At 54.3% G+C, this 111,865-nt stretch carries 117 protein-coding genes, 1 tRNA gene and 8 pseudogenes (2 of these 126 running past the window's edge); 75 read left to right on the forward strand and 51 right to left on the reverse strand.

What is annotated here, in order from left to right; translation table 11 throughout:
* Window positions 1–768: the 5' portion of a helix-turn-helix transcriptional regulator gene (locus ABKW30_RS21600; protein WP_348600986.1), read on the reverse strand. Its footprint begins 60 nt before the window's first position; the window shows 768 of its 828 coding nt (coding positions 1–768); the start codon lies at window positions 766–768; its stop codon lies off the left edge, out of view.
* 53 nt (window positions 769–821) lie between these two features.
* A complete protein-coding gene (locus tag ABKW30_RS21605) occupies window positions 822–1,712 on the reverse strand; it encodes a bile acid:sodium symporter family protein (RefSeq protein WP_348600987.1) in 891 nt (296 codons plus the stop codon).
* A gap of 271 nt (window positions 1,713–1,983) precedes the next feature.
* Between ABKW30_RS21605 and ABKW30_RS21610 the strand changes: the two genes are divergently transcribed.
* The 3 genes from ABKW30_RS21610 (at window position 1,984) to ABKW30_RS21620 (ending at window position 5,094) form a co-directional block, all read left to right on the forward strand.
* A complete protein-coding gene (locus ABKW30_RS21610; protein WP_348600988.1) occupies window positions 1,984–3,204 on the forward strand; it encodes an MFS transporter in 1,221 nt (406 codons plus the stop codon).
* A 205-nt stretch (window positions 3,205–3,409) separates the two neighbouring features.
* Window positions 3,410–4,336, forward strand: a complete 927-nt coding sequence (locus ABKW30_RS21615) for an ABC transporter ATP-binding protein (protein WP_348600989.1) — start codon at window positions 3,410–3,412, stop codon at window positions 4,334–4,336.
* Entirely contained in the window at window positions 4,333–5,094 is a 762-nt protein-coding gene (locus ABKW30_RS21620; RefSeq protein ID WP_348600990.1) for an ABC transporter permease, read from the forward strand. Before ABKW30_RS21615 ends, ABKW30_RS21620 begins: the two co-directional genes overlap by 4 nt.
* On the opposite strand, the gene ABKW30_RS21625 is transcribed toward ABKW30_RS21620, so the two are convergent.
* The 4 genes from ABKW30_RS21625 to ABKW30_RS21640 form a co-directional block, all read right to left on the reverse strand.
* Window positions 5,095–5,529: a TA system VapC family ribonuclease toxin gene (locus tag ABKW30_RS21625; RefSeq protein WP_348600991.1), complete on the reverse strand. Its 435-nt coding sequence runs from the start codon at window positions 5,527–5,529 to the stop codon at window positions 5,095–5,097. It abuts the gene before it with no gap.
* On the reverse strand, window positions 5,529–5,756 hold the full coding sequence (locus ABKW30_RS21630) for a CopG family transcriptional regulator (protein WP_348600992.1): 228 nt from the start codon (window positions 5,754–5,756) through the stop codon (window positions 5,529–5,531). The genes ABKW30_RS21625 and ABKW30_RS21630 overlap by 1 nt, the downstream gene beginning before the upstream one ends.
* A gap of 90 nt (window positions 5,757–5,846) precedes the next feature.
* On the reverse strand, window positions 5,847–6,533 hold the full coding sequence (pdeM, locus tag ABKW30_RS21635; protein ID WP_348601112.1) for a ligase-associated DNA damage response endonuclease PdeM: 687 nt from the start codon (window positions 6,531–6,533) through the stop codon (window positions 5,847–5,849).
* Between the two features lie 26 nt (window positions 6,534–6,559).
* Entirely contained in the window at window positions 6,560–9,133 is a 2,574-nt protein-coding gene (locus ABKW30_RS21640) for a ligase-associated DNA damage response DEXH box helicase (protein WP_348600993.1), read from the reverse strand.
* 62 nt (window positions 9,134–9,195) lie between these two features.
* Between ABKW30_RS21640 and ABKW30_RS21645 the strand changes: the two genes are divergently transcribed.
* The 8 genes from ABKW30_RS21645 to ABKW30_RS21680 all read left to right on the forward strand — a co-directional run bounded on the left by ABKW30_RS21645 (window position 9,196) and on the right by ABKW30_RS21680 (window position 20,644).
* Window positions 9,196–10,236 (forward strand): ligase-associated DNA damage response exonuclease, encoded by a 1,041-nt coding sequence (locus ABKW30_RS21645; RefSeq protein ID WP_348601113.1) that lies wholly within the window; start codon window positions 9,196–9,198, stop codon window positions 10,234–10,236.
* A complete protein-coding gene (locus tag ABKW30_RS21650; RefSeq protein WP_348600994.1) occupies window positions 10,236–11,867 on the forward strand; it encodes a cisplatin damage response ATP-dependent DNA ligase in 1,632 nt (543 codons plus the stop codon). Before ABKW30_RS21645 ends, ABKW30_RS21650 begins: the two co-directional genes overlap by 1 nt.
* Window positions 11,860–13,308, forward strand: coding sequence for a deoxyribodipyrimidine photo-lyase (locus tag ABKW30_RS21655; protein ID WP_348600995.1), 1,449 nt, complete (start codon window positions 11,860–11,862; stop codon window positions 13,306–13,308). The genes ABKW30_RS21650 and ABKW30_RS21655 overlap by 8 nt, the downstream gene beginning before the upstream one ends.
* Before the next feature lie 236 nt (window positions 13,309–13,544).
* On the forward strand, window positions 13,545–15,143 hold the full coding sequence (locus tag ABKW30_RS21660) for a peptide ABC transporter substrate-binding protein (RefSeq protein ID WP_348600996.1): 1,599 nt from the start codon (window positions 13,545–13,547) through the stop codon (window positions 15,141–15,143).
* A 196-nt stretch (window positions 15,144–15,339) separates the two neighbouring features.
* Window positions 15,340–16,935: a peptide ABC transporter substrate-binding protein gene (locus ABKW30_RS21665; RefSeq protein ID WP_348600997.1), complete on the forward strand. Its 1,596-nt coding sequence runs from the start codon at window positions 15,340–15,342 to the stop codon at window positions 16,933–16,935.
* 56 nt (window positions 16,936–16,991) lie between these two features.
* Window positions 16,992–17,915 carry an oligopeptide ABC transporter permease OppB gene (oppB, locus tag ABKW30_RS21670; protein WP_348600998.1) on the forward strand — a complete coding sequence of 308 codons (924 nt, stop codon included), beginning with the start codon at window positions 16,992–16,994 and terminating at the stop codon, window positions 17,913–17,915.
* Window positions 17,908–19,038, forward strand: a complete 1,131-nt coding sequence (locus ABKW30_RS21675) for an ABC transporter permease subunit (protein WP_348600999.1) — start codon at window positions 17,908–17,910, stop codon at window positions 19,036–19,038. The genes oppB and ABKW30_RS21675 overlap by 8 nt, the downstream gene beginning before the upstream one ends.
* Before the next feature lies 1 nt (window position 19,039).
* Window positions 19,040–20,644 carry an ABC transporter ATP-binding protein gene (locus ABKW30_RS21680; protein ID WP_348601000.1) on the forward strand — a complete coding sequence of 535 codons (1,605 nt, stop codon included), beginning with the start codon at window positions 19,040–19,042 and terminating at the stop codon, window positions 20,642–20,644.
* Window positions 20,645–21,152: 508 nt separating this feature from the next.
* Here ABKW30_RS21680 and ABKW30_RS21685 read toward each other — a convergent pair.
* Together ABKW30_RS21685 and ABKW30_RS21690 are read right to left on the reverse strand one after the other, a co-directional pair.
* Complete coding sequence (locus ABKW30_RS21685; RefSeq protein WP_348601001.1) at window positions 21,153–21,485, reverse strand: YciI family protein; 333 nt, start codon at window positions 21,483–21,485, stop codon at window positions 21,153–21,155.
* 210 nt (window positions 21,486–21,695) lie between these two features.
* Complete coding sequence (locus ABKW30_RS21690; protein ID WP_348601002.1) at window positions 21,696–22,139, reverse strand: SRPBCC family protein; 444 nt, start codon at window positions 22,137–22,139, stop codon at window positions 21,696–21,698.
* Between the two features lie 486 nt (window positions 22,140–22,625).
* Between ABKW30_RS21690 and ABKW30_RS21695 the strand changes: the two genes are divergently transcribed.
* The 4 genes from ABKW30_RS21695 (at window position 22,626) to ABKW30_RS21710 (ending at window position 25,321) form a co-directional block, all read left to right on the forward strand.
* Complete coding sequence (locus ABKW30_RS21695; protein WP_348601003.1) at window positions 22,626–23,093, forward strand: ABC transporter substrate-binding protein; 468 nt, start codon at window positions 22,626–22,628, stop codon at window positions 23,091–23,093.
* 1,119 nt (window positions 23,094–24,212) lie between these two features.
* The gene (locus tag ABKW30_RS21700) at window positions 24,213–24,419 is read left to right on the forward strand and encodes a DUF805 domain-containing protein (RefSeq protein ID WP_348601004.1); all 207 of its coding nucleotides are present in this window, start codon (window positions 24,213–24,215) and stop codon (window positions 24,417–24,419) included.
* An 82-nt stretch (window positions 24,420–24,501) separates the two neighbouring features.
* Window positions 24,502–24,927, forward strand: coding sequence for a DUF5086 domain-containing protein (locus ABKW30_RS21705; RefSeq protein ID WP_348601005.1), 426 nt, complete (start codon window positions 24,502–24,504; stop codon window positions 24,925–24,927).
* Between the two features lie 13 nt (window positions 24,928–24,940).
* On the forward strand, window positions 24,941–25,321 hold the full coding sequence (locus ABKW30_RS21710; RefSeq protein WP_348601006.1) for a DUF2195 family protein: 381 nt from the start codon (window positions 24,941–24,943) through the stop codon (window positions 25,319–25,321).
* A gap of 317 nt (window positions 25,322–25,638) precedes the next feature.
* On the opposite strand, the gene ABKW30_RS21715 is transcribed toward ABKW30_RS21710, so the two are convergent.
* Window positions 25,639–26,337, reverse strand: a complete 699-nt coding sequence (locus ABKW30_RS21715) for a DKNYY domain-containing protein (protein ID WP_348601007.1) — start codon at window positions 26,335–26,337, stop codon at window positions 25,639–25,641.
* A 4-nt stretch (window positions 26,338–26,341) separates the two neighbouring features.
* Between ABKW30_RS21715 and ABKW30_RS21720 the strand changes: the two are divergent.
* From ABKW30_RS21720 to ABKW30_RS21755, 8 genes and pseudogenes are all read left to right on the forward strand, one after another.
* Window positions 26,342–27,019: pseudogene (locus tag ABKW30_RS21720) on the forward strand (LLM class flavin-dependent oxidoreductase); the annotation flags it as partial.
* Between the two features lie 5 nt (window positions 27,020–27,024).
* Complete coding sequence (locus tag ABKW30_RS21725) at window positions 27,025–27,372, forward strand: glutathione S-transferase N-terminal domain-containing protein (protein ID WP_348601008.1); 348 nt, start codon at window positions 27,025–27,027, stop codon at window positions 27,370–27,372.
* Window positions 27,341–27,640, forward strand: coding sequence for a glutathione S-transferase C-terminal domain-containing protein (locus ABKW30_RS21730; protein WP_348601009.1), 300 nt, complete (start codon window positions 27,341–27,343; stop codon window positions 27,638–27,640). The genes ABKW30_RS21725 and ABKW30_RS21730 overlap by 32 nt, the downstream gene beginning before the upstream one ends.
* A 33-nt stretch (window positions 27,641–27,673) precedes the next feature.
* Window positions 27,674–28,171 (forward strand): cupin domain-containing protein, encoded by a 498-nt coding sequence (locus tag ABKW30_RS21735; protein WP_348601010.1) that lies wholly within the window; start codon window positions 27,674–27,676, stop codon window positions 28,169–28,171.
* Window positions 28,172–28,231: 60 nt separating this feature from the next.
* Window positions 28,232–28,791, forward strand: a pseudogene (gene msuE / locus ABKW30_RS21740) (FMN reductase).
* Between the two features lie 56 nt (window positions 28,792–28,847).
* Window positions 28,848–29,450 carry a transporter substrate-binding domain-containing protein gene (locus tag ABKW30_RS21745; RefSeq protein WP_348601011.1) on the forward strand — a complete coding sequence of 201 codons (603 nt, stop codon included), beginning with the start codon at window positions 28,848–28,850 and terminating at the stop codon, window positions 29,448–29,450.
* A gap of 215 nt (window positions 29,451–29,665) precedes the next feature.
* A complete protein-coding gene (locus ABKW30_RS21750) occupies window positions 29,666–30,433 on the forward strand; it encodes an SDR family oxidoreductase (RefSeq protein ID WP_348601012.1) in 768 nt (255 codons plus the stop codon).
* A 145-nt stretch (window positions 30,434–30,578) separates the two neighbouring features.
* Window positions 30,579–30,722: a hypothetical protein gene (locus ABKW30_RS21755; protein ID WP_348601013.1), complete on the forward strand. Its 144-nt coding sequence runs from the start codon at window positions 30,579–30,581 to the stop codon at window positions 30,720–30,722.
* Window positions 30,723–31,259: 537 nt separating this feature from the next.
* Here ABKW30_RS21755 and ABKW30_RS21760 read toward each other — a convergent pair.
* A complete protein-coding gene (locus ABKW30_RS21760; RefSeq protein ID WP_348601014.1) occupies window positions 31,260–31,853 on the reverse strand; it encodes a nitroreductase family protein in 594 nt (197 codons plus the stop codon).
* Between the two features lie 354 nt (window positions 31,854–32,207).
* On the opposite strand from ABKW30_RS21760, the gene ABKW30_RS21765 reads away from it, so the two are divergent.
* From ABKW30_RS21765 to ABKW30_RS21775, 3 genes are all read left to right on the forward strand, one after another.
* Entirely contained in the window at window positions 32,208–32,507 is a 300-nt protein-coding gene (locus ABKW30_RS21765) for a hypothetical protein (protein ID WP_348601015.1), read from the forward strand.
* Window positions 32,508–32,596: 89 nt separating this feature from the next.
* On the forward strand, window positions 32,597–32,827 hold the full coding sequence (locus ABKW30_RS21770; RefSeq protein WP_348601016.1) for a hypothetical protein: 231 nt from the start codon (window positions 32,597–32,599) through the stop codon (window positions 32,825–32,827).
* A 67-nt stretch (window positions 32,828–32,894) separates the two neighbouring features.
* On the forward strand, window positions 32,895–33,125 hold the full coding sequence (locus ABKW30_RS21775) for a hypothetical protein (RefSeq protein ID WP_348601017.1): 231 nt from the start codon (window positions 32,895–32,897) through the stop codon (window positions 33,123–33,125).
* A gap of 120 nt (window positions 33,126–33,245) precedes the next feature.
* Here ABKW30_RS21775 and ABKW30_RS21780 read toward each other — a convergent pair whose 3' ends face one another.
* From ABKW30_RS21780 to ABKW30_RS21790, 3 genes and pseudogenes are all read right to left on the reverse strand, one after another.
* Entirely contained in the window at window positions 33,246–33,431 is a 186-nt protein-coding gene (locus tag ABKW30_RS21780) for a hypothetical protein (RefSeq protein WP_348601018.1), read from the reverse strand.
* Window positions 33,432–33,495: 64 nt separating this feature from the next.
* The gene (locus ABKW30_RS21785; protein ID WP_348601127.1) at window positions 33,496–33,747 is read right to left on the reverse strand and encodes a hypothetical protein; all 252 of its coding nucleotides are present in this window, start codon (window positions 33,745–33,747) and stop codon (window positions 33,496–33,498) included.
* 5 nt (window positions 33,748–33,752) lie between these two features.
* A pseudogene (locus tag ABKW30_RS21790) lies at window positions 33,753–33,950 on the reverse strand (winged helix-turn-helix transcriptional regulator); the annotation flags it as partial.
* 103 nt (window positions 33,951–34,053) lie between these two features.
* On the opposite strand from ABKW30_RS21790, the gene ABKW30_RS21795 reads away from it, so the two are divergent.
* The 7 genes from ABKW30_RS21795 (at window position 34,054) to ABKW30_RS21825 (ending at window position 36,531) form a co-directional block, all read left to right on the forward strand.
* Complete coding sequence (locus tag ABKW30_RS21795; RefSeq protein ID WP_348601019.1) at window positions 34,054–34,224, forward strand: hypothetical protein; 171 nt, start codon at window positions 34,054–34,056, stop codon at window positions 34,222–34,224.
* Window positions 34,225–34,289: 65 nt separating this feature from the next.
* The gene (locus ABKW30_RS21800) at window positions 34,290–34,580 is read left to right on the forward strand and encodes a DUF1778 domain-containing protein (protein ID WP_348601020.1); all 291 of its coding nucleotides are present in this window, start codon (window positions 34,290–34,292) and stop codon (window positions 34,578–34,580) included.
* Window positions 34,577–35,071 carry a GNAT family N-acetyltransferase gene (locus ABKW30_RS21805; RefSeq protein ID WP_348601021.1) on the forward strand — a complete coding sequence of 165 codons (495 nt, stop codon included), beginning with the start codon at window positions 34,577–34,579 and terminating at the stop codon, window positions 35,069–35,071. The genes ABKW30_RS21800 and ABKW30_RS21805 overlap by 4 nt, the downstream gene beginning before the upstream one ends.
* A 20-nt stretch (window positions 35,072–35,091) precedes the next feature.
* Window positions 35,092–35,250 carry a recombinase family protein gene (locus ABKW30_RS21810; RefSeq protein ID WP_348601022.1) on the forward strand — a complete coding sequence of 53 codons (159 nt, stop codon included), beginning with the start codon at window positions 35,092–35,094 and terminating at the stop codon, window positions 35,248–35,250.
* Complete coding sequence (locus ABKW30_RS21815; RefSeq protein ID WP_348601023.1) at window positions 35,247–35,579, forward strand: ester cyclase; 333 nt, start codon at window positions 35,247–35,249, stop codon at window positions 35,577–35,579. Before ABKW30_RS21810 ends, ABKW30_RS21815 begins: the two co-directional genes overlap by 4 nt.
* A 168-nt stretch (window positions 35,580–35,747) precedes the next feature.
* Window positions 35,748–36,083 carry a universal stress protein gene (locus tag ABKW30_RS21820; protein WP_348601024.1) on the forward strand — a complete coding sequence of 112 codons (336 nt, stop codon included), beginning with the start codon at window positions 35,748–35,750 and terminating at the stop codon, window positions 36,081–36,083.
* A 250-nt stretch (window positions 36,084–36,333) separates the two neighbouring features.
* A complete protein-coding gene (locus ABKW30_RS21825) occupies window positions 36,334–36,531 on the forward strand; it encodes a hypothetical protein (protein ID WP_348601128.1) in 198 nt (65 codons plus the stop codon).
* A 291-nt stretch (window positions 36,532–36,822) separates the two neighbouring features.
* Here the strand turns inward: ABKW30_RS21825 and ABKW30_RS21830 are convergent, their stop codons facing one another.
* A complete protein-coding gene (locus ABKW30_RS21830; protein WP_348601025.1) occupies window positions 36,823–37,041 on the reverse strand; it encodes a hypothetical protein in 219 nt (72 codons plus the stop codon).
* Between the two features lie 306 nt (window positions 37,042–37,347).
* Here ABKW30_RS21830 and ABKW30_RS21835 point away from each other — a divergent pair, with 306 nt between their 5' ends.
* The 9 genes from ABKW30_RS21835 to ABKW30_RS21875 all read left to right on the forward strand — a co-directional run bounded on the left by ABKW30_RS21835 (window position 37,348) and on the right by ABKW30_RS21875 (window position 46,032).
* Complete coding sequence (locus ABKW30_RS21835; protein ID WP_348601114.1) at window positions 37,348–38,094, forward strand: FadR/GntR family transcriptional regulator; 747 nt, start codon at window positions 37,348–37,350, stop codon at window positions 38,092–38,094.
* A gap of 1 nt (window position 38,095) precedes the next feature.
* Window positions 38,096–39,283, forward strand: a complete 1,188-nt coding sequence (locus tag ABKW30_RS21840) for a PLP-dependent transferase (protein WP_348601026.1) — start codon at window positions 38,096–38,098, stop codon at window positions 39,281–39,283.
* A 39-nt stretch (window positions 39,284–39,322) separates the two neighbouring features.
* Window positions 39,323–40,594: a sugar ABC transporter substrate-binding protein gene (locus tag ABKW30_RS21845; protein ID WP_348601115.1), complete on the forward strand. Its 1,272-nt coding sequence runs from the start codon at window positions 39,323–39,325 to the stop codon at window positions 40,592–40,594.
* A 65-nt stretch (window positions 40,595–40,659) separates the two neighbouring features.
* A complete protein-coding gene (locus ABKW30_RS21850; protein ID WP_348601027.1) occupies window positions 40,660–41,592 on the forward strand; it encodes a sugar ABC transporter permease in 933 nt (310 codons plus the stop codon).
* Window positions 41,592–42,440 carry a carbohydrate ABC transporter permease gene (locus ABKW30_RS21855; protein WP_348601029.1) on the forward strand — a complete coding sequence of 283 codons (849 nt, stop codon included), beginning with the start codon at window positions 41,592–41,594 and terminating at the stop codon, window positions 42,438–42,440. The genes ABKW30_RS21850 and ABKW30_RS21855 overlap by 1 nt, the downstream gene beginning before the upstream one ends.
* 16 nt (window positions 42,441–42,456) lie before the next feature.
* Window positions 42,457–43,527 carry a sn-glycerol-3-phosphate ABC transporter ATP-binding protein UgpC gene (ugpC, locus tag ABKW30_RS21860; protein WP_348601030.1) on the forward strand — a complete coding sequence of 357 codons (1,071 nt, stop codon included), beginning with the start codon at window positions 42,457–42,459 and terminating at the stop codon, window positions 43,525–43,527.
* Between the two features lie 198 nt (window positions 43,528–43,725).
* Window positions 43,726–44,496, forward strand: a complete 771-nt coding sequence (locus tag ABKW30_RS21865; RefSeq protein ID WP_348601031.1) for an amino acid ABC transporter substrate-binding protein — start codon at window positions 43,726–43,728, stop codon at window positions 44,494–44,496.
* Window positions 44,497–44,581: 85 nt separating this feature from the next.
* Complete coding sequence (locus ABKW30_RS21870) at window positions 44,582–45,262, forward strand: amino acid ABC transporter permease (RefSeq protein WP_348601032.1); 681 nt, start codon at window positions 44,582–44,584, stop codon at window positions 45,260–45,262.
* The gene (locus ABKW30_RS21875; RefSeq protein WP_348601116.1) at window positions 45,262–46,032 is read left to right on the forward strand and encodes an amino acid ABC transporter ATP-binding protein; all 771 of its coding nucleotides are present in this window, start codon (window positions 45,262–45,264) and stop codon (window positions 46,030–46,032) included. The genes ABKW30_RS21870 and ABKW30_RS21875 overlap by 1 nt, the downstream gene beginning before the upstream one ends.
* 1 nt (window position 46,033) lies before the next feature.
* On the opposite strand, the gene ABKW30_RS21880 is transcribed toward ABKW30_RS21875, so the two are convergent.
* Together ABKW30_RS21880 and traD are read right to left on the reverse strand one after the other, a co-directional pair.
* Window positions 46,034–47,119: a diguanylate cyclase gene (locus tag ABKW30_RS21880; protein ID WP_348601033.1), complete on the reverse strand. Its 1,086-nt coding sequence runs from the start codon at window positions 47,117–47,119 to the stop codon at window positions 46,034–46,036.
* A gap of 840 nt (window positions 47,120–47,959) precedes the next feature.
* Complete coding sequence (gene traD, locus ABKW30_RS21885; RefSeq protein ID WP_348601117.1) at window positions 47,960–48,178, reverse strand: conjugal transfer protein TraD; 219 nt, start codon at window positions 48,176–48,178, stop codon at window positions 47,960–47,962.
* Window positions 48,179–48,408: 230 nt separating this feature from the next.
* On the opposite strand from traD, the gene ABKW30_RS21890 reads away from it, so the two are divergent.
* From ABKW30_RS21890 to ABKW30_RS21925, 8 genes and pseudogenes are all read left to right on the forward strand, one after another.
* Window positions 48,409–48,705 (forward strand): type II toxin-antitoxin system RelE/ParE family toxin, encoded by a 297-nt coding sequence (locus ABKW30_RS21890; RefSeq protein ID WP_348601034.1) that lies wholly within the window; start codon window positions 48,409–48,411, stop codon window positions 48,703–48,705.
* Between the two features lie 10 nt (window positions 48,706–48,715).
* Window positions 48,716–49,024 carry a HigA family addiction module antitoxin gene (locus ABKW30_RS21895; RefSeq protein ID WP_068884745.1) on the forward strand — a complete coding sequence of 103 codons (309 nt, stop codon included), beginning with the start codon at window positions 48,716–48,718 and terminating at the stop codon, window positions 49,022–49,024.
* Between the two features lie 139 nt (window positions 49,025–49,163).
* The gene (locus ABKW30_RS21900; RefSeq protein WP_348601035.1) at window positions 49,164–49,412 is read left to right on the forward strand and encodes a hypothetical protein; all 249 of its coding nucleotides are present in this window, start codon (window positions 49,164–49,166) and stop codon (window positions 49,410–49,412) included.
* A 30-nt stretch (window positions 49,413–49,442) separates the two neighbouring features.
* Window positions 49,443–49,718 (forward strand): annotated as a pseudogene (locus tag ABKW30_RS21905) (recombinase family protein); the annotation flags it as partial.
* A gap of 95 nt (window positions 49,719–49,813) precedes the next feature.
* Window positions 49,814–49,927, forward strand: a pseudogene (locus ABKW30_RS21910) (hypothetical protein); the annotation flags it as partial.
* Entirely contained in the window at window positions 49,921–50,283 is a 363-nt protein-coding gene (locus ABKW30_RS21915) for a hypothetical protein (protein ID WP_348601129.1), read from the forward strand. The pseudogene ABKW30_RS21910 and the gene ABKW30_RS21915, both read left to right, overlap by 7 nt.
* A complete protein-coding gene (locus ABKW30_RS21920; RefSeq protein WP_348601036.1) occupies window positions 50,276–50,839 on the forward strand; it encodes a hypothetical protein in 564 nt (187 codons plus the stop codon). Before ABKW30_RS21915 ends, ABKW30_RS21920 begins: the two co-directional genes overlap by 8 nt.
* A 44-nt stretch (window positions 50,840–50,883) precedes the next feature.
* Window positions 50,884–51,183: a DUF982 domain-containing protein gene (locus ABKW30_RS21925; RefSeq protein ID WP_348601037.1), complete on the forward strand. Its 300-nt coding sequence runs from the start codon at window positions 50,884–50,886 to the stop codon at window positions 51,181–51,183.
* 117 nt (window positions 51,184–51,300) lie between these two features.
* On the opposite strand, the gene ABKW30_RS21930 is transcribed toward ABKW30_RS21925, so the two are convergent.
* Window positions 51,301–51,492, reverse strand: coding sequence for a hypothetical protein (locus ABKW30_RS21930; RefSeq protein WP_348601038.1), 192 nt, complete (start codon window positions 51,490–51,492; stop codon window positions 51,301–51,303).
* Between the two features lie 715 nt (window positions 51,493–52,207).
* Between ABKW30_RS21930 and ABKW30_RS21935 the strand changes: the two genes are divergently transcribed.
* The 10 genes from ABKW30_RS21935 (at window position 52,208) to ABKW30_RS21980 (ending at window position 62,833) form a co-directional block, all read left to right on the forward strand.
* Window positions 52,208–52,684 (forward strand): MFS transporter, encoded by a 477-nt coding sequence (locus ABKW30_RS21935; protein WP_348601040.1) that lies wholly within the window; start codon window positions 52,208–52,210, stop codon window positions 52,682–52,684.
* Window positions 52,681–53,508, forward strand: coding sequence for an MFS transporter (locus ABKW30_RS21940; RefSeq protein WP_348601041.1), 828 nt, complete (start codon window positions 52,681–52,683; stop codon window positions 53,506–53,508). Before ABKW30_RS21935 ends, ABKW30_RS21940 begins: the two co-directional genes overlap by 4 nt.
* A gap of 191 nt (window positions 53,509–53,699) precedes the next feature.
* On the forward strand, window positions 53,700–54,704 hold the full coding sequence (locus ABKW30_RS21945) for an LLM class flavin-dependent oxidoreductase (RefSeq protein ID WP_348601042.1): 1,005 nt from the start codon (window positions 53,700–53,702) through the stop codon (window positions 54,702–54,704).
* A gap of 15 nt (window positions 54,705–54,719) precedes the next feature.
* Window positions 54,720–56,075, forward strand: coding sequence for an LLM class flavin-dependent oxidoreductase (locus tag ABKW30_RS21950; RefSeq protein ID WP_348601043.1), 1,356 nt, complete (start codon window positions 54,720–54,722; stop codon window positions 56,073–56,075).
* A gap of 1 nt (window position 56,076) precedes the next feature.
* Window positions 56,077–57,258 (forward strand): M20 aminoacylase family protein, encoded by a 1,182-nt coding sequence (locus ABKW30_RS21955; protein ID WP_348601044.1) that lies wholly within the window; start codon window positions 56,077–56,079, stop codon window positions 57,256–57,258.
* 24 nt (window positions 57,259–57,282) lie between these two features.
* On the forward strand, window positions 57,283–57,828 hold the full coding sequence (locus ABKW30_RS21960; RefSeq protein WP_348601046.1) for a GNAT family N-acetyltransferase: 546 nt from the start codon (window positions 57,283–57,285) through the stop codon (window positions 57,826–57,828).
* A 229-nt stretch (window positions 57,829–58,057) separates the two neighbouring features.
* Window positions 58,058–59,872, forward strand: coding sequence for an amino acid ABC transporter permease/ATP-binding protein (locus ABKW30_RS21965; RefSeq protein ID WP_348601047.1), 1,815 nt, complete (start codon window positions 58,058–58,060; stop codon window positions 59,870–59,872).
* Window positions 59,873–59,920: 48 nt separating this feature from the next.
* Window positions 59,921–60,820, forward strand: a complete 900-nt coding sequence (locus ABKW30_RS21970) for an ABC transporter substrate-binding protein (RefSeq protein WP_348601118.1) — start codon at window positions 59,921–59,923, stop codon at window positions 60,818–60,820.
* A gap of 19 nt (window positions 60,821–60,839) precedes the next feature.
* Window positions 60,840–61,901 (forward strand): LLM class flavin-dependent oxidoreductase, encoded by a 1,062-nt coding sequence (locus tag ABKW30_RS21975; RefSeq protein ID WP_348601048.1) that lies wholly within the window; start codon window positions 60,840–60,842, stop codon window positions 61,899–61,901.
* On the forward strand, window positions 61,898–62,833 hold the full coding sequence (locus tag ABKW30_RS21980; RefSeq protein WP_348601049.1) for an ABC transporter substrate-binding protein: 936 nt from the start codon (window positions 61,898–61,900) through the stop codon (window positions 62,831–62,833). Before ABKW30_RS21975 ends, ABKW30_RS21980 begins: the two co-directional genes overlap by 4 nt.
* A 177-nt stretch (window positions 62,834–63,010) precedes the next feature.
* Here the strand turns inward: ABKW30_RS21980 and ABKW30_RS21985 are convergent, their stop codons facing one another.
* The 6 genes from ABKW30_RS21985 to ABKW30_RS22010 all read right to left on the reverse strand — a co-directional run bounded on the left by ABKW30_RS21985 (window position 63,011) and on the right by ABKW30_RS22010 (window position 69,163).
* On the reverse strand, window positions 63,011–64,150 hold the full coding sequence (locus tag ABKW30_RS21985; protein WP_348601050.1) for a Gfo/Idh/MocA family oxidoreductase: 1,140 nt from the start codon (window positions 64,148–64,150) through the stop codon (window positions 63,011–63,013).
* 30 nt (window positions 64,151–64,180) lie between these two features.
* Window positions 64,181–64,927: a sugar phosphate isomerase/epimerase gene (locus ABKW30_RS21990; protein WP_348601119.1), complete on the reverse strand. Its 747-nt coding sequence runs from the start codon at window positions 64,925–64,927 to the stop codon at window positions 64,181–64,183.
* A 34-nt stretch (window positions 64,928–64,961) separates the two neighbouring features.
* Window positions 64,962–66,059: an ABC transporter ATP-binding protein gene (locus tag ABKW30_RS21995; RefSeq protein ID WP_348601051.1), complete on the reverse strand. Its 1,098-nt coding sequence runs from the start codon at window positions 66,057–66,059 to the stop codon at window positions 64,962–64,964.
* On the reverse strand, window positions 66,056–66,958 hold the full coding sequence (locus ABKW30_RS22000; protein WP_348601053.1) for a carbohydrate ABC transporter permease: 903 nt from the start codon (window positions 66,956–66,958) through the stop codon (window positions 66,056–66,058). The genes ABKW30_RS21995 and ABKW30_RS22000 overlap by 4 nt, the downstream gene beginning before the upstream one ends.
* The gene (locus ABKW30_RS22005) at window positions 66,955–67,848 is read right to left on the reverse strand and encodes a sugar ABC transporter permease (protein WP_348601120.1); all 894 of its coding nucleotides are present in this window, start codon (window positions 67,846–67,848) and stop codon (window positions 66,955–66,957) included. The genes ABKW30_RS22000 and ABKW30_RS22005 overlap by 4 nt, the downstream gene beginning before the upstream one ends.
* 70 nt (window positions 67,849–67,918) lie before the next feature.
* Window positions 67,919–69,163, reverse strand: a complete 1,245-nt coding sequence (locus tag ABKW30_RS22010) for an ABC transporter substrate-binding protein (RefSeq protein WP_348601054.1) — start codon at window positions 69,161–69,163, stop codon at window positions 67,919–67,921.
* Window positions 69,164–69,471: 308 nt separating this feature from the next.
* Here ABKW30_RS22010 and ABKW30_RS22015 point away from each other — a divergent pair, with 308 nt between their 5' ends.
* Entirely contained in the window at window positions 69,472–70,515 is a 1,044-nt protein-coding gene (locus ABKW30_RS22015) for a LacI family transcriptional regulator (RefSeq protein ID WP_348601055.1), read from the forward strand.
* Window positions 70,516–70,551: 36 nt separating this feature from the next.
* On the opposite strand, the gene ABKW30_RS22020 is transcribed toward ABKW30_RS22015, so the two are convergent.
* The 7 genes and pseudogenes from ABKW30_RS22020 to ABKW30_RS22050 all read right to left on the reverse strand — a co-directional run bounded on the left by ABKW30_RS22020 (window position 70,552) and on the right by ABKW30_RS22050 (window position 80,593).
* Complete coding sequence (locus tag ABKW30_RS22020; RefSeq protein ID WP_348601056.1) at window positions 70,552–73,032, reverse strand: DNA translocase FtsK; 2,481 nt, start codon at window positions 73,030–73,032, stop codon at window positions 70,552–70,554.
* 234 nt (window positions 73,033–73,266) lie between these two features.
* Window positions 73,267–74,226 (reverse strand): annotated as a pseudogene (ftsZ, locus tag ABKW30_RS22025) (cell division protein FtsZ); the annotation flags it as partial.
* A gap of 201 nt (window positions 74,227–74,427) precedes the next feature.
* On the reverse strand, window positions 74,428–76,290 hold the full coding sequence (locus ABKW30_RS22030) for a DUF2264 domain-containing protein (RefSeq protein ID WP_348601057.1): 1,863 nt from the start codon (window positions 76,288–76,290) through the stop codon (window positions 74,428–74,430).
* Between the two features lie 80 nt (window positions 76,291–76,370).
* Entirely contained in the window at window positions 76,371–77,657 is a 1,287-nt protein-coding gene (locus ABKW30_RS22035; RefSeq protein WP_348601058.1) for an extracellular solute-binding protein, read from the reverse strand.
* Window positions 77,658–77,694: 37 nt separating this feature from the next.
* The gene (gene ugpC / locus ABKW30_RS22040; protein ID WP_348601059.1) at window positions 77,695–78,777 is read right to left on the reverse strand and encodes a sn-glycerol-3-phosphate ABC transporter ATP-binding protein UgpC; all 1,083 of its coding nucleotides are present in this window, start codon (window positions 78,775–78,777) and stop codon (window positions 77,695–77,697) included.
* A gap of 54 nt (window positions 78,778–78,831) precedes the next feature.
* Complete coding sequence (locus ABKW30_RS22045; protein ID WP_348601121.1) at window positions 78,832–79,605, reverse strand: carbohydrate ABC transporter permease; 774 nt, start codon at window positions 79,603–79,605, stop codon at window positions 78,832–78,834.
* Between the two features lie 82 nt (window positions 79,606–79,687).
* On the reverse strand, window positions 79,688–80,593 hold the full coding sequence (locus ABKW30_RS22050) for a sugar ABC transporter permease (protein WP_348601060.1): 906 nt from the start codon (window positions 80,591–80,593) through the stop codon (window positions 79,688–79,690).
* Between the two features lie 449 nt (window positions 80,594–81,042).
* On the opposite strand from ABKW30_RS22050, the gene ABKW30_RS22055 reads away from it, so the two are divergent.
* The 3 genes from ABKW30_RS22055 (at window position 81,043) to ABKW30_RS22065 (ending at window position 85,193) form a co-directional block, all read left to right on the forward strand.
* Window positions 81,043–81,984 carry a hypothetical protein gene (locus tag ABKW30_RS22055; protein ID WP_348601061.1) on the forward strand — a complete coding sequence of 314 codons (942 nt, stop codon included), beginning with the start codon at window positions 81,043–81,045 and terminating at the stop codon, window positions 81,982–81,984.
* Between the two features lie 70 nt (window positions 81,985–82,054).
* Window positions 82,055–83,098 carry a LacI family DNA-binding transcriptional regulator gene (locus ABKW30_RS22060; RefSeq protein WP_348601062.1) on the forward strand — a complete coding sequence of 348 codons (1,044 nt, stop codon included), beginning with the start codon at window positions 82,055–82,057 and terminating at the stop codon, window positions 83,096–83,098.
* A 106-nt stretch (window positions 83,099–83,204) separates the two neighbouring features.
* Entirely contained in the window at window positions 83,205–85,193 is a 1,989-nt protein-coding gene (locus tag ABKW30_RS22065; RefSeq protein WP_348601063.1) for a bifunctional 2',3'-cyclic-nucleotide 2'-phosphodiesterase/3'-nucleotidase, read from the forward strand.
* Window positions 85,194–85,648: 455 nt separating this feature from the next.
* Here ABKW30_RS22065 and ABKW30_RS22070 read toward each other — a convergent pair whose 3' ends face one another.
* Both ABKW30_RS22070 and ABKW30_RS22075 read right to left on the reverse strand, forming a co-directional pair.
* Complete coding sequence (locus ABKW30_RS22070; protein WP_348601064.1) at window positions 85,649–85,948, reverse strand: DUF982 domain-containing protein; 300 nt, start codon at window positions 85,946–85,948, stop codon at window positions 85,649–85,651.
* A 42-nt stretch (window positions 85,949–85,990) separates the two neighbouring features.
* A complete protein-coding gene (locus ABKW30_RS22075; protein WP_348601065.1) occupies window positions 85,991–86,167 on the reverse strand; it encodes a hypothetical protein in 177 nt (58 codons plus the stop codon).
* Between the two features lie 140 nt (window positions 86,168–86,307).
* On the opposite strand from ABKW30_RS22075, the gene ABKW30_RS22080 reads away from it, so the two are divergent.
* The 3 genes from ABKW30_RS22080 to ABKW30_RS22090 all read left to right on the forward strand — a co-directional run bounded on the left by ABKW30_RS22080 (window position 86,308) and on the right by ABKW30_RS22090 (window position 88,019).
* A tRNA-Met gene (locus tag ABKW30_RS22080) sits at window positions 86,308–86,380 on the forward strand.
* Window positions 86,381–86,467: 87 nt separating this feature from the next.
* A complete protein-coding gene (locus ABKW30_RS22085; protein ID WP_348601066.1) occupies window positions 86,468–86,842 on the forward strand; it encodes a phospholipid-binding protein in 375 nt (124 codons plus the stop codon).
* A gap of 145 nt (window positions 86,843–86,987) precedes the next feature.
* Entirely contained in the window at window positions 86,988–88,019 is a 1,032-nt protein-coding gene (locus tag ABKW30_RS22090; protein ID WP_348601067.1) for an IS110 family transposase, read from the forward strand.
* Window positions 88,020–88,420: 401 nt separating this feature from the next.
* On the opposite strand, the gene ABKW30_RS22095 is transcribed toward ABKW30_RS22090, so the two are convergent.
* Window positions 88,421–89,635 carry an IS701 family transposase gene (locus ABKW30_RS22095; protein WP_348601068.1) on the reverse strand — a complete coding sequence of 405 codons (1,215 nt, stop codon included), beginning with the start codon at window positions 89,633–89,635 and terminating at the stop codon, window positions 88,421–88,423.
* A 433-nt stretch (window positions 89,636–90,068) separates the two neighbouring features.
* Entirely contained in the window at window positions 90,069–90,299 is a 231-nt protein-coding gene (locus ABKW30_RS22100; RefSeq protein WP_348601069.1) for a hypothetical protein, read from the reverse strand.
* A gap of 103 nt (window positions 90,300–90,402) precedes the next feature.
* Between ABKW30_RS22100 and ABKW30_RS22105 the strand changes: the two are divergent.
* Window positions 90,403–90,510 (forward strand): annotated as a pseudogene (locus tag ABKW30_RS22105) (IS5/IS1182 family transposase); the annotation flags it as partial.
* Here ABKW30_RS22105 and ABKW30_RS22110 read toward each other — a convergent pair.
* Window positions 90,510–90,836: a hypothetical protein gene (locus ABKW30_RS22110; protein WP_348601070.1), complete on the reverse strand. Its 327-nt coding sequence runs from the start codon at window positions 90,834–90,836 to the stop codon at window positions 90,510–90,512. The pseudogene ABKW30_RS22105 and the gene ABKW30_RS22110 sit on opposite strands and share 1 nt — an antisense overlap.
* Window positions 90,837–90,995: 159 nt before the next feature.
* On the opposite strand from ABKW30_RS22110, the gene ABKW30_RS22115 reads away from it, so the two are divergent.
* The 4 genes from ABKW30_RS22115 to ABKW30_RS22130 all read left to right on the forward strand — a co-directional run bounded on the left by ABKW30_RS22115 (window position 90,996) and on the right by ABKW30_RS22130 (window position 95,359).
* A complete protein-coding gene (locus ABKW30_RS22115) occupies window positions 90,996–92,072 on the forward strand; it encodes an alkene reductase (RefSeq protein ID WP_348601071.1) in 1,077 nt (358 codons plus the stop codon).
* Window positions 92,073–92,123: 51 nt separating this feature from the next.
* Window positions 92,124–92,903, forward strand: a complete 780-nt coding sequence (locus ABKW30_RS22120) for an IS110 family transposase (RefSeq protein ID WP_348601122.1) — start codon at window positions 92,124–92,126, stop codon at window positions 92,901–92,903.
* Window positions 92,904–93,715: 812 nt separating this feature from the next.
* Window positions 93,716–94,240: a flavin reductase family protein gene (locus ABKW30_RS22125; RefSeq protein WP_348601123.1), complete on the forward strand. Its 525-nt coding sequence runs from the start codon at window positions 93,716–93,718 to the stop codon at window positions 94,238–94,240.
* 48 nt (window positions 94,241–94,288) lie between these two features.
* Window positions 94,289–95,359 carry a tartrate dehydrogenase gene (locus tag ABKW30_RS22130; RefSeq protein ID WP_348601072.1) on the forward strand — a complete coding sequence of 357 codons (1,071 nt, stop codon included), beginning with the start codon at window positions 94,289–94,291 and terminating at the stop codon, window positions 95,357–95,359.
* Between the two features lie 10 nt (window positions 95,360–95,369).
* Here the strand turns inward: ABKW30_RS22130 and ABKW30_RS22135 are convergent, their stop codons facing one another.
* From ABKW30_RS22135 to ABKW30_RS22185, 11 genes are all read right to left on the reverse strand, one after another.
* A complete protein-coding gene (locus ABKW30_RS22135; RefSeq protein WP_348601124.1) occupies window positions 95,370–96,251 on the reverse strand; it encodes a polysaccharide deacetylase in 882 nt (293 codons plus the stop codon).
* Between the two features lie 19 nt (window positions 96,252–96,270).
* On the reverse strand, window positions 96,271–96,579 hold the full coding sequence (locus ABKW30_RS22140) for a hypothetical protein (RefSeq protein ID WP_348601073.1): 309 nt from the start codon (window positions 96,577–96,579) through the stop codon (window positions 96,271–96,273).
* Between the two features lie 17 nt (window positions 96,580–96,596).
* Window positions 96,597–97,574 (reverse strand): amidohydrolase family protein, encoded by a 978-nt coding sequence (locus ABKW30_RS22145; RefSeq protein ID WP_348601074.1) that lies wholly within the window; start codon window positions 97,572–97,574, stop codon window positions 96,597–96,599.
* Window position 97,575: 1 nt separating this feature from the next.
* Window positions 97,576–98,373 (reverse strand): ABC transporter permease, encoded by a 798-nt coding sequence (locus tag ABKW30_RS22150; RefSeq protein ID WP_348601075.1) that lies wholly within the window; start codon window positions 98,371–98,373, stop codon window positions 97,576–97,578.
* Window positions 98,374–98,375: 2 nt separating this feature from the next.
* Complete coding sequence (locus tag ABKW30_RS22155) at window positions 98,376–99,203, reverse strand: ABC transporter permease (protein WP_348601076.1); 828 nt, start codon at window positions 99,201–99,203, stop codon at window positions 98,376–98,378.
* The gene (locus ABKW30_RS22160) at window positions 99,200–100,345 is read right to left on the reverse strand and encodes an ABC transporter ATP-binding protein (protein ID WP_348601077.1); all 1,146 of its coding nucleotides are present in this window, start codon (window positions 100,343–100,345) and stop codon (window positions 99,200–99,202) included. The genes ABKW30_RS22155 and ABKW30_RS22160 overlap by 4 nt, the downstream gene beginning before the upstream one ends.
* Before the next feature lie 23 nt (window positions 100,346–100,368).
* Window positions 100,369–101,115: an SDR family NAD(P)-dependent oxidoreductase gene (locus tag ABKW30_RS22165; protein WP_348601078.1), complete on the reverse strand. Its 747-nt coding sequence runs from the start codon at window positions 101,113–101,115 to the stop codon at window positions 100,369–100,371.
* Window positions 101,116–101,133: 18 nt separating this feature from the next.
* Complete coding sequence (locus ABKW30_RS22170) at window positions 101,134–101,892, reverse strand: SDR family NAD(P)-dependent oxidoreductase (RefSeq protein ID WP_348601079.1); 759 nt, start codon at window positions 101,890–101,892, stop codon at window positions 101,134–101,136.
* 2 nt (window positions 101,893–101,894) lie between these two features.
* Complete coding sequence (locus tag ABKW30_RS22175; protein ID WP_348601080.1) at window positions 101,895–102,953, reverse strand: extracellular solute-binding protein; 1,059 nt, start codon at window positions 102,951–102,953, stop codon at window positions 101,895–101,897.
* Window positions 102,954–103,003: 50 nt separating this feature from the next.
* Window positions 103,004–104,065, reverse strand: coding sequence for an LLM class flavin-dependent oxidoreductase (locus tag ABKW30_RS22180; RefSeq protein WP_348601081.1), 1,062 nt, complete (start codon window positions 104,063–104,065; stop codon window positions 103,004–103,006).
* Window positions 104,066–104,164: 99 nt separating this feature from the next.
* The gene (locus tag ABKW30_RS22185) at window positions 104,165–105,085 is read right to left on the reverse strand and encodes a LysR substrate-binding domain-containing protein (protein WP_348601082.1); all 921 of its coding nucleotides are present in this window, start codon (window positions 105,083–105,085) and stop codon (window positions 104,165–104,167) included.
* Between ABKW30_RS22185 and ABKW30_RS22190 the strand changes: the two genes are divergently transcribed.
* The gene (locus ABKW30_RS22190; protein ID WP_348601083.1) at window positions 104,981–106,411 is read left to right on the forward strand and encodes a M20 family metallopeptidase; all 1,431 of its coding nucleotides are present in this window, start codon (window positions 104,981–104,983) and stop codon (window positions 106,409–106,411) included. The two genes, ABKW30_RS22185 and ABKW30_RS22190, sit on opposite strands and share 105 nt — an antisense overlap.
* Before the next feature lie 328 nt (window positions 106,412–106,739).
* Here ABKW30_RS22190 and ABKW30_RS22195 read toward each other — a convergent pair whose 3' ends face one another.
* Window positions 106,740–107,114: a hypothetical protein gene (locus ABKW30_RS22195; protein WP_348601084.1), complete on the reverse strand. Its 375-nt coding sequence runs from the start codon at window positions 107,112–107,114 to the stop codon at window positions 106,740–106,742.
* A 52-nt stretch (window positions 107,115–107,166) separates the two neighbouring features.
* Between ABKW30_RS22195 and ABKW30_RS22200 the strand changes: the two genes are divergently transcribed.
* Both ABKW30_RS22200 and ABKW30_RS22205 read left to right on the forward strand, forming a co-directional pair.
* Complete coding sequence (locus ABKW30_RS22200) at window positions 107,167–107,331, forward strand: hypothetical protein (protein WP_348601085.1); 165 nt, start codon at window positions 107,167–107,169, stop codon at window positions 107,329–107,331.
* A complete protein-coding gene (locus ABKW30_RS22205; RefSeq protein ID WP_348601086.1) occupies window positions 107,331–107,645 on the forward strand; it encodes a hypothetical protein in 315 nt (104 codons plus the stop codon). Before ABKW30_RS22200 ends, ABKW30_RS22205 begins: the two co-directional genes overlap by 1 nt.
* 29 nt (window positions 107,646–107,674) lie before the next feature.
* Here the strand turns inward: ABKW30_RS22205 and ABKW30_RS22210 are convergent.
* The 4 genes and pseudogenes from ABKW30_RS22210 to ABKW30_RS22225 all read right to left on the reverse strand — a co-directional run.
* Window positions 107,675–107,803 (reverse strand): annotated as a pseudogene (locus tag ABKW30_RS22210) (IS6 family transposase); the annotation flags it as partial.
* Window positions 107,804–108,048: 245 nt separating this feature from the next.
* Complete coding sequence (locus tag ABKW30_RS22215; protein WP_348601087.1) at window positions 108,049–110,577, reverse strand: membrane-bound PQQ-dependent dehydrogenase, glucose/quinate/shikimate family; 2,529 nt, start codon at window positions 110,575–110,577, stop codon at window positions 108,049–108,051.
* 174 nt (window positions 110,578–110,751) lie between these two features.
* Window positions 110,752–111,621: a fumarylacetoacetate hydrolase family protein gene (locus ABKW30_RS22220; RefSeq protein ID WP_348601125.1), complete on the reverse strand. Its 870-nt coding sequence runs from the start codon at window positions 111,619–111,621 to the stop codon at window positions 110,752–110,754.
* Window positions 111,622–111,644: 23 nt separating this feature from the next.
* On the reverse strand, window positions 111,645–111,865 hold the 3' portion of the coding sequence (locus tag ABKW30_RS22225; protein WP_348601088.1) for a glutathione S-transferase family protein. Its footprint extends 403 nt past the window's final position; the window shows 221 of its 624 coding nt (coding positions 404–624); its start codon lies beyond the right edge, outside the window; its stop codon occupies window positions 111,645–111,647.

The raw sequence follows: 111,865 nt of genomic DNA on the forward strand, positions 1-111,865 counted from the left end.
CGTGAAGGCCGGAACACTGTTATAACCGAGATCAAGGGCGACGCTGGTCACCTGCTCACCCTTGGTCAGGCGGGGAAGCGCGGCAAGCAGACATGCCTGCTGCCGCCAGGTGGAAAGGCTCACACCCGTTTCCCGCCGGAACAACCGGGTGAAGGTACGTCTGCTCATGCCAAGCTCATCGGCCCAATGATCTATATTCGTGTGCGGGGAAGGGGCTTTCAGGAAATCACGGCAAAGCGCCGCAAGGCGGCGATCATCGGGAAAAGGCAGTCCAAGCGGACGTTCCGGCAGATTTGGAATTTCATGCAGCAGCAGGCCCATGACAAAGGCGGCCCGTGTGCTCGAAGCAACTTCGGTAGACGCGCCAATCGCCTCACGGATAAGATTATCCATGAGCGGCGTCAGCCCCACCACATGCAAATGGCTTTTCAGCCCTTCCACTGCGGCGGGCCGGACATAGATGGAATGCATGGCTACGTCGCCAAGCATATCCACCGCATGCTCAATACCCGCCGGAAGCCATAATGCATGGTGCGGCGGAACCATCCAGCGTCCAAACTTGGTTGTTACCATTGCAACACCTGTTACCGCGTGCAGCAATTGTGACTGGCTGTGGTAGTGATTGGCAATATGGTGACCGCCGGGATAGTTGGTTGCCAATGCCAGAACATCACCTTCGGCCTGATCCAGCCAGTTCAGACGCAGCTGATGAAGGTCTTCCAGTTCCACCCCGATTGAGCTGGCACTGTTGAATGTCTTGTAGCGCATGGCTGTGACCCACTCTCGTAAGAAGCGCACAAGAGCACGAAAGCGGGCGCTGATCAACTTCCTATTGAGATTGCCTTATGTGCCTTGTGCCTCTTCTTCAGCCAATAGCCGAAGAGCGCTGCTGTAATGAAGGCGATCAGCCCGTAAATTGCTGCAGGTACGGCCATGGTTGGATTGTTAAGGAGAAGCGGACTTAGCGCTATGGCGATAGCGAGCGTGCCGTTGTGAATACCGATCTCCATACCTATTGCAGTTGCCTGTCGATTATTGATCCCAACCGCCCTTGGCACGAAATAGCCCACAGCGAGACTGACCAGATTGAAAGCAAGAGCGGCCAGCCCGACTATCGGTGCCCAAATCTGGAGCGTTTCCCATTCCTGCACAAGGGCCACAACAACGACCATCAGCAGGAAGATCAGAGATAATATCTTGACCGGGCTCGCCATCCTTTCCGCAAAAGCCGGATAACGGTTGCGAATCCACATGCCGATGATCACCGGTCCGAGCACAATGATGAACACCTGCATCACTTTCGAGAACTGGAGCGGGATTGCCTGCCCTTCCGGAAAGAAATGTGCCAGCGACCAGTTTACGATAAGGGGCAGGGTGATAATCGAAAGCGCCGAATTGACCGCCGTAAGAGAGATATTGAGCGCAACGTCACCATCCGCGAGATGGCTGTAGAGATTGGCCGATGTGCCGCCCGGACTGGCTGCAAGCAGCATCATTCCTACAGCGAGCGCTGGCTCCAGGTCGAACAGGTAAATAATGCCGAGACAGGCAAGAGGTAGAATGATCGTCTGGCAAAAAAGTGCGACAAGAACCGCTTTCGGCGCTTTCAGCACATTATGAAAATCTTTCGACGTCAGAGCCAACCCAAGGCCGAGCATGATAATACCCAACGCCAGAGGCAAGAATATTGTCAGCGCCAGACTGTCTTCCATAGTTCCCCCCTTAACTGTTTTTCCCTTCACACCTGATGTGTGTCAGGAACGCCCGCTCATCCCTCAATAAACTTTTGCCACTCAACGTCATATTCGTTTCGATTTCAATGACTGGCCTTCATTGGCCAAAACTGACGGGTCAAGGTGAATTTGGCCCAGTTGAGAAAGAAATGGACCAAACCACGAAAGCAGGTTTCATACAACTTCTATAATAGGTTGAGCTGAGCGTCGGAACGACGCTTTTTTGCTTGAATCTCGATGGACCATTTTAATGACCGACACAGCCATGCCTGCGCAGCGTTCGTCTGCCGAAACAACTGTCTTTGCGATTATTTTTGCAGTCAGCTTTTGTCATCTGCTCAATGATATGATGCAGTCGCTTCTTGCGGCCATCTATCCGATGCTGAAAGAGAACTATGGCCTCAACTTCAAGCAGATCGGTTTCCTGACACTGACCTTTCAGGTTACGGCATCACTGCTGCAGCCAATCGTAGGTACATATACCGACAAACATCCCATGCCCTATTCATTGCCGGTCGGGATGGCGTTTTCCCTGGTCGGTCTCGGCATCCTTTCGATGGCCACGCATTATATCATGCTGCTCGCCGGAGCTGCATTCATTGGTATCGGCTCATCGATTTTCCATCCGGAATCCTCGCGCGTTGCCCGTCTGGCATCGGGCGGGCGGCATGGTCTGGCACAGTCTTTCTTTCAGGTTGGTGGCAACTTCGGGACTGCACTCGGACCATTGCTGGCTGCATTCATCGTCCTGCCACAGGGCCAGAAAAGCATTGCATGGTTCTCGGCCGCGGCTCTTGTCGGCATGATCATACTTTATCAGGTGGGTAACTGGTATCAGCGTTATCGTATTGCCAATGCAAACAAGCCTGCAGCAAGCCGGGTGCTGAAGCTGCCACGCGGCAAGGTCATCACATCACTGATCATTTTGACCTTGCTCGTCTTCACCAAAAACATCTATCTGGCCAGCATCTCCAGCTACTATACGTTCTATGTCATCCATAAGTTTGCGATCACGGTACAGCAATCTCAAATGATGCTGTTCCTGTTCCTCGGGGCTGCCGCTCTCGGGACGGTCCTTGGTGGTCCCATTGGAGACAAGATCGGCACGAAGGCGGTTATCTGGTTCTCAATTCTCGGTGTGCTGCCATTTACGCTGATGATGCCCTATGCCAGTCTGTTCTGGACAGGTGTGCTGACGGTCATCATCGGATTCATTCTTTCCTCTGCCTTCCCGGCCATCGTTGTGTTCGCACAGGAATTGGTCCCGGGCCGTGTGGGAATGATCGCCGGTATCTTCTTCGGCTTTGCTTTCGGCATGGCCGGTATCGCAGCGGCCGTTCTCGGTTTTGTCGCCGACCTGAAAGGCATCGACTATGTTTATGCGGTCTGTTCCTTCCTGCCGTTCCTCGGGTTGCTGACAATCTTCCTGCCAAGCATGCGGGAAGTGCGGGGCGAGACTGCTAAAGCCTGAATGTAGAAAAGGGAGCCCGATCCGGGCTTCCTTTCACAATGTTTCGACGGGTTGGCGGCTACTGACGCCATTTGTCATGATGGTGGTTTGAATTTCCGGTTTTATCACCATATAAGGAACATCGTTCCCAAGATGCCCCGCATCGAGCGATCTGATTTGCTGATAGGTACATCAGATCGTGCATAGCTTCCTTCCGGATCACATCATGTCCTTAGCAATTTCCGTCTCTGGCCTTAACAAAACCTATGAATCCGGTTTTGAGGCGCTGAAGAATATCAACCTCGATATAAAGCATGGCGAAATATTTGCGTTGCTCGGCCCGAACGGCGCCGGCAAGACGACGCTGATCAGTATCATCTGCGGTATTGTCAATCCGACCTCCGGCAGCATTCTTGCTGATGGTCACGACATCATCAAGGAATACAGAGCTTCGCGCACCAAGATCGGGCTTGTTCCGCAGGAATTGACCACAGACTCTTTCGAGACAGTCTGGGCTACGGTCAGCTTCAGCCGGGGCCTCTTCGGCAAGCCGTCCAATCCAGCGCATATCGAAAAGATTCTCAAGGAACTGTCTCTTTGGGAAAAGAAAGACTCGAAGATTATGACCCTTTCCGGCGGCATGAAGCGCCGTGTCATGATCGCCAAGGCATTGTCGCACGAGCCGGAAATCCTGTTTCTGGACGAACCGACGGCTGGCGTTGATGTCGAGCTTCGGCGCGATATGTGGAACGTCGTCCGCGCATTGCGGGAATCCGGTGTCACCATCATCCTGACGACGCATTACATCGAAGAAGCCCAGCAGATGGCTGATCGTATCGGTGTCATCAACCATGGTGAAATCATCCTGATTGAAGAGAAGGATGAGTTGATGCGCTCGCTCGGCAAAAAGCAGCTGCGCCTCAAGCTTTCCGAAAAGCGCCAGGATATTCCGGAAACACTGGCAAAATACGGACTGGAATTGTCACAGGATGGCTGCGAGTTGGTCTACACCTATGACACCCAGAAGGAGCGGACCGGGATAACATCCTTGCTGAAGGATCTCGACAAGGCCGCTGTCCGCTTCAACGATATTCAGACCAAGGAAAGCTCGCTTGAAGAAATCTTCGTGAGCCTAGTGAGAGAACGCAAATGAACCTCTATGCGGTCAAGGCAATATACCTTTTCGAAATGCACCGTACATGGCGCACGATCATGCAGAGCGTTATTTCGCCTGTTATATCGACCAGCCTCTACTTCGTCGTGTTTGGCTCTGCCATCGGCGGACGCATTCCGGAAATCAACGGCGTCAGCTATGGCGCGTTCATCGTGCCCGGCCTGATCATGCTGTCGCTGCTGACGCAAAGCATATCGAACGCCTCCTTCGGTATCTATTTCCCGAAGTTCGTCGGCACGATCTATGAGCTTCTTTCGGCTCCGGTTTCCTACGTGGAGATCGTCATCGCCTATGTCGGGGCCGCAGCCACGAAGTCCATCATTCTCGGCCTGATAATACTTGCCACGGCTGCACTGTTCGTCCCGCTTCGTATCGAGCATCCGTTCATCATGCTGCTGTTCCTCGTCCTGACAGCGGTTACATTCAGCATGTTCGGCTTTATCATCGGCATCTGGGCGGATGGTTTTGAAAAGCTGCAACTCGTGCCGCTTATGATCGTCACGCCACTGACATTCCTTGGCGGCAGTTTTTATTCAATCGACATGCTGCCGGAATTCTGGCGAACGGTAACGCTTTTCAATCCGGTTGTTTATCTCATCAGCGGGTTCCGCTGGAGCTTCTATGGCGTGTCTGATGTCCATATTGGCACGAGCCTTGCGATGACCGCCGTGTTCCTCGTTGCCTGCATGCTGGCACTGCGCTGGATATTCAAGACAGGATATCGTCTGAAAAGCTGATCAAAGATCGATAAAATGGAGGCTGCCTTTGCCTCCCTGTACGGCGTCTGCAACCAGACGACGATCAAATGTTGCTAATTGCCCGCCATGTGTGCGGGCAAGTGCAAGCAGGTAGGTATCTGTCACTTGGTTCGAGCTTAACAGTCGAGTGGGATCAATAAGCTTGGAACCTACAAGGCTGATATCGTCTGGCCAAAAGACGTGCCCGGGCAAAGATACCAGACCTGAAAGCAAGGTCATCACTGTCGCTGGGGTGCCGGGGGAATTTGGATAGCGTGGATTACCTATAATCCTCAGCACTCCATTTTCAGTTAGCGGGCACGTTGCCCAAGACGCCTTACCTGCGCGGTCAAACCACTCGTGCGCAGCATCGTGGTGGACGTGCACGGGATCAAACAAAGCAATCAGCACATTGACGTCGAGTAGAAATGCCATCAGGACAGTTCATCGCGAAGCTGGTTTACGAGTTCCATCGTAACTGGTGTCCGGTCTTTTACACTCAGTAAAGGCACACCATTTCGCTTGCCTTTTCCCGAGCCGGGAGCCTGAAGCGATTGACGGGCGAGCGTCGAAATCACCTCTCCGACAGTCTTGTGCTGCCTTGCAGCCAGCCCTTTCGCCGCAGCAAGTACATCATCATCTATAGCCAGTGTTGTTCGCATCTCGCTCACCTGCATCACGCATCAATCATCTCGCATCATATATAATATCAATGATGAGTTTTTTCAATCGCGATGAGAAATTGCTGCCTGTCAAACATAAAGAGCCTTGGCGGCCATCGGATAGACCCGCTTGCTGCCAAGCATATAAGCCATGATTGCCTGGGCATCGAAGAGGCCATGAAACGGACGGCTGAGTATATTCATGCCGCCGGTATAAGCACCAAAGGCTGGCATGATCATGCGTGACCGGTCGCTGACGAAACAGCGGCGTTGCACCGCTTGACCGCGGCGAACCACTTTTGCCGCCGGGTGCAGATGTCCAGCTATTTCTCCGGGGCAGGATTTCTTTGATGGCTCATGCCGGAAGACGAGGTTGCCTAAGGCCAGTTCCGTAAAAGTCTCACCGGGTAAATCTGCGGGATGCTCCGGATCGTGGTTGCCCGTGATCCATATCCACTCGCGCCCGGCCATCAGCAAGCCAAGTTCCGTTGCATATTGTTGCGGCAGCCGCGCAGCCGCCTGACCGTCGTGGAAACTGTCACCAAGGCTGATGACGCTGGCCGGATTGTAGCGCCCGATCACCCTGCTCAATGCGGCAAGGGTATTTGCCGTGTCATAGGGCGGCAGCATCATGCCGCGCCGCGCGAAGGAGGAGCCTTTTTCGAAATGCAGATCCGATACGACGAGAATCCGGTCGTCTTCCAGATACATTGCACCGGACGGATCGCAAATGCATCTATGCCCGGCGACGGCCATTTCGGCGGCACCGTGCAACATGGTTTTGGTTATTTGCGCTACCAGATTCATGAATGGTCTGACATTTCTCTTGTCAATTCGTCGGCGATCTCTTCAAGCAAGGTCTCATGCGCTTCGCCGGGAACACGTTCCTTGCCAATTTCCATCATCACCGGAACGGCAAGCGGCGAAATCTGGTCGAGATCCTTGTGAATGATATGACCTTTGATTCGGCTTAGCATATCGCTGAGACGCCGAATGTCCAGAAGTCCGGTCGCCGCATCGGCGCGCGTTGCCTGAATGAGAATATGGTCCGGCTCGTGCTCGCGCAGCACATCATAGATCAGATCGGTCGAAACCGTCACCTGCCGTCCCGTTTTTTCCTGTCCGGGATGGCGCTTTTCGACGAGCCCGGAAATCAGCGCGCAGTTGCGGAAAGTGCGCTTCAGCATGAAACTTTCCGAAAGCCATGCTTCCAGATCGTCGCCAAGCATATCCTCATCGAATAGTTCCGAAAGCGGCAGTTCGCCCTTTTTGAACATGCGGCCCATATCGCGAAGGCCCCAGATCGACAGCGCGTAATCCGTGGCGATAAAGCCTAGCGGCCGCGCCTTTGCCCGCTCCAGACGGCGGGTGAGCAGCATGCCCAGCGTCTGGTGTGCCAGCCTGCCTTCAAACGGATAGATCACCATGTAGGAGCGTTCGCCGCGCGGAAAGGTTTCCACCAGAAGACTGCCCGGTTGCGGCAGGACGGACTTTTCCTTCTGAATGCGCAGCCAATCGCTTACCTGATCAGGCAGGGCCCCCCAACGACCCCGATCGGCCAGAATGTTGCGCACCTGATCGGCCAGATAGGTGGTCAGCGGGAACTTGCCGCCAGCATAGGAAGGTATCTTGGCGTCAAAACCTTCCGCATTGGAAACGATACATTCGTTCTCGCGGATACCTTCGAAGCGCAGCACGCGCCCTGAAAAGAAAAACGTATCGCCGGGCGTCAATGCTTCCAGAAAATGCTCTTCTACCTTGCCCAGAACAGGGCCGCCCCGCGCATTTGCACCTTTTCCCCGCTGCCGTGTCAGACGCACATTGAGTGAAGGCGCCTCAATGATCGTGCCGACATTCAGTCGGTACTGCTGCGCAATGCGCGGATGGGTAACGCGCCATGTGCCATCAGTCGTCTGGCGGATTTTCGCAAACCGCTCATAGCTTTTCAGGGCATATCCACCTGTCGCCACAAACTCGATAATGCGATCAAACGTGTCGCGTGGCAAAGCGGCATAGGGCAGGGCTGTGGTTATTTCCTCGTAGAGTTCGTCTGCGCGGAACGGTTCAGCGCAAGCCATGCCGAGCACATGCTGCGCCAGCACATCCAGTGAACCTTCGCCCAAAGCTGGGGTATCCTGTGCGCCGATATAGTTTGCATCGAGCGCGGCCTGACATTCCATGACCTCAAAGCGATTGGCCGGGACAAGGATCGCGCGTGATGGCTCATCCATGCGATGGTTGGAACGGCCGATACGTTGCGCAAGACGGCTCGCACCCTTGGGCGCGCCCACGTGAATGACAAGATCGACGTCGCCCCAGTCTATACCAAGATCGAGTGTCGATGTGGCGACAACTGCCCGCAGCGCATTTGCGGCCATAGCCTGCTCAACCTTACGCCGCTTGCTGACATCAAGCGAGCCGTGATGCAGCGCAATCGCCAAATTGTCGTCATTCGCCATCCACAGATCGTGAAACAGGCGCTCTGCCTGACTGCGTGTATTGACGAAGATCAGCGTCGTGGCGTGCTGCTTGATTGCTTCGTAAATACCCGGCAAGGCATAGACTGCGGAATGTCCCGCCCAGGGAACACGATCTTCCGTTTCCAGAATGGTGATATGTGGCTTCGCCCCGCCTTCGACGGTCACGAGACTGGCTAAAGACGCTCCACCTGTTTGCGGGACAAGCCAGCCGCGCAGTTCATCCGGATCAGCAACCGTTGCCGAGAGGCCAATCGTTTGCAGCCCCGGTTGCAGTCTTCGCAGTCGTGCAAGTCCGAGAGATAAGAGATGCCCGCGTTTCGAGGTTACCAGGGAATGCAGCTCATCGAAAATGACGTAGCGCAAATCTTCAAAAAAACGCCCCGCATCCTTACCGGCAATCAGCAGCGCCAGTTGTTCCGGCGTCGTCAGCAATATATCCGGCGGCGCCAGTTTTTGCCGCTGCCGCTTGTGGGCGGGTGTGTCACCAGTGCGCGTCTCAAGGGTTACATTCAGGCCTATTTCGTCAATCGGCCTGGCCAGATTGCGCTGAATATCGACTGCCAGTGCCTTCAGCGGTGAAATGTAAAGCGTGTGAATGCCCCGGCTTGTCACATTGCCTTTGCCGCGCTGGGCAAGGTCCACCAGAGCTGGAAGAAAACCCGCCAGCGTCTTGCCCGCTCCGGTTGGTGCAATCAGCAAGGTCGAATGCCCGGCCTGCGATTGCTCCAGCAACTCAAGCTGATGCTCACGGGGCAACCAGCCCTTGGTCTGAAACCAGCTCAGAAAAAGCGGCGGTAAAAGAGTTGTGCCGGAATCGGCGATGGGTGCGTTGCTGGTGCTCACTGCTGCAAATGTAATGATCCGGCGGCAATGCGCCAAGGTTTCTTTGGCATTCACAGCATAAATCCGGGGAAACATTTACAAGGATTGCCTGGAGCCAAATGCGGCCTATCTTCGTTATGAGTGTGAATGGAGAGAGCAGTTTGTTGAAACGCCCTGAGGAGCTTTTGCGATCCACGCCTGCCGGTCTCTATTCGCCAGCCGGCGATTTTTATATTGATCCCGTTCGCCCTGTCGACCGCGCACTTGTCACCCACGGCCACTCCGATCATGCGCGTTCCGGCCATGGCAGGGTCATGGCAACACAGCAAACGCTGGACATCATGGCGTTGCGGTATGGTGAAAATTTCGCCGGGGAAACCCAGGCCGCGGAGCTGGGCAAATCCACTGAACTCAACGGTGTGACAGTCAGTTTTCATCCCGCCGGACATGTACTGGGCTCGGCTCAAATCGCCGTAGAGAAAGAGGGAATGCGGATCGTTGCATCAGGCGATTACAAGCGCCGCGCTGACCCGACATGCATTGGCTTTGAACCTGTTACCTGCGATGTCTTCATCACCGAGGCGACATTCGCGTTACCGGTGTTTCGCCATCCCGACAGCCGCGATGAAATCGCCAAGCTGCTCAAATCAGTGGAGCAATTTCCCGAACGCTCGCATCTCGTCGGCGCCTATGCGCTGGGCAAGGCGCAACGCGTCATACGCCTGCTGCGCGATGCCGGATATGACCGCACGATTTACATTCACGGCGCATTGGCCAAGCTTTGTGACTATTACGAAACGCAAGGCATAAAACTCGGGCCCCTTGCCCCCGCAACAATGGAAAAAGGCAGCGCAAGTGACTTCACCGGTTCCATTGTGGTCGGGCCTCCATCCGCCTTTCTCGACAGATGGGCCCGGCGTTTCCCTGATCCTGTCTCATGTTTTGCTTCCGGCTGGATGCGTATTCGCCAACGCGCGCGCCAAGGCGGTGTGGAACTTCCGATCATACTTTCCGATCATTGCGACTGGGATGAATTGACAGACACCATCACCGAGATTGATCCGAAACAGGTCTGGGTCACGCATGGGCGTGAGGAAGCTCTCGTCCGCTGGTGTGATCTCAATGGATATGCGGCCCGGCCCTTGCATCTTGTCGGCTATGAAGACGAGGGCGACTGATGGAAGAGTTCGCTGCACTTCTTGATCGCCTCGTCTTAACGCCCGCGCGTAATGGAAAGCTGAAACTGCTGGCTGATTATTTCCGCGATACGCCGGATCCTGATCGCGGTTTGGCACTGGCTGCCATCACTGGCGATCTGAACATCGCCAATGTCAAACCCGCAATGCTGCGCGCCCTCATTGCGGAACGCATGGATGGGCAACTCTTCGTCTATTCCTATGATTATGTCGGCGATCTTGCCGAAACCATTTCTCTCGTCTGGTCTACGGATGAACCGGTCCGCAGTAATAGCGTGCCGACACTTGGCGATGTGGTTACATCGCTTGAGCGAGCCTCCCGCAGCGATGCGGTCAGGATGGTTGAAAAATGGCTCGATCAGCTTGATGCATCGGCGCGCTACGCTCTTCTGAAACTTGTGACCGGGGGCTTACGCATTGGTGTATCTGCTCGACTGGCAAAACAGGCATTGGCTCAGTTCGGCGAGGTCGATGTTACGGAAATTGAAGAGCTATGGCATGGTCTGACACCGCCCTATCAACCGCTTTTTGCGTGGCTGGAAAAAACAGCGGAGAAGCCGGAAAGCCTTGCCGCTGCGCCGTTCCGGCCGGTCATGCTGTCAACGCCGCTGGAAGAGCCGGACTACGCCCGTATCAATGCGGAAGAATATGCTGCCGAATGGAAATGGGATGGCATTCGCGTCCAGCTGACGTCCGAAAATGGCCAGCGCCGTATTTACTCCCGCACCGGCGACGATATCTCCCACGCCTTTCCTGACATTGCCGATTATATGACATTCGAGGGTACATTGGACGGCGAGTTGCTGGTTGCCCGAAGCAATGATGACGAGATGGAAATCGGTGCATTCGGGGATCTCCAGCAGCGGCTCAATCGCAAGACTGTCTCAGCCAGGCAACTTGAAAGCCATCCGGCCTTTGTCCGGCTCTATGATTTGCTTTTCGATGGCAAGGATGACATTCGAGTATTGCCCTTTGGCGAACGCCGGACGCGGCTTGAAGCATTTGTAAAACAATTGGAACCAACACGTTTCGATCTTTCGCCCCTCGTAGCCTACGAAGCTTTTGACGATCTCACCTTACTACGAAAAAACCCGCCGCATCCGATCATCGAAGGGCTTATGTTGAAGCAGTATTCTTCCGCATATGTGCCCGGACGGCCAAAGGGGCCATGGTTCAAATGGAAACGTGACCCCTTCATCATCGATGCTGTGCTCGTCTATGCACAGCGCGGCCATGGCAAGCGTTCCAGTTATTATTCCGATTATACATTTGCGGTCTGGACCGGACCCGAAACCGACCCCCATCTCGTACCCGTGGGCAAAGCGTATTTCGGCTTCACCGATGAGGAACTGAAACAACTCGACGCCTTCGTGCGAAACAACACCACTGAACGTTTTGGCCCTGTTCGCTCTGTACGGGCCGAACCCGAACACGGGCTTGTGCTTGAAGTTGCCTTTGAAGGGCTCAACCGCTCCAGGCGGCACAAGTCCGGCGTAGCGATGCGGTTTCCCCGCATTTCGCGTCTGCGCTGGGACAAGCCCCCCATAGAAGCCGACCGGCTCGAAACCCTCGAAGCCTTGCTGCGCGACACGCTGAAAGCATCCGATGAATGACACTGCCAAAAAGAACCCAGTCATCGTGCTGTTCCGCCATGATTTGCGGCTGGCTGACAATCGTGCGCTTTATGCTGCATCGCAGAGCGGCAAGCCTGTTGTAACGGTCTTTGTCCGGGACGAAGTAACGAGCAAGTCTGTGCGCCCTCCCGGAGGTGCACGGCGTTGGTGGCTGCATCATTCGCTCGCTGCGCTATCCAGATCACTGGACGCAATGGGGCAGAAGCTGATCCTGCAAAAAGGGCGGACCCAGGCCATTGTCGAGAGGCTGATAAAGGATACCGGAGCGGACACTGTTCTATGGAACCGCAGATATGACCCGGCCGGCATCGAAACCGATACCCTTCTTAAAGCCAGGCTGCAGGAACAGGGCATTGGCGCCGAGAGTTTCGACGGTCATCTTTTGCACGAACCTTGGCAACTCAAGACCGGGGCAGGGGGATATTACCGCGTTTATACGCCGTTCTGGCGCGCTTTCCTGAACGGCCCTGAACCTCGCGATCCAGTTCCCGCGCCGAAGATACTCCAGCAATGGACCGGCAGTCTTTCCTCTGACAATCTGAAAGACTGGGCGTTGCTTCCGGCAAAGCCGGATTGGGCAAAAGCGTTTCACGAAGACTGGACACCGGGCGAAGAAGGCGCAAAAGAAAAGTTGGCTGACTTTCTCGATGAGACGGTGCCCTCCTATCAGAACGACCGCGATCTGCCCGGCATTGAAGGAACTTCACGGTTGTCGCCGCATCTTGCCCACGGCGAGATTACGCCTTTCCAGATCTGGCACGCATCCAGACCATCGGCCGTGAACGATAAGAACAGCGGTGTGGATACATTCCGTAAAGAGGTTGGCTGGCGGGAGTTTTCCTATCACCTGCTCTTCAACAATCCGAAGCTGGATCAGGATAATTTCAACAAGACCTTCGACGCCTTTGAGTGGGACAAAAACCGGAAGCACTTCAACGCATGGAAGAGCGGCAATACCGGCTATCCCATTGTCGACGCCGGGATGCGCCAGCTCTGGCAGACCGGCTGGATGCATAACCGGGTCCGGATGATCGTAGCTTCGTTCCTGATCAAGCACCTGCTCATTGATTGGCGGGAGGGTGAAAAATGGTTCTGGGATACGCTCGTCGATGCCGATCCGGCCAGCAATGCAGCAAGCTGGCAGTGGGTGGCGGGGTCAGGGGCCGATGCATCACCCTATTTCCGGATATTCAACCCCATCCTTCAAGGCGAGAAATTCGATCCTGACGGGGCCTATGTCCGGCAGTTTGTTCCGGTTCTCAAAGACCTGCCCGACAAATATCTGCATAAACCATGGACCGCCCCGCACGCCGTCCTGGATGCGGCCGATATAAAGCTGGATGAAAACTATCCAAGTCCTGTTATCGAGCATGGATATGCGCGAACGCGTGCACTGGATGCTTACTCCAGGACCCGCTGACACGGTTTTCCACACAAACGATCAAATGTCCTGCAGGGACCCATGCAGCCGCTCGCAAGCCAGAAAATGGCGAAAACAGGCCAAAAGGTCCATATAGTGCACTATTCTTTGACGTGGCCGTCACTCATATTCCACCAAAATATTACATCGAAAGTGCTAGGGCGTCCTTGCGTTTGGCCAAATTTTGGCATTTGTTCAACCCTTCGCAATTCTCTTAGAGGGGAAGGAACAGAAAAATGACCCTGATGAAGTTTAATTTCCGCACCGCACTGTTGCTCGGATCACTTATGCTCGGAGCAAGCCCGGCTTTGGCCGAGGCAGTGCTCCATCGCGGCAACAGTGGTGAACCACAGACACTCGATCAGTCCCAGACTTCCATTGATATCGAAGCATTCATCGTCAAGGACCTTTACGAAGGCCTCACCATCTATGATGCGGACGGCAAGATTGTTCCTGGTGCAGCAGAAAGCTGGACCGTTTCCGACGATGGTCTCGTATACACATTCAAGATTCGTGCAGATGCAAAATGGTCCGATGGCTCGCCGGTAACGGCTGAAGACTTCGTATTCTCGATGCAACGTGTCGAAGACCCCAAGACTGCAGCTGGCTATGCCAATATCCTTTACCCGATCAAGAATGCAGAAAAGGTCAACAAGGGCGAAGCCAAACTTGAAGAGCTTGGCGTAAAGTCTGTTGACGACAAGACCCTTGAAATTACCCTTGAGCAGCCGACCCCGTTCTTCATCGAATTGCTGTCGCACCAGACAGCCCTGCCAATCAACAAGGCAAGCTTCGAGAAGAACGGTGCTGAGTTCGTCAAGCCAGGCAAACTGGTCGGCAATGGTGCCTTCAAGCTAGCCGAGCATGTGCCGAACGATCATCTGACTGTTGTGAAGAATGAAAACTACTGGGATGCAGCCAACGTCAAGCTCGACAAGGTGATCTTCTACCCGATCGACGATCAGGCCGCGAACGTCCGACGTTACGAAGCTGGCGAACTGGATCTCGTCTATAACTTCTCATCCGACCAGATCAATCGCCTGCGCGCAGCAAATCCAAAGCAGGTGCATGTTACCCCAGCGGCTGCCACCTATTACTACCCGTTCGATACCCGCACAGAGCCATTCAATGACGTGCGCGTTCGCCGCGCGCTCTCGATGTCCGTGGATCGTGACTTCCTCGCCAACGACATTTATGATGGCACGAAACTGCCGGTCTATTCGCTTGTTCCTCCGGGCCTTGAGTCCTATGGAGAGCCTGCCAAGGCTGATTTTGCTGAGCTCTCGCAGCTGGACCGCGAAGACAAGGCAATCGAGTTGATGAAGGAAGCCGGCTATGGTGAAGGCGGCAAGAAGCTCGATATCGAAATCCGCTACAACACCAATCCGAACCATGAGCGTGTTGCTACTGCCGTTGCGGATATGTGGAAGAAGACTTTCGGCGCCAATGTGACGCTGATGAATCTCGATATCTCATCGCACTATGCATACCTGCAGGAAGGCGGCAAGTTCAACGTTGCCCGCGCCGGCTGGGTTGCCGACTATGCCGATGCAGAAAACTTCCTCAATCTCAACGTCAGCACCAACAAGACCTTCAACTACGGACATTACGAAAATCCGGAATTTGATGCGCTTATGAAGAAGTCCTATGCAGAGCGTGATCCAGCAGCACGTTCCAAAATCCTGCATGAAGCTGAAGCGTTGATCATGCGTGATCAACCGATTGCTCCCTTGATGAACGATGCCAATCTCTGGCTCGTATCCGACAAGGTCAAGGGCTGGGGCGACAACCCTAACAACGAACATCTGAGCAAATATCTGAGCATCGCAGAATAAGAAAAGCCTGAATGCGGGTGGTCCCTCGCGATCGCCCGCATTCCGCTTGCCGATATCCCGTGCCCCAGTCGTCATTTGCAAATTTATGGCCAGCATGCCCTTGAACACAGCCTCATTCGTGAGGCAGTGATCGGGGGATATTGTTTATCCATTTGGAGACTGTAGTCGAATGCGATCTGAATAGGAGATGTTTCAAATGTTCTTTTCGAAGATCACTATAGCAATGGCAGTGGCTGGATCGCTGTTGCTGGGCGCTGCGCCGGCATTGGCCGAGGCAGTCCTGCATAGCGGCAACAGCGGTGAACCGCAAACCCTTGACCCTTCCCAGACCTCTCTGGAAATCGAGGCCTTCATTCTCAAAGACTTGTATGAAGGGCTGACAACCTATGATGCCGCAGGAAGAATCGTGCCTGGCGCCGCGGAAAGCTGGAGCCTGTCTGATGATGGCATTGTCTACACATTCAAGATCAACGAGAGTGCCAACCGGTCGGACGGATCGCCCGTCACTGCCGATGATTTTGTTTTCTCGCTGAGCCGGGTTGAAGACCCCGGGACTGCTGCGGGTTATGCCAACATCCTTTACCCGATCAAAAATGCGGAAAAGGTCAATAAGGGCGAAGCAAAAGTCGAAGAGCTTGGCCTGAAGGCCATTGATGCAAAGACTCTCGAAATTACGCTTGAGCGCCCGACACCATTCTTCCTTGAACTCCTGGGGCATCAGACCGCATTGCCGGTAAACAGGGCCAGCCTTGAGAAAAACGGCGCTGAGTTCATCAAGCCAGGCCAACTGGTTTCGAACGGTGCTTTCAAACTGGTCGAACACGTACAGAATGATCATCTTACGGCAGTAAAGAACCCGAATTATTGGGACGCGGCCAATGTAAAACTCGACAAGGTAATTTTCTATCCAACAGAAGATCAGGCCGCCGCTGTTCGCCGCTTTGAAGCCGGTGAAATCCATCTCGTCTATAATTTCTCTGCTGACCAGATCGAACGCCTGCGCGCATCGCATGGCGATCAGGTCCACATAAATCCTGCGCTCTCCACATATTTCTATTCGTTTGACACACGGCTCGAGCCATTCAGCGATGTCCGTGTGCGGCGCGCTTTATCCATGGCGATTGATCGCGATTTTCTTTCCGAGAAAATCTATAAAGGCGCGCAGTTGCCGGCCTACTCGTTGGTGCCTCTCGGCATAACCAATTACGGCAAACCGGAAGAGCCGGATTTTGCCCGGTGGAGCCAGCTGGAGCGTGAAGACAAAGCCATCGAGCTGATGAAAGAAGCCGGTTACGGCAAGGATGCCAAACCACTTGATATTGAGATCCGCTATAGCACCCATCCCAATCACGAAGCTGTTGCAACGGCAGTCGCTGATATGTGGAAGACTGTCTTCGGTGCCAAGGTAACGCTGCTGCAACTCGATATCAGCGCCCATTACGCCTATCTCAAGGAAGGCGGAAAATTCAACGTGGCGCGTGCCGGTTGGACTGCGGATTATGCGGATGCCGAAAACTTCATGACAATCAACATGAAGAAGAATCCGACCTTCAATTACGGACGCTACGACAACCCGGAATATGATGCGCTTGTCGAGAAATCCTACACCGAGAAAGATCCGGCAGCTCGTTCAAAGCTCCTGCATGAAGCGGAAGCAATGGTGCTGCGGGATCAGCCGATTGCGCCCATGATGAACTTTGGACAGCTTTGGCTTGTTTCGGACAAGGTCAGGGGTTGGGTGGACAACGGATCGAACGATCACCTCAGCAAGTATTTCAGCATCGCGCAATAAGAGCTTGACGCGCGGTCCGGATATCGGACTGCGCGCATGATTTGGAGACCAGCCACATGTTCCACTTCGTCCTTCGCCGATTGGCGAGTGCCGTGCCGACATTATTCATTGTCGTCACGATTTCATTTTTCCTGATGCGCTTTGCGCCCGGGGGGCCCTTCAATCTTGAGCGGCCATTGCCACCGGCAACGATGGAAAACCTCATGAAGGCCTATCATCTGGATCAGCCTTTATGGAACCAGTATCTTAATTACCTGAAGAATGCAGTTACCGGTGACTTCGGGCCGAGCTACATCTATAAGGACAACACCATCGCCGAACTGATCGGCAAGGGCTTGCCTTACTCGGTAAAGCTGGGAAGTTTCGCCCTTCTGTTCGCACTCGTCGGCGGCGTTCTGGTCGGAACACTTGCAGCATTGCGACAGAACTCGTTCTTTGACTTTCTCACCATGTCTGTCGCGACAACCGGCGTCACCGTTCCCAATTTCGTAGTCGGTCCGGTTCTCCTTCTGATTTTTTCACTGACATTTTCTCTCCTGCCCGGAGGTGGCTGGGGTGACGGTTCATGGCCGTTTCTCATCCTGCCCGTTATAACGCTCGGCCTTCCCCAATTGGCGGTGTTTGCCAGACTGACGCGTGGCTCGATGATCGAAGCCCTGCACGCCGACCATATCCGAACGGCCAAGGCTTATGGACTGCCCTCACGAACGGTCGTGATCACGCATGCCATGCGCGGCGCTCTTCTGCCGGTTGTTTCATATCTTGCACCATGCGCAGCGGCACTTCTGACCGGCTCTGCCGTCGTTGAAAGCATCTTCACCATTCCCGGCGTCGGACGTTATTTCGTCCTCGGCGCCATTAATCGTGACTATACACTGGTCATGGGAACTGTCGTTCTCGTCGCCATTTTCGTCATCGTCTTCAACCTGGTGGTCGATATTCTCTACGGCCTTCTCGATCCGAGGGTTCGTCATGACTGATATTCCTGCAACAATCATTCCACCGGAAGAATCCAAAGGGCGCAGTCTGTTTCAGCTTGCCGTCATCCGTTTCCGTCGCAATCGCGCCGCGATGACGGGCAGTGTGCTGCTCTTTCTCATCACTGTTTTCTCGTTCTTCGGCCCCTATGTCATCAGTCACACCTATGATCAGGTGTTCTCGTCCTATGTTGCCATACCGCCAAGCATTGAACCGCTCCCCAAGGCCGACAGCCTTGGCGATGTCATGAAAGGGGTTGCTGACCGGGCGAGAGTTGAGTTGCGCGAGTTTGCCGTCGACGGCAATACATTCACTGCAACAATCCACTCCGACAAACCGATTGACCCGCGTTCCACCCGCTATTTTGATCGCGCCAATGAGTTTGACGATACGCAGGTTACAGCCACTGAAGACGACGGCGCCACGTTGAAGCTTGCCGGCACCGTCAATCGAGAATACTTCCCGTTCGGAACTGACACAAATGGCCGTGACATGCTGGCGCGTGTCATGCTCGGCGGTCAGATTTCGCTGGCAGTCGGTTTTCTCGCCAGTCTCGTTTCACTGGCTGTCGGTGTGACCTACGGCGCCATATCCGGCTATCTTGGCGGACGCGTCGACAATGTCATGATGCGTCTCATCGAAATCCTCTATTCACTGCCATTCGTCTTCCTCGTCGTTGTGCTCGTCGTGTTCTTCGGGCGAAGTTTCATACTGATCTTTCTTGTCATCGGCGCGGTGGAATGGCTGGACATGGCCCGTATTGTACGCGGTCAAACGCTGGCTTTGAAACGACGGGAGTTTATTGGCGCAGCTCAGGCATTGGGCCTGACTGACTGGCAGATTATCCGCCGCCACATCATTCCAAATACGATCGGCCCCGTCATCGTCTTCGTGACCGTGGTGGTGCCGAAGGTAATCCTTTTGGAAAGCTTCCTGTCGTTCCTCGGGCTTGGCGTCCAGGCGCCGTTGACAAGCTGGGGAGCACTGATTTCAGAAGGAGCAAACAAGATGCAATCTGCACCCTGGCTGCTGATTTTCCCCGCCATCTTCTTTGTCATCACACTGTTCTCGCTGAACTTCATTGGTGATGGACTGCGCGATGCACTCGATCCAAAGGACCGCTGAGATGACGGACAAAATCGAAACTGTACTGTCCGTACGCGGACTTGAAGTAGACTTCACAACCCCGGACGGCGATGTAAATGCAGTCAGGGGAATTGATCTTGATGTGAAGCCCGGCGAGACATTGGCTGTCGTTGGGGAATCCGGGTCCGGCAAAAGCCAGACCATGATGGGCATTATGGGACTGCTTGCATCCAACGGCAAAGTGTCCGGATCGGCAGAGTATCGCGGCAAGCAATTGATCGGGCTTCCGCTCAAGGAACTCAATACTGTTCGCGGCTCAAAGATCACGATGATCTTCCAGGAGCCTATGACTTCACTTGATCCGCTTTATACGATTGGCCGCCAGATTGCTGAACCTATCGTGCATCATAAAGGCGTCAGCTTTAAACAGGCCAAAGTTCGGGTGCTTGAATTGCTCAGGCTCGTCGGCATTCCTGAACCGGAACGCCGCATGAACAGCTATCCGCACGAGATGTCGGGTGGCCAGCGTCAGCGCGTGATGATTGCCATGGCGCTTGCAAACGAACCCGACCTTTTGATCGCCGACGAACCGACCACTGCGCTGGATGTTACCATTCAGGCGCAGATACTGGATCTGCTGCGCGATCTGCAAAAGCGGTTCGGCATGGCGATTGTTCTCATCACCCACGACCTGGGCATTGTGAAGCATTTTGCCGAGCGTGTGGTCGTGATGCGTCGCGGCGAGGTCGTTGAAAAAGGTACTGTCGAGGACATCTTTGAACGACCGCAGGAGGACTATACCAAAATGCTTCTGGCCGCTGTTCCGAGCGGCAGCAAGGAAGCCCTGGCCGATACTGCGCCGGTCGTTCTGGAAGGGCGCAATGTCTCGGTCGATTTTGCAATAGGGGGCGGGTTCTTGTCCAGTGCCCACACCCTTTTCCGTGCTGTCGACGGCGTTAATATCCGTTTGCAGGAGGGACAGACAATCGGCATCGTGGGTGAATCCGGCTCAGGAAAATCGACCTTGGGAAGGGCGCTTTTGCGCCTGTTGCCGAGTAGCGGACATTACCATTTCGCCGACAAGAACATTTCGGGTTTTGGCCGTTCTGCAATGCGGCCATTACGCAAACAGTTGCAGCTTGTGTTCCAGGATCCTTACGGCTCGCTTTCACCCCGGCAGACTGTCGGCGAAATCATCACCGAGGGCTTGCTTATCCATGAACCGCAGCTAAGCCGTGCAGATCGTGACAAACGGGCGGTTGCCGCCTTGAAAGAGGTGAACCTCGACCCCGCTTCCCGCAACCGTTATCCGCACGAGTTTTCCGGCGGGCAACGGCAACGTATCGCGATTGCCCGCGCTGTCATTTTGAAGCCTAAGGTCGTCATTCTCGACGAGCCGACCTCCGCATTGGACCGCTCGGTGCAGGGACAGGTGATCGAACTGTTGCGTGATCTGCAAGCCAGGCATGGTCTGTCCTATATTTTTATCAGTCACGATCTGGCGGTCATCAAAGCCATGTCGGATTATGTGGTCGTGATGAAGAACGGCAAGATTGTCGAAGAGGGTCAAACCGACGATATCTTCGATAATCCGCATCACGAATATACCAAGACCTTGATCGGCGCTGCCTTCGATCTCGACTGATCACATGCATATTCGGGGAGTGACGGATACAAACGGCGGCAAGAGCGTAGCTTTGGCTAGGGCTATGGCTTGCCGGTGCTCGTTTTCCTTTCTCGACGGCAAGGCCACAGAGGAAAGCAGCTTGGACGGTCAGAAAGCGATAGCGCAGGGTACAGATATGTGGTTCCGGGCGGTGAGCGCCAGATCCTTCAGTTTGCGTACATTTGCACTATCGCACAGCTGGAGCGTTCCTGCTGCGCGGACATCTCTCACAAACCACGATGCTGTTTGATACCCATCGGCACTTCTACACCTAACGTTCAGGAACGCCACTGTGGGGCGGCATTTGCTGCCCCTGACGATGCAGGAGGATGCATTCCGGATGGTCGGGTTGGGCGATTGCCATTGCTCGTCCTTTCGTTTTTGAAGTTCGGTCCGGCCCGCTTCACGCGCATTCGGGGGCGGGCGCAGTTGGACCACGAACCCGGAATGCGCTCGCGCCATATGACGTTCCGCCAGCACTGCCGGGCTATGACGTTTTCTCAAGTGGCCACACCTCGACAACGCCGTGAGCAACGGCGCAGGGCGTTCGGGAAACCATGTCGATGGCCTCTGCCAAACTGGCAGCTTCGATGATGGCAAAGCCGGCTAACGGCAACGATGAGGCCATGAAGGACCCATTCGTCGTGTCGACCTGGCCGGCCTCGGGATTGCGCACCTGCACCGGCATGCCCGCTATCCCCATCAACACGCCATCCTTGCGCAACCTCGCATCGTGCGCGTGCGCTGCATCCCGAACGGCCGCGGGGGTGCGGTCGTAACCCTCCTGGTCTCCGTATCCGATGATCACAAACTTGGGCATGATCATTCCTTTCAGGTTGCTGACGACATCAGGCGGAGCCGTCCGCCGGGATGCTCGCCGGGTTCCGGACAATCTCCCGCAGATGCCCGTTCGGGTCGCGGAACTATCCGGCATGCCCACCACGGAACGTGTTCCGGGCGGGCCTTGCGATCGTGGCTTCGAGCGGCCGCGATAGAACGTCACCGGCAGCTCGCCGACCCGGTCGGCCGCCTACTGGTTGATCTCGGGCACGACGAGTTTCGTGAGCTTGTCCAGCGAGTCCTGCCAGCCGAGATAGCAGGCCTCGGCGGGAATCACGTCCGGCACACCCTGCTGCTCGATGTTGACCTCCGTGCCCACAGACACGGCCCTCAACGTCACGATAACCTTCATCTCGCCCGGCAGGTTGGGATCGTCGAAGCTGTCGGTGTAGATGAGGCGTTCGCCCGGAACGAGCTCCAGATAGGTGCCGCCGAAGGAGTGGCTGTGGCCAGCCGTGAAGTTCCGGAACGACATCCTGTGTTTGCCGCCGACCTTCGCTTCCAGTTCGTGGACGGTACAGACAAACCCGTATGGCGGAAGCCAGCTCGCCACCGCGTCCGGTTCGAGGAATGCGCGATACAGCTTGTCAGGCTTCGTGGCGATGACGCGGTGCAGGCGGATAGTGCTGGGCATGGAACTCTCCTTGTGGTTCGGTTTGATCGGGTTTGCTCGATCGTCCTGGGTGGCGAGATCGGAGCACAGTATCAAGCAGTCGTGCTGCCAGCTCTTTTGTTCGTGCATCTCGCGGGCGAGCAATCACCGCCCGATGCAGTTAAGACGAACGGAGACGGGAGAATCCGACAAGGTGTCGAAATAAATCCGGGAGCCGCTCCAACTCCGTCATTGGTCCATGGTCTGTGGCGGATACCCTTGGAGATCGCAGCGTCGATATATTGTCGGCGATGCCGGGCTTCTGGATACACCGCTTCGAAGACCTTGGCATATTCCGTAGGATCGCCGTCAGGCGGCAATAGTGACGTTTGCCGGAAAAAGGCACGATCCTGTCGATCCAGACTGGACCAGCCGTATCGATCTTCCGCTTTGACAGGTTCGTCTCGCGGCAAAAGATTTGTGGAATCCACCAAGGATTAATGCGACATCTTCATGTTTGGATCGCCCATGCATACCATCGTCCTGTTCATGATAGGCATCATGCTGTTTTCTCCCGCTTTCGCGCAGTGCGACGGTAGGCTTATCGAGGAAGCTGCGATCCTCCACCCACCGCTATGCGCTCCAAAGGAGTCGAAGCGCATTATAGCCCTCGTTCCGACGTTCACCCTTGGCATAGCGCTGGAGCTTGGCCTGCCTGTCGTTGGCGCTCCGCTTTTCGGGATGAGTGATGAGGATCTGAGGTCGAAAGCAGAGGCGGCGGGTGTGGTGAATCTCGGTTCCTTCATGGAGCCCAGCATCGAGAAGATTGTTGCGCTTCAGCCCGATCTCATTATCGACAGCGACTTCCTGGGCGAAGAAGCGTACCAGATGGCATCGCGATTGGCTCCCACCGCTGCACCAGAACGATATTTCCACCGGCCCCGGGGCACGCCTGCCGCCGGCAGTGCACCTCAGTTTCGACCACTCCTGCGCTAACTTAAACGATCGATGACGTCGAGATGATCGGCCTGCGGAAGGGAAATCACAGGAAGCTCCTTTGCAGTGAGCCCTGAAGCGGGGTTCGAGAAACCTCCGGACAAGTCGGTGGTTGGGAACGCAGTGTTCCAATCCTGGCGCAATGTGCTATTCCGGTGCAGTCACCGGGATCTCCGATCCCATCAAGTTGAAGTGCATGATGGCCCTGTTGGACGACATGTTTCTCTTTGTCGAGGTGGCCAAGACGAAGAACTTTCGCCGCGGGCCAAAGCGCTGGGGTCACAAGAGCAGCCGACGAAGCTGCCTTACATGCTTCATGCTTCACGCTTGCCGGCAAAATCGGCCAGTTCGTGTTTTTTCTTTCAATCAGACGTGAGGCAAGCGTTGCTGCCTGACGCAAATTTCCAAAAATCCGTTATGAAAGTTGAGTTTGAGGCAAAAGATGGCCGCCGAGAACGAAGGCGCCACTGGCTGCCGCTAAAAACGCTCAAGGGTAATTTACCATGGCAAAAAAGGTAAGCTCTGACCAAAAAGGTAAAATACGTGGCCAGTGACAACAATTCAGTGTCGATTGCCACGATAAATTACCCTTGAAATGAAACATAGGCGTATCCGAGTCAGCTTGTTGCGAAAATGCAAAAGTATACGGGACCTTATTGGATGTCACCGATGACAGGTTCGCGGATGTAGGTTTCGGTTCCATAGGTGAAGAGAGAATTTGAAATCTGTTCTTCACGATTTCGAATAATGTTCAAAAAATGTTATAGCGGTACCTTCATTTTCCCGAACGGCTCCAGGGAACCCATGCCCGTTTATCAGTTCCTTGTAAAGCCAATTCCTTGACGGTATTCCCGACTTACTGAGGACTTCCCCGACCGACTGTTAGAAAAAGGAGCTTCCAGATTTAATGCATTGGATTTTCGCTTTTGGTATATTGGTTTCGCTGCTTTTTGTTTTTGTAGTTTCCTACAAGAACAAACTACCCCAAGGCCCTAACCGCTTCGGTATGGCGGCTTCGCCTGTCAACTTTCCGACTGCGGTCGTTAGATTCTTTATCGGATACCTTGATTTCAAGAGCAGAGCGAGCCGTACGGAATTCTGGTATGCGATGCTTTTCTGATGCTTCTCTTCGTGCTCGGCCAGCTCAATCTTCCGGACATTGTTGTTTCGATCTTGCTGGTCGTTACAATGATACCGTTTTTCTCCGTTACCGCACGCCGGCTGCACGACACAAACAGAAGCGGTTGGTTTCAGCTCGTCTCTTGGTTCATGCCTGTCGGCACGATCGTTGCCCTGTTCTGGTTCAACGAACCGGAACGCGATTAAGCGGAATGTAGGCGAAATGGGAAAACTGGTTCAGTTAACGGTCTGCGACAAAGTCGATGAATCGACAAATGAAAGAAAATCAATGCCGAAGCCTTTGAGATGGGTTGCGATTCTGACATTCCCTGGCGTTCTCGCAGCCGGTCCAGTTTCGGCCCAGGAGCATCAGGAGAGCATCGTCCTATCCGTCTCACCTAAAATTGTACGGTGGGCCGATGTTTACAAAGTAGGGCCGGAGCGACCGGATGATCCTTATTATCATGTACGGGTCATTGAGCGGCAAAAGGACTGGAAAGTCTGGCAGTTCAACGAGCTGGCCTTTCATATGGCTGTAACTCCAAAAGCGCTGGAAGCGAGCCGCATCGGCAAAAAGGCGAAAATCTATAGTTACAAGGACGTGGAAATTCGCAGCGCATATCATCGCTGGCTGGATGAGCCGGCAACGCGGTCCGAAGTTCCCGTTTGCGATACGGACATTCTGGGCTGCATCAAAAAATTGCCGCCGCGATAAACGAGGACCGCCCATGCATAGACTGATCCAAGGTGCAGTGCTATCTGCAATTCTCTGCAGTGCGGCAGCCGCCGCCCAAGCTGGCGGCGTTGCCTTTCAGAATGAACTGGCGGTGTGTGTGACGGTCAAAGCCGTAAAAACTGTGACAGAAACGAACGTCGTCTCAGTCAGCACCAGTTTTCAATTACACAAGTCAATTGGTGATTGCGGATGCTATTCGGCGCTGGCGACCTATAAGAGCAGCGTAGATTTAGGAGGTGTGCGAGAAGTATTGCAGGAAGGTGTTATCACGATCAAAAATGACGGGACGAAGACACTTGTCCTCGCGAGTGAACCGGCGTTGATCGCCAACAGGAAAATCCAGGTCCAGTTGACCTGCGCACCTCCAGCATAGATCATTGCATTTGCCACATACTTTTGGCGCTGCGCCGGAAAGGGCCTGTCAATGCTCAGAAAACTTGTCCTCCTAACGATTCTGATAGCAACGGCATTCGGCATCAGCGGGTTGATCAATGGATGGCCCAGAACCGCGATCGCTTGCGGCGCAATCGTGGTGTTTCTCGTTATAATCGCTTTTGTTTTCGACAACGTGGCAAGAAAGTATTTCCAAAACAACGGGAAATGACACGTCATTTTCCGGCGGCTGACATTTCGCCGGTGCAAGCCAAAGCACGGGATCGAGCCAAGCAGGGAGAGTGAGAACGCGACCGCTCAATTGTCTTTCACGAGCTTGTGCCACCACCAGTCTTTGATATCCGCTCTCGCCTCGAAAAACGGTCGCCAATCATCGACATACTTTTTCGGGTCGCATGGCTCGCCACGGACATAAGGTTGGTAACGGTCGGTAACGCAGTGACCGCTCGGGCGACCTTGCACGTGGGGTTCACCGGGGCCTGGCACCGTGAAGGTCGTCGCATCCGCTGTCTCGACCAGCATCTTCTCCTCAAGAAACCAGATTTTCTCGCCGTCGGTGGCATAGCCGTGGCCGAGGTCGCGGAAACCAATCGGTCGTGCGCCCTCGAGACGGGCCCCAAAGAAATAGACCGCCTCGCGGTCCCGGGCGATGACACTGACATCGTGCAGGGATTCACGGGTGCCATCGCGATAATTAAGCCGGAGCTCCGGTACGATCTCGAATGCCGCCGGGCTTTTTGTGCGGATAGTCTTGCTGGTGATGTAGTAGGCCTGATTCTTGTCGCGAGCATAGCGCAGGTTCAGCGCCTTGAAGCTTTCGAGGTCGGCGCCCTCGACCACGTACCAGTAGACGGTCGGCTTCGGCCCGACTTCACCTTGGCCGTAGATGCGGGTCCCGTCCCGGAGCCAGCGTCCGCCGACGACTGCGAAGCTCTCGGCCTCGACGGCAATCGGCTGGCCCTTGCGGTCAGTAAGCGGCCTGCCGTTGAAATACACTGGGCAGATTCAACCGGTCGGTGCCGGCGGCATTCCCGTCTTCTTCGGTGGAGCGTCCGATGCGGCCATCGCCGTTGCCGGCAAGCAGGCCGATATCTATGCCCTTTGGGGTGAAACCTGTGAACAGGTTGCCGAACTGCTTGGACGGGTGAAGACGGCTGCAGCCGCCCATGGAAGGACGCCCCGCTTCAGCATATCGTTCAGACCGATCCTGGTCGATACGGAAGAAAAAGCCTGGGCCAGGGCCGATGACATTCTGGCGCGTGCCCGCGCTCTGCGCGAGAGCGGCGGTGATGGCAGGGCGCCCAACAACATACGCCAGCGCGTCGCGGCGGGGCAGACCCCGCCGAACGAAGGATCGCGGCGGCTCCTTGCTGCCGCGAGCAAAGGTCCGCGTCTCGATAAATGTCTTTGGACGGGCATAACCAGCCTGACTGGAGCCAAGGGCAATTCGACATCGCTCGTCGGCACGCCCGATCAGGTAGCCGACGCTTTGCTGGATTACTACGATCTTGGCGTCACAAGTTTTCTCATTCGCGGGTTCGATCCACTCGTGGATGCCGTCCAGTATGGGCGAGAACTGCTGCCGCGTGTCCGCGAACTGGTGCAGGCGCGGGACCGGAAGCCAGCGCGGGCACGCCGCGTGTCCGCATCGTCCGGGCAAATTCAACAATCAAGGTAACAGCAATGCAGCTTTTCTACTCCCCGACGTCGCCCTATGCTCGCAAGGTATTGGTGGTTGCGATCGAAACGGGCCTCGTGTCCCGAATTGAGCTGGTGGAGGCCAAGCCCCAGCCGGTGCAGCGCGACCAGAATGTGGTCAGAAAGAACCCGCTCGGCAAGGTTCCGACACTTGTCACCGACGACGGAACGGCCATTTTCGACAGCCGGGTGATCTGCGAATTCCTGAATGATCAATCGGATGCTGTGCAGCTGTTCCCGCCAGCCGGGCAGCCGCGATGGGATGCGCTCTCCCGGCAATCATTGGCTGACGGCTTCCTGGATGCGGCATTGCTCGTTCGCTACGAGACGTAGCCTGCGGCCGGCGGAACTGCAATGGGAAGCCTGGAGAAGCGGGCAATGGGAAAAGATCGGGTCTGCCATCGCCGCACTGGAATCGGCAGCGGAGGGGTTTGACGAGCGTGCCGACATAGGGACTATCGCCGTTGCCTGTGCTCTGGGATATCTTGATTTTCGCTTTTCCGGGTTTGACTGGCGATCCGAACATGCGAGGCTGGCAAATTGGCTTGCTCGTTTCGAAAATCGGGAAAGTCTCAAGGCTTCGCGCCACTTTCTGCAATAATTACTCATCCTATCCATAGTTGAAGGCAGATCCATGTCCGACCATCACGATCATCCCCAACAGCAGTCCGACCGCTGGAAACATGACGGCGTGCGCGTCATCAAAGGTGACAAGCTCGATTCGAACACGGCGCAGACGCCCGGCATGTTTCGCCAGGCGGCGATAAACCATGCCAGGGTCGGCGCACAGAGGATATGGGCAGGGACCGTCACCATCGCTCCCAATGCTAAGACCGGTGTCCACCATCACGGCGAGCTGGAAAGCGTGATCTTTGTGGTCCGCGGCAAGGCCCGCATGCGCTGGGGTGAAAAACTCGAATACGTCGCGGAGGCCGAGGCCGTCGACTTCATTTTCGTTCCGCCTTTCGTGCTGCACCAGGAGATCAATGCAGATTCCGATCAGCCGCTGGACTGCGTTCTCGTCCGCTCGGACAATGAAGCGGTGGTCGTCAACATTACCGACGTCGATCCGGTGGAAAAACCCGAAGAAGTCTATTGGGTGGACCCGATCCACAAACGGCCCGAGCGCTGATTTGGTGAACTCCGTTCCTGCATCATTCCATCCGCATTATTGACCAAAAGGATGTCTTCCATGCCTGCTTCGACCGTGATCGGCCTCTCCGGAAATTTCCAGCGTCCCTCCAAGTCCAGGTCTCTTGTTGCCGATGTGGTCGGCCGGATTGGCAGACAATATGGTCTGGCAGCCGAAGTCTATGATCTGTTCGATTTCGGCGATACGCTCGGAGCGGCCCGCCATGCCAGCGATCTTGACCCAGCTGGCGCGAAAATCCTCAAGAATATCCTGGCTGCCGACATATTGGTGGTTGGGACCCCACCTACAAAGGCAGCTATACCGGCCTTTTCAAACAGCTCATTGATCTGCTCGACCCACTGTCGCTGCAGGGCAAACCCGTTCTCCTCACGGCCACGCGGGGCAGTGACCGGCACGCGCTGATCATCGAGCATCAGTTGCGCCCCTTGTTCGGTTTCTTCATGGCTCATATGCTGGCTACGGGTATTTTCGCCACGGACTGCGACTTCGTCGACTATCGGATCGCATCCGACCAGATCAACGCCCGGATTGACCTGGCTGTCCAGCAAACCCGCCGCTTCGTGGATACGGAAAGAGCAGTTGCAAATGCAGCAGAATGAGCAAGACGCCCGGCAGCGCCTCATGTGCTGAAAAAACCAATGTTCAGGAGGTTCAGATGCATCCAGCCCCCGAAACCGAGGCAATAGATATAGAGCATGCCCGCGCGCAATTGGCACCATCCGGTATTCTGAAAGCAGCAATCAATCTTGGAAATCCCATTCTGGTTCAACAGGATCCCAAGACCGGAAGACTTGGCGGCGTCGCAATCGAGCTTGCCCGCGCCTTGGCTGCGCGACTTGCGGTGAAACTCGGGCTTGTTCCGTTTGAAACACCCGGACTGATCACGGATTCGGCGGCGTCCGGCGCCTGGGATGTCGCTCTCCTTGCGATCCAGCCCGCACGCGAGGAGGTGATTGATTTTACCGCACCCTATCTTGCGATCGAGGGCGCTTACATTGTCTGGAATGACTCTCCCTATACGGCAATCGATGAGATTGACCGCCCCGGCTTGCGTATTGCAGTGGGTACGAAGACCGCTTATGAATTGTTTCTTTCGCGCCAGATCAAACACGCCGAACTCGTCCACGCTCCGAGCTCCGAGATGTCGCTTGAGCTTTTCCTCCAGGATCGGTTGGAGGCTGCCGCGGCATCCGGCAGGCCCTTGAAGCCTTCGCCGCCGGGCGTCCTGATTTGCGTGCCCTGGACGGCCAGTTCATGACGATCGAGCAGGCGATGGGGGTTCCCAGAAGCAGAAACGCTGCCGCAGCCTATCTTCGGAGTTTCATAAAGGACATGAAGTCGAGCGGATTTGTGGGTGAGGAGCTCGCAAAAAGCGGGCAGGATCGGCATATGGCACTTCCCGTACCTGGTCCATCTTGAAGGCGCCGGATAGTTCCTCAATTTCGAACACAATGATTGAACGTGGAGCAACCAATGGATCTTGATCTCAAAGGGAAAATTGTACTGGTTACGGGTGGTTCGAAGGGGATCGGTTTTTCCTGCGCTCGATTGTTTGCCTCCGAAGGAGCGCGGATTGTGCTCAGCTCGCGGTCGCAGGCGAACCTGGATAGTGCTCTTGTCCAGTTGCCGGATGCCCTCGGATTTGCCGCCGACCTCAGCCTCGAAGACCAGGCGCTCGAGGTCGTAGAAAAAATCGAGCGCGACATCGGCCCCATAGATATCCTGGTCAATTGTGCGGGTGCCGCCAGGCGCACGCCGGCTTCCGATCTGACACCCGCACTGTGGCGCTCCGCCATGGACGCAAAATATTTTTCTTATATCAATGTCATCGATCCGGTGGTGAAGCGTATGGCCGTCCGGGGGGCGGGCGTGATCGTCAACGTCATAGGTTCTGGCGGGAAAATCGCATCACCCACGCATCTTGCCGGAGGAGCGGCAAATGCCGGCTTGATGCTGGCCACCGTCGGTCTCGCCAAGGCCTATGCCGAGCAGGGCGTGCGCGTGGTCGGCATCAATCCGGGCCTGACGGAAACCGGTCGCGTCGCCGAGGGGATGAAGGCCGAAGCAGCGCTGGCGGGAACAACCGTGGAGGATGCTCTCGCCAATGCTTTGAAGCGCATTCCACTCGGCCGGACGGAGGATATCGCGCAATTCGTCGCTTTCCTGAGTTCGCCCAGGGCCAGCTACATCACTGGCGTCATTGTCAATATGGATGGAGCGCAGTCTTCGACGATCGTTTAGATCAGTCCGCTGGAGTTGGCTGCAGATTCTAAAATACAATTGGCTGCGGGGTTCCGCAGATGTTCTCCCGCTGGCAGCAATGTTTGGCTTATTTCGGCATAGTCCGATCGCACCGCCGCTGCGTCGCCCATCGAGGACGGCTCCCATGAAACCTTATCTCACATTTTTCGAGACGCAGAGGGATAAGCAAGAGTTGTTGCGACATGCCGCCGCTTACACGGACGATGCTTCGCACGTTGCGGGCGCAAAGCAGGCCGTCGACCGGATCACGGACGCAATTCGCTTGTAACAGACCGGAAGGGTTCGCTGCCTTATGACTATCGCCCGGCGGGGTGAAGATGCTGCCCGGAAGCGGATCTCTCAACAGCGGCCGATTTGTTGCCTTACAGGTGAAAACAGGGGGCGATTTCTCATCTGGATGCAATGGCACGCAGCAAGCACTAATGGCACGTGCCAGCCGAAAAGATGCGGAACGGCAAAACCTTGTTAAAATCGGTCAATCGCCATGGGACCCTGCTGGATGGCTTTTGCCTTGAGGGTCCTATCGGCAATCATTCGTGGGTAGCGGTGATGGCAGTTGAGACAGGCCCACCGCAATGGCAATCTGGCAGAACCTTCCTGGCGGACAGTACGGATCGACGTTTCAAGGGAACTTTTGGTACAGCGAAGGCTATTTCCTTCCTGTGCCCTGACTGGTGCAGGTCAAGTGGTTGGCTGTAATCATCAGGTACCTCCAGCCGGAATTCGTTTTGCAGGTTCGGGCGAGCATCTACGGTTGCAGACAGGGTCCCGGTGCCGTGGGCACCGGGCTGATTTGCATTGATGATCAGCGAAACACCTTGAAGCGCAGCGAATCGTCGATGAACGTTTTTTCTGGCAACGGCGCCTCATTGGAGCCGAAAGGCATTTGGGCTCTCATCCTCCATGACGGTTTGATCTGCCATGTCGATGCTACCTCGTCGTCGATGAGAGGGCTGTAATGCTGAAGACTTGCACCAATTCCAACTTCAGCAAGGGCAGTCCAGACAGCAAACTGCGCCATCCCCGCGGAATGCTCGGAGAAAACCGGGAAATTATCAGCGTAGAGCGGGAATTTCTCCTGCAAGTCCTTTATGGTTTCCTGATCTTCAAAAAACAGTACAGTGCCGGCACCGGCTGCAAAGCTATCCATTTTTGCATCAGTCGAGGCAAAGGCATCAGCTGGAACGATCTTGCGCAATATTTCCCGGGTGATCGTCCAGAGTTTTTCACTCTGCTCTCCGAACAGGATTACAGCCCGTGAACTTTGGGAGTTAAATGATGACGGAGCGAGACGAACTGCTTCCTCAATCAAAGTGATCGCCTCGTCCTGCGAGATCGGGATAGCTTTGCCCAATGCATATTGAGTGCGACGCTTCTTGATAAGATCGATAGTGGTCATGGATACGAAATCTTTGCTGGGATCAAAACTACCGCCATTAGGGAGGATGGCGTTCAGGGCATACGTTGATTATTCCCGATATGCCAGTTCCACATTGCGAACGATGCGTTTATTGAACAGATACAATCGATGGGCTATGCATCTCGCCAGGCTCCGCGGCTGGAGGTGTTCAACGCAACAATGCCGCCGTATGCTCTGCTGATGAGAATGACGGGCGGCTACTTCGGGGCAGGGTCGCGAAAGAAGGATAGCAAATCCTGTTGCTGGTTGACGCGGACCGGGGGCAAGCTTTCCTGAGATCGCAAAGAACTCTGATGCATCGTATGCTGCTCGGTAAAATCATTGGGAGAAACTATGATGAAGGCTACTTCGCTCATTGTCCTGGCTCTGTGTTCGGTGAGTTTTCCCGGTGATGCGCCTGCCGCCCTGTCAGGCTTTTGGGATAGTTCGAAAGCGTTGCACGCGATCCTTGGCAACAATGATGTAGCGAATGCTTTAAAGCAACAACCGATAGAGACCATTACGAAATCAGGTTCAGGATATACTCTAACCAGCCATAGCTGCACAGTGAATGTCAGTGTATCCCGTCAGGCACCAAACCGACCCGGGCAGGACAGGATTACCATTCGAATGACGCGCGAGAAATGCCGGTAGAATGACATCTATCCCAATAGTGGATCACATACTCGGTAACAGACCAGCAAGCCGTCAGCTGGCCAAATTTCATTTCAGGGGCATGCCAAGTGAGTGCAATCGATAAGTTCGATATTTCAAACATCAAGTATGATCCCGAAAGATCAACTGTAATGCTTAATCTCAAAGCTGATTTTGACGGCAGGCTCGGTATTGTATGGGGATCCGTCCCTGTTGAGTCTCCCGTCGGATTAAACGAGCAAGATGCCTTTGCTCTGGCAAATGAGCGCCTCGCTGACATCCTGGAGGCGCTCGCCGCGCACATACGCTCAACGCAGTAGCAATCGGGTCATATTGAAATAGTGCCCGAAAAGCGTACTCTCAAAACGTTATAGGAGAAGCCGCTGATTGCCATTTCGCAGTTGGACAGAGAACCAGTATACCGAAGCTGATTGGAGGGCGATGAAATCAGCCTACGAACTCGTTATTTCAGCCCTGCACGTTGATGTCAAAAATCAAGAATATTGTGAGCGGCTGGCACGTTTCGTAATGCTTGTCTTTTCCAGGGGTATCTCTGATCCACAAGCCATCGCAGAAAAGGTTGTCCAATGCACGATCACCGGACGACGCAACGCATAGATCTGAAAAAGATTACCACTGCAAACACGCCGCGAAACTGGAAGCAACTGGTGCTGTCAGTACCCCGGCACTTGGGGCACACATCAGCGCCTCGGTAAGTGAATTATCCATGCCATCATTTTAAGCCCGGTCTTCTGCGAAGATTTCGTCGACACGCAAGGAAGTCGCCAGGCGATCCGGCTGTCTGGCAACTATACAGCAAAAGAAAACTTCGGCGAGCCCTGTGGCGACAACGCGGTCCAGAACTTCCGCAGTACTCCCTGCGACGTTGCCCACCGGCTGGCTCGTGCCGGTGGTGATTGGCATCGTGCTGCTGGCTTTGGCGGCTAGGCTGTCAGTGGCCTGAGCCGCGCTTTTCCTCCGGCGTCATCTACAACACCGCCGGCGGGCCGATTGCGGCGGGTGTGCTTTGTCCCGTCTTCGACCTGTTGCTCTCGCCGCTCATCGCTATCTCCGCCATGGCGCTCTCTTCCGCCAGCGTCATCGGCAACGCACTCACGTTGAGGGCCACAACCGGCGTTTGCCCAAAAGTCTGCTTGAAAAATAAGGGTCGCGCAGGGCGCGAAATGTTCTTGAGGACGTATAGACGGACCTCGAGTTGTGCATTCGATGCCACGTTCATCGTAGCTATGCACTTCCCTCGTTCCTTTGAAGTCGCTCTCCCCAATCCCGCATTGCGATCAGGGCGGGGGCAAGGGAAACGCCTGACGCGGTGAGTTCATATTCCACCTTTGGCGGCACCTCCGGGTAGACGATCCGGTTGATGACGCCATCCGCTTCCAGCTCACGCAACTGTAATGTCATCATGCGAGGGGTAGCAGCAGGACAGATTATCTCGGTGAATGGCTACCGGACGGCTTCTACTAACACCCCGTCTAACGTCTAGCCGAGACGATGCGATCTTCTACCGTATATCTGTGCCCCTTTAATGTTCAGGGGCCATGAGGCCGATGCGTCCGCGCGGGTGGATGAGGTGGTGCTGACCATAGCCCGGCTGATCGGACGCCAGATCGCGCGGGAGCATTTTGAGGCGTTGCAGGCTGCCAATGACAACGCGTCACCGACACGGCAGCACGAGCCGGATGGAAAGGACGCATGATGCCGCAAACAGATTGTCTTGACATTGTCTGGCGTTTTGATAACGTGCGTTCAGGAGATAACGCCATGAACACACGCATCACCCGCACCGAAAAACTCGACCTTCGCTTGACGGCGGAGGCAAAGCACACCCTTGCCGCCGCCGCGCAGGCGCAACGCCGTTCCTTGAGCGAGTTCGTGCTTGAAAGTGCGCTTGGCCGCGCCGAGGAAACCCTTGCTGACCGTCGCATATTCCAACTTCCGCCCGAAAAATGGGAAGCCTTCGTTGCCGCGCTGGACGCCGCGCCGCGCGATCTGCCGCGCCTGCGCAAGCTGCTGAACGAGCCGAGCGTCTTTTCGGACGACAATCGTTCGTGACGGACCTTCGCATCGAAAAGCTGCATCGCCATCATGCCGTCGAGAACTTCGACTGCGGCGAGGACGCGCTGAATCGGTTTCTGGTCCGTTTCGCGCTCCCGAACCAGATGGCGAACGCCTCGCAGACCTATATCGGCATTGCGGATGACGACGCCATCGTGGGTTTCTACACGCTCGTTGTCGGCGAAGTCCGCCACGAGGAAGCGCCCGAGCGGCTGACCAAGGGACTAGCCCGGCATCCTGTGCCGGTCATGCTGCTGGCTCGGCTTGGCGTCAGCGGGGCTTGGCAGGGCAAGAGGATCGGCGCGGGGCTGTTGCGCGACGCCATCCTGCGCACGCTGCAAGTGGCCGACATTGCCGGTGTTCGCGCGCTCGTCGTTCACGCCAAGAATGACGCGGCACGGACGTTCTATGAGCGATTCGATTTCCAGCCGTCTCCCACCGACCCGCTGCATCTGTTCGCGCTCATCAAGGATTTGAAGAACCTCTAGATAGGAAGGACGCCGCCGCCATGACCCGCGCCGCTCTTTACGCCCGCTATTCCGACGACAAGCAGAACGAAGCATCCATTGAGGACCAGTTCCGGCTTTGCCGCGAACAGGCGGCGCGGGAGCGGTGGCAGATCGTCGGTTCCTACAAGGATGCGGCGATATCGGGGGCCCGCTCATGAAGGAGCTTTATGGCATAGCTGCAGTAACGCATCAGCATCTCGGCCTGGTGGGTTCTGTCCCGGACGCCGCCTATATGGTGCCGCATATCTGCTCCACACCCTGCGAAGAAGGCGGCATAAAAGTTGCCGTTCGCTGGTTGATGGAAGGGCACCATCTTGGATACCGGATATTGCATGAGCTGGGCGAGCCGACCGGCGCGCGGGTGCAGATCATGGGCATGACGCATTATCACTACAAGAATGGCAAGATCGTCGATGAATGGAATGTCTATGACGAAAGGTCATTGCTGACACAGATAAAACTGACGGGGTTAGCCAAAGTGGCCTGATATACGTCGACGGCACCGGATTTCCGTGGAAAACCGGCAATTCAATGCATCCAGTCCACAACTGAACCTTTCATGGCGGCGACGATAATTGCCGCGCCGTTACGCTGACCGAGACCAAACTCGTCAGCGCCGCCGCGCGACAACAAGATTCTCGGCGTCGCTGATAGCGTGGAATGGTTTCCTGAACTCTTTATAGTCGCCAGCAAAGCAACGGACAGAGACCTTCTCCCCGGGGCACAGCGCGATGCACGCTATGAGTTAACCCCGTCACTGCTGCGTAAATGGGACAATGGTGACTGGCAATTCATGCCCAGCGAGGACCGCCTCTGCAAGGAGCCGCTGATCGCCCATCACGACGAGTCCACGTCGATCAAACCGTCGATCCCAGTTATGGGAGCCTTTGTGCATTCCCGCTTTCGCGAGGCCTTCCTTGGCGAGGTCAAAAGAATACTTCTCGACAATTGTTCTGTTCCAATTCTCATGACGCACTCGCCAGGCCCGTGAATTTCTCCTCAGCTACGGGTTGTACGAAGCCAAAGCTGTACAACAGATCGATATGGAAGCCCATGCGGCCATGGCCGTATTGTCAATATCGGTTCTCCGGTATGCATCGAACCTGCATGTTCATGAATTAATCGCCACAGAAGGTATTCCTCCAGGGTTCGGGTTCTGGATGGCAGGAAAGAGAATTCTAATCATCCAGTCATTAACTTCTAATTATCACGACGGATAGTTCTATTCATCAGGAGTCGGAATGTACGATCGGTTTGCGGAACATCGGGTCGAGGAAGCCCTGTCAGATACCCCCGTGGTGCTGATCGTGGAACCACGCCGTGCCAGCAAGACCACGCTTGTGCGGAAAATGCTTCAACGTATTCGGTCTCACGGTCACACCATGGCCAAGATGGATATCCGCACATCCAGAGCCACAATAATCAACCGGTTTCAATGAACCATTTCCACGTCTGGACTTTCCGAACGCCTTAGTGCATCTCGCACCCTTGCATGGGCGGGAAACTCGGAAGAAAGCCTCCTGACGAACTGGACGCAGCTATTATACTTGCTCCGATTGGTCATCCCGAACGCTCTGCGCGCGGTACATAAAGGCGGTCGTGTAGTTTGCCGGGCCAATTATGAGCCAAATACCCGCCATGCCTTATGCAAGTATTTGGGGAAAGCAGGAACTTGTTTCGGTTCCCAACCCAATGCGCCAGGGTAGCCGGAAGTGAAGAGTATTTTTATTTCATGACGCGGGTATTCGCGCTGTGTCGGCCACCTCGTCACCTGACATGCCGCTTGGCATGACAATATCCATAAACACAACCCGAATTTCCGGATGCGACGCAAGAAGGTCGAGCGCTTCCATGCCGGATCCCGCCTCAGTCACCCTGACAATCTGTGTCTTGGAGCGGCGCGACGGCCACGGCGTACCTGTACGTCGTCCTCGACGACGAGTATCCACAAATTCTATGCGGCGCTTTTCGCGATTGTTGAACGTTTTCTCACTCCGACGCCGAGCTTTGGCGTCCTGATTGCGGCGCGCTCGTTCCTCGGTCTGACGTCTGTTTTCGCTGAGGAGCGCGGCGTGCGCGACGAACCTTCCAAATGTCGGGCAGCATGCCTTCCAGCGTTTGCATCTTTCTCAACCAACAAAAGCCGGTGAAGCGGCAATTTTCATGGGTAGCACTCGATATCGGCGTTTGACTCGTGATTGGTTTCATGCTGAATTGGCCCAATGGTCCAACCAATTTAGGAAGCGCTCTCCTTGATCAATCCGATCCTTTCTCCGGTGCATACATATTCGCGCGACGACGCGGTATTGCAGGCGCTTGTAGAATTTGTAACCGATGAAGGACTGATCCCGGGCGACCGTTTGCCAACTGAACGCGTACTTGCTGTACACCTTAAAGTCAGCCGTACTACGGTTCGCGAAGCGCTTACACGCTGGCAGGAATTGGGACTGGTAGAGCGGCGGCAGGGCAGTGGCACCTACCTGAAAGCCGCCGTTACACGTAATATGTTGCACATGCCGTTGACGTTAGCTTCCGGCAATGATTTCAAGAGCTTGATGCATACGCTTGAAATTCGGCGCGGCCTCGAAGCGGAGGCTGCAGCGCTATCAGCCGAGCGCGTCAGCAATGAAGACATCGCGATGATCGAGCAGAAACTGATCAGGATGGAAGAAGCTTTTCATGAGCGGCACGGCATGTCTGCTGACGAAGATTGGGACTTCCATCTGGCCGTTTTCCGCACATCAGGTAATCCGCTGTTCGAGCAGATCATCGCTGCAATGTACGAGATGTTTCACCGGTTTTGGGAGCATCCCCTTGGCGTGCGTGATTTTGGCCATGCGAGCTTTCCCTACCATCGCACCCTATACAATGCGATTGCCGCGCGCGATCCAATCGCTGCCCGCGCCGAGGCATTGAAGCTGATCGCCACCGTGGAAGACGATCTGAAGCGCGGCGCAGCCAACCTGAAAAAACAAACCCAGAAAAACCGAGTTCAGATATAGAATGAGTGACAATCCTTACTTCCACGACCAGGACGTGATGGCGCAAGCCGCGACTCTTCTCGCCCACGACGATCCGTTTCCGGGCGGATCGGTTGTACCGCCAATTTATCAAACGTCACTTTTCACTTTTTCAAATTATGCGGAAATGGCCGACGCTTTTGCCGGTCGCAAACGCCAGCCAATGTACTCCCGCGGCGATAATCCGACTGTCATGGAGTTCGAGCAAAAGATCGCGGCACTGGAAGGTGCCGAGGCTGCGCGGGCCTTTTCGAGCGGTATGGGCGCTATCAGCGCCATGGTGCTGGCTTTCGTCGGAGCAGGCGAACGCATTGTTTCTGTCCGCAACTGTTATGGTGACGCCTATCGTCTGTTCGAGCGCCTTTTGCCTCATCTCGGTATCAAGGTCGACTATGTTAATGGCTCTGATCCCGATGCTTTAGCAGCAGCTTTGCCCGGGGCAAAACTGCTCTACCTCGAGAGCCCCAGCTCCATGATGTTCGAGTTGCAGGACATCGCCCACTATGCCCGCCTTGCCAAACAACACGGCGTTGTAACCACGATTGACAACTCCTGGGCAACGCCGCTTTTCCAGAAGCCGATCAGCCATGGCATTGATCTTGTTATGCATTCCGCGTCCAAATATCTTGGCGGACACAGTGATACTGTTGCAGGTATTGTGTCCGGGTCTCGCGAGATGATCGAGCGTATCAATGGCCGCACATACTCCTATCTCGGCGCGAAACTTTCGCCCTTTGAAGCCTGGCTGCTGCTGCGCGGCTTGCGTACCCTGACGCTGCGGCTGCCGCATCACATGAAGAGCGGCCTTACCATTGCAGAACGGCTGAAAGCCCACGGCAATGTCGAACGCGTCATGCATCCGGTCTACTCCAACCATCCCGGCAAAGCTACGCTCAGCGGCTATTCCGGACTGTTTTCATTCGAGGTTACTGACGATATCGACGTGCCTTCTTTCGTCGATGCACTGAAACTATTCCGCATCGGTGTCAGCTGGGGCGGGCACGAAAGCCTCGTTGTACCGGCGCTTGCTTCACTCCAGCAAACACCGGACGCAAATTCGATCGGGCGCTTTGGCGTAAGCCCTCGAACGATCCGCCTGCATGTCGGACTTGAAAATGTTGAAGAACTTTGGGCGGACCTCGCTAACGCGTTCATCTCGGCAAAACGCTGAACTTAAAAAGAAAATGGGAGCATAAAAATGCAAAAGAGAATGGGAACATTTCTGGCCAGCGCAATCGCAGCATTGTCCATGACAGTATCGGCTGCCTTTGCTGATACAACAATCAAGATGGTCGAGGTTATCACCAGCCCGCCACGTACCCAATTGCTGAAAAAGCAGATTGCCAGCTTCGAGCAGGCAAACCCCGGCACCAAAGTGGAGCTGGTATCGCTGCCGTGGGGGCAGGCATTCGAGAAGTTTCTGACCATGGTTCAGGCCGGCGATACGCCTGACATTGTCGAGATGCCAGAGCGTTGGATGGGACTTTATGCCAACAATGCCCAGCTCGAAGACCTCGGGCCTTACCTCGCCAAATGGAAAGATGCTGACACGCTGGGCGATCGCGCCAGGCAGTTCGGCTCCGTTGTCGATAACAAGCAATATATGATCCCTTATGGCTATTACATCCGGGCCATGTTCTGGAACAAGAAGCTGTTTGCCGAGGCCGGCCTCAAGGAGGCACCGAAGACACTCGATGAATTCATGGAAGCCAACAAGAAGATTTCTGCGCTCGACGGCAAGTATGGCTATTGCCTGCGGGGTGGTCCCGGCGGCTTCAATGGCGTTCAGATGTTCATGAATATTGCCAATGGCAAGGGCGGTTACTTCAACGCCGATGGAACTGCGACCATCAATGAGGAGGGCTCGGTAAAGGGTCTCGAAATGCTGGCCGATATCTACAAAAATGGCTACGCCCCGAAGGACAGCGTCAGCTGGGGATTCAACGAAATTGTCACCGGATTCTACTCCGGAACATGCGCGATGCTTGATCAGGACCCCGATGCTCTCATCGGTATTGCTGAAAAGATGAAGGCGGAAGACTTTGGCGTTGCTCCTTTGCCAACCGGACCGAATGGCAAATCCTATCCGACCTTGGGTTATGCAGGCTGGGCGATGTTTGCAGATTCCGAAGTCAAGGATGACGCGTGGAAGCTGATGGCTACCCTCCTTTCACCGGAAGACAATATCGAGTTCGCCAGGAATGTCGGTGTCCTGCCGATCCATAATGGTGCAGACAAAGATCCTTACTTCGGCGCGGAAGCTTTCAAGGGTTGGTTCGAAGAGATCAACGATCCAAAGACTTTCGAGCTCGTCACGCCGCCAACTCATCTGGAAAACCTCGGCAATTTCTACGACTCCGTTTCAGTCAAGAACTTCCAGGAAGTCCTGTTAGGTCAAAAGACTCCAAAGGCCGTTGCGGACGAATGGGCTGCTTTCCTTACCGAACAGCAGCAAGCCTGGTTGGCCAAGAATAAGAAATAAATTGAGTTGAATAAATGCTCCGGTGCGCTGTGCCGGAGCATTTCCATTATTGGGGGGCCCGTTACATGGTCATGCAATCAACAGCGGCAGGCTTGCCGCAGGGAAATGGTAGGGAAGTTGGCAAACGCCGTTTCTCGGCTGTTTTCGAACCATGGCTCTATCTGAGTCCCGCGCTTGTCCTGCTTTTGCTTGTGCTTGTTGTGCCGCTGATCTTCGGTATCAGCTACTCATTCCGCAAGTTCTCGGCTTTCAAATCCGAGTTTGTTGGCCTTGGCCAATATGAGGCACTGCTTCACGACGCCAATCTTGGTCAGGCCCTGATGAACACGCTATGGTGGACCGTCGCAAGTCTGGTCCTGCAGTTCTTCCTTGGCCTCGGGCTCGCGCTTTTGCTTGATCGCGATTTCTACGGCAAGAAAATCGTCCAGGCGATTGTCTTTCTGCCCTGGGCAGTTCCATCCTTCCTTTCCGGCCTTACATGGGCGTGGCTGTTCAACCCAATTGTCGGACCCTTGCCGCATTGGTTGTTTGCTTTGGGTCTGAAGTCAGAACCCACCAACATTCTTGCCGACCCGGCAACTGCAATGTGGGGTCCGATCATCGCGAATGTCTGGTTTGGCGTGCCGTTCTTCGCCATTACATTGCTGGCTGCATTGAAGTCCATTCCGGGTGAATTGCACGAAGCAGCGGCTATTGATGGCGCAAATCCATGGCAGCGCTTTATCAAGGTAACGCTGCCTTTCCTCGCGCCCACCATTGCGATCACTGTCATGCTGCGCACGATCTGGATCGCTACATTTGCCGATCTGATTTACGTGATGACCGAGGGCGGTCCGGCTGGTTCCACGAATACCGTCGCGACCTACATCTATGTCAGCGCCTTCAAAACGCTGGACAAGGGTTACGCTTCCGCCGTCGCAGTACTGTTGCTCGCACTGCTGATCCTTTACGCGATCGTGTTGATCCGCATTCGCAAATCTCTTGTGAGGTATTCCTGATGATCGCCGGTCGCTCACGCAATGCCAGGATTCTAGGCGGTATAGGCCTTTATGGCGCTGTTGCTGCTTATGTGATTTTTGCGCTCTTTCCACTGTTCTGGACGTTGAAAATTTCGGTTACCCCGCAGTCGCTTCTGTACTCCGAAGGCATCACGCTTTGGCCCTCGGCTGCGACCTGGGAGAACTACAAGACGGTCCTGCGCGCGACCGACTTTCCGCGTTACTTCCTCAACAGCGTTATCGTTTCGGTCATCACTGCCGTGCTCGTTACGATTATTGCCTCGGCAGCCGGCTATGCCATGTCGCGCTTCTCGTTCCGCGGCAAAACAACAGTGGCGGTCACATTGCTTCTCACCCAGACGTTCCCATTGGTCATGGTCATTCCTCCGATCTACCGCATTATGGGACAGCTCGGACTGACAAACAGCCTGACCGGTCTGATTATCATCTACACCGCCTTCAACATCGCCTTTGCGACGTTCCTTATGCAGTCGTTCTTCGATGGCATTCCGAAAGATCTGGAAGAGGCTGCGATGATTGATGGCTGCAATCGCAGTCAGGCATTGCGCCGCGTCATCATCCCTCTGACCTTGCCGGGCATGGGTGCAACACTTGGGTTTGTCTTCACGGCAGCGTGGAGTGAATTGCTGTTCGCGCTGATGCTTATCAGCAGCGACAGTCAGAAAACCTTCGCAGTCGGGCTGCTGACATTCATCGGCAAATTTGCCGTCGATTGGGGACAGATGATGGCTGCCTCGGTGCTCGCTCTGATACCCGCATGTATATTCTTCGCCTTCCTGCAACGATACCTCGTCACAGGCCTGACGGCCGGTGCAGTGAAGGGCTGATAAGGGATTTAACGATATGGCTTCCGTCACAATTACCAACGTCCAGAAAAGCTATGGAGCGATGAATGTGCTCTCGGCCGTAGACCTCGATATTCCGGATGGTGAGTTTGTCGTGCTTGTCGGCCCGTCCGGGTGCGGCAAGTCCACACTGCTGCGCATGATCGCCGGACTTGAAGAAATCTCCGCAGGCGAGATCAAAATTGGCGACCGCGTGGTCAATGACGTTGCACCCAAGGATCGCGACATCGCCATGGTGTTCCAGTCCTATGCGCTCTATCCGCATATGGATGTGGCTTCGAATATGGGCTTCAGCCTCATGCTGCGAAAAGCCGCCAGGGAGCTTGTACTTGACCGCGTTGGCAATGCTGCCAAGCGACTTGGACTGGATGTGCTTCTCGAGCGTCTTCCCCGCCAACTTTCCGGTGGGCAGCGCCAGCGCGTCGCCATGGGCCGTGCCATTGTACGTGATCCGAAAGTGTTCCTTTTTGACGAGCCATTGTCCAATCTCGACGCAAAGCTTCGCGTACACATGCGTACGGAAATCAAGGCACTGCATCAGCAGCTGAAAACTACTTCGGTGTACGTTACACACGATCAGGTTGAGGCGATGACCATGGCGGACCGGATTGTCGTCATGCATGACGGCGTTATCCAGCAAGTCGGCACACCGTTGGAACTGTACGACCATCCCGCCAATATTTTCGTGGCCGGGTTCATCGGATCTCCTGGAATGAATTTTCTTCCAGCCGTCATAAGACGCAAGAACAAGAAGGCTTGGGCCGAGTTAAGCGATGGCCAGACAATTGATCTACGGCCGGAATTGAATATTGCGGACAGCGAGCGTGTGACTATTGGCATTCGCCCCGAGAATATCGAAGTTGGTGGTGGTACTGGCCTCAAGGCACAAATAGAGGTGATCGAGCCCCTTGGGCTGTCGACACAGTTCTACACAAAGCTGTCCGGACATCAGACCTGCATATTCGCAATGGGCCGGACAGACCGGCGCCCGGGGGACACGATTGGCCTTGGTATAAAGGCCACAGACGTTCATCTTTTCCATGGCACAACGGGCCTGCGGATTGTGTAGAAAACCACCCAAATCCGGCCATTCGGTCATTTGAAATATTATTCCTGATATACCATAAAATGTGGTATCATTTTCGAATAATGTTAGAATTGGAACGCTTGAATGCCTATACAGGTGCTCTGCAAAGTGACATTTTCCAATCATTAGCCCAAATGCGTACAAAGACGCACCGGCGTACAAATATCGGATGGAAACAAAATGAACTGGCTGAAATCAATCGTCGTCGTCGGTGCTCTCGCAATCGCACCTGTCCATGCATTTGCGGGATCGAACCTTGAAGACATCAAATCGGCAGGTGTTCTCAAGATTGGTACTGAGGGAACATATGCGCCTTTTACCTATCATGACGCGGCCGGCAAGCTTGTCGGCTTCGATGTCGAGATTGGCGAAGCCATCGCCAAGGATCTCGGCGTCAAAGCTGAATTCCTGGAAGGCAAATGGGATGGGTTGATTGCTGGTCTTGATGCCAAGCGCTACGATACTGTTATCAATCAGGTCGGCATCACAGAAGCCCGCAAGGAAAAGTATGATTTCTCTGAACCTTACATTGCCTCCAAGGCGGTTCTTATTGTTAAGGGTGACAATGATGAGATCAAGGATTTTGCTGACCTGAAAGGCAAAAAATCCGCACAATCGCTTTCCAGCAACTTCGGCAAGATCGCGCAGAGCAATGGTGCCGAACTGGTAGGTACCGATGGTTTTGACCAGTCGATCCAGCTTTTGCTGAGCGGCCGTGCAGACGCAACCGTCAATGACAGTCTTTCGTTTCTGGACTTCAAGAAACACAAGCCTGACGCCAATGTGAAGATTGCAGCCGAGCAGAAGGATGCCGACTTCTCGGGTATCATTATCCGCAAGGGTGAACCTGAACTTCTGGCCGAGATCAACAAATCGCTTGAGAAGATCAAGGCCGATGGCACTTACAAGCAGATTGCCGACAAATATTTCGGTCAGGACGTTTCCAAGTAATCATCGTTTACGGCGAATGAAATTTGAGCTCTAACAGGGCAGGGGCTCGTTCCCCTGCCTTTGGTTTTTAGGGGGAGAACAGGCCGTGCCAAGTTGGCTGACTTTGATGCTCGAATCCTTGCCATCGCTCTTGTGGGCTGGCTTGATCTTCACAATTCCGCTCACGCTGTTGTCCTTCGTTCTGGGGCTGTCCGTTGGCCTTTTAGCGGCGCTCGTTCGGCTTTTTGCTCCGGCTCCCTTTGCGGCCATCGTCAAGTTTTACGTCTGGATCATTCGAGGCACGCCACTTTTGGTTCAGCTCTTCCTGATCTTTTACGGTCTGCCAAGCGCCGGTATCGTTCTTGATGCTTTCACAGCCGCATTGATCGGCTTTACGCTCAATATTGGCGCGTACACTTCAGAAATTCTTCGCGCGGTCATTTCCTCCGTGCCGAAAGGTCAGTGGGAAGCGGCTTATTCCATCGGCATGAACTGGTCGCAGGCCATGCGGCGTACGATCCTGCCGCAAGCAGCACGCGTTGCCGTGCCGCCATTGTCCAATACGTTTATTTCTCTGGTGAAGGATACGTCGCTGGCTGCCGCCATTACGGTTCCTGAGCTCTTTCAGGCGGCCCAGAGAATTGTCGCGACAACCTATGAACCGCTGATCCTCTATATTGAGGCTGCAATCATCTATCTGATCTTGAGTTCGGTGTTATCATCCCTGCAGGCAAGGCTGGAAACGCGTCTTAACCGCTATGGCGGTTTTCTGGAGGCCCGGTCATGATGATCCAACTGAAAAATATCGAAAAGAATTTCGGCGATCTTCAGGTCTTGAAGAGTGTTTCGCTCGATGTCACCGAAGGTGCAGTCATGGCCCTTGTCGGACCATCGGGCGGTGGCAAGAGCACATTGCTTCGATGCGTCAATCTTCTGGAAATACCCACTGCCGGAAGTGTTGAGATTGCAGGGGACCGTCTGGAGTTCCAGCCGGGCGTCAAGCCTTCAATGAAACAAATCCAATTGCTGCGAAGGCACACCGGCATGGTGTTTCAGAACTTCCAGCTTTTCCCGCATCGCACTGTCATCGAGAATGTCACGGAGGGACTGACGACAGTTCTCAAATGGCCGAAGGACAAGGCAAGGGAACGTGCGCAGGCCTTGCTCGAAAAGGTCGGGCTTGCTCATAAGGCCGAGGTCTGGCCCTCAACCCTTTCCGGTGGGCAGCAGCAACGCGTTGCCATTGCCCGGGCATTGGCGCCGTCACCGAAAGTTCTGCTTTGTGACGAACCAACGTCGGCGCTTGATCCGGAGCTTTCCGGCGAGGTGGTCGATGTCCTGGCTCAACTGGCGCGGGAAGGCACGACGATGGTCATGGCCACGCATGATTTGCGCCTTGCCTCACGTATCGCCAACGAGGTGATTGTCCTTGATGGCGGTGTCATCGTTGAAAAAGGTTCCTCGCGCGATATTTTTACCCAACCGAAGCAGGAGCGCACAAAGCGTTTCATTGCAACGCTGACCCATGAGGGGCATACGCACGGCGAGGGTATCTAGCTCAAGCCACTTCCACGCGATTTCGGCCGCCTAGTTTTGCATGATAAAGCGCCTTGTCGGCAGCCTTGAGCAAAGCTTCCATGGTGGCGTATTTGTCACCGAGGCTGGCCACACCTGCGCTTACAGTGACGTTGACGCTTTCTGTACCGGTCAAGAAATCCGTGCTTTCAATTTCGCTGCGAACCCGCTCGGCCAACTCGTTTGCGGCATCCTGCCCGGTATCTGTCAGCAATAACAATATTTCTTCGCCGCCATACCGGACCACAACATCCGTAAGACGCACATTCTTCTGAATGATTGCCGCTACGTCGGCCAGCACCGTATCGCCGGTGTAATGTCCAAGCCTGTCGTTGATGGTTTTGAAATGATCGATATCGATCATGATCAATGAACAATGTGTCGAGTTTGCCCGGTTATCATTCATTGCCCGCAGTGCTGCTTTGTCGAAGGCCCTGCGATTTTGCAGCTTGGTCAGTGGATCAACGGAAGCTTCATGCTCCAGCGCCCGGATTATCCGCAGACGAGATTTTTCCCGCTCAAGGAAATCGACAAGGATGACGACATTGATAACGTTGGCCAATATGATCGCGATCAACGCAGGCCCAATGATCGTTGCGATCACATCATCTGGCAGCAAAGCCACCGATACGATCGACAGTGATGCGGCAAGGCCAGTCAGAACTGATCGGATACTTCCAATGGGGAGCTTCCTGACCGGGATACGTGTAAGACCGTAACTGACAAGGCAGAGCATACAAACCGAAACCATGGCGGGCAAAGCGCCGATACCACCAAGCCATATGCGATAACCAGCGATCAGGAATGCAGCAATAATGGTGCCTATAGGCCCTCCATAAGGATAGACAATCGCCAGCAAAGCCGTACGCCCGTCAAAGAAAACGCCCGGTGCGATGGTTACGGGGTCATTCATTGACAATATGGCGCCGACTGCAAAAAGGACGCCAACAGCCGCGCCCTTTTTCCAGCCCTTGGGAAAATTGCGAATGACTATCGAATAGGAAAGGATCACGAGCGCGGTAACTCCCAGTATCCGCACAATCCCCGTTGCCAGTATGCTCAGATCCATTTCATTCTCAATACGTATAGAACCATAGTTGAGTTAACGCCCGGCCTTCTTGAAGCTTGTTTGCTACAAGCAAACGACGTTTGAATCCCGCCAAGAGTTTCATTGACTTCAGGTGACAGTCAACACGCCTGGTTCGTTAACATTCTACGGTAGAAAGTTGTCGAATTTGCAAATGATCCCCATAATCTGCAAGATTGCCGGATATTGAGAAGAATTCTGATAAAGCTTCTGTGATCATCGTCTCACTGTCAGGCCTTCTTCGGCGAGTGCACTGAGCCCTGCGCACGCAGAAAGTCCTAGTAGTTGACGTCGCCACGCGGTCCATTAGCGCGACCTTTCCATCCAATTTGCAGCCATGACAGACTCTCCGGAGTACATCAATTTTAGAGAAAATGAGCATTCATCAATTCAACAAACGCCCGAAGGCGGCATGATATATACTAGACTTTTAAACGTATGCTTACTGTACATGAGTTAGCCACCAAAGAATGGGCTAGTTTAATGTTCAACAAGTATCGCGATCATTTCTTCCGAGCGCTTTATCAAAGTGGCGAAGTGAAAAAATAGGAAAATTATCCGTAACAATTTACTCCGCAGGTTGACACATCGGGCAGCCTCTTTTCGAAATTCGGCGGCATTGTCCACGAAGTCGCCAAGGCAGGAAAGAATTAAAGTCCTTTGGGAAGAAGTCTTTCAATCGGCAGCGTCACTCCAAATTGCAGGAGATGATCTTGAGATCGCATTTGTCAGGTTATTCGTTCCGTTACCCTTGCGCGGCGTTGCCACGCGATGGCGGGCGGCGCTGCGATATTTGAGGTCTCCGCGCTGCCCGCCATCGGGTCACGCCCGATCCTGCGACGCTCGAGTTCTGCCCTGCGCGCCTGCTGGACGTTCTGCCTCGAACGCCTCTTTTCCCTTTCCGGCCCATAGTTCCCGCGCCTGTTCGTTGTCCTCGCTTTTGAGCTTGTCAGCAATCCAGATCAGCGCCCCGTAGATCATGGCACGTTCCCCGCCCAGATCAGGATCAGCGTCTACGGTGCGGGCTGGAAGGAGTCCGATATTAACCGATAGGTGGAAAACCCCGTCGCATGGCGGCCAGCGAACGACAATGCCGACCCTGCCCGAAAGACGGGCAACCGGGACGCTGATTGACCAGCCCGATTCCGTGGTGCTGTAATGTCCGCCAGAAGGCGGCCGGAAGGGAAGGGCGGCGGAAACGGCGATGACGAAGAAACAGGTTGCCGAATGTACCGCTAGGTGGTACATTGTGACAGTACCGGAGACAGGGAATGATCGTCGAGTTTCGGGATGAATGGTTGCGGGCCTTTTTCGTGGATGACGTTCATTCCCGCAACATTCCGTCCGATCTCGAAAGCCGTTTGTTTCGCAAGCTCCAGATGGTTGACGATGCGACGGCCGATCAGGACTTGCGTGTGCCGCCGAGCAATCATTTCGAGAAGCTGAAAGGCAATCTCGACGGCTTCCATTCCATCCGCGTCAACAAGCAATGGCGGCTGGTATTCCGATGGGATGGAAACAGGGGCGAAGCGTCCGGCCTCTATCTGGACGACCACAACTATCGATGAGGTGACGGGAATGCTTATGACCGCACGTAAACCGGCGACAGTCGGGGAAATTCTAGTGGAAGAGTTTATGCAGCCTTTGGGATTGACGCAATCGGCGTTGTCCGAGGCGATGGGCGTTCCGCGCAAGCATGTGAATGAGCTTTGCAACGACCGGCGAACCGTGACGGCTCCGACCGCGCTCATTCTGGCGCGGGTGTTCGGCAATAGCCCCGACTTCTGGCTGAACGTGCAGCGCCGCACCGATTTGTGGGAAGCGATGCACTCGCCCCGTGAGCGCGAGCGAATCGAGCGGGCCAGACCGCTTGCTTCGGCCGCGTGAAGGCGGATTGCGATCTATGTCGAAACCGCAACGCGCAAGTATTTACCGCCGATAGCCCTACGACACGATTTTTGTACTTCCCATCGGGAGTTTGCCCGCATCTTTTGTCAGGTCGATCCACAATTTCGGAGCGACCGACATGCCAGAAGACAACCATACAGGGCCGGAAACCATCGTTCCGGCGAATGACAATATACCGCCCAGCGACGATACAGCCGATGAAGTTATTGCCCCGTGGGAGAAGCTGGACAGGCTGGTGCTTGATATCGCCCGCCTGATCGGCAGGCAGATGTCCCGTGAAGACTTCGAGCGGCTGCGTGCCGTGACCGCCAACGATAACAGTCCCGATCACGTTAAAGAGACGGAGGACGGGACGGAGACCGAATAGACCAAACGGAGAACCGCCCCATGTCCCGACTTGTGTCGCGCGCCGCCCTTTAACGCCCGCTATTCATCCGATAACCAGAGCGAGGCGTCGATAGAAGACCAGTTCCGGCTTTGCCGGGAGCATGCGGGGCGGGAGCGCTGGCAGATCGTCGGTTCCTATGAGGACGCCGCCATATCGGGATTGAGCACCATTCTGCGCCCCGGCATCCAGCGGCTTGTGAGGGATGCACAGCACGGCGACTTCAAAATCCTCTTGGCCGAGGCGCTGGACCGGATCAGTCGCGAACAGGCCGATGTGGCGACCCTCTACAAGCACCTGAAATTCGCGGGCGTAACCATTGTCACGCTGGCCGAGCATGGGGCAACACCAGCATCAGAGGGCACCAGACGCGCGGAACCGGCATCGTCAACGACGAGCTTTATACGGGCGTGCTTGTGTGGAACCGCCTGCGCTTCATCAAAGACCCGTCCACCGGCAGGCGCGTGTCGCGCATCAACCCGGAAAGCCAATGGATCAGGACGGAGGTTCCGCACCTGCGCATTGTGGACGATGCGCTATGGAGCGCTGCCCGCGCGCCCCAGAAGCAGATATCGGAAATCTTCGGGCCGAACCCGGCCAACACGCTGGAAGGGTGTATGAAGCGCGTCCATCTGGCGAACAGGCCGGTTCATCTACTTTCCGGCCTTGTCACCTGCGGATACTGCGCGGCAAGATCGGCATCATCACGCCAAACCGTTATGCCTGCCTCAACCATCACCGGCGCGGCACCTGCGACAATGGCCGCTCCATCACCCGCGACAAGATCGAGGCACGTGGCTGCTGCAGTCTTCGGGCTGCCGTGTCCCATCTCGACTATCGCCTTTATGCTTGAGATCAACTTCTCTGACAAAGGCGCAGGCCTGTTACGTATCCATGCTTGGAATATGACAAGCGAGGTAGATGGCAAAGAGCATTTCATCCTCGACAAGCACGCGATAGTCACGCTGATTCTCGAGGGGGTGGACGCTATCTACTGCCATGGCTGCCAGGCGCAGTGTATCGAGAGGCTTCTGCTGGCCACAGTCCACGCGGGCCAGCTCTACGCCATGAACAGCAGCCCGATAGGCTTCCGCATGACATTGAAAAATTGTAACAAAACTCTTGAAACACGCTTTGCCCAGAATTATAATTCCGGGTATCCAAACAACCCAAATGCTACCCCGCGTGTAATATCGCGGGCGCAGTTTGTTATTCTTCAGGGAGTGGCAAAATATGGAAGGACTGACTCAAAAACCTCTGTTAATCGTGTAGCTCCACCGGAGTTGCTTATCAAGATCAAGGCTCAGACGGTTCGAGACTACTCACCGCCTGAAACAATCTCCGAGATATTACGCAAGGCAAAAGGCGGCTGTATGCGCCGCCGTATGAAATCGTCCGGAAGAACCTAAGCAACCCAACTGAACTTACGGTGTTCACCATTCTGGAGGACTTGATGAACTCATATTTTGAAAGCCCCATCTTCGTCAAAGACGGATCGCGAATTGTTCGCGAAATCGCAACGCTTGATGATGCGATTGAATTTCTCGACAATTGGCCCGAAGCCCATCGCGACCTTATTCACGAAACAGCCTGGCGCACGTGCTGTGAGGTATTCGATGGCCATAAGCCTCTGAGTGTGGCTCATTCGGCATTTGAAGGCTTTGCGCGCAAGGCGAAGATACTCGAGGACCCTGCTTCTGTCATGCCTTGGATTGTCAACGCCAAAACAGGTGGTGGATTGATGACGGCTTGATACAAGCTCAAGAAAGCCAAGCCTATATCGACTTGGGTGTTTTCGACGACTGAGAAGCTGGATTCTCGATCTCTATATAGCGTCCGATTGAACGCAAATATCTGACGATATCCAGCTTCAAAAAATCACGATCACCATAAGCCTTGGTAATGCTATCCAACTCATATTGCGCCGTTTCCATTTCTTCCACGTCACCCAAACATATGAATCGTGTCCGATGGCGCAAATGTCGTATCCGGAATTTATCACCTTATCGACAAAATCCGGTACTTGTTCCGGTTGCATCAATCTTGGTCCTTCGTCTGCCATCTGTATCTCATGTGAGGTGGTGGATGATTGAGTTGAAACTCATAGGGTTGCCTTCCGCGTAAAGACTGCCCCAATCCGACAATGAGGAGATGAATTTTCCTTGAATAGTACCAGATGGAAGTAGCCTGCGGCACGCGTGACCGCGTCATTTCCCCTTTTTTTGACAGGTCCTTTCAAGAAAAAACAAGGAGAACAAGGCAATGATATTCATGGTTTTGTATATAAAATGGCCCGTTTGAATGGACCGTGTTATCCGCATAATTTTACCATACGAAAAACCACATCAAAAACTTTGCCTTTCGTAAGACTGCGACAAAATTGCATAACTAATATGCATATTTGTCTATTGCCTTATATTTGTGCGATGGTATTTTGGGATTGTTAGGTTCTTTCCTCCCAGAACCCCTAACACCAAATGCAACAACCTCCTCCCTGTTGCATTTTTAATCAAGACCCAACGCATCTCCTCCCGCGTTGGGTCTTTTTTATTTGCGCATTTGTCTTTCATCTTTTCGAAGGCTCGAAAGTGATACTAAGCGTACGCAAACTCTGATAACTCAGAGAGTGGGCACCCATTTTAGAAAACGTAACGTTTTCAGGGACTGGTATTCTGTCCCACTTTTTTCTAAGGCATTGAATACAAACAGTTCACGGTGAACCTTGCGGGCTGAGCCGGAACTTCGATTGAAGAGAAACCCACCTGAAAGGATACATCATGCAGCAGGCTCATAAAGTGCCGGTGCGTAATCTCGCAGCCGCTGTTATCGGCAATGCGCTCGAATGGTATGACTTTCTCGTCTTCGCTTTTATGACGCCCATTATCGCACAGTTGTTCTTCCCTGTTGATCCCTCCGCATCCAGCAGTGACCTCAATGCCATCCTTATGACCACCGCCATTTTCGGCGTCGGGTTTCTGATGCGTCCAGTGGGTGGAATTGTCCTTGGCCTTTATGGTGACAGGCATGGGCGCAAGGCCGCCATGGTGTTGATCACGTCACTCATGGCAGTCTCGATGGCGATCATTACCTTCGCTCCGACCTATCAGGCCGCGGGAATTCTGGCTCCATTGCTGATCCTGATTGCCCGTCTTGTGCAAGGCTTCTCGGCCGGCGGTGAATTTGGCACCGCGACCGCGCTGCTCATCGAGATGGCGCCCGTGAAAAGCGCGGCTTTTACGGCTCCTGGCAGATGACTGGCCAGATGATCGGGCTATTGATCGGTGCCGCCGCCGGCACGTTGATGACAGTCTATTTTACGCAGGAACAGATCGAGGCGTGGGCCTGGCGCATCCCCTTTTTCGTCGGCCTCGTCATCATTCCTGTCGCCGTCTATATCCGTCAGCGCCTCGACGAGACAGAAGTATTCCGCAACGCCAAAAGGGAAGAGGCCGCCAAAGGCACGCACATCGGCATCGGTGAATTGCTGGCCAACTCATGGCGCGAAACCGTCCTGGGTATCGGCCTTGTCGCTGCCGCCACGGTTACCGTCTATATCACATTCACCTATCTGGTAACCTTTGCGACCAAGATCCTTCAACTGCCGCTTCAGGAGACCTTTGAGGTGCAGATGCTTGGTGCATTCTGGGTCGTTGTCCTGACACCCTTGATGGGCATTCTCTCCGACAAGATCGGTCGCAGCAAACTGCTGATCACTTCGCTGGCGGTTTATCTCGTCATACTGTTTCCGCTTTATTCGTGGCTTACCGCTGCTCCTACAATAGAAAGGCTTGTGGTCGTTCAACTGGCGACGGGGCTCTGTGCGGCAGCATTCTTTGCTGTATTCAGTACCGTCATGGCAGTGCTTTTCCCGACACGGGTGAGATCTCTGGGCCTGTCAATCTCGTATAATGTTGCGGTGATGCTGATTGGCGGATTTGCGCAATTCATTGTGACCTGGCTGATACAGCAAACCGGGTCCCCCATGGCCCCGACCTATTATGTCATGTTCGGAGTAGCGCTGGGCCTTATTGCTGCAGTGATTCTTGGCAAACGCGCCGATAGCGACGAGCATTTCTGACATGGACCGCCAATCATTTCTTTAGATGTCAGTAGCGACCCCGTCAGGATAGTTATTTCTGTAGTACGCCTGATTTTTAGCAAGCTGTTCTTTGACGGTTCGACTGTTAAAGGAAAATCTGGGTTCCTCTGAAACCGGGTAGCCCTCTGTCTATGGAAGGCCGCCCTATGCAATGGAGGCCATTCCTCAAAATGGGCTATGCACTCAGTCTGCTTGATAAAAGTCCGGTTTTTAACAGCGAGCCAGCCAGTGCTGCCTTGAAGCGTACTGTCGCTTTAGCCAAACAGGCTGAAGAGTGGGGGTTTCGCCGTTTCTGGGTGGCAGAACACCATGACACACCGGATGTAGCCAGCTCTTCTCCGGAAGTGCTGATCGCCTTTATTGCTGCACACACCGCCCGTATCCGTGTCGGCTCCGGCGGTGTCATGTTGCAACATTATAGCCCCTACAAGGTCGCCGAGAATTTCAATGTCCTGGCAAACCTTGCGCCGGGCCGTATAGACCTTGGTGTCGGAAAGGCTCCCGGAGGCCTGCCGTTTTCGACCCAGGCCCTGCAAGGTCTGGTAGCGCGCACGGAAAAACAGGACTTTGCGGCGCAGCTCGCACAACTGAGCGCTTTCCTTGATGAAGGTTTGCCGGAGGGCACGCCATTGGCAAGCGTGAGGGCCACGCCGCTTCCGTCAACCACTGCCGAGCGCTTTCTGCTTGGAGCAAGCCCCGACAGTGCAGCGCTGGCGGCCAGGCAGGGTTGGGAATTCGTCTTTGCCAGCCATTTGAACGGCGATGAAGAAGTCTTGAAACAGACCCTGGATATCTATGCTGAAAAAGCGCAAGGGCGAAAACCGCTGCTGGCAGTCGGTGTTGTTGCGGCAGAAACGGATAGCGAAGCGGAACGTCTCGTCGGCGATATCCAGCATTTCAAAGTGCATGTGGAAGGCGGCCAAAGCGTAACAGTCGGGAGTGTCGAGCAAGCAGAAGAGTACGCGCGACAAGCCGGCGCGAGCAATTATCGCATCGAGAAGAAAACGCCAAATGTCATTCGCGGCTCTGCGCGTAAAGTAATTGCAGAGCTCGATCGCCTGCACGAACGCTTCGGCATTGGCGAATTTATCATCGATACGCCGATCCGTGATGCGGCCAGGCGCCTTTCGTCAATACAACTTCTCGCACAAGCACAATATGCACTTGCTGCATGATCGTGGAGAAATGCAATGAGTAAAAAGCCAATCCATTTCGGCATCATGCTGCAAGGCCCCGGCGGCCATATGAATTCCTGGAAACATCCGAGTTCACCGCCAGACGCAAGCGTGAATTTCCCGTTCTATCTTGAACAGGCGCGCAAGGCTGAAAGTGCTGGCATTGCCTTTGCGTTCATCGCCGATGGTCTTTACATCAACGAGAAATCCATCCCGCATTTTCTCAATCGCTTCGAGCCCATTGCCATCCTTTCGGCGCTGGCAGCGACCACATCGAAGCTGGGCCTCGTCGGCACATTGTCAACGTCCTACAGCGACCCGTTTACGGTGGCACGGCAGTTCGGCTCGATTGACAAACTCAGCAATGGCCGTGCCGGCTGGAACGCTGTAACCTCTCCGCTTGAGGGATCTGGCAAGAATTACGGGCGAGACCACCCCGACCACGCTCTGCGCTATGAAATAGCCGAAGAACATCTTGATGTGGTGAAAGGGCTTTGGGATTCCTGGGACGACGATGCGTTTACGCGCGACAGGGCAAGCGGGCAGTTTTTCGACCCTGCCAAATTGCACAAACTGAACCATCATGGCCGCTTCTTCAATTCAGAAGGTCCGTTGAACATCGGACGCTCACAGCAAGGGCAACCCGTCGTCTTTCAGGCGGGTGCTTCCGACGATGGTATCAAACTGGCCGGAAAGCATGCCGATGGTGTTTTCACAAATCTCGTGCCTATTGAAGATGCACAGGTTCTTTACCGGCAACTGAAGGAAAGTGCCGTTGCGAACGGCCGCAAGCGCGATGAAATTCTCATTTTCCCGGGCATTGCTCCAATCGTCGGTTCTACCGAAGAGGAAGCCGAGGCCAAGTATCGGGAAATCCGCGACCTCGTGACGATAGATGAAGCGCTGGCCTATCTTGGCCGCTTCTTCGATCACCACGATTTCAGTGCTTATCCACTCGACGAGCCATTTCCGGAACTTGGCGATATCGGCAAGAACAATTTCCGCTCGACTACTGACCGGATAAAGCGTGACGCCAGGGCAAAAGCACAGACCCTTCGTGAGGTAGCGCTTGAAGTTACCACTCCACGTAACGGCTTCACAGGAACCCCTGAAAAGGTGGCCGACGAACTGATCCGCTGGATAGAGAACGATGCTGCCGATGGCTTTATTCTGGGTTTCCAGATTCTTGCTGCCGGACTTGATGATTTTGCCCGCGAAGTCCTGCCGATCCTCGAGGCTCGAGGCTACCATCGTTCAAGCCTGCCGGGTAACACCTTGCGTGACCATCTCGGCTTGCCGTTCCGCGAAAGTCGTTATGCCCATCAAACTACCAACGTAACGAAAAGCACAGCCGTGAAGGAAAACGCCTAGAATGGCCTTGACGCCCGATAAAGCTCACGAGGCACTGGAGTATTCGCTTGATGAAGCAATCGCGTTGCGCCATGACCTTCATCGTCACCCGGAGCTTGCCTATGAGGAACACCGCACGAGTGATCTGGTGGCTGGCAAGCTCCGGGCCTGGGGCTATGACGTCACAACCGGGATCGGCGGCACCGGTGTTGTCGGCAAATTGCAAAATGGCAACGGGCCGAAAACCATAGGCATACGCGCGGATATGGACGCGTTGCCAATCGAGGAAGCAACCGGCCTGCCATATGCCAGCTCTGCCAAGGGCAAGATGCATGCCTGCGGCCATGACGGTCACACAACCATTCTTCTCCACAGCGCTCGCCATCTTGCCGAAACCCGCAATTTCTCCGGCACGTTGAATGTTATCTTTCAACCGGCCGAGGAGGGCGGTGCAGGCGCACGCCGCATGATCAAGGATGGGCTCTTTGACCGGTTCCCTTGTGATGCAGTCTTTGGACTGCACAACTGGCCGGGTGTTCCGGCAGGGCAATTCGGTTTCCTGTCCGGACCTGCCATGGCATCCGTGGATCTGGTGAAAGTCCGCATCACAGGTAAAGGCGGTCATGGAGCAAAACCGCAGGAAACGATTGATCCAGTCGTGGCCAGCGCATCATTTATCCTTGCGCTGCAGAGCATCGTTTCGCGCAACATCGATCCGCTTGACGCAGCCGTCGTCACTGTAGGCACCATTCATGCCGGGATAGCGCCAAATGTCATTCCGGACAGCGTCGAGCTCGAATTGACCGTACGAACCTTCCGCGCTGAAGTGCGCGAGACGATCAAGGAACGCATCACGGCACTGGCGAAATCTCAGGCCGAGAGCTATGGCGCGTCTGCCCAGGTGGATTATCCGCGCGGCTATCCCGTTCTCGTCAATCATCCCGCCGAGACAGATTTCGCACGGCAGACAGCAGTCACCCACTTTGGGACGGATCGGATAGAAAGCAACTTTCGCCCGATTTCTGCAAGCGAAGACTTTGCCTTTATGCTGGAGGCGCGACCCGGCAGCTATCTCTTTATCGGCAACGGCGACAGTGCACCGCTGCATAGCCCGCATTACAATTTCAATGACGACATCATCGTCCCGGCTTCCCGTTACTGGGTCAAGCTGACTGAAGATTACCTCAGCAAGTATCCATCCTGAATTGCGAAAGGACGCGAACCAGCCATGACTGACGTGTTTGTTTATACCACACCTGACGACGAGCGCTCACAGCCGCTTATCGAAGCCCTCATTGAGGAATATGAGGGCCGCTACGGCGACTATTTCGGCGAGCCTGCACGCAACGAACTCAGCCGCTATCCAGCATCATATTTCGCACAACCTGATGGTGCCTTTCTCTTGCTCTTGCGCGATGGACAAACCATCGGAGGGGGTGCCTTCAAGCGTTATGATGAGCGTACCGCCGAGTTAAAGCGCATCTGGACTCATGCCGATCTGCGCAAGCAGGGCCTGGCTCGCAAGGTCGTTTATGAACTCGAGGCGCAAGCGTCGCGCCAAGGCTATTCCCGTATCTACCTCACCACCGGGTTCAGGCAACCGGAAGCAACACAGCTTTATCTGAGATCCGGCTATACCGCACTGTTTGACATCAATGTCGATCCGGAGATCTACGGTCATCTGGCCTTCGAGAAAGACATCAGTTATCTGGCGGCGACTGATGGGTTGCCCGTAGCCGGCAAGGTTTCCAAAACCGCGACGCAAGCTGCTTGAAAATGGAATTTCGGAAGCCATCCCGCGCCGATCGCGATCGTGGGATTTCATACTCAAGAAGTGGCAAACTTTGCAACAATGCTTCCCATTAGCCATCTCATACGCAGCATCCATCTTTGACTGCGCTCTTTAAAAACTACTAAATCAGTCCAGTAAAAACGTCCAACTGGAATATTATTTCCATTATGGATTTCTTGGCGGAAGTGGTTTTTAAGAGGAACAGAACCCAATGGCGATCGTGACAGACTATTCGAGCGCTCATTCCTTGAAGGTAACACCGAATTCCGGTGAAGATTACACTCATTACAGAATCGTCAAGGCGAAATATCCAACCCGTTTCTTTGGAACACTTTTTGCAGCTTTCGTAATCATCGCGATGCTGCAATCAATATTGACAAATTCAAAATGGGGATGGGATGTTTTCGCCGAGTGGTTCTTCGCCGAACCGGTGCTTGCGGGTCTGGCCCGAACATTGCTTCTCACGGCATTGGCATCTGTACTCGGCTTTGCTCTTGGTACTGCACTGGCATTGGCGCGTGTCTCAAAGTCACCGCTGCTGTCCGGCCTTTCCTGGGCATATATCTGGCTTTTGCGATCCATTCCTCTCATCGTGCTGCTGCTGATCCTCAACAATCTCGGTTATCTCTACGAGACGGTGCGAATTGGTGTTCCTTATACGGATATCAACTTTGCCGAATACCCTATGGTCTCAATCTTGAGTCCGTTTGCCGCCGCACTGATCGGGCTCAGCCTTAATCAGGCGGCGTTCTCGTCGGAAATCATTCGGGGTGGCATTCTTTCCGTCGATCAGGGGCAGCTTGAGGCCGCTGCGGCTCTTGGCCTTTCGCGGCGTCGTCAAGCTTTCCGCATCGTGCTCCCGCAAGCGATGCGCACAATCCTGCCTACAGGTTTCAACGAGATCATCGGCTTGGCGAAAGGCACGTCCATGGTCTACGTCCTGGCACTGCCGGAGCTGTTCTATACAGTACAGGTTATCTACCGCCGCAATCTTGAGGTTGTGCCGCTGCTGATGGTTGCGACCGTCTGGTATCTGATCATCATGACGGTCCTCTCGATAGCGCAGTACTATATCGAGCGGCATTTTTCCAAAGGTGCGCTGCGCAATGCACCGGCGCCTTTGTTCGGTCCCTTGCTACGTCGGCTTTTCGGTGCACCGATCCTCGCGCGCCCTGCATTCCCGACAGTTTCCGCCGCAAGCGCTTTCAATGGAACATCGGTTCCAAAAAGGGACGCTTCGAGAGCTTCGTTCACACAGTGGCGCGCGCCCGGAGCGATCAGAATACATGGCGTGTCCAAAATTTTCGGTCAGCTGAAAGTACTCGACAATGTCCGGCTGGACATCAAGGCAGGAAGTGTGACCGCCATTCTCGGACCTTCCGGCTCCGGCAAATCCACGCTGCTGCGCACAATCAATCACCTTGAGCGTGTGGACGATGGCTTCATTACAGTGGATGACGAACTCGTAGGCTATCGCAAGAGCGGAAGAACGCTCTATGAGCTCAAGGAAAAGGACATTCTGAAGCGCCGCGCCGATATTGGCATGGTGTTCCAAAGCTTCAATCTGTTTCCGCATCTTACTGTGCTTGAAAACATCATTGAAGCACCGGTGTCGCTCAATCGCCTGAGCCGGCCAGAAGCAATCAATCTCGCACGCGAACTGCTTGTTCGCGTTGGCCTCAGCGAAAAGATCAATGCCTATCCAAGGCAATTGTCTGGCGGCCAGCAGCAGCGCGTTGCCATTGCCCGAGCGCTGGCCCTTCGTCCCAAAGTGCTGCTGTTTGACGAGCCGACATCGGCGCTTGATCCCGAACTTGTTGGCGAGGTTCTCGATGTGATCAAGGAACTGGCTCGCTCAGGAACGACCTTGATCATTGTAACACATGAAATCGGTTTTGCCCGCGAAGTTGCAGACACGGTAATCTTTATGGACGAGGGGAAAATCGTTGAAACCGGAGCACCCGATCAGGTGCTCAACCGGCCGGCAAATCCGCGAACAGCCGAATTTCTCGCAAAAGTTCTCTAATCAGGGATTTCCGATATGAAGCAAAACTTCAGCTTTCTGCCCCACGCCATGTTGCCAGCTTTCATCGTTGCCATCGGGCTATCTACCAGCGCGGGGGCACTTGATCTCAGCCCTGAACAACCGGGCCGGTTACGAACCGAAAAGAGTGAAAAGGTCGTTGCGACGATACCCGCCTCCTTCAAGTTCGTTGAGGACGGCATCTTCACAGTGGGCATTGCGGTGGATAATCCGCCATTAGCCACCTACGCAACCGACGCGAAAACCGTTGTTGGCTACGATCCGGACATTGCTCTTTTGGTTGCCGACACGCTTGGCAAAAAGCTTGAGCTGGTTCCGGTTGCATGGGCCGATTGGCCTCTTGGCCTGCAATCAGGCAAGTTCGATGCCGTAATCTCAAATGTAGGCGTGACCGAGCAACGGAAGGAGAAATTCGACTTCTCCACCTATCGGCAGGGTCTGCATGGTTTCTACGTCAAATCCGATAGCCCCATAACGTCCATCAAAGAACCGAAGGATATCGCTGGCCTCAGGATCATCACGAGTTCGGGCACGATTCAAGAGAAGATTCTTCTCGAGTGGGACAAGCAGAACGTCGCGAAGGAACTAAAGCCTTCAGCCTTGCAATATTACGATGATGAAGCTGTCAGCGCGCTTGCCATCCAGTCTGGCCGGGCTGACGCGGAATTCAATCCAAACGCGACGCAAGCCTATCGCGCCGCGAGTGAAGGCAAGATCAAGCTCGTGGGTACGGTCAATGCTGGCTGGCCATTGATTGCCGATGTTGCCATCACGACACGCAAAGGAAGCGGAATAGCCGAAAGCCTGACTGCAGCCATCAATGAGCTGATCGACAATGGAAAATATGCGCAGCTACTGGAGCGCTGGCAATTGACACCCGAAGCACTGGAACGATCACGCACAAATCCTCCCGGCCTGCCGAAAATCTGAACCTCATCGGGAGTGCGTCATGTCAAATATCGCAATCAATCATATCGGCTTCCTTACACCGGGAAACTACGACGACCATAATCCTTATCCGGGTTTGGAGAACACGCTGAAACTTCTCGAGTTCGGCGAAGAGTTGGCTTTCGACAGCGCGTGGGTGCGCCAGCGCCATCTTGAGCACGGGATTTCCTCGGCAGGTGTGTTCCTCGCGGCGGCAAGCCAGCGCACACAGCGAATTCAGATTGGAACGGCGGTTATACAGATCGGATATGAGAGTCCATATCGGCTGGCCGAAGACCTTTCAACAGTTGATGTCCTTTCACGCGGGCGCCTCAATATTGGCGTGAGTGCTGGCGCTCCCGCCCATGCAAATCTGCTTGGGCCCTTGGTATTTGATGGCGACTGGAAAGACTATGATCTATCGCACGAGCGGGTAAAACGCTTCGCAAATCATTTGCGCGGAGAGTTTCTCGGCCCAGCGGATACATATATCGCGACACCTTTCGGGCGTCAGCGGCCGCGACTCCAACCCTATGCAAAGGGTCTGATTGATCGGCTTTGGTATGGCGGAGGATCACTGCGCTCCAGCAGCTGGGCGGGCCAGAATGGCTTCAATCTCATGCTGAGCAATGTGGTGGCGGGGGAGGGAACGGATAACTTCTTCGAAGCCCAATCACGCCAGCTGGATCGTTTTAGAACCGGCGCGATACATCCCCGCCAGCAACGTGTTTCCCTTGGTCGGGTCATTGTTCCTACGGACAGCGCCGACACCAAAACAAGAGAGAAATATAGGGGCTATGCCGCTGGCCGCTATGAGAGAACCCTGACGCCCCAAGGCGAACGGCAGACGCTCTTCCCGCAAGATCTGGTCGGAACTTCGGAACAGATCCTGGAACACCTTTTCAAAGACCCGGTGCTCGCCGGGGTCCAAGAACTGCGCCTTGAATTACCATACGAATTCAAAGTGCATGAGTATGAGCAAATTCTTTCCGACTTCGTTACGCGCATCGCGCCGGAGCTTGGCTGGAAAAACACATCCAACAGCAATCATTATTCAACGCACCTACAAAGGGGTCAGGCATGATACGGAGAACGGGGTTTTCAGCTGCATTTGCAGGAATATTTCTAACTGCATTGGTGGGAGCAGGGCATGCGGCCGATGGCGGATTCGATCTGAGTCCGGAACAGAAGGACAGGATAAGAGCCGAAAAAAGCGCGCCTGCTATTGAGGCAGTGTCGAAGAGTTTCAAATTTATTGATGATGGAAAGCTGACGATAGGTCTGGCGCCGGGCAATCCTCCGCTCAGCACTTATGCAACTGATGCAAAGACCGTTGTTGGATATGATGTGGATCTTGCGCAACTGGTTGCAGACAGTCTTGGGCGCGAACTGGTTCTTGTGCCCGTGGCTTGGGCCGATTGGCCACTTGGTCTTCAATCCGGAAAGTTCGACGCAGTTATTTCCAACGTGACGGTGACGGAACAACGTAAGGAGAAGTTCGATTTCTCCACCTACCGTAAGGACGAACTCGGCTTCTACGTCAAAGCCTCCGGCTCCATCAGTTCCATTAAAGAGCCGAAGGACATCGCGGGTCTGAAAGTCATCACCGATCCGGGCACCAATCAGGAGAAGATCCTCTTGGCCTGGGATAAGCAAAATGTTGAGAATGGTCTGAAGCCAATTGAGGTTCAGTATTATGATGACGAGGCTGTAAAATATCTCGCGGTTGAATCAGGAAGGGCCGATGCGGTATTCAGCGTAAATGCAACACAGGCCTACAAGGCAAAGGTCAATGGTAAGACCGAGCTTGTCGGCACTGTGAGCGGTGGCTGGCCAATTACCGCTGAAGTTGCTGTGACAACCCGCAAGGGAAGCGGGGCTGCTGAGGGCATCACGCAGGCCCTGAACGACCTGATTACCAATGGCAAATACAAGCAAGTTCTTGATCGCTGGAACCTCGGTTCAGAAGCCATCGACAAAGCGGCAACAAATCCGCCCGGACTTCCCAATAGCTGATCTTGTTGCAACCGAGCTTCATCGGCTTGGACGGCCGTTAACGATCTTGCGGAAGTGGCCCCGCAGTCCTGTGACCGGGCAGTATTGGTAACAGTCACGGGCTATTCATAAAATCATGATCGGGCGACCAACATAAGTGGTGCCCGACCATGACCGCAATCGCTTGGGAGCGATGGTTTATCTCTTTTTCAACAGTGATTGTGCTTGCCTGATGCCAAGTGCTTCAGGTCGGGAGCAACTTGTTTTGATGTCGATAAATTTCTTTTCTTCACCCGAACGGAGGATCGAAACCATGACGTCAACACCATGTAATGCCCGTTCGAGAGAACAACGAATGTCCCTGTCTTCAAGGATTGCAACGGCCATGTCGGCAAGCCCGGCAGTCCGGTAGTTTGCCATCATTCCTTGAGTGTGTTTTTGGTTTGGTGTGCCCAATGGATGAGCCCAGGCTTTAACTGGCTTGGCCTTCTTCCCGGGCTTTGCAAGTCTTACCTCACCACCAAAGAAGTTTGGGTCGGGGAGGAACAAAGAACCGACAGTACCATAAAGCTCCATATTGGGGTGATTATGCGCCCAGACGTCCCAACTCGCAGATAGCGTAATTGATGCGCCATTTTCAAATTCAAGCAGTGCCTGAATTGTCGTTGGCGTCGTCACGCTGATCTTCTCGCCAGCGCGTGGCGCGCTGGAAATTGTTCTGGTGGGGCTTGCCATCGACGTAAGCGCAGCCACACGCCGAACCGGTCCGATAAGATTTACGAGATTGGCGATATAATAGGGTCCCAGATCAAGGATCGGTCCACCGCCGGGACGGAAGAAAAAGTCCGGATTTGGATGCCAATGCTCCATTCCATGGCTCATTACGTGTGCCGTTCCTGACGTAACAGTGCCGACTTGACCGTCATCTATCAGTTTGCGGGCAAGTTGGTGTGCACCTCCGAGAAAGGTGTCGGGAGCGCATCCGGCTCTCAGCTTTTTCCTGGCAGCGAGTTTCTGAAGTTCCAGACCGTCTTTTAGTGAAAGTGTCAGCGGCTTTTCTGAATAAAGGTGCTTGCCCGCCGACAGGATCTGTTTGGATACGTCAAAGTGTGCGTCCGGGATGGTAAGGTTTACAACCAGATCGATATCGTCGCTGGAGAGTAATGCATCAATGCTCCTTGCCTCTACACCAAACTCGGCAGCGCGAGCGGTTGCCGTCGTATTGTTTATATCGGCAACGGCCCTAACCTCGATGCCTTTGAACAGTGGTGACAGTCCAAGATAGGTTGCGGAGATATTGCCAGAGCCGATAATGCCGACCCCTAATGTCTTGGTCATAGTATTGGTCTTTCTTCCTGATGCCGGGATTTAGAATGCTCTGACTGCCTCAATAGATCTGCGGGCAAACCGTTCATCATCTGCGGGCCTGTCATGTTCCATGATCAGATAGCTAACGGGTGTTGTCTTCAACGCATTCAGCAATGCCTGCCAGTCAACAGTCCCTTGCCCGACGTCAGCCCAGCCATCTTCGTTGGCATTTTCGCCGGATGGCGCGATGTCTTTAATGTGAACGGCACCGATGCGGGCCCCGTAGTTCTTGATCCATTCGAAGGGGTCGCCGCCACCGCGAATGATCCAAGCGATATCCGCCTCCCAGAAAATGCTTGGTGCAGCATCGAAGATCAGTTTTTGCGGAATGGAGCCATCGGGTAGTGCTACAAACTCAAAATCGTGATTGTGCCAGCCAAAAGTAAAGCCCGCTTTGCTATAGACCTTGTATGCAGCTTCCAGCCGCTGGCCAAATGCCGTCCAACCGGCAGCATCAGCAGGTCGCTGGTCTGCAGCCAAATGCGGGCAGTATATGGCTTTGATACCAAGCGTTCCTGCGATGTCGATCACCTTTTGTGGGTCGCTTTCAAGCAGATCAATGCTGAAATGTCCCGAAGGCATCGTGAGGCCGTTCGCGTCCAACGCCGACTTGGTAGCTTCTACGTCCGTGTAAACTCCGCCGTAGCCCTCTACTTGCGCGTATCCATGGCGCTTCAACATTTCCAACGTCTTCTCAAGCGGAGGAAATTCACGGGAGCTGTAGAGCTGATAGGAAAATTCTGTCATCATATTCTCCGTAATTCATTGTCGTCTTGGGATTTTAAATGCGGTTCTCGGTCGTGGCATCGAACAGCGACGCCATCGCGGGATTGAAGCTCAGGAAAACCTTTTCACCGGGCATGTAACGCCTGCCGGAGTCGACACGTACGGATATCGGCTTGCCGGCGACTTTCAGCCAAACAAGGCTGTCAGCACCCATTGGTTCATCTAGATCGACAACAGCTTCACAGGAAAGCCCCGTCACGCCGGGTTTGTCGGCAATGCCAATATGCTCGGGGCGGAATCCAAAAATTACATCGCGGTCAATCGCCAGTTGTTCCTGCGTCTCATATGTTGCCAATGACACGGTAAGATCTCCGGCTGTGAATGACGAAGCCTTCTGCGTCCCGCTAATTTTTCCATTAAGAAAATTCATCGCAGGCGAGCCGATAAAGCTGGCAACGAAGAGATTGCGAGGCTTGTTATAGATCGTCAGCGGCTCGTCCAGTTGCTGGATCAAGCCACCTTTCATCACCGCAATTCGATCAGCGAGCGTCAATGCTTCGATCTGGTCGTGCGTCACGTAAATCATTGTGTTGGCGAGCTTGTGATGCAACCGCTTGATTTCGACGCGCAGTTCCGAACGCAATTTGGCATCCAGATTGGAAAGCGGCTCATCAAACAGGAAAACATCAACATCACGCACGAGAGCACGCCCGATGGCGACGCGTTGACGCTGTCCACCGGAAAGGGCAGCAGGCTTGCGTTGCAATAAAGGTTCCAATTGCAAAATATCAGCTGCGTTGGCGATCCGCTGTTGAATCTCCGCTTTCGGCAGGCCCGCCACACGCAGCCCGAAGGAGAGATTCTTCTCGACAGTCATCTGGGGATAAAGAGCATAGGATTGAAAAACCATCCCTATGCCACGGTCTTTTGGTTCCTCCCACGTAACATTTTTTCCTTTGATGAATATCTGTCCTTCTGAAATGTCGAGCAGCCCTGCAATACAGTTGAGAAGCGTCGACTTTCCACAGCCGGAAGGCCCAAGCAGGACGAGAAACTCACCGTCCGCCACCTCAATATTCAGGTCTTTCAAAACACTGATGGAGCCGAAACTAACCGAGAGATCCTTGATCAAAACACTGTGCACAATAATCACCCTTTAACGGCGCCAGCGGCTATGCCCCTGACGAAATACTTGCCTGAGAAAAAGTAGACGAGGAGTGGCACTGCACCGGTCAAAATGGTGGCAGCCATATTGACGTTGTATTCTTTCACGCCCTGCGTCGAGTTAACGATGTTGTTGAGCTGGACGGTCATCGGAACATTCTTTGAACCAGCAAAGATCACGCCGAAGAGAAAGTCGTTCCAGATGCCGGTAACTTGTATAATGACTGCGACCACAAAAATTGGTGCGGAAAGGGGGAGCATAATCTGGAAGAAAATGCGCCAGAAACCAGCTCCATCGACACGTGCCGCCTTGAACAGTTCAGTTGGTAGAGAGGTGAAGTAATTACGAAAAAGCAGCGTCAGGATCGGCATGCCGAAAACGGTATGAATCAGGACAATACCCGTCAGAGTTCCGAAGATGCCGAGTTCGCGTGTAATAATCACGAGTGGATAGAGCATCACCTGATAAGGTATGAAGGCTCCAAAAAGCAGGATGCTGAAGAATATTTCTGATCCTTTGAAACGCCAGTTCGCCAGCGCATATCCGTTCACGGAGGCGATGAGGATTGATACGATCACACTTGGAATCATGATCTTGACGGAATTCCAGAAACCTACCTTCAACCCCTCGCAATAGAGGCCTGTGCACGCGCTGGCCCAGGCTGTGCTCCAAGGCTGGAAAGTGACTTCCACAGGCGGCGAGAAAATATTGCCCAGACGTATTTCGGGCATTCCCTTCAGCGAGGTAACGACCATCACATAGAGCGGCAGGATGTAATAGATTGCTGCAACCAGAAGTGCTCCGTAAATCATGATCGTTGTCGGAGCGAAGGTTCGTGTCGGCCGTTTGCCCCGTGGCTCAATGGATAGAGTGTTGATCGCGGTCATTTGCGCTTTCCTCCGCGATACTCCATCAGGGCCCAGGGAATGACGATAATAAGGACGGTGGTCAGCATGATCGTCGAGGCTGCAAGACCCTGTCCGAGATTGGCGCGTCGAAACATGAATTCGTATACATATTTGGCAGGCACTTCGCTGGCATTGCCGGGGCCGCCGCCTGTCAGGGCAACGACAAGATCATAAACCCGTACAATTCCGGTTGAGATGAGAACGATCGTGGTAATAAAAACCGGTCGCATCATGGGAATGACGATAAAAAGATACGTCTTCCAAACGGGAATTCCATCGACGCGCGAGGCTTTCCATATGTCCTCGTCAATACCTCGCAGCCCCGCCAGCATAAGAGCCATGACAAGGCCTGTGCCATGCCAAAGTCCGGCTATAACGATGGCGTATATGGCAAAGCGCTGACTATTGAGGATCGAAAATGTGAATGTTTCAAATCCCAGATCACGGACGACACGCTGTATGCCGAATGTGGGCGTAAGGATCCATTGCCAGACAAGTCCGGTTACAATGAACGAAAGCGCGTAAGGATAAAGAAAGACAGTTCGAAACGCGCCTTCGAAACGTATTTTCTGATCCATGAGAGCCGCAAGAATAAAGCCAATCACGGTAGAGAATACCAAGGTGAATATGCCGAAAATTCCAAGGTTGATGGCCGAGATATTCCAGCGGGGTGTGTTGAAAAGCCTCGTATACTGATCAAACCCAACAAAAGTCAGTTCGGGAAGTGATCGTGATGATGTGAATGAAAGAACGACGGTCCAAAGGGTGCAACCAATGAAAACAACAAGCACTGTTGCAATCATAGGCAGGGCTGCGACCTTGGCATTCAGGTTCTTGAAGAGAGTGTTGGGACGTACTGCGGCACTCATCATATTCTCCATCAAACTTGCGCTGACACGCCATCCGTTTCAAGTGAACGGCGCGTCGCAGCCGGGGCGATTACTGGGCCTGTTCGATGATGCTGACGAAGCGAGCCTGTGCATCCTCTACTGTCATGCTGCTGTCGGCGAAGAACTCTTTTGACAGATCCTCCACTTCCAGCTTTGAATCAGGCGATAGAAGCTGGTTGATCGACGGCACGACGTTGTCGAGTTTGTTGAGAACTTCGATGCCTTTCTTCATGCAAGCATTAGCTGCAGCAAGATCTACGTCTCCGCGGATCGGCAATGATCCTTTAGCCAGATTGAAGGCGACCTGTGTTTGTTTTGATACAAGCATGCTGGCTAATTTCAGCTGTGCTTTCGTAACTTCAGGGTTTGCATTCTTGGGGAAGTAAAAAGCATCGCCGCCGGTGTTGAGAACCGGATTGTTGCCAAGGCCAAGGAGGCAATCATAGTCTGTCCCGGCCACCTTGCCAGCGACTCCGAATTCGCCTTGTGCCCAATCGCCCATAATTTGAGCGCTTGCTTTTCCACTGATGACGAGACTTGTTGCCTCATTCCAAGACCTGCCGACATAGCCCGGATCGGCCAATTCGCGTGCCTGGGCGTAAGCTTCGAAAACCGCCTTCATTTCAGGACTTGCTGCGGCCTCGGCGTCCTTGTCGCGATAGACTTTCAAAAAGAGGTCTTTGCCGCCAATCGACGATACCATGTCATTGAAAATCAGATTGACCTGCCATGCATCCCCCGTGGCGAGAGGAATGATGTCGTTCTCCTTAAGCTTTGGCGCAGTAGCTACAAATTCTTGCCAATTGGCCGGAACTGGCACGCCTCCCGCTTTAAAGGCAGCCGGATTTACCCACATCCACTGTTCGGTATGTATATTGACAGGAACGCAATAAATCTTGCCCTCGTACTTGCAAGCATCGAAGAGTTTGGATGGCCGGATAAAGTCAGCCCAGCCTTCCTTGGCAGCAATCTCCGTAAGATCGGTCATTAGTCCGGCTTTCACCAGATCTTCGGCGTCTCGCCCAGTGTTGAGCTGGGTAGCGCCCATCGGATTGCCGCCCAGTATGCGGCTGACAATGATGGGTGTTGCGGTGCTGCCGCTACCCGCGATAGCCCCGTCCACCCATTTATCACCGCCCAGCTTGTCATAGGATTCCGCCAGAACCTTCGCTGCGGCAGCTTCACCGCCAGCAGTCCACCAATGCGTTACCTCAAGGTCGGCCGCTTGGGTATTACCTGCGGCATATAGGATCGTCGAAGTGGCCAATACGGCAAGAGCAGCACTGTAACGCATCTTTTCCTCCCAAATCTGAAACGTTACAGGTAAGCTAGACTAAACTTCAGTAAGGCGCAATTCCCTTGGTTGAATTTTTTCAGTCTTGCTAAGTTCGAGCTCAAACAGAACGAGAAGCGCCAATTTTCGCTGGAATTGATGTACTCTTGTCAGGATTTCTCAATTGCCATGAATATCACTTGGGTTTACGCTGCGACTCGTGGAGCGGCAGGTCCAGGTGAGGGACAAGCAGGAAGAAAGATTTTTCTGAAACGATACAGAATGCAGTGTATATCTGATAAAGGATGGCTTTCGTCAGCCAGAATAATATGAAGACAAAAGATTCCAGTCGAATTCGCCCGGGCGAGGCGGTCGAGCTTGCTGAAGGTGAGCGCCCGACCCTCAAAACGATAGCCTTCATGGCAGGTTTGGGGGTGACGACCGTTTCCCGCGCTCTGAAGGATGCGCCGGAGATCGGTCAGGCCACCAAAAGCCGGGTGCAGTTGATCGCCAGGCAGATCGGCTATCGCCCGAACCGTGCAGGTGTTCGCCTACGGACGGGTAAGACCAATGTTATCAGCCTGGTGCTGAACGCTCAGTCTGAAATCATGGGGCTGACGTCAAACATGGTCTACGGTATTTCGGAAGTATTGTCGGAGACACCTTATCACCTGACAGTTACGCCGTACTCGGTCGAGAACGACCCGATGCAGCCCATTCGCTATATCGTTGAAACCGGTTCTGCGGATGGCATCATCATGTCACGTACCGAGCCTGATGATGCGCGCGTGCGGTATCTTGCCGAACATGGTATCCCGTTTGCCACCCATGGGCGAACAGAAATGGGAATTGAGCATCCATTCCATGATTTCGACAATGAAGCATTTGCTTATAAATCCGCGAAAAGCCTGCTGCTGAAAGGACGCAGGAAAATTGCAATGATGGCAGGCCCGACATCTGCGGTGACCTACCACAGGCATCTGGAGCGCGGGTTCTCGCGCGCGATCGAAGAAGGTGATGCCAGGGCTATTTTGGTTCCTGACATTGATGTGGACACGTCACTGGGTCGTATCCGCGATCGCACGGAAGAGATCATGTCGGGCCCAAACCGGCCGGACGGAATTGTATGCTGCAGCGGCAGTGCTGCAATTGCATTAGTTGCTGGAATTGAAGCAGCCGGCCTTAAAATAGGCAAAGATGTTGATCTGGTATCGAAGCAGTCCACCGACGTTTTGAAGTGGTTCAGACCGGAAATTATAGTGTTCAACGAAGATGTTCGTCATGCGGGCCGCGAACTGGCGCGAGCAGTGTTACGCCGCATCGAGGGGGTAGACGCGCGCGAATTGCAAAGCCTCAGTTATCCGGATGAGTAAATCCGGGAAAGCCCGGGAACGGCTTTCCCGGATCTGCTAGCTGTTATCGTTGAGTATCTCGCGCTTGCCGACATGATTTGCAGGACCAACCAGCCCTTCTTTCTCCATGCGTTCCACAAGCGATGCAGCGCGGTTATAACCAATTTGCAGACGGCGTTGAATGTAGGATGTCGAACATTTCTTGTCGCGTAACATGATCTTCACCGCCTGTTCGTAAAGCTCGTTTCCATCCTCCGAAGCCACGCTACCCTTATCGAAAACGGCGCTGTCTTCGCTCTCGATCTCTTCTTCCCCGGACTCATCCGCAGTAACCGTATCAAGATAATCCGGCTGGCCCTGCGCCTTGAGATGCGCAACGATCTGTTCGACTTCCTCATCGGAGACGAAGGGTCCGTGAACTCGCGCAATTCGCCCGCCGCCAACCATATGCAACATATCACCCTGACCAAGCAGTTGCTCAGCCCCCTGTTCGCCCAGGATGGTGCGGCTGTCGATTTTCGACGTTACCTGAAATGAAATGCGGGTCGGGAAATTTGCCTTGATCGTGCCGGTGATCACATCGACGGAGGGTCGCTGGGTTGCCATGATGAGATGAATACCGGCGGCACGTGCCATCTGGGCCAGACGTTGAATTGCACCTTCAATATCCTTGCCGGCGACCATCATCAGGTCGGCCATCTCGTCGACTATGATGACAATATATGGCATTGCCGTCAGGTCCATTTCTTCCTGTTCGTATTCCGGCGTGCCAGTACCCTTGTCGAATCCTGTCTGAACAGTGCACATCACCGTTTCACCCTTTTCACGGGCGCTGGCGACGCGGGCGTTGAAACCGTCAATATTGCGAACACCGAGCTTCGACATCTTGCGATAACGGTCTTCCATTTCACGCACGGCCCATTTGAGCGCCATGACAGCTTTCTTGGGATCAGTCACGACAGGGGTAAGCAAATGCGGGATGCCGTCATAGATCGACAGTTCAAGCATCTTCGGATCGACCATGATCAGGCGGCACTCATCCGGAGTAAGCCGATAGAGCAGGGACAGGATCATTGTGTTGATCGCAACCGATTTGCCCGATCCCGTTGTGCCTGCTACGAGCAAATGCGGCATCTTGGCGAGTTCGGCAATGACGGGTTCACCGCCGATAGTCTTTCCGAGGCAAAGAGCCAGCTTGAACTTGGTCTTGTCGAAACTGTCGGATTCAATCATTTCCCGAAGAAATACAGTTTCTCGCGTGGTGTTTGGCAGTTCGATGCCAATGACATTCCGGCCGGGAACAACAGCAACACGCGCCGACAGTGCGGACATGGAGCGTGCAATATCGTCTGCAAGGCCGATAACCCTGGAGGATTTTACGCCTGGTGCGGGTTCGAATTCATACAACGTGACCACAGGCCCCGGGCGCACGTGGATGATCTCACCACGAATACCAAAATCTTCGAGCACGCTCTCCAGCAACCCGGCATTCTGCTCAAGTGTTTCTTGTGAAATTGTAATTGTATCTTGTGTGGTCGGCTCCTGCAGCAACTCGACAGGCGGCTTTTCGTATCCGCCATGAGCGGGCGCCATGCGGGTTTCGATGCCACCGACGATCGCCAGACGTCTTTGCGGAATTAAAGCCTGGGCAGAGGCGGGCGCGGCTACGATCTCGCGTTGTGGCACACCCCTGCGCTGTTGGATGACAGGAGTGGCGTGAGACTCCTCAACCGGAGATACCGGAACAGCGATGATCTTCTGCTCCACGGTCTGGACCGGTGGTTGCAACGGCTCGGCAGGTTTTACTGGTGCCGGCAAAGGAACCGGTTGCGCTACAGCAGCGTCCGCAGGCAATTTCTGTCTGTATTCAACGATACGAAAACGGGCCGTGATCTCATCAGGATTGTATTGTATTTTTCTGGGTTGAACACGCACAGTTGCGACCGGAGCCAGTTCGGTTGCAACACTCATTGATTCCCAAAAAGCGAAGTCTGACACGTACGCATAAGCAGAGGTATCTACCGGCTCATCCACAGGCGCGGGCATCGCAGCGACAGGCTCCATTGTTGCCCGAGCCACAGCAGGTGGAGTCTGATCGGATGAAGAAGCCAGCAAGCGCTCTGGTTGTGCAATGGTTTGAACAGCGGGTGCGCGTGGCGGCGGTGCCGTGACAATCGGCAAACTGAATCCCGGTGGCGTAGAAGTTTGTGCCGGTGTGTCGGAGACAGATTCTTTGCCCTTCAGCAATTCACTGTCAGGTGTCCGGGTGAACCGGACATTTTCGGACAGGGAGAACATACGTTTTGAAATCGGTGCTGTTGCAGAATCGGGTAAAATATAGCCGGCGCTTTGTAACCGTTCGATGGGATGCGAGGGCGCTTGTGCAGCCGGTGACGCAGTGCGACGCACATTCACTGCTTCGTAGGCCTGTGCCGCAGCTGGCTTGGGTGCGGGAGCTGCTGCAGGAGGCGGCGAATTTGCCTCGATTGCGTCATATTCGTCTGATTTTACCGGGAAATTTGTTCTTGAGATATGCATGATGCCTGCGAACGAAAACGGGATGAAGTGACCGGAATTGTGCTGCTCCAGAAATAGAAAGTGAAGGTTAACAACTCTCTACCGAGCACCGGTTGTCGTCGTTCTGAATGCAAAAAAATATCCCGGAACTGAAGACCAGCCCCGAGATGTTTTTCAAGTTGCCTTAAAAAGGCAAGGTCGTCAGGCTTGGCGCTGTAACAGTGCTGGGGGTGCAAGTGCTGTGTCACTGGCGTCGTCAATTCCGGTGGCAACAACAGATACACGGAAAACACCTTCGAGAGCGTCGTCGAATGTAGCGCCCAGAATAATATTTGCCTGGTCGTCGACTTCTTCGCGGATACGGGTAGCGGCCTCGTCAACCTCGAACAAGGTCATATCGCGACCGCCGGAAATTGAAACCAGGACACCCTTGGCTCCCTTCATGGATTCGACATCAAGGAGGGGATTGGCAATGGCCGCTTCTGCAGCTGCCTGAGCACGTCCCTGGCCCGTACCTTCACCGGTGCCCATCATCGCCCGTCCCATGTCGCGCATGACGGATCGAACGTCGGCAAAATCAAGATTGATGAGACCTTCGCGGACCATCAGATCGGTTATGCAGGCGACACCGGAATACAGAACGCGATCAGCTATAGCGAAGGCATCGGCAAATGTCGTATTGGCGCTGGCAACCCGGAAAAGATTTTGATTGGGAATGACGATCAGAGTATCAGCGCTTTCCCGCAATGCTTCGAGGCCTTCCTCTGCCATGCGCATACGGCGCGTACCCTCGAAAGAAAATGGCTTTGTTACGACGCCAACAGTGAGAATGCCTGCAGAACGGGCGGCACGGGCGATCACTGGCGCAGCGCCTGTCCCTGTGCCACCGCCCATGCCGGCTGTGACGAAACACATATGTGTACCCGTCAGGTGGTCCAGGATTTCGTCGATGCTTTCTTCGGCGGCAGCGCGCCCTATTTCAGGATGTGATCCTGCACCCAGCCCCTGGGTCACATTGGCGCCGAGCTGTATCAGCCGGGTTGCCTTGGAGGTCGACAATGCCTGCGCATCCGTATTTGCAACAATGAACTGGGTACCTTGCAGATTCTCGCGGATCATATTGTTGACCGCATTACCACCACCACCTCCAACACCGAACACCGTAATGTTCGGTTTCATCTCGGAAATTTCCGGCTTTTGAAGGTTGATCGACATGGTGCAATCCTTGTTCCGCGCCGCTAGAGTCATCGGCGTACAGGTCTAAATCCTAAAGCAATGCGTCCGGGAGAATCAAAACTGGCGATCTACCGGTGTGGCGGCAAAGAATCAGATGGAAGTTTGCGGCGCAAGCCCTGAATTGGTCACTTATCGTATCGAGTGCATTTTTCCTTGATATTTCAAGACAGACCCATGGCGTCAGAGAACTGCGCCGTTACCCATAATTGAAACGTTGACGCCTTTTTCGACCATGAGTCGCTCAAGCGCAGAAACATCAGGCCTCGAGGGTAGGGATTTCAGGGCGTCTTTCACCGCCTGCCGATCCATTTGGGCAATGAAAGCGCCAGCAAGGATACTTTCACCGGCCGGAATTTCTCCTGTCAATTGAGGAAGGGTCGTTTTGGCTGCCACAAGATTGGTGTTCGGTGGTGCGTGATGAATGCGTCCGCTGCGGTTAACAGTCGAACCCAGATCGACGGCGGCAGAGACGTCTGTTCCCGTCTCGATCGACGCATGCACGCCATCGGTTTTGATAACCTCATTGCCGGTATAGTCGCGTAGAACAGCAAATCCGCCTTCAATCGTTTTCAGTGGGCGCGGCGTATCAATCCGATGAACACGGATATGGTACGGCCCGTCCCAATAGAGCCACGTGTGGACCGTCACATCGGCATAAGGACGCCATCTGGAATAGATGGTCCCGTCGGCAATCATGGCCTTTTCATTGGTTTCCCTGACCCTGAAATGTTTTCCGTCGCGGGAAAGCCCGATCATTCCATCGAAAACAGCTTCGTCAAACCGAACCTGATCACTTTCGATACTGAACCCGTATCGGGCAGAATATGTAAACTTGGCATATTTTTCCGACCCGTGACGCATCTGCAGACATTGTTGACCTGAACTCAGGGCAATTGCATCCCCGGGCGGGTTGGAGATGACAAATCCAGGGTGCAACTGCACAGAGGGTTTGGGCTCTGCCGGGCAAGGGATTTCCTCTGCTGACCAAAAAGGATGGCTGGAAGGCAGGGCGAGAGGCAGGAAAGCTTTCATTGCCCAGTAAGGCGACTGGGGAGAATTGTAGCTTTCCGACATTAAAAGGTTCGGATAGGCATAACCTATCGAGAGCACTCCATCGCTATTGGCTATTTGCTTTGAGGACCACCAACGCAGATGGCGTAAATAATGTCCCTTTATGACACCCCAGGGAAGCGCTTCAACATTTGCGAAGGCTAATGCGCCAAAAAACCCTGCCGGTGCGCAACGGTAAGTGAGTGATCGCCCGAAAACGAGCCCTGCTCCGTCATCTGCAAACCAGCGACATATATCCGATGCGATGAGGCGAGCCCGCTCAGTGTATTTATCAGCCAAATGATTAGGTTGAAGGGCGGCGAGGATCAGTCCGTAGTAGTGGAATGCGAAAGGGATATAATAATCCACCCGTCGTATTGGCCCGTCACTATACCAGCCGTCACTTATGTAAAATGTTTCCAGGTCCTTTTCATATTGCTCGTCAAGGTTCCTGTCATAGTCGATTCCAACCGCCCGCATCCCCATTCCAAGAAGTAGCCGGAAGAACTTCCAGTTATTGTTGTGGTACTCAAGGCGATGGGCGGCAATCAGATATTGGGCAACATTTCTCTTGGTCTCGTCACTTAAAGGGTCCCAGATCCTATCGGGAACAAGTCTGAGAGCGAACCCGATTGCGGCCAGTTCAACAAGGCGTTGATTTTTCTCCGGCACGGCACCCCAATATTCTGGATGAAGGGGATTGGTGCCGGAAGCCAAGCCCCGACTTATTGGTTCCCAATTGATCCAGTCAGCGCCGCCAACCTGCGCGGGAACCAGTCCCCATAACAGCCTTGAAAATCCTTCCAAATCTGCGGACAGTTGATCAAAATGAGCTGCACCCACGCCACAACGAATGCGAGCGCCGTCTTTGGAGCGATATTTTTCCAAAGGGGCAGCCAGTGTTGCCACTGCTCGCTCTACGTCATTTCTGCTTTGAAAGGGATTTCCCTCCAGTAACTGGAAGGAGTTTGGCGGAAATATAATGTCCGGCATTTTGTGGCTTCCGTTGCTTCGGGCAACGCGAGGCAGGGTGCCTCGCGTCATTTCAAGAGATGACCTAGCTTATAGAGACATCAGCTCTTCAGGATTCGCTTGCCTTGGGAGATCAGCTCCGCGGCGGCTTCAGAGGGGGTGAGATTTCCATAGGACAGCTTCAGGCCAATTGGTATGAACGCCCTTGTATTAAACTCGGTAGCGCCAAGTGGTATCTGTGGAGGGTATGGCCCGACGAGATCCGCGATGTCATTTATGTAGCTGACGGTTTTCTTTGCAAGTTCGTCGATAGCAGGTGTGATGTTTTGCTGGATATCAAGATTGACGGGCACGCCCCGCTCAATTCCTAAAATATTCCCGGCCTCTTTGTCATTGATGAAGTAATCAAGGAACTGTGCTGCAATGTCCGGATTTTTACTCTGGCTGGAAATGGCCCATATCAGTGCCGGCCTGTAGAATAGCCCACTCGGCGCAGTCTTGTTCATTATGGGTGTTGCCGTTATTTCCAGCGGCCCTTTATAGACCGCCTGATATGCTGGCAAAAGATTGGAATAGGTCATGGCAATGACTGCATTGCCTGTTGTAAGCGGGTTGGTTTCAACCAGACTTTTATCCATGGATTGCACTTCGGCGGGCGTACATCCGCCTTGTTTCGCCAAATCCTGCCAGTAAGAATACCATTCAGTAGCATCGTCAGCCGTGAATCCAAGCTTGCCGTCTTCCGTGTACATCGATTTGTCGCGTTGCCCGAGCCATCCGGTGAACATGGAATTATAGTGCGAACAGTTTCCAACGGCCCACACGTTGTCTTTCCCGATGAATTTTGTCAGCTGGATACAGGTTTTCGCAAAATCCTCCCAGGTGGTGGTTGCAGTTGGCGGTGCTATATCGGCCCTGGCAAAGACGTCTTTGTCGTAAAGCATTGCGCATGCATTGAGCGCGATAGGTATACCAAAAATCTGTCCGTCAACCTTACAAAGGTCCAGAGCACCTGATGCCAAGCGATCGGTACGGATTGCTTGCCCAAAATAACTATCAAGGGGCAGTGTTGCTTTTCTACGCCCGTAATCGGCAAAGGAGTTTGGTTCCAGCTGGAATACATCCGGCAGATTCCCTCCTGCCATCATGGTAGTAAGTTTCGACCAGTAATCTGCACCGGCAGTCTCCGCATTGATCGTCACGCCATTGTGGGTTTTTGAGAATAACGCCGCAACATCCTGAGTGCGTTTGGCACGATCTGGCGTACCCCACCAGTAGAGGCGCAATCTTGCGTCCTGCGCCGAGGCTTTTGTCATTCCAGAGAAAGATGCGGCAGCGCCCACACCGAGCATTGCGCCATTCAGTAGCATTTGTCGCCTGTTGATCATCACGTGCTCCTCCATCGTTGCGATCAAATCTTCAACTTCAGTCGTTTAGCCGGGTCCCATCGGGGTCAAAAAGGTGGCAGTGCCGGTGAGAGATACCGACGTTCAAGCTATCGCCCGGGGCAATGGCTCTTTGTCCTTCAAGGACCGCTATCAGGCTTTGTCCGTCATGCAGCCGGCCATAAGCCACAGTTTGTCCTCCGAGTTGTTCAACATGGCTGACGGATAAAGAGCCGAGAGAAACATCCGCCTGTGCATCTGTTGAAATATGCTCCGGACGCACGCCAAGGCTGAACTTCATTCCCGGATCAGCATTGAGTGACGTCGGCAGGCTCAGCTGTGTATCTGCCAGGGAGAATTCTGCCTGCGCTCTGCCGGATGAGCGAAAGGCAATATCAAGAAAATTCATCTTCGGGCTGCCGATGAAACCGGCGATGAATTTATTGGCCGGTTTGTTGTAAAGTTCGAGCGGGCGTCCGCATTGTTCAATATTACCGCTCCTCAAGACCACTATACGGTCTGCGAGAGTCATGGCCTCCACCTGATCATGTGTCACATAGATCATGGTTGCGCCCAGTTCCTTATGAAGCTTGGCGATCTCGACGCGGGTTTGCACACGCAGTTCAGCATCAAGGTTTGAGAGCGGCTCATCGAAAAGGAAGATATCGGGTTCGCGTACAATCGCCCGCCCGATAGCGACGCGCTGTCGCTGTCCGCCGGATAGTGCCTTTGGCTTACGATCAAGAAGATGCGTGATCTGGAGAATATCGGCGGCTTTGTGAACCCGAACTTTTATTTCCGCACGAGGCAGGCCAGCAGTTTCCAGTCCGAACGCCATGTTCTTGTACACGCTCATATGCGGGTAAAGCGCATAGGACTGGAAAACCATGGCAATTCCGCGCTCTGACGGAGGTACCTCATTCATGACGGTGCCATTGATGGAAAGTTCGCCGCCACTGATCGGTTCAAGGCCAGCAATCATTCGAAGCAAAGTAGACTTGCCGCAACCGGAAGGGCCAACGAAAACGATGAACTCGCCTTTGTTTATCTCGAGGTTGACACCATTGATCACATCCACTGTGCCAAAGCGCTTATCGATGTTCCTGAGTGCGAGATCTACCATATTAAACCTTTGAAGATGCTGGTGCTTTTGCGGAATGAACCGTGTCTTGACAGGTCATCGTTTCATCCCCGTAGTCGCGATGCCCTCAATCAGCAGCCGCTGGAACAGAATGAAGAGAATGAAAATGGGAAAGACCGTGAGCGTTGACATGGCAAACAGCGCGCTCCAATCCGACTGGGCGGTCGAATCCACGAACGATCTCAAGCCAAGCTGTACCGTGTAGTTCTGGATATCGTTCAGATAGATCAGAGGGGCAAAGAAATCGTCCCAGGTCCAGATGAATGAAAACACAGCGGCGGTTGCCAGGACCGGCATTGAAAGCGGGAGAATGATCCTGAAATAAATACGCCAGGGACCGCAGCCATCCATGATCGCTGCTTCGTCCAGTTCCCTGGGCAGGCCACGGAAAAACTGTACCATCAGGAAAACGAAAAACGCGTCGATTGCGAGAAACTTGGGCACGACCAATGGCAGGATTGTATTGACCCAGCCAAGTTTCAAAAACAGCACATATTGAGGGATCAGAACCGCGTGCTGCGGCATGATCAGTGTGCCAAGCATCAATGCAAACCAGAAATCACGACCGAAGAATCGTAACCGTGTAAAAGCGTATGCAGCAAGTGAGCATGAAACAAGATTGCCGATGACTGCCAGAACGGACACGACCAGTGAATTGAAAAACAGCTTGCCGAAGCTGACACTCAATCCGTTCCAGCCACGCACATAGGCGTCGAAAGACACATTGTCAGGAATCAGCGATACGGACGTGAAGATTTCGTCGTTTGGCTTGAATGAACTCGAAACCATCCAAAGCAGAGGATAAAGCATTATCAAACTTGCCGCAGTCAGAAGGCAGTATTTGACAACTCGCTTTGACGTAAACAGAACGCCGGCACGCGTTGCGTTCGTCTCAGTCATCATAGTGCACCCAATACTTTGCAGATAAGAACGACAGTGCCGTGAATATCGAGATGATCACCACGAGCACCCAGGCCAGAGCCGAGGCATAGCCTATATGGAGGTTCACGAATGCCTCCTGAAAGAGATAGAGCGTATAGAACAGTGTGCTGTCGATGGGTCCGCCTTCACCGCCACTTATGACAAAGGCCGACGTGAATGCCTTAAAAGCATCAATGGTCTGGATAACTGCATTGAAGAAGATCACCGGCGTCAACAATGGCAAGGTAATCTTGAAGAACTGCCGTGCCCTGCCGGCTCCATCGATACTCGCAGCTTCATACATATCGACAGGTATTTGGCGAAGGCCGGCAAGAAAGATGATCATCGACGATCCAAATTGCCAGATTGCCAGCAATACCAAGGTGTAGAGCGCCGTTGACGGGTTCGATATCCAGCTTGGGCCATGGTAACCGAAAACGTATTCCAGCCCGCGATTGAGCAGGCCATCGCCAGCAAAAATCTGGCGCCATAAAAAAGCTATGGCGACAGTGCCGCCAAGAAGGGATGGCAAGTAAAAAACCGCCCGGAAGATTGCCAGCCCCCGGAGCCCTTTGTTCAAGGCGACTGCAAGCGCTAAAGCAAAAATCAGCTTTAACGGCACTGACAGCACCACAAATGTAAAAGTGACGTTCATCGCCGTCCAGAACCGCGGATCATCCGATGCGATGCGGACGTAGTTTTCGATACCGATCCATTCGGGCGGAGCCATCAAGCCGTAATCGGTGAACGAGAGATAAATGGATGTTGCAATCGGTCCGACTGTCAAAGCAGCGAACCCCAGCAGCCAGGGAAGCAGAAAACTATAGCTGAGAAGTTGCCGTTTTACTCGACGCCACGCAGGACCGGCAAAGCTCATCAGGTCAGCCTTCCGAAAAACATATTGCGAAATTTTCGTTGAATTTTCGCGAGCAAGTCGCCCTCCCATCCCGGTATATCGCCACATCTCCCAACATGACCCCGCTCAATGAATAATGTATAAGCGAAAATGTCAAACGAAAAATACCAATTGACGAAACTTACGTTGAATGCGAAAAAGATTCAACTGAAGAAGGATTCCACATGAGAGCGCAGTTTGATAGTTACTTTGGCAATGTTGTCCTGCCCGCAGAGGGCAACCGGTCAGGACACCAGGAGGCATTGGAACGGTGCCTGGAAAAACTTCGGGTCAAATTACCGACCTTTGGTGTTCGAAACCCCAAGATAGGTGTTGACAATCAAACCTGGTCGTATTGCAGACCGGGGGACTGGGTCATCAGTTTCCTGTCCGGACAGCTTTGGCTTGGACTCCAACTAACAGGAGATCCCGTGTTTTTGAATGCGGCTCGCGGTCGACGCTCCGCTTTTCGCGACATATTGCGAGATCGACGCGCCCAGAATCATGATCTTGGTTTCCAGTTTTCGCTGAGTTGCGTAGCCGACTGGCGTAGTACTGGTTCCAAAGAGGCGCGTGAAATGGCTCTTGAGGCGGCGAGAAATCTGCTTTGGCGGTATTGCCCGCAAGGCAAGTATATTCAAGCCTGGAATGCGCGCTCGGGGCAGGGTGAGGATCGTGTACAGTTCGTTGCGGGTCGCATGATCGCCGATACAATGCAAAATCTGGCGCTTTTGTATTGGGCGGCCGAAGAAACAGGAAGTTCGGATTTTTCTGAAATTGCAAATGATCACGCATTGACCACGGCTAGGCACCTTATTCGTGATGACGGCACCAGTTTTCATACGTTCGTTTTCGACAAGGTTTCAGGCAAGCCGCTTCGTGGTGAGACACATCAGGGTTATGCGGATGATTCCTGCTGGTCGCGAGGGCAGGCCTGGATGATCCATGGATTTGCCCAGTCAGCGCTTGCAACAGGAAATCAGGACTTTTTGAACATTGCGAAGCGGCTTGCTGCAAAAGCAGAAAGTCTGATGGGATCGTCCAACGTCCCGGTTTGGGACTTTGGGGTCCCGAAGCCAAAAAGCGCACCGCGGGACAGTTCTGCCGGAGCCATCATGGCTGCGGGCATCTATATAATTGCCGATCTGGTTTCGGATGACGAAGCTCCACGTTGGAAGGCGTTGGCGGACCGGCTTTTGCAGGGTCTGCTTGACGAGTGCGATCTTACCGGGAACCCGCAGGCAGAAGGTCTGCTTGCGCATGGAGCCGCACATGTTACTGCGGGATATGCAGATACGATGCTTCCCTACGGCGATTATTATTTTATGGAAGCTCTCATGCGTTCGCTTGGCCATACAGAATTCTTCTGGTAGTCAACAAATATAATACATCCACCATGTTAAGACGCGTTTCCGCTATAAGGTGTGGTACGGATACTTTGAAATGAATGATGAAATAGTGGCAACTGTGACGCTGCAAGACATTGCGAAAGCAGCGGGCGTTTCGGTTGCGTCGGTTTCCAAGGTATTGAACAACCGCCCCGGCGTTGGTGACGAGAGCCGCCGCCGTATTATCGGAATTGCTGATCAGATGGGGTATCAGGCCCGTACGTCACGCGGGCAATCTTCGGCGGCCATCGAGCGCGTGACGATCATAACCGCCGGTGAGTATTATTCGAATTCGCAGTTTTATGCCGATGTCATCAGAGGTATTCTTGATGCGGCATCGTCTCAGGCTGTTTCTGTCGACGTCAGACTGGTCGCCCGTTATTTGCCGGAAGCAGATTCAGACATAGACAAGATCCTGAAGGAAGCGGTCTCCGGAGCGTTCCTGCTGGTAGGTCTCGATGATCCTGAAATTATCGAACGCATTGTGGCGAGTGGATTCCCGGCCATTATTGTCAATGGTGCTGACCGTTCCATGCGGATAAGCAGTGTGACGCCTGACAACAGATCGGCGGGCTGGTTGGCAACGTGCCGTTTGCTGGCTGCCGGGCATCGCAGGGTTATGCATGTGACACTGCCGCATCGAACATCGCTTGTCCGCCGGATGGACGGTTTCAGGGATGCACTTGAAGAAGCCGGGTTAGGTTTCGATCGATCACGCGATGTGCTCGATCTCGGCAAGGAAGGTGTCCTTGAGTATCAATCGGCACTCGCGATCAGGCGTGCACTGAATGACGGTCGCCTCGACGGTGTTACGGCTTTTTTCTGCAGCAGCGATCTGGTGGCGCTTGGTGTTGTGGAGGGATTGAAAGAAGCCGGCTTCGCAATACCTGGCGCATTTTCCGTCGTCGGGATCGATGATGTAGCAATAGCGCTTTACAGCAGACCACCTTTGACAACGATCCGTATTGATCGGCTGGAGCTTGGGCGCGTGGGCTTCGTGATGCTCCAACAGAAAATTGCTGACCCTTCTGTCGGTGTGCGTCATGTCGATATCGGCGTTGAGTTGATTGAGCGCAGCACAATCGCCCGGATTGGCTGATTGACCCGATAGACATGCACGGTCTTCATTTACGGGTGCATTCCTAATTAAATCATTTTAGTGTCCCCCGATTGGGTCACACACAAGGTTTTTGAAGGAATGTTCCATGTCTGATTTTGTTGGGCTTCACCCGATTTCCCGCCGCTCTCTGTTGAGCGGCATGGCCGCAACATCTGCCCTCTTGTTGCTGCATCCGTTTTCTGCCCGGGCAGCATCCGATCAAGCTCATTTGCGTCTCATGGAAACGACGGACATTCATGTGAACGTCTTCCCGTATGATTATTACGCCGACAAACCTAATGATACGATGGGGTTGACCCGCACGGCAACGATCATGGATTCCATACGTGCAGAGGCTACCAATTCCCTGTTGATCGACAATGGCGACTTTCTTCAGGGTAATCCGATGGGAGACTACATCGCGTATCAGCGGGGCATGAAAGAAGGCGACGTTCATCCTGTCATCAAAGCTATGAATGTACTTGGCTATGATGTTGGAACACTGGGCAATCATGAGTTCAACTATGGCCTTGATTATATGTTCAGGGTCGTTGGCGGCTCAAACTTCCCTTATGTCTGCGCAAATCTGACGAAGGGAACGTTGGCTGCCGATCCAAAACAGGACGAACTTTTCTTCAAGCCCTATGTGATCATCGAAAAGATGATCAAGGACGGTTCAGGCGAAGAAAATCCGATAAAGATAGGGTTTATTGGTTTTGTGCCTCCGCAAATTATGTTGTGGGATGTCAAAAATCTCGAAGGAAAGGCGCAAACGCGCGATATCGTCGAGGCAGCCAAAGCCTGGGTGCCAGTCATGAAAGAAGAAGGCGCCGATATTATTGTTGCATTGTCCCATTCAGGCATTGATGGAGCATCCCGGTCCGATCGAATGGAGAATGCCTCGCTTTACCTTGCGGCGGTAGACGGCATTGACGCAATCTTTACGGGACATCAGCATCTGGTTTTTCCCGGTCCAAAGAGTTGGGACGGAATTGCCGGTGCAGATCCGGTCAAAGGTACGCTGTCGGGAAAACCAGCCGTCATGGCCGGTTTTTGGGGCTCTCATCTCGGACTGATCGATCTGCTGCTTGAAAGAGACGGAAAGAACTGGAAAATCAGTGATTTTACAGCGGAGGCTCGTCCGATTTATCATCGTGATGATGCGAAAAAGGTGATTGCGGATGTCGCGGACAAGCCAGAAGTCGTTGAAGCAGCCAAAGCTGAACACGAAGCGACATTGACTTACGTGCGCACGCCCGTAGGCAAAACATCCGCGCCGCTCTATTCCTATTTTGCACTGGTCGCCGACGACCCTTCCGTGCAGATCGTGTCTCAGGCACAGACCTGGTACATAAAGGAAATGCTTAAGGAAACAGAGCACAGGGACTTGCCTGTTTTATCAGCTGCGGCTCCATTCAAGGCAGGTGGGCGTGGTGGAGCCGACTACTATACCGATGTTCCTGCCGGTGACATTGCTATCAAAAATGTCGCCGATCTCTACCTTTATCCCAACACAGTACAAGCCGTCGCCATCACTGGCGAACAAGTAAGGAACTGGCTGGAAATGTCTGCCGGTATGTTCAATCACATACCGGCAGGGTCGAAAGATACGCCGCTGCTCAATACTGATTTCCCCTCTTATAATTTCGATATTATCGATGGTGTGACCTACGAGATCGATGTCTCGCAAGAACGCAAATTCGACAATGACGGGCAGGTAATCAATGCCCGGTCCAGTCGAATCCAAAACCTTCAGTTTCAAGGAGAGCCAATTGATTCAAAACAGAAGTTTGTCGTTGTAACCAACAATTATCGTGCCAGCGGCGGGGGCAAGTTCCCTGATATTGCTGCCGACAAGGTCATCTTCGTAGCGCCGGACACAAACCGCGATGTCATCGTCCGCTATATTGTCGAGGAAGGCACGATCAACCCGTCAGCTGACGCCAACTGGAAGTTTAAATCGCTGCCCGGAACAACGGCCGTCTTTGAAAGCGGTCCCAAAGGAAAGCAATTTCTTGCTGATTTAAAGAGTGTCAGGATTGAGGACGCCGGAGACGGCCTGGACGGTTTTGCCAAATTCCGGCTTGTCCTCTAGAATCTGGAATGACACCTGCGCGTTGACCATTCATGCCATCTCCTCGATCATATTGCCGAGAAAATTCTACTTTTGAAGCCCATTAATTTGCGGGGGGATTACCCGGTAGCGCTTGCCTCATATCCGTCGGCTAATGGACTTAGAATTCTAAAAAAGCTAAGCTGTTACCGAAGGGGCTGGAAATGGGAAATTTCACAAAAATCTGGATTTTTGGTCTGGTTGGGGATTGGTGACTATGGCGTGCGTAGACCAAGTACATCCTCCACAGAAAGCTATTCTCCAAATCTCAGTGCCCCTCAGGTAAGCTCGAAGCCTCAAAAGCCGCATTGCCAAAATGCGACTGTGGATCGCGAACGAATAGCTTGGCCACTCGCTATCCTGGTGGCAGATTAGCTCATGCCCTGTCCAGCCGGTTAAAAGGCAGGGGACCGCCCGCGTGAGACGGTCCCGTATAGTCAAGCAGTCATCAGTCCTCCGCCAGATTTTGCATTCATGATCCACGGCATTACCGACGCAGGATCTTCAAGTATTTTCTTCTTCCGTGCAAAGCCTTGGAATGCCGAGTGAGCCACGCTCAATGGCTTATGGCCGTCGAATGCTTCGCAGCAAGTGCGCCAGGCAGTTTCATGAATTAGATCGCGATGCGGTTCTGGCCAGTTGTCCAAGAATTCAATCGCATCATCAAGTGTTGCGATTTCGCGAACAATACGCCATCCATCTTTTACGAAGATTGGGCTTTCGAAATAGAAGTTCATCAATTCCTCCAGAATGGTGAACAGAAAAATAGGTCAGGTGTATCAGGCTTTTCCTGAAGATCGTACGCGGCGGCGCATACAACCGCCTTTGGCCTTGCGTAATATCTCGGAGATGGTTTCAGGCGGTGAGTAATCTCGAACCGTCTGAGCCTTGATCTTGATAAGAAGCTCCGGTGGAGCTACACGATTAACAGAGGTTTTTTGAGGCAGTCCTTCCATGTTTTGCCACTCCCTGAAGAATAACAAACTGCGCCCGCGGTTCATCGCGGGGTAGCATTTGGGTTGTTTGGATGGCCAGAATTATAATCCTGGGAAAACCGCGTTTCAAGAGTTTTTGTCATAATTTTTCAGTTTCTACAGAGTGGAGAAGTGGTTATCTCGCTGGTCTCATAAACCAGACACCATCGGTTCGAATCCGATCTACCGCAACCAATCTAAGCAATTGGATTTAGAGCCATTGCCCGTCGTCTTGTCGTCTCATAGCCTCTAATGATTCCATACTGGACCTAGGGGGATAAATTGAGAATAGCATTGGTACTATGTCTGTCCGTAGCGATGATGACCGGCGCGTCTGCCATGGGCATATCGTTTGAATGGGGCCCAACCAAAAAGTGTTTCGACTCTAAGACGCCACCGATCAAGCTGACGGACGTGCCAGCTGGCACAACTCAGCTGGACGTAAGAATGATTGATACCAATGCTATTGGATTCAGTCATGGTGGTGGCAAGGTAACGTACACTGGTCAAGCTGCACTGCCTTATGGTGCCGTTAAATACAAAGGCCCGTGCCCACCGTTGGGGACACACTATTATTCGATCACCGTGAAAGCGCTTGATGCAAGCGGCAAGACGCTCGCAACTGCAAAGGACAAGCAGCCTTTCGCCAAGAAGTAATGAAACATTCTTCTAGAATTTCACTAGATGCCGTAATGGGCCGGCGCTTCCGAGATTGTAGCCAGATTGGTGGCTGTCCCTCAGAATGACGATGTTGAAACGGGGTCCGAACGGGTCGGCCCCAAACATCAAGCGAGGAACAGCCATGGATTACTATGCCGGAATTGACGTTTCTTTGGAAGCAAGCAGTGTGTGTTTGGTGGATTCTGCAGGCAAGATCATCCGCGAGACGAAGGTGGCGAGCGATCCGGATGCGTTCATCGAACACCTGGTTTCGCTGGGGTTTGCTTTGAAGCGGGTCGGGCTTGAGGCAGGCCCATTGTCTCAATGGCTGTATGAAGGCCTGACGAATGCTGGCTTTGATGTTGTTCTACTGGAAACCCGTCACGTGAAGGCCGCCCTGTCGGCGATGATCATCAAGACGGACAGGAAAGATGCACGTGGCATCGCACAACTGTTGCGAATGGGATGGTATCGTCCGGTGCATGCCAAGTCCCCTGGAGCTCAGGATGTTCGGGCACTTCTGGTCGGCCGCAAGCTGCTGCAAGCCAAATTGCGTGACGTCGAGTTGAGCATTCGGGGCATTTTGCGTGGCTATGGTTTGAAGGTTGGCGAGGTGAGCCGCGGCCGATTTGAAGCACGAATATTGGAGCTCGTCGAGGGACATCCGGTGTTGAAGACCGTGATAGGCGCTATGTTGCAGGCCCGTCATGCGCTTTGGACCGAGTTTACCAAAATGCATCGCGAGATGCTGAAGATCGTTCGGCAGGATCGGGTCTGCCAAAGACTGATGACCACCCCGGGCGTGGGTGCGCTCGTTGCGATCACCTATCGCTCGGCGGTCGATGACCCAGGTCGGTTTGCAAAATCCCAAACTGTTGGCGCGTACTTCGGACTGACGCCGAAGAAGTACCAATCGGGCGAAACGGACCTGGACGGTGGCATCAGCCGGGTCGGGGACACTAGGGTGCGCACTGCCCTTTACGAGGCGGCCCACATCATACTGACCCGCGCCACCAAATTCTCCACGCTGAAGCGGTGGGCAGTCGACGTGGCAAAGCGGCGTGGCATGAGACGGGCGAAAGTTGCGCTGGCCCGCAAGCTTGCGACGATCCTTCATCGCATGTGGATGAACGAGAGCGAATTCCGCTGGGGCAAGCAAGCCTCTGCGGCATAGACAGACAGTATCGAGACGAGGTAATTTTAGGTTCGTCTCAATGAAGGTCCCGTCACCGGGACGAGAGCTTGGCAAGGTCGTAAGTAGTGCTGTGATGCTTTGGCAATCACGCTGCCTAGATTGACCTGCCGGTTCTGATCTTATGGCATGGTGTGGCGACCCTGGTGTTGACCACGGACAGAAGCATGATCCTGGTGACGAGATTTTGGTAATGAGGGACTTGACGAACAAAGGCCCATTACAGAAGCATTACAGTTGCATTTTAACTTTCAAATGCGCTCGTCGCGCAGCAGCTTGATGTGCTCGTCTCCAACATGACCATGCGATGACGTAAGCGGGCTTTATACGCCGCTGGGCAAGCTTGTTTGCGATACGTCGGACTTCTTGTATGGACCAGCGGATCAGATCTTGATGGTCGGCATCCGCGGTCTTTTTTGGGGCGCCGCGTTATTGGCGCGATATCGGATCACAGCCATCATTGCGAAGGCGAGCATGACGAGAGAGACATGGCGATGCCAGCCATGCCACGAGCGGGTCTCGTTGTGATCGAGGCCGAGTTCGTTCTTGGCGGTCTCGAAGCTATCTTCGATTGCCCAACGGTGACCTTCGAGGGAAACGAGCGTCTGAATGCCTGTTCCGGTTGGGCACCAGGTCGTGAAGAATGCAAGATCACCATCGCTGATATTGCGCCGGATCAACAAGCCACGCGTCCAAAGCCCGGTTTGCGTATCACTGTATTCGTCGGCATCGAGATCGGCCAGTTCGCAGTAGGCCCAGTCATGAAGCCTTGCGCCTTTGGTACCGTCACCAGCAGAAAGACGTTGCCACGTATCTGGGTCAAGACCGCGTGCGATCTCCTGAGCCGTGCCTGCGACCGCAGGTTTGCCCGACCAAGAGCCGAAATGGTGGTCCGATTTAACGCCCGGAACATAGCCTTTGCAGGCGCGGCGCAGGGCTCCTTCGACGTCCCCGACGCCATACACGGCATCTGCAGCCACCCATGAAAACGGCACATTGGCGACCAGCGCACGCCCGATCATATCGACGGCAAGGGCTGGCTTGGTGGCGAAGACTACAGCTTCAGGAACATGAGCGGCGGCAAGCCTCGCAGGGTCGCTGGTCCAACTCTTGGGCAAGTAGAGGGCTTGATCGATAAAGGCATGCCCGCGAGATGACACATAGGCGGCGAACACGCCGATCTGGCAGTTCGTTATCTTGCCTGCCGAACCTGTGTATTGACGCGAAACTCCGCAGGATGCCTTACCCTGCTTGAGAAAGCCGGTCTCATCGATAACAAGGACCGCCTCATCAGTAGCAAGGTGCTCAATGACATACCCTCGCACGATGTCGCGCAGTTCATCGGCATCCCACCGTCCGCGACCCAGAATAGCTTGTTGCTTCCAAGGGCCTGAATCACCAGCTGCCTCAGCGCGCATCCAACCTGTCTTACGGCGCTCGTCACCCAGCAAACCGTCCAGGAAAAGGTTGGCCGAAGCTGCAACGCGCTCCTGCGTAAACAGCCCACGAATACGAGCCTTTACGTCGCGCAGCGACGATGCCCAAAGTTCCAACGTCGTCTCGATTGATGCACCCATCATCCATGACCTCCGAATCATGGAGACCTATAGATTCACACTACAGAAAATAACGCAACTGTAATGCTAAAAGACTGCGATCCTATCAATCAGCGCCGCCCTGTCCTCCGGGATTGGACGGCGCTTTTTTCGTTTTAAGCCCTGCGCCGCATCTTGCCTTTGCGCCACTTCTGCAGCCGTGGATACCAGTGGCCTAGGGCCCAAATGTTGATGTCTGATGCAATGATCGTATTCCATAAGAATGAACCCGACTTGCGGGCGCGTACAACGCAAGCCGAGTCCACGCTATCGTGCAGCAATAAGTGGGGCCCAGATTGCCTTACAGTTTGACCTGTTGACGATACTGAGCCCCTTGTCGAGTAGCTTTCTCAAACATGTTCAGTGCTTGCCCGACAGTGAAGTCAACGAGAAAAGAAGGCGATGGTTCCGAGTAGATCCGTTTTTATGCAGTGCGTCAGAACCTGTAGCGTATGCCTATCGTATTGGCATTCGAAGTTCCTCCCATATCGCCGAACGTGCCGCCGCCGCCCGAACGATGGTGCAGCTGCCACGTAAGTTCGAGATTCGGCGCGCCCCTCCAGCGGAACGACAGTTCAGGCCCGAGGAAGCCTATGAAAGTTGCGTTGCCATCGTAACGCTCTTCCCGGTCCTTTTCGATTCCCGTTTTACCTGTAACGGCACTCAAGCCAGCCGTGAAAGCTGGAGAAATCAGCAGGTCGCCGATGACAAGACCTTGGTGCTTGAGGCGGGCATTCGCAGGCAGCGGGCGCTAAAGGGGGACTCATAAGGAGGCTTTTGGTCGATCACGCGGCGGCTTTACGACAAAAGTCCATGCCAGAGCGGACGGTCAGGGACGCCCTCTTGGCTTTATCCTGACGGGTGGCGAGACCTCGGACTACAATGCCGTTCCGGCTCTGTTGGCCATGCCCGTCAACAAACCCAGGCTATCCGCCTCAACAGCCCGGGCATGTCTCAAAGGCTCGCGGCGTTCGATGTCGGCGTCGTGCTGATACCGGAGGAGCTGGTTTGCGAGGAAGTTGCTGACGGGCGCCTTCGGCGGGTGCTCCCGGACTGGCACGGCGAGCCTGCGCCCGTGTTCGTGCTGACCGAGAGCAAGCTTCTTCCGGCGAAGACGCAGCACTTCATCCACTTCCTTCGAGAACATCTTCGGTAGGCGGGCTCGCCCGCGGCCTTTCCATTGCGCCATTGATGGAACAGTCATTTCCGCTTCGCCTGGTTTATGGCGTCGTCGCGCACTCCCATATCTTGAAACAGCATCAACAGATCCCGGTATGGCCGCCGCTGATATAGCCGTGTGCGGTTCCCGATCAAAGCCAATGAAGGCAGTGGTCGGTAGGGGTGGTCAAGATTGGAAACGTACATGCTGCAACAACCCTACCAACTCAGAAGCCAGACTCTTAGGAACCGGATCGTCATGGCGCCCATGACCCGAACACGGGCTGATGATGACCGTGTTCCAACGGACTTGATGCGCGAATACTATGAGCAGAGAGCGTCCGCCGGCCTCATCGTCACCGAGTGCACCGCGGTCCGGGAGGATAGTGCCGGTATCATTCACGCGCCGGGAATTTATAGCGAAGCGCAGGTGGAAGGGTGGAGGAAAGTCACCCAGGCCGTGCACGCGGCGGGAGGCAAAATCTACCTTCAGCTTTGGCACTGCGGTCGCATCTCGCATCCCGACCAGCAGCCCGGCGGCGAACTTCCGGTGGCCCCTTCAGCGATAACCGCCAAGGGCCAACTCTATACGGCGAACGGACGGATCGACTTCCCGACGCCTCGCGCGCTAGAGCTTTCCGAAATCCCGCCTCTGATCGAAGCTTTCGGCCGCGGCGCCAGCAACGCAAGAAGCGCCGGCTTCGACGGCGTCGAGCTGCATGGTGCATTCGGATACTTGCCGGAACAATTCCTTAAGGACGGCACCAACATCCGCACCGATGCGTATGGTGGTTCCGTCGAGAACCGAGCCCGGTTCATGCTGGAAGTCGTCGAGTCGATGATCGGCAGCTGGGACGCGGAACATGTCGGCGTAAAATTGTCTCCTTCCGCGACGTTCTACGGCCAATCCGACAGCGATGCCCTTGGAACGTACAGCTACGTCGCGAACGCTCTGAACGGTCTCGACATTGGTTATATCCATGTCATGGAACCGAATCCCGATGATCTTAAAACGGGAATGGTTCTTGAGCACCCCACGCAGGATCTCCGCCAGGTGTTCCGCGGCACCGTCATCACCAATGGCGGCTATGACAAGGAGAAGGGTGAGGCGGCGTTGCAGTCCGGAACGGCTGATCTCGTCTCGTATGCGGCGAAGTTCATCGCAAACCCGGACCTCCCCCCACGTTTCGCCGAGGACGCACCATTGAACGAAGGGGATTACGCGACCTACTACGGCTCCGGCCCGAAGGGTTATACCGATTATCCGACCTTGGACAGCTGAACCGCAAGCCGTGGCGAGGCCGCTGCCCTTTCGCTTCTGCGGTCGACTAAAATCCTACATGATAAAAACGATGCACGTGCATTGGCCTTCTTCCTGTCGAAGGACATGTTGCCGGAAACCCGGGTAAAAACTGTTGCGACAAGCGAGCTTGCCTCGTTGACCCATACCCGCGATCTCCTGGTCAAGCAGCGCACGCGGCTTGTGAACAAGATCCACGCCCAGTTTACCCGCCACGGTATCAAGATCAAAAAGGAAAGCCTCGGCTCGAAGCGGGCACTGGAAAAGCTTGAGATCAAGCGGTTCTCGACGCTGGAGCAATTCGAACTGACCATTATTCGCGATCAGGCGCTGAGCCTGACAGAAGCGCTTGCCAAGATGGACAAGGAGATTGAAACGGCGGCGGCCAAACTGGAAGGCTACGAAGGGCTGAGCTCCATAAAAGGCGTGGGTGCACGCTCTGCAGCTGTGCTTCTGACCTCCATCGGCAACGTCAATGACTTCGACAGTGCCGACAAGCTGGCGGCCTATCTCGGGATTGTTCCAAGGGTGAGCCAGTCCAACGATACCGACAATCGCGGCAGGATTACCAAACGCGGTGACAGGCTTGCCCGCACCACCTTGGTCCAGTGCACCTTGGTCGCCATTCGCTATTCCGGGTACCTCAACACCTATTATCACCGCATCAAGGATCGGCGTGGCGCCGGAAAAGCGATAATCGCAACAGCGCGAAAACTGCTCGCTATCATCTACGACACCCTCAAAAAGTGGTTTGTCTACCCTATCCACCGAAATTTATCCATCAATTCACGTCGCCTTTCAGTCACTTGCTGATAAAACTGAGAGCCGCCCGATGGACAGGAAATCCGGCAAGGTGCAGGATTGGAGCAGAGCGGGCGTAAAAAATCGGCGCCATTTGACGGCAGGTTGCGACGTAACTTGAATTGGCACGACCCTTAACAGTCGACCCAAGTTCTTGCTACTTAGCAGTCACTATTGACTAGAATCTCGAGAAGCGGCAGCCCGATCGTCTGGCGCTGAGCAGAGTCCAGTTCTCACGTTAGTAATCGAGCGCCGCATAGCCGCGGGCCCCAAACCAAGGGAGTCAGTCTGCAGGACAAGCCTGTATTCGACGCGAACCAGCGTATTGGGACTTTCGCGAAACCGCTGTCTTCTTTTTCGGGGAAAGCTTCCCTTGGTCCGCTGCATTCGAAATGATGCTAATCGTAATCGGCGTCATCGCCGTTACCGCTACTACGCTGGCTGATGCGCATCGATCGTTCAATATCAACCTTCGAAAAAAAGCGTCGGGGATGTCGCGAGTCGCGTCTTAGACGCTTGATGCTTTTGGAGTCATCAAGATGTTGGTCGATAGCTATGCCATTCGACCATCATCGCTTTGCGACGCCTCGGTGTCCTGTCCCTCAGCCCTTGTGGCACGGTTCAAACTTGATATTACGCATCTATACAGGTGAGAAACATAGCTTCCTGAGACTTTCGAAAGATGCATAAGCAATACTAATGAACAGGTCATGAATTAGCGTTTGCGCAATTTTTGAGATGGCGGCACGATCGAACGATACTCATTTCTTACCGGGTACTCGATCATGCTTGATGCAGAACTTCAATCGTTATTTCGTCGGGCTATGCGTCTGTTTCCCGCAGCCGTTAGCATTGTTTCATGCAAGGATGGAGACGCTGTGGCCGGCGCGACGGTCACCGCAGTATCCTCACTTGCAATGGACCCTCCGTCGCTGCTTGTCTGTGTCAACCGCTCCAGCAGTTTCTATGCGCATGCTTCTCGAGCTACAGATTTCTGTATAAATGTCCTCCAGCCGTGCCATGAGACCATTGCAGCGGAATTTGCTGGGCGCACCCCGCAAGGGTCAGGGCGTTTTCTGCACGGAAGTTGGACTGACGATGGCGTCGGCCCGCCCATTCTCACGGATGCGCGACTTAATATCACCTGCCGTATCGCAAAGGCCGTCGATCACGGAACGCACGTTATCATTATCGGGAATGTGCGCCAAGTTTCGATCCAGGGCTCGACATCCGTCCTTTATCATGACGGAAGCTATGGACAATTTACTCCTCTAAGGGAGGTTGATGCGGGGTCGGCACTCTGCGACTCTTCAACGCGCGCACAGCCGGCACACCCGATGCGTGGCTGACACGTAACCATTTCTTCTCGTCATCTATTCCGATATAAACAGGACAACATGAAAACCTACGACATAGCAATGATCGGCGGCGACGGGATCGGCCCCGAAGTCATCGAATCCAGCTGGCCGATCTTTCAAACTGCCGCGAAGAACCACGGTGTCGCGTTGAAAAGCCAGAGTTTTGAATGGTCCTGCGATTACTATATCAAGACCGGCCGTATGATGCCGGAAGACGGCATCGAGATTCTGCGTCCCTTCGACGCCATTCTGCTCGGTGCCGTAGGTTGGCCGGCCAAAGTACCTGATTCCGTTTCCCTTCATGGCCTTTTGTTGCCAATTCGCAAGGCATTCGACCTCTATGTCAACGCGCGTCCGCACAGGCTTTTGCCCGGCATTTCGGGACCGCTTCGCAAGAATGATTTCGATATCCTCTGCATTCGCGAGAATACCGAGGGCGAATACAGCGGTGCCGGAGGACGCGTCCATATCGGTTCACCCGACGAAGTCGCTGTCGAAACCTCGATCTTCACGCGCAACGGGGTTGAGCGCATTCTTCGCTATGCTTTCGAACAGGCGCGAAAGCGCAGCAAGCGTTTGGCTTCCGTCACCAAGTCGAATGCGCAGAAACACAGTATGGTCTTTTGGGACGATGTCACCAGAAGTCTTGCACCCGAATATCCCGATGTGCAGGTCACCAGCTATCACATCGATGCCATTGCAGCTCGGTTCATAACGCACCCGGAAACGCTTGATGTCGTCGTCGCCTCTAACCTGTTCGGAGATATCTTGACCGATATCGGCGCCGCGATCCAAGGCGGTCTCGGCTTTGCGGCATCCGCGAACGTCAATCCGCGGGGCAGGGTGCCGTCCATGTTCGAGCCGGTTCACGGATCAGCGCCGGATATTGCCGGTAAGGGATTGGCTAATCCGCTCGCGACCATCTGGTCGGGGGCGCTAATGCTGGAACAACTCGGACAAGCCGACGCAGCCCGGTCGATCATGGCGGCGATGGAGACGGTTATAAAAACGGGCAAGCTCACGCCAGATTGCGGTGGAACCGCCACGACGAATGAAGTCGCGCAGGCAATTGCCGAAGCCGTGGAAAATCAACCCGTTAAATGGAGCTGACAACTATTGCTTAGGCAATATCGCTTCTGACGAAGCTAGCGATGTCTGCATGTGTTGCAAACCAAACGCCCGATCGTTCGCGGATGTGAGCGATAAGCTCTTCCAAGATGAAGATACGCGAGCGATGACCGGTGACATGCGGATGCATCGTGAGAAGGAACAGGCCTTCCTCTTCATAAGCACGGTCGAATTCGCGCGTGAAGATATCCAGCACTGCCGTCGGCGGTGTGTATGGCCGCAATGCCTGGAAACGGTTCATGTTGAAATAGACCGCGTCGTCCCGTATCCACTCGACGGGAAGTTCGACGATCCCAGTCGCTTCACCATCTTCAAGCAGTTCATAAGGCTCATCGTCAGCCATTAGCGACGAATCGTAAATCAGCCCCAACTCGCGTTGGATGCGAAGCGTTTCCTGAGAAAAGTCCCAGGATGGCGTACGCATGCCTACGGGACGAATGCCGGTAATGCGCTCTAGGGTGTCGGCAGCCCGAAAATGCAGCTCCCGTTCGCGATCTGCAGGCACTTTGGTGTTCAGTTCGTGAATCCAGCCGTGCAAGCCAACTTCATGACCATTGTCGATAGCCGAGCGCTGTTCATCCGGATAGAGCAGAGCCGCAACAGCGGGAACGAAGAATGTCGCGGGCACGTCGGACTTTGCCAGTGCCGCATGGATGCGCGGAATTGCGACCCGATTTCCATACTGACCTTGCGACATGCGGCCAATCGAATTGCCACCGTCGCGAAGCTCGATCGTATCGTGATCGCTGTCGAAGGACAGCGCCACGGCGCAACGCGCTCCGTCTTTCCAGGCGGTCGGCTTCAGCGAGCGGCCGGCTCGGACCTTCGACGTCTTGGCATGCCAGATGTCATCGCTCCATTCCCAAGGTTCCATGGACGTCATTTCTCGGCCCTCACTTTTGCCATTTCACATGCGATTTGATAGCCTTGCCGTCCGCACTCACCCATCCGTGAGGCGCTGCGGCAGCCACCATCGTGTCCAATTCGGCCACTCGCTTTTGTGGCTGGAATTCAGAGAAAGCCTTGAGCTTCTCGATATCGACCCAGGCTGTTCCGACGTTTTCGAAATCGACCAAAGGTGCTGCCGACTTGGCGGTTGCCGGAAAATCGCTTTCGGCGGAATGGACGTTTACGGAAAATCGCTTAAAATCGTCCGGCTCGCCTATAGTTACTTGTCCGTCTGCGCCAATGAGAATGATCATCTTAGGTCCTTATATTTTCAGAGGGAATAGATGCGAGAAGCCGTGTCCTGGAAAAGCATCGCCTTTTCGGAAGCGGTAAAACCGGCCGCGATAAGCTTGAACACGTTCCAAAGTGTTATGTAGTCGCAACTGATGCGATCGACGGGGAAATTGCTTTCGAACATGCAGCGGTCCGGTCCAAACAGACTGATAGCTTCCATGACATAGGGGCGCCATTTATCGGCGATTTCGGCCTCCGACGTGCGCTCGTCGCGAAGGTGGAAATCGAATCCACACATAGGCATGCCGAGGCCTCCGACCTTCAGCACAACATTCCCGCATGCTGCAAGGCGTCCAAGTGCCAACCGCCATTCCTCAAAGGCATCCTGACGTCGTCCTGAATACGGGCCGACGCCAATCGGCCCGCCAAGGTGATTCAGTACGATGGCCGTGTCGGGAAAACTGTTTGCGAGATTGTAGAGCTCATCGATCTGCGGATGAAGCAACCAGGCATCGAATACGAGGTTTCGCTTACCAAGTTCAGCAAAGCCCGCCCGAAACTCCGGCGTTGCCATCATGCCATCAAAGACGCGATTGCGAGGGTTCAGAAGGTTGGAATCGCTGTTCCATGCTGTAATATGTCGGATGCCTTTGAAGCGCTCTCCGGCTGCGGCTGCATGACGATCCAATACAGCACCGGCTGCCGCTCCATGCATGAGATCAACCTGAGCGACAACCCCCTTGCAAGGACGTACAGTTCCGTAGATGCCGCTGGCGAACGAAGCTGCTACGCCATTGACGAACTCGGTCTCGCCGAGCGTGCGTAGTTCTTCCGGTCCATTTTCCCGGATCATCGCACCGCATTGCACGAATACAGTTGCACGAACGTTGTGACCCGAACTCAGGTTTTCCATCATTTCAGGCACCAGATAGGTGCTGTGAGGGAAATCCCAGAGATGATGGTGTGGATCGACGATCGGCAGATCGGGTTCGATGACCGCGGCTTCGGCCATCATCTCAGCGTTTCAATGAATAGGCGTTGTCGAGGCCGATAGTCTTTATCAGGAACAGTATCACCAGCGTGCTGACGACAATCAGAATGGACGATGCCGCGGCCACCATCGGGCTCAACCCATATTCCGTCTGATCGAAGATCTGGATCGGAACCGTCTTGATCTGGCGACCGCCTACGAACAGCGTCACCGTGATCTCATCAAGCGAAACGATAAGGCAGAAGAGAGCGGCGGCCGCAATACCGGGACGGATCATCGGGAGGGTGATGCGCCGGACGGCGGTAACTCTGCTCGCACCGAGCGACATCGCCGCCTCTTCCAGATAGGTATTCACACCACGGATCGAAGAGCCAAGCGTGCGAAATGCATAAGGCACGGCGATCACGACATGGCTGATCACGACGGCGGCGATGGTGTTGGTCATTCCCAGCGTATGGAAGAACAAAAACATCGCAACGGAAAGCGCTGTCACCGGAAGCAGGATCGGCGCTATAAAGAGCGCTTCGATCAGGCCGGGTCGGCTGACGAATCGAACCACGGCATACGCGGCCACACCGCCAAGTATGACCGCGCAAACCGCTACAAATGGTGCCATCAGAAAGCTGATGAGGAATGACGTAGTGAACTCTTCGTTCTCGGCGAGTGCCGCATACCATTTCAGTGTCCATTCAGAGGTCGGTATGACAAGCCGGCTCGACGGATTGAAAGATACGAGAAAAACTATCGCCTGTGGCAGGACCAGAAAGACGACCGTTAGCCAGGAATAGCCCGCAAGAATTTTCTTGGATAGGTTACCTTTCATCGTTAGGTTCTCCAGATGCGCATGACGAGGCGCGGTACGATGGCCATCGTGGTGACGCCAACGATAAGCAGCACGACGGACAGCGCTGCACCGAGCGACCAGTCCACGAGCGAATTGATTTCCTGATAAATGAGCGGCGACATAAGCCGGCTCTTGCCGCCGCCGAGCAGAACAGGCGTCAGATAGGCTCCAATAGTGAGCGCGAAAACCAGGACGCAGCCCGATGCAACGCCACGGATCGAAAGCGGCAAGGTCACGCGCAGGAATACGGTAAGGCGACCGGCTCCCAGCGAGCATGCAGCCTCCTCCACGGAGGCGTCCATGTTGGAAAGCACACTGATGATCGAGAGAACCATGAAAGGCAACAGAACCTGGACCATGCCGATGGTCGATGCCAATGGCGTGTAGAGGATCTGAAGCGGAGTGTTGATGATACCGAGAGCGAGCAGTGTCTGATTGAAAAGCCCGCTGGATCCAAACAAAATGGTCCATCCGACGGTGCGCACGACAACGCCGATCAGCAACGGAGAGACCAGCGCGACCAGCATGACATTGTAAGACGCGCGTGCATAACGGGCCATGTAATAGGCGAAGGGATAGCCGATCAGCAGGCAGAGCACGGTGACGATAAGACCATAAGCAATCGTCGTGAGCAGGTATTCCAAATAATAAGAATCAAAGATGACATGCAGGTAGCTGTTGATGCTCGGCATAAAGCCTAGCGGATAGCCTTCCGTGAAGGAGATTGTTAGTAGGCTGAGCAACGGGCCAAGGAAGAATACCGCCATGAAGGCGGTGGGAATGGCAAGATAGCGAACCTTGGTCATCATGCGGGAACCACGAGCACGGCGTCCGAATTCCATCCGACCGCGATTCTGTCTTCCAGCCGCATTTCTCCAAGCCTTGCGGGCCGCGAGCGCGAAGGCAAAAGCACCGCAAGATTTGGCCCGCCATCAATGTCGACCACAAGCCGCGTAAACGCGCCAAGATAGGTCTGGTCGACTACACGTGCTTGTGCACGGTTGCGCATGTCCGCCGCAGCATCGCCTATCGCGATATCTTCCGGGCGAATCAGGACCGCGAGCGAACCTTCGGCCGTTGCCGGCGAAACTATCGCGGTCGTCTCGAAACCAGAGGCAAGCCGCGCCGAGGTTTCGCCGTTTTGCATCTTTGTACTCTCGACCGGAAAAATATTGGCCGCACCCATGAAGCGGGCGACAAACGCCGAATTCGGATGTGAATAGATGTCCTCGGCCGCGCCGATCTGGGAAAGCTGTCCGTCGCACAGTATAGCAATACGATCCCCCATGGTCATCGCTTCATCCTGATCATGCGTAACCATAACGGCTGTAATGCCAAGCTGCTGCTGAATGCGGCGGATTTCATATTGCATCTCGGAGCGCAAATCGCGATCGAGCGCACTTAGAGGTTCGTCCAGAAGAAGTATATCAGGCCGTGTAACAAGTGCGCGAGCCAGCGCTACCCGCTGCTGCTGCCCGCCTGAAAGCTGGCTTGGAAGGCGCTCGGTCATACCACCCAGGCGCACCATTTCCAACGCCTCCCTGACCCGTACGCGAATTTCGTCGTTTGGCACCGAACGCATTTCGAGGCCGAAGGCGACGTTCTTGAAAACCGTCAGATGTGGAAAGAGCGCAAGATTCTGAAAAACGACGCCGATATTGCGCTTGTTTGGAGGATCGCGCGAAACGTCGCGCCCACGAATCTCGATTGCGCCGGAGGTCGCCGTCTCGAAGCCCGCGATGATCCGCAACAGAGTGGTCTTGCCGCTTCCGCTTGGTCCGAGCATGACAAGGAATTCGCCTTCGGCGATATCGATCGAAACATTGCGAGTCGCAAAGATGCTGTCGAACTGACGACAAACGTCCTTCACTCTAAGAAAGCCCGCAGCGTTCGGCTTTGTGGATGATGAGGAACCATGCGCGCGGTTCAATCCCAAGGGTATATTTACCATCACGGTTCCATTCCGAACATCGATCATCGGCCTCCATCGACAGACAGCACTTGCCCAGTGACATAATCAGCCAGTTCAGAGGCGAAGAAAACACATGCCGACGAAATATCCTTCGCAGCCCCCAGGCGCTTCAAGGCAATGCGTTCGACCAGCGCCGCCCGCCCGGCATCTCCATAGCCTTGCCACTGGCGTTCAGACGAGGGATTGGAGCGAAAAAAGCCCGGCGCGATGCAGTTTACCGTGACGCCATGGCTGCCAAATTCGAAAGCGAGCTGCTTGGTGAGGCCAACGACGGCATGTTTCGATGTCGTGTACGCCTGAACTCCTGTGAGAGAGGGCCTTAATCCAGCATTGGAACTGATGTTTATGATACGTCCGGAACCTTGACGCTTCATGCCCCGGGCAACGGCCCGACATGTGGTAAAGGTAGCATCAAGATTGATGTTGACGACTGCGTCCCAGTCCTCGAAGCTCAGACCCTCGATTGGCTCGTGCTGGCGACCGACGACCCCCCCGGCATTGTTGATCAGAATATCGATCGACTTGCAGGTTTTTGTCTCGATATCAGCGATCCATGCGGACGCCGCCTCACGGTCGGTGAGGTCTACTTCCGAAAAGCGGACCGAGATGGATTCGGGCGCCGGCTGCCCCGGAGCGAGCGTTCCGTAAACAGCGGCTCCCCGAGCCGCAAAATCCTCGGCGATCACCAGGCCAAAGCCGTGTCCGGCTCCGGTAATAGCCACAACCTTATTGTCAAATTGCAGTTCCATAGACGCTTCCAGTTCGTATCAAGGTACGGTGAAACCACCGTCGGCGATCAGAATCTGACCTGTGATGAAATTGGCGTCTTCGCTTGCGAGAAAGATTGCCGGCTTCGCGATCTCTTCGGGCTGCGCGTAACGTCCGAGCGGAACAGCCGCCGCAATCTTCGCACCGATTTCGGGGGCGGCGAAACGTTCACGGGTCAGGGGCGTGAAAACCGGTCCCGGAGCAACCGAGTTGGCACGGATTCCCGCCTTGGCGTAATCCACGGCGATCGAGCGCGTGAGACCATGTACGCCGGCTTTGGCCGCCGCATATGCGGCACGACCAATACCAGGGTGAATACCGGTAATCGATCCTATGTTGACGATAGAGCCACCGGATTGAAGATGTTTCAACGCAGCGCGGCAGCAAAAAAAGGCACCGTCGAGATTGATGCTGATATTCCTCTGCCAAAGCGCATCGTCGGTATCGGCCGCGGTGGCACCGCCCACGATGCCCGCGCAATTGATCATCGAGTGGAGCGCTCCGAACGCATTGACCACGCTCTGGAAGGCTGCATCTACGTCAGCGGACACGGTGATATCCACCGCGACCGCCATCGCCTTACCGCCTGCCGCCTCGACTTCGGCGACCGTATCCGACGCGCCTGTCACGGAACGATCGAGGATGCCGACATTGGCACCCTCGCTCGCGAGCAACAAAACAGCGGCACGACCGATACCGGAGGCGCCGCCGGTTACGATGACGGTCTTGCCGGAGAAACGCTTGCCCTGGTCTTGCATGCTTACCTCAATTTCTGATCGATTTCGCGCCGCAGCGCCTGAAGGGTTCCGCCCACATGCGCGAAGTCATACTGAAACAGCTTCTTGGTGTTGGTCTTGACGTTGACCACACCCTCCAGCTGAGCGTATTCGGTCGGCAGAGTGACATTGGGATTGCTCGGCGAGAGTCCAGCGCGCTTGAGAATTTCCAACTGGATTTCCGGATCCAGCCAAACGTTGACGAACTCCTGTGTCGCCTTGCTGACAGCCGGCGAGGTGCCCGCATTGACGCAGCCAACGATCGTCTGCTGCGTGCAGCCCTCTTCCGGCCATGCGAATGCGATATTGAGACCCCGGAGCTGCGCGGCGGCCGTATAACCACCCCATTGCGGGCCGAGCCAAACTTCGCCCTTATCGATCAGCTCTTCCATCTGCGTGTAAGAGGTGGTCCATACACCGATGTTCTTCTTGTGCTTTGCCCACTCGTCTACGGCGACGCTCAGATTGTATTCGTCCTTGCCGAGAATCCGGGCCAGCATAACGTAAGCGTCCCAGAAATTCTCATGCATGCCGACCTTGCCGGCATATTTTGGATTGAAGAGATCCAGCCAGGACTTTGGCTTTTCGACGAATTTCGGATTATAGGCGATCCCGAACGGTTGAATGGCAGCTGCGACACCCATGCCGTGACGAGGCTGGAGATCCTGCGGGATGGCGGCAACGTTAGGTGCATTCGCCGGTTCGACCTTGGTAAAGAGATCGGCTTTGGCACCGAGAGCCGCAAAGGTGTCGTTCCAGAGACCACCGGTTTCGAACGGATTTGTCTTGGCGACGAGAAGACGCGGATAGGCTTCCGCCGATGCGCGAGCAGTAAACGTCAGGGCCGCATCGGCATGGGTGGATTTGAATTTCGGACCGGCTACTTTCTCCAGGACGTCGTTCAATGCGCCCGAGAACGTGCCGATCTTGATGCCGTCACCAGCCAGGGCGAAAGCTTTGCCTGCGCCCAGACTTGCCGCCGCTGCGGAAGCGCCAGCGGCTTGCAAGAGCTGGCGCCGATTCATATTCATAAATCCAGTCATTTATTTACTCCCCTTTTTTTGATTTCACGTACCGATGGTTTGAGCGTCTGTCAGGCGCTCATTTTCAAATCTTTCTTGGTGTATTTCTCGATAAGAGGCATGGCGTGAGACCCGAACTTCTCAAGAGAGCGCTTGGCTCGGCCGCTTTCCATCCCGCCGAAGTGAAAGTAACAGCTGTAGTGGACGGGATTGAGAAGCTCGATGTCCTTGCTGATACGCTCGGCAACGTATTCCGCATCGCCGATGATGATGTTCTTCTCGAATGTCTCCAGCGACGGCTCGTTCACAAGCTGCTTAGGCTGAATGAAGCCGTTGGTGACCGTCGCGCCCGACTGACCGAGAGCCGCGAGAACGCGTGCCGTGTAACGCACACCTTCGGCAGCCTCGCGAGCTTCGGCCTTGCTGTCGGTTACGTGTATATACTGCTGCACCGCAAGCGGCAGCGCGTCCGGCGCGTGACCTTTGGAAACCAGGGCATCTTGAATTTTCTTCCGGTTGTTCAGCAGACCTTCGGTTCCAAGCCAGGTGCCGCTGGTGAAAACGGTCGCGCCGCTCTTGACTGCGCGATCGAGGATATCGGGGTGGGTCGTCGCCACGAAGAAGGGCGGGAATGGCTTCTGCGCCGGGGCAAGCAGGAAATGCGTGTCGGGAACTTCGATGTATTTTCCCCTGTAGTCCACATGCTGCTTGCGCAGGGCGTCTTCTACAACGTCCCAGTATTCAAGGAAACGTTCGGTTTTGTCGGCAATCGGAACACCGAACCGCTCAAATTCGTAATGCTGGTAACCGCCGCCAAACCCGATGACAGCGCGCCCCTCGCTCTGCAGATCAAGCATGGCGATTTCCTGGGCAACACGCATCGGATTGTAGAGCGGAAGGATGATCACGGCAGTGCCAACCTTGATCTTCTTCGTACGGGCGGCGACATGCGACGCCATCAGGATGGGCGACGGGCTGATGGAGTAGTTGGAAAAATGATGCTCGGAGAACCATGCGGTTTCGAAGCCGGCCTGTTCTGCAAGGTCCACCATGTCGAATGTATCATGCAGAACCTTGCTATTGGAGGTCGATTGATCTCTGACTGGCATCAGGCTGAAAAGACCAAATTTCATACGTATTTTCCTTCTCGGGAAGATGACTGTGTGACGACATGACAATCCACCCCGAGAAAATCCACAAATGGTAATATCTATCGGTATAATTAGCTATACTTATGAGTATGTTTTGACATTAGTGATCCACCGGCTTGCATTAGACAGGGATATTTTCGCTGTCTCAGCAAGCCATTCTCTGAAAACGCGACTGGCCGGACGCTCGTTGTCGTTACCGTTAACGGTAAAATGAAAACCTTCACCGATCTCAATGGCAAGATTGACAGGGCACACAAGTCTGCCGGAAAGCAAGTCCCGCTCAACCAGGAAGAATGTTGCAAGTCCAATCCCCTGTCCCTCAACGCAGGCTTCCAGCATCATTGTCGCATCGCTGAAATAGGGACCGTTCTCGTCTACTGCCTGAGAGAGACTTGCAGCCTCAAACCAGGCCGGCCAGTGATTTCTCTCTAGGGTTTGCAGTCGCCTATGCGTGATAAGATCGGCGAATTCAGAAATCCGCTTATGGTTTTCCAGATAAGCCGGAGAACACACCGGAAAGATTGGTTGAGCACCGAGACTTTCATAACGTCCGCTGCCATCGTTTCTCCTGCCCCATCCAACCGTGAGATCAATCCCGGCCCGGCTTCCGTTACCCTCGTCCTTAGATGCCAGCACGGTCAGCTTTATGTCGGGATATGCATCCAAAAAGCTGGAAACCCTCGCGCTGAACCAGCGGGTGCCGAAAGACGGGAACACATCGACTTTGAGAGAAGTCGGGACCTTGGGATCACGCAATCGCAGACAGGCACGACCTATCATCGTCAGGGACTCGCGAATGCTATTTGCAAAAATGGCACCCTCCGGTGTCAGCTGCAGGCGTCGCGGTAAACGATCGAACAGGCGCTGGCCCAGGAAGTCTTCAAGCTGGCGCACCTGTTGACTGACGGCAGATTGAGTCATGTTGAGCTCTTGGCCCGCGACGGTGAAACTGGAATGCCATGCCGCCGCCTCGAAGGTTTTCAAAAGATTGAGCGGCGGCATCCGGGCGGTTTTCAACGTGGATCGACCTACCGGCATTGGTTGTGTGAGTTTGGAGTTCGATTGATCCGTCAAAATAACGCTCCCCCGTTCTACATTAGCAATACTAATGCTACCCATGGAAATTGCAACTTGATTATGGAGAAGCTGCGGATAAGCTTTCATCGTAGATTTACGCGACGCGAGTTCACTATGTCACACTCTTCAAATGCGGTTTTTCCAATTGATGCTCTGCTATGGGGAATTCGCCGCTGGGTCGAAATTGAAAGCCCTTCGCAGGACGGCCAAGCTGTCAACAGAATGACCGATATTGTCGAGGCGGACTATCGTGCTCAGGGCGTTCAAACTCAGCGAATTCCTGGGCGGGACGGATTGGGGGATCACTTGATCGCCCGAAAAGGAAACAAGCATGGTCCTGGAATTCTGGTCCTAAGTCATAACGACACCGTACATCCTGTCGGAACTCTCGATGATGTTCTCCCGTTTAGAATTGAGGGCGATCGCGCATTCGGGCCTGGAATTGCCGACATGAAAGGTGGTGCCTTTCTCGCATTTTCAGCGATAGCGCAACTTGATGTCGGCGATCTCAATTGGACACTTCCGGTTACTCACGTTCTCGTATCTGATGAAGAGATCGGCAGCCCGACGTCTCGCGAGCTCATAGAGGCTGAGGCGCGTAAAGCCAAATATGTGTTGGTGACTGAGCCGGGCAGAAATGGCGGTCGCTGCGTAACAGCCAGGAAAGGCATAGCGACCTTCGAATTGAAAGTTCATGGTCGCGCAACCCATGCAGGTCTCCGGCATCGGGACGGTCGCAACGCTATCATTGAGTTAGCCAAGCATATTCTGGCAATTGAGGCCCTGACGGATTACGAACGTGGCTTAACCATCAATGTCGGCACGATCAGAGGCGGCACCAAACCTAACGTTGTACCATTTGAAGCAATCGCCGAGATCGATATTCGCCTTCCGACACCGCCAATGGGTGAAGAAATCATCCGAAAGCTCAGAGAAATCCGACCGACTAGTGATGACTACAAGCTCATGCTTACCGGTCGAATCAAAAGACCTCCATATACCAAAACGGAAGCCATCTCCGAACTTTACGAAACAGCCCGGTCAATCGCCTCGGATCTGGGATTTGATCTTTCTGACAGCGCAACGAGCGGAGCGAGTGACGCAAATTTCACCGCTTCAATTGCAGCAACCCTGGACGGCATCGGTGTTAATGGACTGGACAGCGCTCACACGCACTACGAGTGCATGGAGATTTCAAGTGCTCCGCAACGGGCGCAGATGCTCTACCAACTATTACGAACATTAAGGTAGACGCATTCATTCACCAGTACTCGAGCACAGAAATGCTTCTAACCGACAAGAATGTCAAAGAGTTCGTTTGAGGCATCGCCATCAAGGCGCTCAAAATATCACCGGTTTGCCTTGGCTCTTGGGGAAATATGGCGCAAGGCGTGCCATTTGGTTTGCCATCTGACCCCCGACACCGACCTTGGCTGAGGCCGGTAATGGGCGGTGTATGGCGTCTGAGCCTTGTGACGTCGACCACATTTCCCAGCAAGCCAGCACAGTCTCTCTTCATCGTCTCGAACTGCGACCCAGTAGGAGCGCGAAACAAAAGGAAGAGAGCATGGGTAAAATATCACAGGCAAGGATTATCAGTATAGATGTTGGTCGCGATTGGTTGGATATCCACTGTCTGCCAGAAGGCAAGCGCGCGCGGCTGCCGAACAAGGTTGAAGGTCATGAGCAACTCGCTCTTGAACTGGTCGCACTGGTTTGCTTCGAGGCCACTGGCGGACAGGAATGGAGATTGTGGGCCGCCCTCGACACCGTCGGGATCGCGACCTGGCAATTGCCATCCGCCCAGGTCAAAGCATTCGCCGCCGGTCGGGATATACGGGCCAAAACGGCTCGGATTGACGCGGAACTCATCGCGCGGTTCATGCTGTTTCGACCGGATGCGGGACGCGTATTGCCACATGAAAAGCTGCGCGTGGGCAGTTGGTCGAGACACGCAAACGGCTTCTGCGCAGATCAAGGCGCATGGGAAGCTGGGATCGGCGGACATGTTTGGTACCATGGGCGCCGAATTGAAAGGCCTTCTCGATTGCCAGATTGCACGGTTGAAGGAACGGATCGAGCAGATCATGGCCTCGGATAATGAACTGGCGGCGACTGCGGTATCCTGCGTTCCGTTCCCGGGATCGGCCCTGTCGCCGGCACCATGCTGATGGCCGAGATGCCCGAGCTCGGCCAGCTCCCGGGCGAACAAGTCGCGGCGCTCTCGGGCTTGGCTCCGATCGCACATGACAGTGGCGCCGTGCGCGGCAAGTGCCATTGGAGGAGGATGGCGCCAGCTGCCACACGGTCTTATCCCGGCAACCCTCGTCGCCAGCCATCACAACCAGTCTTGAAGATCTTTGCTGACCGGTTTCGCGACGCCGGGAAACCCCACAAGGTTGTCATGACAACCATCGCTCGAAAGCTCGTTACGATTGCGAACACACTCTGCAAACGTCTGAAATGGACCAATCAGGTCACCTGAGAAATACAGTTGCCAGGCAAGTGAGGGGGCAGCATATTTTCCACTATGCGAAAGCTCAGCGGAAATCGAAAGCACAACCAGACCGCTTCGGCAATAACTTCAGACCATGGGACGAATGTGTACCTCCTTACCCGTGCTCCTTGGTGACCACGTTCCAACGTGTAGGAGTTCGATCCGGCGAAAGTGTGTGCTCATCTGCCTTTCCAAGAAGGCACTTTCCATCGGCTTTGGATGATCTGCTTCGCCCTGGCGATCGACAAAGTCACAATCGCCAAAAGACACAGCCAAGTCCGTATCAGATATGGATACTCCGAATCGAGTGACATAATTCCCCCGCAGCATAACAAGGGAATGCTAATGTGCCTGGTTGGGTGATTAGGGGCTGAAGAAACCCAATGACCGATTATTTCTGACTTCCTACGGGCTCCTGTTCCGGTGGAGATCCCGGTTGCACCGGCGGGGACGTTGGGCTCGACCGGGGCAACGCATACGCGATGATAGAATCGTCGATTGGCGTCTTCATGAAATGATGGCCGCCATCGGTGATTACGAGATATTGCTGGCCTCGCGCCTCGAACGTCATCGGATTAGCCTGGCCTCCGCCGGGAAGCTTGTCACTCCAAAGGGTCTCGCCCGTCTTGATGTCGATGGCCCGGATCAAGTTGTCGGTGGCCGCGGCAATGAAGACCAGGCCGCCGGCGGTGAGCACGGCGCCGCCATTGTTCGGCAGCCCGATCGGGATTGGCAGCTTCAACGGGATGCCGAAGGGGCCGTTCTCGGTCGCCAGACCCAGCGGCTTATCCCACAGCGTCTTGCCGGTCTTGAGGTCGATGGCCTTGATCCCGCCATAGGGCGGCTGCTTGCACATCATCCCGGTCCACGGCTGGACCCATCCCGCATTGACCCTGACGGCGTATGGTGCTCCCGCCTGTGGAGAAACGCCATTGGTGCTGGCGGCGGACCCCCGGATGTCGACAGGCAGGCTTCCCAGCTTGTCCGCCACGTCGCGGGGCACCAGCCGGTTGAAATTGGCCATGTCGTTGTAGTTCGCGACGAGGATGCCGTTCTTCTCATCGACCGCGATGCTGCCCCAGTCCGAGCCGCCGTTATAGCTAGGGTATTCGATGGAGTTTTTGTCCACTGACGGCGGTGTGTAGACGCCACGATAGTCGGCTTGGCGGAACTGTATGCGGCACCACAACTGATCCAGCGGTGTCATTCCCCACATATCGGCTTCCGTAAGGTCTGGCTTGTTAAGACTGGAGTATCCCGAAAATGGTTGCGTCTTGCTCAGTCTGTCCACTGGTTCGGACCCTCCCTGCGGGACGGGCTTTTCGATGACAGGGAACAGAGGCTTGCCGTCCCGCCGGTCGAGAACGTAGATCTCGCCCTGCTTGCTCGGCAGGATCAAGGCCGGGGTGTTGCCCTGCTCGGTCGGAAAATTGACCAGGGACGGCTGTGAACCAAGGTCGTAATCCCAAATGTCGTGGTGCACGGTCTGGAAATGCCAGACGTCCTTGCCGGTGGTCGCATCGACCGCCACAACCGACGAGTTGTAGACGTCGTCATAGGGCTGGCGATGGCCGCCATAATAATCGCCCTGAGCGTTGCCCAGCGGCAGGTATACCAGGCCAAGTTGCTCGTCGGCGGCCGGCACGGTCCACATGTTCGGCGTATTGCGCGTGTATTCCTCGCCCGGTCCCGGCTCGCCCTTTTTGTCGGGGCGGCCAATGTCCCAGGCCCACACCAGCTTGCCGGTCGTTGCACTGTAGCCTCGGATGACGCCCGATGGCGCATACTCCGCTTGGCCGTCAGCAACTTGCCCGCCGACAACGACGACGCCGCGCACGATGATGGGCGCTGCGTTAAGCGTGTACCAGCCCGGGACCATATCGCCCATACCGCGGTGCAGATCCACCATGCCGCCCGTACCGAAGTCCTGGCAGAGTTGCCCGGTCTTAGCATCAACGGCGATCAGCCGCGCGTCGAGGGTCGATTCGATAATCCGCTCTGTGCAAGGTGCGTCGTCGGCCGCGTTGGGAACGGCGTAATAGGCGACAGCATGGCAGTTCGCGCCATAGGCGATCGCGGTATCAGGCACCTTGGGATCGTAGCGCCACCACTCTCTGCCGGTCGCCGGATCGAGGGCATACAAGATGTTCTTGGGCGAGCAAGTGTACATCCGGCCATTCACGGTGATCGGCGTGTTCTCCCAGGAATACTTTTCCTTGGCCCATTTAGAGGGTGTGTCGCCTGTCTCGAAGGTCCATATCTTTTTTAGGTTGGTGACGTTCCCGGTGTTGATCTGCGAGAGCGGCGAATAACGCGCGCCCATATTGGTGCCACCCCACGCGGGCCAGTCATTGCCGACTTCCTGTTGTGGCTCCGGAGTAGCAGAGGCACCAGGCAAAGCGTTCTTTGTCGCAACCGACTGCGCCGTGGGAGAAGGGGTGGCTTCTGGCGCAGCGATCGTTGCCGCGCTCTGAGCCAGCGCCGAAAGGCCCCCGGAGCTAGCCCAGAAAAGTGTACCTCCACCTAATACGAGCAGCATGGCCAGACCGGCTGCGATCCCCGGAAGACGAGAATTACCGGCGTCCCGGCGCAGAACCGGAAGGCTCAAAAATACCAGGATCAGGACGACTGTAGGGGCGACGAGCCGAGGCACTTGGGCCCAGCCATCCAGCCCCCGTTCCCATAAGGCCCAGATCACCGTTCCAGCGAAGGTGATAAGATAGACCCAGAACGCGGATATGTGCCGGCGAAAGAGGAACCAGGACGTTATCAGCAATCCGAGACCGGCGAGGGCATAATACCATGACCCGCCCAGTGATATCAGCCATAGGCCGAGACCAAAAATCGGTGCCCCAAATATCAGAACAAAGAGACCGACCGCCATGACTGCCCAGTCGCCACACGTTTTCTGCTGCTGCATACCACCATCCTCCTAAGAACATTCGATACTTGTATATTTACTTAGTTTTGCAAGTCAGCGTCGTCTTGACAGCTGACCAATCCTCCTAAAAAGAAAACCGTGATTTAGACATCCAAATGATAGACTCTCCAAGCTAGCGCAAAATAGAGACATCTTTTCTCGTGTTCCAAAAAGTTAGTTATGAATTTTCCGGCCTGGTTCGTGGACCGGATTGATCAGTGTGCCCACACCTGAAACCTCAATGCAAAGGATATCATCTGGTTTCAAATAGCGCGGGGGATCAAATCGCGTACCCGCTCCCGTAGGCGTTCCGGTAAGGATAATATCACCGGGCAAGAGCTCCGTAAATTGAGAAATATAGCTGATAATCAAATCGAACGGGTAGATAATATTCGCGGTCGAATCGTCTTGTCGTAACTCGTCATTTACCCTGGTTTTGATTGACAGTGGCGCTTTGGTTTTCAAGGCTTCGGTTTCCATCCATGGTCCGATGCTCCCTGAGGCATCGAAGTTCTTGCCGCCGGCAGAGTTACGAGCGCCATGCTTAGTCCAATCTCGAATGGTGCCCTCATTGGCAACAGTGAGCCCGGCCACATGGGCGAGAGCAGTATCGCGTTCGATCATGCGTCCTGGTTGGCCGATTATGAGAGCGATTTCCCCTTCATAATCGAGCTGATCTGATTGCACGGGTCTGATCAACGGCTGCTTGTGCCCGGTGAAGGACTGCGCCGTCCTCAAGAAGATATTTGGATATTGTGATTCCTTAATCCGGCTTGCATATTCTTCTGCGCGGTTCGCGTAGTTTACCCCGACGCAAAGAATCTTCGATGGTTGGGGGATTGGCAACTGGAACACAATGTCGTTGAGAGCAAAATCAGGGGAGGCGCCGATCGCACTTTCTCCGAGCCGGGACAAAGCCCTGCCGGCAATTGCCGTTCGCAACGTCGGATAGTCGTCCTGACGTGCACTAAGATCGACGACCGCCTCATCAATGACGACGCCGTAGCGGTCAGTGCCCTCGGCGCGAAACGACACGAATTTCATATGTCCTCCTGATCGGTTTTCATTTAATTGAAGGGAATGGCAACAGTCCGGTCGACTTCGCGGCTCGGCCAATGGGGTAGAGCGCGGCAGCGCAAGAGCCATGCCTCGATGCCAGGGTATGGATCCAGTGGTATGTTCGCCTCTGGTGATTGCTCGACATAGGGGAAGCAAGCGATATCGGCGATGGTCAGTCTGTTAAAGCAGAGCCACGGATGCGCAGCGAGCCGACTTTCAAGCGCTTCAA

This window comes from Phyllobacterium sp. SB3 (assembly GCF_040009165.1).
GTDB lineage: Bacteria > Pseudomonadota > Alphaproteobacteria > Rhizobiales > Rhizobiaceae > Phyllobacterium.

Bases quoted from the DNA above. Each gene is read 5' to 3' on its own strand.
- ABKW30_RS22180 (WP_348601081.1), bottom strand. From the start codon at position 104,065: ATGAAATTTGGTCTTTTCAGCCTGATGCCAGTCAGAGATCAATCGACC.
- ABKW30_RS22205 (WP_348601086.1), top strand. From the start codon at position 107,331: ATGGCCGAGATGCCCGAGCTCGGCCAGCTCCCGGGCGAACAAGTCGCG.
- ABKW30_RS22150 (WP_348601075.1), bottom strand. From the start codon at position 98,373: ATGAAAGGTAACCTATCCAAGAAAATTCTTGCGGGCTATTCCTGGCTA.
- ABKW30_RS21895 (WP_068884745.1), top strand. From the start codon at position 48,716: ATGCTTATGACCGCACGTAAACCGGCGACAGTCGGGGAAATTCTAGTG.
- ABKW30_RS22185 (WP_348601082.1), bottom strand. From the start codon at position 105,085: ATGCCGCCGCTCAATCTTTTGAAAACCTTCGAGGCGGCGGCATGGCAT.
- ABKW30_RS21755 (WP_348601013.1), top strand. From the start codon at position 30,579: ATGAAACCTTATCTCACATTTTTCGAGACGCAGAGGGATAAGCAAGAG.
- ABKW30_RS22125 (WP_348601123.1), top strand. From the start codon at position 93,716: ATGCGTCTGTTTCCCGCAGCCGTTAGCATTGTTTCATGCAAGGATGGA.
- ABKW30_RS22030 (WP_348601057.1), bottom strand. From the start codon at position 76,290: ATGCCGGACATTATATTTCCGCCAAACTCCTTCCAGTTACTGGAGGGA.
- ABKW30_RS21625 (WP_348600991.1), bottom strand. From the start codon at position 5,529: ATGGCATTTCTACTCGACGTCAATGTGCTGATTGCTTTGTTTGATCCC.
- ABKW30_RS21745 (WP_348601011.1), top strand. From the start codon at position 28,848: ATGCATCCAGCCCCCGAAACCGAGGCAATAGATATAGAGCATGCCCGC.
- ABKW30_RS21845 (WP_348601115.1), top strand. From the start codon at position 39,323: ATGGGAACATTTCTGGCCAGCGCAATCGCAGCATTGTCCATGACAGTA.
- ABKW30_RS21960 (WP_348601046.1), top strand. From the start codon at position 57,283: ATGACTGACGTGTTTGTTTATACCACACCTGACGACGAGCGCTCACAG.
- ABKW30_RS21730 (WP_348601009.1), top strand. From the start codon at position 27,341: ATGCGGCATTGCTCGTTCGCTACGAGACGTAGCCTGCGGCCGGCGGAA.
- ABKW30_RS21735 (WP_348601010.1), top strand. From the start codon at position 27,674: ATGTCCGACCATCACGATCATCCCCAACAGCAGTCCGACCGCTGGAAA.
- ABKW30_RS22165 (WP_348601078.1), bottom strand. From the start codon at position 101,115: ATGGAACTGCAATTTGACAATAAGGTTGTGGCTATTACCGGAGCCGGA.
- ABKW30_RS21700 (WP_348601004.1), top strand. From the start codon at position 24,213: ATGCTTCTCTTCGTGCTCGGCCAGCTCAATCTTCCGGACATTGTTGTT.
- ABKW30_RS22200 (WP_348601085.1), top strand. From the start codon at position 107,167: ATGTTTGGTACCATGGGCGCCGAATTGAAAGGCCTTCTCGATTGCCAG.
- ABKW30_RS21710 (WP_348601006.1), top strand. From the start codon at position 24,941: ATGCATAGACTGATCCAAGGTGCAGTGCTATCTGCAATTCTCTGCAGT.
- ABKW30_RS22215 (WP_348601087.1), bottom strand. From the start codon at position 110,577: ATGCAGCAGCAGAAAACGTGTGGCGACTGGGCAGTCATGGCGGTCGGT.
- ABKW30_RS21800 (WP_348601020.1), top strand. From the start codon at position 34,290: ATGAACACACGCATCACCCGCACCGAAAAACTCGACCTTCGCTTGACG.
- oppB (WP_348600998.1), top strand. From the start codon at position 16,992: ATGTTCCACTTCGTCCTTCGCCGATTGGCGAGTGCCGTGCCGACATTA.
- ABKW30_RS21615 (WP_348600989.1), top strand. From the start codon at position 3,410: ATGTCCTTAGCAATTTCCGTCTCTGGCCTTAACAAAACCTATGAATCC.
- ABKW30_RS22130 (WP_348601072.1), top strand. From the start codon at position 94,289: ATGAAAACCTACGACATAGCAATGATCGGCGGCGACGGGATCGGCCCC.
- ABKW30_RS22160 (WP_348601077.1), bottom strand. From the start codon at position 100,345: ATGGTAAATATACCCTTGGGATTGAACCGCGCGCATGGTTCCTCATCA.
- ABKW30_RS21975 (WP_348601048.1), top strand. From the start codon at position 60,840: ATGTCAAATATCGCAATCAATCATATCGGCTTCCTTACACCGGGAAAC.
- ABKW30_RS21695 (WP_348601003.1), top strand. From the start codon at position 22,626: ATGCATACCATCGTCCTGTTCATGATAGGCATCATGCTGTTTTCTCCC.
- ABKW30_RS21810 (WP_348601022.1), top strand. From the start codon at position 35,092: ATGACCCGCGCCGCTCTTTACGCCCGCTATTCCGACGACAAGCAGAAC.
- ABKW30_RS21990 (WP_348601119.1), bottom strand. From the start codon at position 64,927: ATGACAGAATTTTCCTATCAGCTCTACAGCTCCCGTGAATTTCCTCCG.
- ABKW30_RS21765 (WP_348601015.1), top strand. From the start codon at position 32,208: ATGATGAAGGCTACTTCGCTCATTGTCCTGGCTCTGTGTTCGGTGAGT.
- ABKW30_RS21655 (WP_348600995.1), top strand. From the start codon at position 11,860: ATGAATGACACTGCCAAAAAGAACCCAGTCATCGTGCTGTTCCGCCAT.
- ABKW30_RS21825 (WP_348601128.1), top strand. From the start codon at position 36,334: ATGTACGATCGGTTTGCGGAACATCGGGTCGAGGAAGCCCTGTCAGAT.
- ugpC (WP_348601059.1), bottom strand. From the start codon at position 78,777: ATGGTAGATCTCGCACTCAGGAACATCGATAAGCGCTTTGGCACAGTG.
- ABKW30_RS21880 (WP_348601033.1), bottom strand. From the start codon at position 47,119: ATGGATCTGAGCATACTGGCAACGGGGATTGTGCGGATACTGGGAGTT.
- ABKW30_RS22060 (WP_348601062.1), top strand. From the start codon at position 82,055: ATGAATGATGAAATAGTGGCAACTGTGACGCTGCAAGACATTGCGAAA.
- ABKW30_RS21690 (WP_348601002.1), bottom strand. From the start codon at position 22,139: ATGCCCAGCACTATCCGCCTGCACCGCGTCATCGCCACGAAGCCTGAC.
- ABKW30_RS21680 (WP_348601000.1), top strand. From the start codon at position 19,040: ATGACGGACAAAATCGAAACTGTACTGTCCGTACGCGGACTTGAAGTA.
- ABKW30_RS21620 (WP_348600990.1), top strand. From the start codon at position 4,333: ATGAACCTCTATGCGGTCAAGGCAATATACCTTTTCGAAATGCACCGT.
- ABKW30_RS21945 (WP_348601042.1), top strand. From the start codon at position 53,700: ATGGGCTATGCACTCAGTCTGCTTGATAAAAGTCCGGTTTTTAACAGC.
- ABKW30_RS21660 (WP_348600996.1), top strand. From the start codon at position 13,545: ATGACCCTGATGAAGTTTAATTTCCGCACCGCACTGTTGCTCGGATCA.
- ABKW30_RS22110 (WP_348601070.1), bottom strand. From the start codon at position 90,836: ATGACTGTTCCATCAATGGCGCAATGGAAAGGCCGCGGGCGAGCCCGC.
- ABKW30_RS21725 (WP_348601008.1), top strand. From the start codon at position 27,025: ATGCAGCTTTTCTACTCCCCGACGTCGCCCTATGCTCGCAAGGTATTG.
- ABKW30_RS21950 (WP_348601043.1), top strand. From the start codon at position 54,720: ATGAGTAAAAAGCCAATCCATTTCGGCATCATGCTGCAAGGCCCCGGC.
- ugpC (WP_348601030.1), top strand. From the start codon at position 42,457: ATGGCTTCCGTCACAATTACCAACGTCCAGAAAAGCTATGGAGCGATG.
- ABKW30_RS21675 (WP_348600999.1), top strand. From the start codon at position 17,908: ATGACTGATATTCCTGCAACAATCATTCCACCGGAAGAATCCAAAGGG.
- ABKW30_RS21955 (WP_348601044.1), top strand. From the start codon at position 56,077: ATGGCCTTGACGCCCGATAAAGCTCACGAGGCACTGGAGTATTCGCTT.
- ABKW30_RS21785 (WP_348601127.1), bottom strand. From the start codon at position 33,747: ATGAACGTGGCATCGAATGCACAACTCGAGGTCCGTCTATACGTCCTC.
- ABKW30_RS21685 (WP_348601001.1), bottom strand. From the start codon at position 21,485: ATGCCCAAGTTTGTGATCATCGGATACGGAGACCAGGAGGGTTACGAC.
- ABKW30_RS21920 (WP_348601036.1), top strand. From the start codon at position 50,276: ATGCTTGAGATCAACTTCTCTGACAAAGGCGCAGGCCTGTTACGTATC.
- ABKW30_RS21705 (WP_348601005.1), top strand. From the start codon at position 24,502: ATGCCGAAGCCTTTGAGATGGGTTGCGATTCTGACATTCCCTGGCGTT.
- ABKW30_RS21900 (WP_348601035.1), top strand. From the start codon at position 49,164: ATGCCAGAAGACAACCATACAGGGCCGGAAACCATCGTTCCGGCGAAT.
- ABKW30_RS21875 (WP_348601116.1), top strand. From the start codon at position 45,262: ATGATCCAACTGAAAAATATCGAAAAGAATTTCGGCGATCTTCAGGTC.
- ABKW30_RS22065 (WP_348601063.1), top strand. From the start codon at position 83,205: ATGTCTGATTTTGTTGGGCTTCACCCGATTTCCCGCCGCTCTCTGTTG.
- ABKW30_RS21985 (WP_348601050.1), bottom strand. From the start codon at position 64,150: ATGACCAAGACATTAGGGGTCGGCATTATCGGCTCTGGCAATATCTCC.
- ABKW30_RS21645 (WP_348601113.1), top strand. From the start codon at position 9,196: ATGAGTGTGAATGGAGAGAGCAGTTTGTTGAAACGCCCTGAGGAGCTT.
- ABKW30_RS22220 (WP_348601125.1), bottom strand. From the start codon at position 111,621: ATGAAATTCGTGTCGTTTCGCGCCGAGGGCACTGACCGCTACGGCGTC.
- ABKW30_RS21840 (WP_348601026.1), top strand. From the start codon at position 38,096: ATGAGTGACAATCCTTACTTCCACGACCAGGACGTGATGGCGCAAGCC.
- ABKW30_RS21650 (WP_348600994.1), top strand. From the start codon at position 10,236: ATGGAAGAGTTCGCTGCACTTCTTGATCGCCTCGTCTTAACGCCCGCG.
- ABKW30_RS22095 (WP_348601068.1), bottom strand. From the start codon at position 89,635: ATGATTCGGAGGTCATGGATGATGGGTGCATCAATCGAGACGACGTTG.
- ABKW30_RS22010 (WP_348601054.1), bottom strand. From the start codon at position 69,163: ATGCGTTACAGTGCTGCTCTTGCCGTATTGGCCACTTCGACGATCCTA.
- ABKW30_RS21980 (WP_348601049.1), top strand. From the start codon at position 61,898: ATGATACGGAGAACGGGGTTTTCAGCTGCATTTGCAGGAATATTTCTA.
- ABKW30_RS21605 (WP_348600987.1), bottom strand. From the start codon at position 1,712: ATGGAAGACAGTCTGGCGCTGACAATATTCTTGCCTCTGGCGTTGGGT.
- pdeM (WP_348601112.1), bottom strand. From the start codon at position 6,533: ATGTTGCACGGTGCCGCCGAAATGGCCGTCGCCGGGCATAGATGCATT.
- ABKW30_RS21610 (WP_348600988.1), top strand. From the start codon at position 1,984: ATGACCGACACAGCCATGCCTGCGCAGCGTTCGTCTGCCGAAACAACT.
- ABKW30_RS22005 (WP_348601120.1), bottom strand. From the start codon at position 67,848: ATGAGTGCCGCAGTACGTCCCAACACTCTCTTCAAGAACCTGAATGCC.
- ABKW30_RS22115 (WP_348601071.1), top strand. From the start codon at position 90,996: ATGCTGCAACAACCCTACCAACTCAGAAGCCAGACTCTTAGGAACCGG.
- ABKW30_RS21930 (WP_348601038.1), bottom strand. From the start codon at position 51,492: ATGGCAGACGAAGGACCAAGATTGATGCAACCGGAACAAGTACCGGAT.
- ABKW30_RS21855 (WP_348601029.1), top strand. From the start codon at position 41,592: ATGATCGCCGGTCGCTCACGCAATGCCAGGATTCTAGGCGGTATAGGC.
- ABKW30_RS22035 (WP_348601058.1), bottom strand. From the start codon at position 77,657: ATGATCAACAGGCGACAAATGCTACTGAATGGCGCAATGCTCGGTGTG.
- ABKW30_RS21970 (WP_348601118.1), top strand. From the start codon at position 59,921: ATGTTGCCAGCTTTCATCGTTGCCATCGGGCTATCTACCAGCGCGGGG.
- ABKW30_RS21850 (WP_348601027.1), top strand. From the start codon at position 40,660: ATGGTCATGCAATCAACAGCGGCAGGCTTGCCGCAGGGAAATGGTAGG.
- ABKW30_RS22170 (WP_348601079.1), bottom strand. From the start codon at position 101,892: ATGCAAGACCAGGGCAAGCGTTTCTCCGGCAAGACCGTCATCGTAACC.
- ABKW30_RS21630 (WP_348600992.1), bottom strand. From the start codon at position 5,756: ATGCGAACAACACTGGCTATAGATGATGATGTACTTGCTGCGGCGAAA.
- ABKW30_RS22020 (WP_348601056.1), bottom strand. From the start codon at position 73,032: ATGCATATCTCAAGAACAAATTTCCCGGTAAAATCAGACGAATATGAC.
- ABKW30_RS22145 (WP_348601074.1), bottom strand. From the start codon at position 97,574: ATGATGGCCGAAGCCGCGGTCATCGAACCCGATCTGCCGATCGTCGAT.
- ABKW30_RS21780 (WP_348601018.1), bottom strand. From the start codon at position 33,431: ATGCCAATCACCACCGGCACGAGCCAGCCGGTGGGCAACGTCGCAGGG.
- ABKW30_RS22000 (WP_348601053.1), bottom strand. From the start codon at position 66,958: ATGACCGCGATCAACACTCTATCCATTGAGCCACGGGGCAAACGGCCG.
- ABKW30_RS22075 (WP_348601065.1), bottom strand. From the start codon at position 86,167: ATGGAAGGACTGCCTCAAAAAACCTCTGTTAATCGTGTAGCTCCACCG.
- ABKW30_RS21925 (WP_348601037.1), top strand. From the start codon at position 50,884: ATGAACTCATATTTTGAAAGCCCCATCTTCGTCAAAGACGGATCGCGA.
- ABKW30_RS21795 (WP_348601019.1), top strand. From the start codon at position 34,054: ATGTTCAGGGGCCATGAGGCCGATGCGTCCGCGCGGGTGGATGAGGTG.
- ABKW30_RS21940 (WP_348601041.1), top strand. From the start codon at position 52,681: ATGACTGGCCAGATGATCGGGCTATTGATCGGTGCCGCCGCCGGCACG.
- ABKW30_RS21865 (WP_348601031.1), top strand. From the start codon at position 43,726: ATGAACTGGCTGAAATCAATCGTCGTCGTCGGTGCTCTCGCAATCGCA.
- ABKW30_RS22070 (WP_348601064.1), bottom strand. From the start codon at position 85,948: ATGAACTTCTATTTCGAAAGCCCAATCTTCGTAAAAGATGGATGGCGT.
- ABKW30_RS22050 (WP_348601060.1), bottom strand. From the start codon at position 80,593: ATGAGCTTTGCCGGTCCTGCGTGGCGTCGAGTAAAACGGCAACTTCTC.
- ABKW30_RS22175 (WP_348601080.1), bottom strand. From the start codon at position 102,953: ATGACTGGATTTATGAATATGAATCGGCGCCAGCTCTTGCAAGCCGCT.
- ABKW30_RS22135 (WP_348601124.1), bottom strand. From the start codon at position 96,251: ATGGAACCTTGGGAATGGAGCGATGACATCTGGCATGCCAAGACGTCG.
- ABKW30_RS21815 (WP_348601023.1), top strand. From the start codon at position 35,247: ATGAAGGAGCTTTATGGCATAGCTGCAGTAACGCATCAGCATCTCGGC.
- ABKW30_RS21665 (WP_348600997.1), top strand. From the start codon at position 15,340: ATGTTCTTTTCGAAGATCACTATAGCAATGGCAGTGGCTGGATCGCTG.
- ABKW30_RS22045 (WP_348601121.1), bottom strand. From the start codon at position 79,605: ATGCTTTATCCTCTGCTTTGGATGGTTTCGAGTTCATTCAAGCCAAAC.
- ABKW30_RS22140 (WP_348601073.1), bottom strand. From the start codon at position 96,579: ATGATCATTCTCATTGGCGCAGACGGACAAGTAACTATAGGCGAGCCG.
- ABKW30_RS22090 (WP_348601067.1), top strand. From the start codon at position 86,988: ATGGATTACTATGCCGGAATTGACGTTTCTTTGGAAGCAAGCAGTGTG.
- ABKW30_RS21915 (WP_348601129.1), top strand. From the start codon at position 49,921: ATGGATCAGGACGGAGGTTCCGCACCTGCGCATTGTGGACGATGCGCT.
- ABKW30_RS22015 (WP_348601055.1), top strand. From the start codon at position 69,472: ATGAAGACAAAAGATTCCAGTCGAATTCGCCCGGGCGAGGCGGTCGAG.
- ABKW30_RS21890 (WP_348601034.1), top strand. From the start codon at position 48,409: ATGATCGTCGAGTTTCGGGATGAATGGTTGCGGGCCTTTTTCGTGGAT.
- ABKW30_RS21760 (WP_348601014.1), bottom strand. From the start codon at position 31,853: ATGACCACTATCGATCTTATCAAGAAGCGTCGCACTCAATATGCATTG.
- ABKW30_RS21965 (WP_348601047.1), top strand. From the start codon at position 58,058: ATGGCGATCGTGACAGACTATTCGAGCGCTCATTCCTTGAAGGTAACA.
- ABKW30_RS21750 (WP_348601012.1), top strand. From the start codon at position 29,666: ATGGATCTTGATCTCAAAGGGAAAATTGTACTGGTTACGGGTGGTTCG.
- ABKW30_RS21935 (WP_348601040.1), top strand. From the start codon at position 52,208: ATGCAGCAGGCTCATAAAGTGCCGGTGCGTAATCTCGCAGCCGCTGTT.
- ABKW30_RS22155 (WP_348601076.1), bottom strand. From the start codon at position 99,203: ATGATGACCAAGGTTCGCTATCTTGCCATTCCCACCGCCTTCATGGCG.